We start from the raw sequence: 85,708 nt of genomic DNA, 5'->3' as shown, positions 1-85,708 counted from the left end.
GTGGATGATCGAGGGCAAGAACCCGCCGGTCTCGATGGGCGTCATTCCGACCGGTGCTACGGCGCACATCGTCGTCTCGCCGGCGGCCCAGCAGAAGCTTGCCCAGGGCGCGGTGCTTGCAGTCAGCCTCGAGCCGTCAGGCGGTTCGCCGACCGGACAGCCGACCGGACCGGTGGTCGCCGCCGGCGACCTGAAGAGCATCTGACCGGCTCTTGGCGTCGCCAGACTCAAAATAGAGTACCTGAAGTGTATCTCCCACCTTCCACGCCCGTAGACAGCATGGTAGCCGGCAAGCGGTTGCGTGGCAAAATCTCTTCGGCATCCCGGGCAAAATAAAAAATAAGAATATTTCTGAAACTCCCGCACTTCTGTTCCGTATCTCCTCGCGTCCCCAAAAATGGGAAGAGAACCCGAGGAGTTTGACATCATGCGTAGATACGCCACCCTTTTGCTCGCCGGTACGATCGCCGTTTCGGCCCTTGCCACCGCTGCCTATGCCGAAAACCCGATGGTTGGCGGCGCCGCGATGTATGCTAACAAAAACATCGTCGAGAACGCCGTGAACTCGAAGGACCACACCACGCTGGTCGCCGCCGTGAAGGCCGCCGGCCTTGTCGAAACGCTGCAGGGCGCCGGTCCGTTCACCGTGTTCGCTCCGACCAACGAAGCCTTCGCGGCTCTTCCGGCCGGGACGGTCGAGACGCTGCTCAAGCCTGAAAACAAGGACAAGCTCACCAAGATCCTGACCTGCCATGTCATCGGCGCCAAGGCGATGGGGGCGGATGTCGCCGCGATGGCCAAGGCTGACGGCGGCGCCCACAAGGTCAAGACGGTCGGCGGCTGCGAGCTGTCGCTCAAGGCCGACGGCGGCAAGGTCACCGTCACCGACGAGAACGGCAATGTCGCCGATGTGACGGTCGCCGATGTCGAACAGTCCAATGGCGTCATCCACGTCATCGACAAGGTTCTTTTGCCCAAGATGTAACAAGGGGATTGCTGCCGGCGAACTGGCAGCAAGGGCCCTCCGTCGATTGCACGATCCCGCTCCCGTGATCCGCAATTGACCCGCGCACTCCGCGCCGCCCATATTCGGATGTGGGAGGGCGCGGAGTGTTCGTTCGAGGGGGCTACCGTCACCGGCTTTTGATTTCCGCGCGGCGGTATAGTTTGGCAAAAGGACATCAGGAGGAACCGGTCATGAACCGTCGCGACTTTCTTTTGAGCGGTGCCGCCGCCATCGGCGTCGTCGGGGCCGCAGCAACGATGCTGCGCATGGGCGATCCGCAGGCAGCACAGGCCGCCGAAAAATTCGAAGTCACCAAGACCGACGCCGAGTGGAAAGCCATCCTGTCGCCGGCCGCCTTCGACGTGCTGCGCAAGGAAGGCACGGAGTATCCCGGCACCAGCCCGCTGCTCAACGAACACCGTAAGGGCATCTTCGCCTGTGCCGGCTGCGACCTGCCGGTCTATTCGTCGGAGACGAAATTCGATTCCGGCACCGGCTGGCCGAGCTTCTGGCAAGAGATCCCCAAGGCTATCGGCACGACCGTGGACCGCTCGCTCGGCATGACGCGCACCGAGGCGCATTGCCGCCGCTGCGGCGGCCATCTCGGCCACGTCTTCGACGACGGTCCAGCGCCGACCGGCCTGCGCCACTGCATCAACGGCGTCGCGCTGACCTTCAAGCCCGCCACAGCCTGACAAATTCCAACTGGATATGAAAAACTCCGGGCTTGCGGCCCGGAGTTTTTTGCGCGGTCAGAGCTTTTTCGGGCGTGGACTGGAGGAGCTTCCCGAAACAGCTGCCCACGTATCTCTGTCTTGTCGCAATTCCTGACGGAAAACCGCCTTACACTTTTCCTGGAATTGCTCCGGTATCAATGGCCGCCGCCACCACCTCCACCCGCCGCCGCGGCCGGCTTGCGGATCAACATGGTGAACAGGCCAAGCGTCGCAAACAGCACCGTCAGCATGAAGAACACATCCATGAATGACAGCAGCGCCGCCTGCTGCTGGACCATGCCCGACAGCTTGGAGATGGCAGCACTTGTCGCATCCAGGCCGGGGGTTTGCTCGAAATTGAGCGTCATGTTCTGCAGCTTGGTCTGCGCGGCTTCACTGCCCCATTGCACATGCTCGGAGAGCCTTGCGTAGTGGAAGGCATTGCGGTCGATCAGCACGGTGTTGATCAGCGCGAGGCCAACCGCACCGCCAAGGTTGCGGGTGAGATTGAACAGGCCGGACGCATTCTTCAGCCGCTCGGGCGGCAAGGTGCCGAGCGCGATGTTGTTGATCGGCACCATGCACAGCATCATCGAACAGCCGCGCAGGATCTGCGGGATGAGCAGCTCGTTGAAATCCCAGTCGGCGGTCAGATGCGTCATCCACCAGGTGCCGGTGGCGAAGCCGAAGAAGCCGATCATCATCATCAGCCGCGGGTCCATCTTGTTCGACAGGATGCCCGAGATCGGCGCGGTGAAGAACATGGCCAGGCCGCTGACGAACAGCGCCTCGCCGATCATCATCGAATCGTAGCCACGGATGCGCCCGAGATACACCGGGTAGAGATAGGTCAGGCCGTAAAGGCCGATGCCGATGACGAAGGAGAACAGCGAGCCGAAGGCGAAGTTGATGTTGGTGAAGGCCTTCAGGTCGACGATCGGCTCCTCGGCGGGGAACACCCGCCAGAAGAACAGCACCGCGCCGATGGTCATGACGATGGCGCAGATGAAGACGCCCTGGTCCTGCAGCCAGTCATTGTTGGGGCCTTCCTCGAGCACATATTCCATGCAGCCCAGGAAAGCCGCCATGCCGGCGAGGCCCCACCAGTCGAACTTGCTGAACAGCTTGAGGTTGGGCTTATCGAAGTCGATCAGCGTCCAGGCCGCCGCTGTCACCAGGATGCCGGGCACGACATTGACCAGGAACAGCCAGTGCCAGGACATGGCATGGCTGATATAGCCGCCGACAGTCGGGCCGATGGTCGGCGCCAACGTCGCCACCAGGCCGATCATCGGCGAGACGAAGGCGCGGCGCGAGGGCGGGAAGATGGTGAAGGCAGCGGCGAAGACGCTCGGTATCATGCCGCCGCCGATGAAGCCCTGGACGGCGCGGTAGACAATCATCTGGTCGATGTTGGTGGCAGTCGCCGCCAGCGCACTGGCCGCGGTGAAGCCCGCCGCCGAGATCGTGAACAGCACCCGCGTCGACAGCATCCGGCTGAGGAAGCCCGACAGCGGGATCATCACCACTTCGGCGATCAGATAGGCGGTCTGCACCCACGGGATTTCGTCGGAGCTGGCGCTCAGGCCGGCCTGGATTTCCGACAGCGAGGCGGAGACGATCTGGATGTCGAGGATGGCCATGAACATGCCGAACACCATCGCCAGGAAGGCGATGACGCGCCGCGTCGAAATGGTGTCAGGCACAGCCGGCCTCGCCGGCGGTGCTCCTGCTGTCAGGGTTGCGGTTGCCATGGCATTGCTCCCCGGCAGCCGCTCAGTTCGACGCTGCCGCTGATGCCGACCCGGATGGGGCGGTACGGCTGTCGACGTCGACGATGACGCTCAGGCCGGCGCGCAGTTTGCCGCTCTTCAGGACATCTGCCGGCACATCGATACGGACCGGAACGCGCTGCACGACCTTGGTGAAGTTGCCGGTGGCGTTTTCGGGCGGCAGCAGCGAGAACACGGCACCCGAAGCCGGCGCCAGCGACGAGACGGTTCCCTCGAAGTCCTGGCCGTCGGTCGCATCGACCGAGATCTTGACCTTCTCTCCGGGAACCAGCCGGGCAAGCTGCGTCTCCTTGAAGTTGGCGACGATGTAGAGCTTGTCCATCGGCACGATGACGGCGAGCTTCTGGCCGGGGCTGACAAGGTCGCCCTGTTCGACCGAGCGGTTGCCGACGATGCCGTCATAAGGCGCCTTGAGCACGGTGAAGGAAAGATCGCGCAGCGCCTTGTCATGGCTGAGCTGCAGGGACGCCAGCGTGCTCGCCGATTCCGCGCGTTGCGCCTGCAGCACGCCGATATTGGCCTGCGCGGCGGCGATCTGTGCGTCGGCGCCGACAAGGGCGGCATCGGCCTGCTGGACCGCCGTCTGGGCGTCGTCCAGCTGCGCCTGCGTGCCGACATGGGTCTTGAGCAGTTGCGAGGCGCGCGCCGCGACCTTGGCCGCATTGTCGGCGGCGGCCTGGTCGGCGACCTTCTGCGCCTGCGCCTGCTGCAGCGAGGCGCGGGCCGCGTCGGTCTGGGCGTCGATACGGTCGAGCGTCTTGCTCAAGGTGGCGATCTGCGCCTCGGCCTGGGCGACGGCAATCTTGTAATCGCCGTCATCGACGACGAGCAGCGGATCGCCGGCCTTGACCAACTGGTTCTCGCTGACCTTGACCTGATCGACATAGCCGGAAATCTTGGGCGAGATGAACGCCATGTCGGCCTGGACATAGGCATCGTCCGTGGAGATCATGAAGCGGCCCGTGGTCCAGTAGTCGTAACCATACCAGGCGCCGGCGCCCAGCAAAGCGGCGCCGATGACCGGCAGCAGGAAGGAACGCACCGAACGCTTCTTCTTGGCCGGAGCCTCTACCGGTGGCGACGAGACAGGCTGGACAGGCACTTCCGGGGCCTCCGTCGCCGGCGCAACCTTGGCGTTGGGAAAGGGACGGACTTCGGCAGTGGTCGGCGCGTTCGAGGACATGACATTTCTCTAAAGTTATAATATAATACTGAACCGTTCGGTTCGATCCGGCCGTTGACATAGCGCGTAAACAGGACCATATCAAGGGCAATCGAACCGCTTGGTTCGAATTATTTTCAAGGTGTGACTTTCATGGCCGAGACCCCGCCCAATGTCGAAAACGAGTCGTGCGACGACCTGTTGGAAAGCTTGCGTCGTGGCCGCCCGGCCGCGGGGCAGGATCCGGTCAAGCGCAGCCAGATCATCGACGGCGCCCGTCGTGTCTTCATCGACAAGGGCTTCGAAGCCGCCTCGATGAACGACATCACCCGCGAGGCCGGTGTCTCCAAGGGTACGATCTACGTCTATTTCGCCAACAAGGAAGAGCTGTTCGAAGCGCTGATCGAGGAAGAGCGCGGCACCATCTTCAAGAACATGTATGACGTGCTGGACAATGCCGACAACCTGCGCGAGACGCTGGTGAAGTTCGGCAAGGTGCTGGCCCTCAAGATCACGTCGGCCAAGGTGATCCAGGCGCAGCGCACGGTGATCGGTGCATCCGACCGGATACCCGACATGGGCGCGCGGTTTTACGAGCGCGGTCCCAAGCGTGGCCACGACAAGGTCGCGGCCTTTCTCAATGCTGCCATCGAGCGCGACCTGCTGCGCATCGACGATGTCGATCTTGCCGCCTATCAGTTCACCGAACTGTGCCTGGCCGGTCTGTTCCGCCAGTGCATCTTCGCCTACCGCACCAAAGCCCCGAGCCAGGACGAGATCGACCGCATCGTCAGGTCAGGCGTCAGCATGTTCCTCAAGGCATACGGCACCGAAAGGCTTGTGGCGGAAGAAGGCCACCAGACGATTGCTATCGAGGCCAAGCCGTAGGCCATGCTCTAAGCTGTGGATGCTTAGCCGCCATTGGCGGCAAGCACGATGGCCGCCTGCAATTCCTGGAGGCCCTCGGCCTTTTCAGAAGAGGTGGCCAGTACGAACGGGAACGCCGCCGGCCGCTTCTTGATCTTTGCCAGCGTCTCCTCGATCAGCCTCGGCACGCCGGCAGTCTTGATCTTGTCGGTCTTGGTCAGCACGATCTGGTAGGACACCGCCGCCTTGTCGAGCAGCGACAGCACTTCGTCGTCCTTGGCCTTGATGCCGTGGCGGGCGTCGATCAGCACATAGACGCGCTTCAGCGTGACGCGGCCCTTGAGATAGTCGAAGACCAGCTTGGTCCACTCGTCGACCTTCTCCTTCGGCGCGGTGGCATAGCCATAGCCGGGCATGTCGACCAGCGCCAAGGGCGGCAGGTCGGCGCCCTCACCCGAAAATCCGTCCGGCACGAAATAGTTGAGCTCCTGCGTGCGCCCCGGCGTGTTGGAGGTGCGCGCCAGCCCCTTCTGGTTGACCAGCGCGTTGATCAGCGACGACTTGCCGACATTCGAGCGGCCGGCAAAGGCGATTTCCGGCGGCCCTTCCGGCGGCAGGAATTTCATGGCCGGCACGCCGCGGATGAAGATCCACCCCCGCGTAAACAGTTCGGTGCCGATTATGCTGCTGTTCAGAGCGTTCAAGCTGCTGCCTCCAGAAGAGAAATATCGGCGCCCCGGATAGCATCGAGGTTGCGACTGACCTTGTCCACCGGCCAGTCCCACCATGCCACCGCCAACAGCCGCCTGATTGTCCGGTCGTCGAAACGCATCTTCACCACCTTGGCCGCGTTGCCGGCGACGATCGCATAGGGCGGCACGTCGTGAGTCACCACTGACTTCGCAGCGATGATGGCGCCGTGGCCGATTTCCACCCCGGGCAAGATCACCGCCTCCATGCCGATCCAGACGTCGCTGCCGACAATGGTGTCGCCGCGCACTTCCTTCGACCACGTCGCCGGGTCAAAACCCTTTTCCCAGCCATGGCCAAAGATATTGAACGGATAGGTCGAAAAGCCGGACATGGCGTGGTTGGCGCCGTTCATGATGAACCGCGCGCCCTCGGCGATGGCGCAGAACCGACCGATGATCAGCTTGTCGCCGATGAAGGGATAGTGGTGCAGCACGCATTTTTCGGCGAATTTATCCGGCCCGTCGGGGTCGTCATAATAGGTGAAGTCGCCGATCTCGATGTTCGGCGCATTCACCAGTCCCTTGAGGAAGCCGACGCGGGTATGCATCGGGATCGGGTGCTTGATGTCTGGGTTGGGTCCGTCCATGTCGAAATCCGTCAGAGAAATGGCAGCCAGGCACATCCGAAACTCGAATGCGCCCGTTCAAAATAGCGTGATCCGCCCTATAGCACCAATCGGGCGACGAGCGAGCTTTCCTTGACGGCCTTGCTCATTTGCCGCCGCGACAGATCACGATCGGATCGGACATTGCGCTGTCGAAACCGCTGCCCTGATAGACGGTGACGTTCGCCGCGCCGGGCGGCAGCATGAAGCTGCCTTCGACGATTTTCTGGTCTCCGGCCGGCATGTGGAGAGCCCAGCTATAGGTGCAAAACTGAGGCGGCGCCTGGGGTTCGACGTGGCTGCAGTTCAATTGCGCGCCACCCAGCATGGCGGCGCCGCCGCAGCTGACGGCGTCCTTTGCGAGCGCAATGCCAGGCCATCCCGCGATGGCCGCCACGGTCGCGATCTTCAGCCAATTCATCGTCCTATCCTTGCCCGGCAACAGCCTGCTACCCGAGCCTTTTTGTGGTGTCGCAGCACATGCGTCATTTTTTCCAGGCGGGGCTTAGTCCGTCTTGCGCACCGCGTCCAGCGGGATTATGTGCATGATGATAATAAGCATGCTCACTAAAAGTTGCGCCGAAACTCCAGTACCTCTCATGCCATCGTCACCCAACATCAGCTTCGTGCTGCACGATGTCGCGCGCCTGCTTCGAAAGCGGTTCGAGCAGAGGTCGCGGGCATCGGGGCTGACCCGCGCCCAGTGGCAGGTGCTCGCCTATCTCTGCCTGCATGAAGGCATCCACCAGAACAAATTGGCGGACCTTATCGAGATCACGCCGATCACGCTCGCCCGGCTGCTCGACAAGATGGAAGCACGCGGTTTCATCGAGCGCCGGCCCAATCCCGCTGACCGCCGGGCATGGCTGCTTTACCTGAAGCCGCAAGCTCATCCGCTCATCGAAACCATGCGCGGCAATGGGCAGAAGACGCGGGACGAGGCCTTTGTCGGTCTTTCCGCGGATGCCCAGCTGCATCTGCTGCAAACCCTATCCCTCATCAAATCCAATCTGCTCGCGGCTTGCACCCAGCCTGCCGCCGACCGGGAGAAAACACATGGCTGAATCAACCTCACCAAAGAAGCCTGTCGAAGAAGACGGATCCTCCGCCGGCCGGGCGCACGACCAGATCATCCGACTGGACAGCGAACGCGAACAGAGGCGAGCCGGGACCCTCATCGGCAATGACGAACTCGAAGCACCGGTCGCCCTGGAGCCGGCGGCGCTCGAGGCGCCGTCCAAGGAGCCACGGCAGGCCACGGTTACGGTGGCGCCGCCGGCGCCGGTCAAGCCCAAGCGCGGCCGGGCTCGGCCGATCCTGTTTGCCCTGCTTCCGGTCGCGCTGGTCGTCGGCGGCTATTACTACGTCATCGGCGGCCAGGTCATGACGACCGACAACGCCTACATCCAGGCGCAGTCGCTCGGCGTTTCCACCGATGTCTCCGGCACTGTGTCCGAGATCGACGTGCACGAGAACGAGGCGGTGAAGAAGGACCAGGTGCTTTTCCGGCTGCGGCCGGCCTCTTTCGAAACCGCTCTTGCCGCCGCCCAGGCGCAGCTCGGCACTGTGCGCAACCAGGTGCTGACCCTGCAGGCGAGTTACCTGCAGTCGCAGGCGCTGATCGAGCAGGCGCAGGCCGACATCCCCTATTACGAGGCCGCTTTCCAGCGCCAGCAGGATCTGCTCAAGACCTCCACCTCCTCCAAGGCGACCTTCGACAGCGCCCAGCACGACCTCGTCGCCGCCCGCCAGAAAGTGTCCGTTGCCCAGGCGCAGGCACAGGCGACGCTTGCCCAGCTTGGCGGCGACGCCAGCCAGCCGGTGGAGAAGAATCCGTTCTACCTCCAGGCGCAGTCGGCGGTGGACGACGCCCAGCGCAACCTTGCCGATTCCATCGTCAAGGCGCCGTTCGACGGCATCGTCACCAATGTCGACGCGCTTCAGGTCGGCAAGTACCTGCCGGCTTCGCAGCCGGCCTTCAGCCTGATTTCGGCGACCGATCTGTGGATCGCGGCGGAGCCGAAGGAAACCGAACTGACCTATGTGCGGCCGGGACAGACGGCGATGATCAGCGTCGACAGCTATCCCGGCACCGTCTGGCACGGCACGGTCGCCTCGATCAGCCCGGCGTCGTCGTCGAGCTTCTCCTTGCTTCCGGCGCAGAACACCACCGGCAACTGGGTCAAGGTCGTGCAACGCATTCCGATGCGCGTGACGGTCGACGATCTCCAGCGCAAGCCACCGTTGCGTGGCGGGATGAGCGTCGTGGTCGGCATCGATACCGGCCACGCGCGCGGTTTGCCGGACTTCGTGACGGACCTCCTCGGCCGGTTCGGACAAAGGTCATGAGCAGCGCGTCCGCGACAGGTGGCGTGGTCGCCAATCGCGGCGCCATCACCGCCTGCGTGATCCTGGCCGTGATCATGCAGGCACTGGACACGACCATCGCCAATGTGGCGCTACCCTATATCCAGGGCAGCGTTTCGGCGAGCGCCGACCAGATAAACTGGGTGCTGACGTCCTATATCGTCGCGGCGGCCGTCATGACTCCGCCTTCGGGCTATCTTGCCAATCGTTTCGGCCGCAAGCGCATCCTTTTGATATCCATCACCGGCTTCGTCGTCGCGTCGGTGCTGTGCGGCTTCGCGCAGTCGCTGCCGCAGATCGTCGGCTTCCGCCTGCTGCAAGGTCTGTTCGGCGCGGCCCTGGTGCCGCTGGCGCAGAGCATCCTGCTCGACATCTACAGCGTCGAGGAGCGCGGCTCGGCGATGGCGCTGTTCGGCGTTTCGGTGATGGTCGGGCCGGTGCTCGGGCCGGTCATCGGCGGCTGGCTCACCGAAAACGTCAGCTGGCGCTGGGTGTTCTACATCAATGTCCCGATCGGGGCTCTGGCTTTCGCCGGCGTCTCGATGTTCGTCCAGGAAACCAAGACGGACCTCAAGGCCAGGCTGGACTGGCTGGGCTTCGGCATGCTCAGCATAACCATCGCCGCGCTGCAGATGTTCCTCGATCGCGGCGAGCAGCTCAACTGGTTTTCGTCGTCCGAGATCATCGTCGAGGCGCTGATCTGCGCGTCGGCCTTCTACATCTTCCTCGTCCACACCTTCACCGCCAAAAACACATTCGTGAACCCGCGGCTGTTCCTCGACAGGAATTTCGCCGTCGGCCATCTTCATCTTCATCATCGGAATCACCTATCTGGCCTCGCTGGCCCTGATGACGCCCTATCTGCAGACGTTGATGGGCTATCCGGTGGTGACGGCCGGCATCGTCATGGGGCCGCGCGGTCTCGGCACCATGGCTTGCATGTTCCTGGTCGGCAGGCTGATCGGCAAGGTGGACACGCGCTGGCTGCTGTTGACCGGTCTGCTGGTCACCGCCTGGGCGATGTACGACATGACCGGCTGGACCCCTGATGTTTCGCAATGGACGATCATCAGCACCGGCTTCATCCAGGGCGCGGGCCTGGGCTTCCTGTTCGTGCCGCTGACCACCATCACCTTCGCCACGCTGGCGCCGGAGCGGCGCGCGGAAGGCACAGGCCTTTACAATCTGTCGCGGAACATCGGCTCCAGCGTCGGCATATCCGTCGTCACCGCGCTGTTGACGGAGAACGTGCAGATCAACCACGCCAACATCGCCACCTATGTGACGCCTTACAACCAGGCTTTCAGCAATCCGGCCATCTTCCAGGCGATGGATCCCTACAGCGCCGCGGGCCGCGCCGCGCTCGACGGCGTGGTGACGCTGCAGGCGACTGTTATCAGCTACATGAACGACTTCAAGCTGATGATGATCCTGTCGCTTGCCGCCATTCCGCTGGTTCTGTTGCTGCGCAAGCCGGCCACTCCGGCCAATATCGACCACAGCGCCGTCATGGAGTGAGGTGGCAGCGGTCCGTCTGCCGGGACAAGCCGCAGCCTGCATGACCTTCGCGTGTGAAAGAACCGGGGCCCCGTGGAGGCCCTACAGGACCCCGGTCTGCCGTCACGGCCTCCCAAACACCGGCGCCTTTGCGCCGGAAGCCGTCTTGGCAAGGGCATCTTGCCGGCATCGCGAAACGCGGTGGTCTGCAACGACGCGGCCGCCACAAGGCCTCCCGGAGCGCATGCCGCAGGATGGCAACGCGCAGTTACGAGGCGTGGGCGCGCCAAAGTTTCGCCGACGAGCGGAAATGGGCGGAATGGATGTCCCGCCAACGAAAAAGCCCCGCGCGAGGCGGGGCTTTGAAGGCTGGAGAAAGCGCTGCGCCTTCTATTCGGCCGGTGATGGTTTCTTTCGGAACAGCGCGACCAGATTGTCCCACAGCTCGATCTTGGCGCCCTGGCGCTTCATGATGATGCCTTGCTGCAGGATCGACAGCGTGTTGTTCCAGGCCCAGTAGATGACCAGGCCGGCCGGGAAACCCGCCATCATGAAGGTGAAGATAACAGGCATCCAGGTGAAGATCGCCGCCTGCGTCGGGTCCGGCGGCGTCGGGTTCATGCGCATCTGCAGGAACATGGTGACGCCCATGATCAGCGGCCACACGCCGATCATCAGCATATGCGGCAGCGTGATCGGAATGAGGCCGAACAGGTTGAACAGCGATGTCGGATCGGGCGCGGCCAGATCCTGGATCCAGCCGAAGAACGGCGCATGACGCATCTCGATGGTGATGTAGAGCACCTTGTAGAGCGCGAAGAACACCGGGATCTGCAGCGCCACCGGCCAGCAGCCGGCGATCGGATTGATCTTCTCGGTCTTGTAGAGCTCCATCATCGCCTGCTGCTGCTTCATCTTGTCGTCCGCGTATTTCTCGCGGATCTCGAGCATTTTCGGCTGCACCTTCTTCATGTTCGCCATCGACGCGTAGGACTTGTTGGCGAGCGGGTAGAAGATGGCCTTGACGATGACGGTGGTGGCGAGGATGGCCAAACCGAAATTGCCGAAGAATTTGTAGAGCGTGTCGATCAGCCAGAACATCGGCTTGGTGATGAAGTGGAACCAGCCCCAGTCGATCAAAAGGTCGAACCGCTTGATTTGACGGTCCTCTGCATAGGCGTTGATCTTGCCGACCTCCTTGGCGCCGGCGAAGATCTCGCTCTCCACCGTCGCCGATTGACCCGCGGCAACCGTTATCGGGTCGGTCAGGAAGTCGGACTGATAGCGGTGGCGGCCGTCCTCGAAAAAGGCGTAGCGCGGCTGGAACGGCTGCTTTTCGGTCGGCACCAGCGTCACCGCCCAGTATTTGTCGGTAATGCCCAACCAGCCGTCGGTCGACTTGCCCGGCGTGAATTGCTTGTCCGATTCGATGGACGCGTATTTGTGCTCCTGCAGGCCTTCGGTGCCGGTGAAGCCGATCAGGCCCTCATGCAGCACATAGGTGCTGGCAACGAGCGGCTTGTCGAAGCGGGTGACGCGGCCGTAATTGGACAGCGAGACGGCGGCCGTGCCCGCATTCTGCACCGTGTCGGACACCGTGAACATGTAATCGGTGTCGACGGAGAAGGTGCGCTTGAAGGTCAAGCCCTTGTCGTTCGAATAGGTCAGCGTGACCGGGGTCGTCGGCGTCAGCGTCGCATTGCCGTCGACGGTCCACACAGTCTCCGGACCGGGCACCGCACCGGTCTTGTCGTTGCCGACAAAGCCGATCTCGGCATAATAGCCATTGGGCAGTGCCGCCGGGTTGAGCAGGCTGATCTCGGGCGAGTTCTTGTCGACCGTCTCGGTGTAGTGCTTGAGCTTGAGGTCGTCGAGGCGGGCGCCGGTCAGATTGATCGAACCCTCGAGGCTCGGCGTGTCGATCCTGGCGCGGGTCGTCGTGGCGAGCGCCTGTTCGCGGCCGGCCGGCGTCACGGCGTCGGTACCCGGTGCATTCGGAATGGCGCCAGGTGCGGCGGGCGTTCCGGTGTCGGTACCGGCGGCCTTCTTCTGCTCCTCGATGCGCTGCTGTTCGACGCGGGCCGCCTCGCGCTGGGCTTCGCTGCGCGGCAACACGTAAAAATATTGCCATACCGCAAGGATCAGCACCGACAGCGCGATGGTGATGAAGAAGTTCCGGTTGTTTTCCATCGAAAGCCCTTGGCCTATCGTGTTCCGCGCAGTCGGCGGGAGAGTTCGGCCTTCAACTGGCCGAACGGAGTGGTAAGCACGTCTTCGCGCCCGACGATGACATAATCATTGCCAGGCGCCATGTCACTTGCCGCGTGCGTGCGGACGGCTTCTCGCAGCCGCCGCCGGACGCGATTGCGGACAACCGCATTGCCGACCTTCTTGGTGACGGTGTAGCCGACGCGCGGCGACAGGCCGTCGCCGCGGTCGAGAACTTCAACGAGAAAAAGCCGCCCGCGTCGTTTTTCACCACGACGGACAGCCAGGAATTCCGCGCGCTTCAGAAGCCGCTTGGGATTTGGTCCCACTGGCTTGCCGGTTGCGGGCAACGATCTCGTCTTCCGTTCAGGCGCTGAGCCGCTTGCGGCCGCGGTTGCGGCGAGCTGCGACGACGCCGCGACCACCCTTGGTGGCCATGCGGGCACGGAAGCCGTGCCGACGTTTGCGGACGAGTTTAGACGGTTGGTAGGTACGCTTCATTTGTTTTAATACCGCGGGGTGCGGCCCTTCTTGATTCTGTCACTGTGTAACAGGAGCTTTGCCGGGCCGGCTTTGGCGCGATCGAAACCGCGCCGGGACGAATGGCCCGAGCGTGTGCGGGCTTATAGAAAGAAGGCTTTTGGAAGTCAATCCGGAGTCGTCGGGCGCAATCCGGCTCCGTTCAGGCCGGTTTATGTTTGCGACCAAGGATGAAATTGGCAAAAAAGCCGTAATCGCCTAATCTGCGTTGATCAAGTGATCGTGAAGACATTAGCCGCATGAGCGAAACCATACAGGCACAGGAAGGGATCGGCACGGCGGCGTCCACCGAGGCGCCGGCGGCCGTGCGCACGGTTCCGTTGTCGCGCGGCCTGTCGACCAAGCTGCTGCTGCTGACCATCGTCTTCGTGCTGTTGGCCGAAGTGTTGATCTTCCTGCCCTGGATCGCCAGCTACCGGCTGAACTGGCTGAAGGAGCGGCTAAGCACGGCGGCGGCGGTGTCGATCGTGCTGGTGCAAGGTGAATCCACCTCGCTGTCGCGCACGGCCCAGAACGACGTGCTGATGGCGATCGGCGCCAAGGCGATCGCGGTGCGCGACGGCGGCGTCTCGCGGCTGCTGGTGGTGGCCGAAATGCCGCCGAAGGTCGACGAGCACATCGATATCGCCTCGATCGGCATGATCAAGGGCATGACCGGTGCGCTCGACACGTTGTTTTTCGGCGGCGACCGGATGCTGCGCGTCTTCGGCCCGGTCGGCGACTCGGACAAGGAGTTCGAGCTGATCATGCCGGACAACAGCCTGCGCAATGCGATGCTGCGCTATTCGCGCAACGTCGCCTTCGTCTCGCTGCTGATCTCGCTGTTCACCGCCATGCTGGTCTATGCCGCCATCGACCTGATCATGATCGGGCCGATCCGCACGATGACGCGCTCGATGCTGTCCTTCTCCGAAGCCCCCGACGATCCCGGGCGCATCATCCATCCGGCTGCCCGCGCCGACGAGATCGGCGTTGCCGAGCGCGAGCTGTCGCAGATGCAGGAGCGGCTGCAAAAAATGCTCTCCGAGCAGAAGCATCTTGCCGACCTCGGCCTCGCGGTCTCCAAGATCAACCATGACATGCGCAACATCCTGGCCTCGGCGCAGCTGATGTCGGACCGCCTGCGCCAGGTCAAGGATCCGACCGTGCAGGCCTTCGCGCCGAAACTGCTGCGCGCGCTCGACCGCGCCGTGTCCTATTCCGAAGGCGTGCTTCACTACGGCCGCACCCAGGAGCCGCCGCCGGCGCGCCGACGCTTGAGGCTGCGGCAGTTGGTCGAGGACGTGCACGGCCTGCTCGACATCGAGCAAGGCATCGAGTTCGTCAATTCGGTCGAGCCGGCATTCGAGATCGACGCCGATTCCGACCAGCTGTTCCGCGTGCTCACCAATCTGTGCCGGAATTCCGTGCAGGCGATGGCGGCAGACAGCGAAAGCGCCCTGGTGCGCCGCCTGGCGGTGTCGGCCGTGCGCCTGGGCAGCGTCAGCCGCATCGCCGTCAGCGACACCGGACCTGGCCTGCCGCCGAAAGCACGGGAAAACCTGTTCGCGGCCTTTCGTGGCTCGGCCCGCAGCGGCGGCACCGGCCTCGGCCTGGCGATCGCGCACGAATTGATCCGCGCGCATGGCGGCACGGTGGAGCTGGTCGAGAGCATTGGCGGGCGCACCACATTCGCCGTCACCATCCCCGACCAGCCGGTCCGGCTCGATCAGGCGCGCAATGGCCTGCGCCGCCCCGCCTGACGGTTTAGAGCGCTGGGTCGCCCGGCCCTCTTGTCTTCTGGCCCGATGCTTCTTCCAATGAGCCGGAACCGGCTCAACTTCGGACCGTTGCCATCTGCCGGAATCCCAGCCTTCATCACCAATCAAGGCACTTGTGACAAAACTTTTGCCGGATCGGCTTGCTTTTCCGAAATTCAGTCGCTAGGGAACACGTCTCGTCGCGGCCGGTCGTTTACGATCGGATCGCGGGGCCATGGAAGACATGGCCTGTTGCGCGCCCGTAGCTCAGCTGGATAGAGCACCAGACTACGAATCTGGGGGTCAGGAGTTCGAATCTCTTCGGGCGCGCCATTCCATCCAGCTGAAATTGCTTGCCTTTCAGGCCTCGCCAATCAACCGCATCGGCATGAATTCCTGACGAATGGTGGCCCGCCTGTTAGTCAACAGACGATTCGACCAGATTCGCACGGATCGGGCTGGCGGTCATCGCGGTCGCTGGGTACACGCATGAGGCACCGGTGTTGATGTTGCCGGCTCCCAACGCAAATCTAGGGAATGACTGTCCGAAAAAAGGCCGTTTTCAACTGCCGCCCATTCCTCGCGTTCTCATACATGCTGATCGGCGGGATGAGGCGCGCTCTCCGCTCCGGCCCTTGCCCGCACCTCGAATTTGGTGCGCTTCGGCTCCGGAAGAGTCTTCTGATGCTGCAGATGATCCAGCACGGTCTTCTGCGCGACGTTGCCGAACCCCCAAAGGCGCCTGCAAGCAGCAGCAGACATTTGGCCTCTGTCTTCGACATGGGCCGTCACGTTCGATCTCGGTTGCCGGCGGACGATGCCGGCGCGCTCCCGGCTCGCACCTCCTGGAGCAGCAGCAACAGGTCTGCCTTGGCCCAAAGCAGATAGCAGACAAGCAATGTCAGCGGCGCTGCGACGAGCGTCCAGGAAGCGCCCGACCATACCAGTTGCAGGGCACCGCCGCTCCCCACCGCGGCCGAGACCAGCGCCGGCAGACGGCTGGCCAGAACGGCACTCCGGAACGGATTGGGCCAGTTGGCTGGCCAGCGGGGCAACGGCTTGCCGTCTTCGAAAGCGCTGCCGAACTTGCCGAGCGCATGCAGCAAGCCCGAGGTCGCCGCAAGCACAGGTTCGCCGAACAGGAACAGGGTGATGCCGAGTCCGATCGCCCCGACCCCTGACGTCATGTCGCCAAGGCGGTTTAGGGACACGTCTGGGACGGCTTCCTGGCCCATGCGCGGCAGTAGATCTCGCCGCTCCAGAAGAAGACCAGCGTGGCCAGGGTGAGCGACAGGGCAGCGATGCTGCCAACGAAATGATCGAGGAGCGCGGCATGGCCACTCACGGCGGAACCCGGCGGCACGTCAACGATCTGGACCATGACGCCCGTCGCCAGCCCGAGCCCATTGCCGAGATTGTAATATCCTCCGGGACCTACCATGCGTAAACGGATTGCCGCGGCGAAACGCGACACGCCTGAAGTGTCGCCCGGCTCTCCGGCGGCATCGGGAAGGTCATGCATGATCATTGATAACGAACCCCGCGATCATGCAGCGCACGCAGAAGACGTGCTGGATCATCTCGATCCGAGCAGCAGACAGTTGGCCTGCACCTTCGACATATCGATGTTTCGACAAAGCTGGTGTTATGTGGCGCGCGGTGAGACCAGCTTAGATCAGGCCGCGGTCGATCGGGCTTGCTTCGGTGTTCGGCTCGGTCGTCATCGTGCTCTCGTCGTTTTCCGCCCTGTTCAGATTGGCGCAGTGCGGGTGAGCGTTGGCGGGGACAATCTCATAACCGGCTGCGATCAACTGGAGACTCATCTCCTCGAAGTGACGCTTCGAGCCGCTGACGATCGATTCAGGCGTGTAGTTCCAGCCGTTGCGGGCAGCATTGGCCAAGATGCTGGCATAGGCATGCATGCTGGCGATTTTCACGTTTGATTCCAGCAACTGTCGGCACCCGCTTGCGAAAGAAGGTGACGGTTGGGCGGAATAGCCCACGGCCGTGCATGCCAGCACTATGAATACAGGACGCATGGAACCCCCCTTAGCCGATTGTTTGTTGCCGTTGGGGAAGCTTGCGCCGTGCGAGCCTGCGGCGGAATCGGGCAGATGCGGTATTCGGCCTAGTGCATTTGTAGCATTCTTCTGTAGCATTCTTCGGCTACGGAGGGGTTTCCAAGGACGGGGGTCCACAATGGTGCTCGGCGCTTCGAAAGCTCAAACGCTTGTCGCATTGTCGGGTCGTGAGCGCGAGGTCGCGGAAAAATTTGCCGCCGGCCTGACCTATCGGGAGATCGGCAAGGCGCTTTTCATTGCTCCGGCCACTGTTCGCACTCACCTTGCGACCATCTACGGAAAACTTGGGGTGCGGACCAAGATCGGGCTCGCGGCGTACTTTGCCGGCGCTTCCGGCGCCAGGCCAGGCGGGCTGTCACCCCATCAAAGCGAAAAACCGCGGCTGGCGGTGATGCCGGTCAAGGGTCAGTTCGGCAAAACAAGGACCGATGCGGATGCATTGACGCGCGCGTTGACCGCAGAGCTCGGACGCTTCTCCCAAATCGGAATCGTCGCAGCGGCCACAATGTTCGCGCTCGCGAAGCGGCATCTCACTGTCAAGGAAATCGGCAGGACCACGGGAGCCAACTATGTCCTGGAGGTCGCGGTCCATAGCCAAGACAAAGCCATGCACGCCTTCGCGCATCTCGTGGACGCCGAGGAGGAAGTCGAGGTCTGGAGCGCAAGATATGATCTCGCCCAGACGTCATCGCATGACGAATTGACAGGCGTGATCAGCGGAAACCTCTTCCAGGTGTTGATGAAGCACGCGGCAGGCCCGCCCGCCCTCGAGGAAGCAATTCAGCACCACAAGCTCTATCTGAAGGCGTTTTACCACGTCGAACGGCCGACGGCGAAAGGCATGGTCGTAGCGCGGCGTCTCTGTGAAAGGCTCCTCGCCGCCGAGCCAGAGCATGCCTTGATAAGGGAGACTCTTGCCTGGGTCGATTTCCACTCCTGCTTCAACGGATGGTCCACTGAACCCGTCCAGGCCTTTCGCCGGGCTGGTGATGAGGCTCGGGCCGGACTTTGTGGCCATGACCGGGAAGCATCTCTGCACAGTGCTCTCGGATTGGCCGAGACTTATCTCGGAAACCTGCAGACGGGCCTTGGCTGCCTGTGGCGGGCCATCGCACTCAATCCGAACGATGCGGAGTGCCGTACCTGGCTGGGAATTGGGCTAACTTACGCCGGAGATCTCGAAGGTGCACAGGCAGCTTTCGCGCGGGCCGACCTTCTCAGTCCGAATTATCATCCGATCTTTCTGTTCAGGGGCGATGCCGAATACGCCGGGGAGAACTATAACGCCGCGACTGCCTCGTTTGATCGATTTCTGATGGTCCTGCCTGAATACCACTGGGCACGGCTCCTGCGGGCTGCATCATACATGGGGATGGGCGATCTCGAGTCTGCGCGGAAGGACGTGTCGTTCGTCTCGCGCGAGTCGCCCAGGTTGACCGGCGAGTATGTCGATCGATTGCAGCAAGCGCGCGGTCCGGAGTTTAGAAATAACCTGTGGTCACGCCTCAGCGCAGCAGGACTGCCATGGAAGTGACCTATCGAGGATGACATTGGGCGCATAAGGTCCGGTTGCGTGTCAACTTGCGTCATGGCGGGCTCCAACCCGAACGGCGGGAACGAGTGACGGCCTGCGACTGCACGGCGGTGGCAGGATGGCTGGTCAACACCGGCCACGCAATAGACTAAGCATTCGGGCGGCGCCTACGCGGGTCACCAGGACGAAGCTCGGCAAAGCGGCGCAGAATGCTGCAGAGCAAATCTTCGCAGCGCCGTCGTCCAATCTGCGTGGTAAGACCGCGACAGGCGGAACCAGCGGAGCCCGATTTGACCATTCCCCATACCCGCATCAAACGCGCACTTATCACCGGCGCGGGCGCGGCCGACGGCATCGGCTTTGCCATTGCCCGGCAGCTCGGCTATGCCGGCCATGCCGTTTTTCTCACCGGTGCCAGTGCGCGTGTGCTCGATCGCGCCGTTGGGCTCCGTGCAGAAGGCATCGATGCCAAGGCCGTGGTCGCCGATCTCACCATGGCAGCCGATGTCGCGCGGCTGCGGGCTGAAGTCGGCGCCGTCGACATCCTGGTCAACAATGCCGGCATGGGCTCGCTGGCATCGCCATCGGTCGACAAGGCGTTTCTCGCCATGACCGAGGCCGACTGGGACCAGGGGATCGACGTCAGCCTGAAGACGGCATTCCTCGTCACGAAGGCCTTTCTGCCGGCGATGGTCGAAGCGGGCTACGGGCGCATCGTCAATGTGGCGTCGGTCACCGGCCCGCTGGTGTCTTTCGAAGGCACGGCAGCCTATTCGGCCGCCAAGGCCGGCATGGCCGGCCTGACGCGCACGCTGGCGCTCGAAGTGGCGAAAAACGGCATCACCGTCAACGCCGTCGCTCCCGGCTGGATCGAAACGGGCTCGTCGAGCGAAATGGAGCGGCAAGCCGCCCTGCATACGCCGCCGGCGCGGGCAGGGCGGCCGGATGAGGTGGCCGCCGCGGTGGCATTCCTGGCCTCGGAAGGCGCCAGCTATGTCAATGGCGCGCTGCTGGTGGTCGACGGCGGCAACAGCCTTCAGGAGCGCAAGGGCTGAGAACTCTGCGGCTTCGCCGGAACGACCGGTGTTCATGATCGGACAGCGGGTCCGGGCTCTTACTACATCGTGCGCCAGGGCAGCTTCTATCGTCACCGTCGACTGCTCGATCTCACTTGACCTTCCAGCTGCTGGAACCCTTAGGGTCACGCGAGGTCTTCCGGCGGGCCTTTCATCGAGAGCAAGGAGCGGAGAAATGCATCGACGCGGATTTCTGACGGCAAGCCTGGCGACGGTTCTGGCGAGCCCGCGTGCGCTGGCGCAGACGAAGATGGACGATATGTCGATGCCCGGCATGGGCGGCCATGCCGGGCACGACATGCCCGCGATGGTGCAAGACGCGGTCACCCTGCCCGAAGGCCAGGCGTTGCGCGCCCTGCAGGTGCTTGCCAACGAAGCCGACCGGCCGGGCCTGCTCAGGGCGAGGCTGACCGCGGAACCGGCCATTGCGAGGTTCGCCGAGGGGCGAGACACACCGATCCTCGCCTATAATGGCATCAGCCCGGGGCCGCTGATCGAGGCCTTCGAAGGCGACCGCGTCGAGATCACATTTGCCAACCGCATCGATAACGAGGTGAGCACCATCCACTGGCACGGCATGCCGGTGCCCGCCGACCAGGACGGCAGTCCAATGGATCCGGTTTCGGCGGGCACCGAGCGCGTTTATGCCTTCGAGCTGCCGGAAGGCTCCGCAGGCTCCTATTGGTACCACCCGCACCCGCACGGCAAGACGGCAGAGCAGGTCTATCGGGGTCTTGCCGGCGCCTTCGTCGTCAAGGCCAAGGCCGATCCCATCCCGGCCGAATATGGTGACACGGTGCTGGTGTTCACCGATCTCAAACTTGCCGCCGATGGCTCGATACCGAGCAACAGCATGAGCGATCTGATGAACGGCCGCGTTGGCGACCACGTGCTAGTCAACGGCCAGAAGAATCCCAGGCTCTCGGTGGCAAAGGGCGCCAAGCGACGCCTGCGCCTCTACAACGCCACCAACGCACGGTTCCTGAAGCTTGCCTTCGACGGCGCGACGATAACAGTCATCGGGACGGATGGCGGGCTGCTCGCGGCGCCGGTGGCGGCGGACGAGATCCTGCTCAGCCCGGGCGAACGCCTCGAGTTGGTCGCATCCTTCGACAGGCCCGGCCCCATCACCCTCGATACGCTCGGCTACGACCGTGGCTGGATGGGTCCCGGCCGCCCGGCCGATGCGGGGCTGACGCTGCTGACGGTCGATGTCTCGGAGAACGAAGCCGAGGCGGTGCCGCAGCTGCCGGCGCGGCTGCGGCCGATCGCACCGTTCGCCGACCCTGTCCTCAGCCGGCGGCTCGTTTTAACGGAGACCATGGCGATGAAACCCACCGGCATGGAGATGGGTTTCCTGATCAACGGCAAGGCCTTCGATATGGGACGCGTCGTCGCCAGGGCCGGCGAGATCGAGCTCTGGGAGATAGTCAACCAGGCCGACATGGACCATCCCTTTCACGTCCACGGTACTCAATTCCAGGTCGTCGAACATGAGCGCGACGGCGCGGTGTCCAAGCCGCCCTATCTCGCATGGAAGGACACGGTGAACGTCGCCCGCGGCGAGACGGTGCGGCTCCTGCTGCGCCAGGATAGGCCGGGGCAGCGCATGTATCACTGCCACATCCTCGAGCACGAGCAGCTCGGCATGATGGGCGTGCTCGATGTCATGGCATGAAGTTCGGCATCGCGTTCGGAGCGGTGGTGCTGGCGCTGGCCGGTTCGCTGAGCCTCTCCTCGCCGCAGGCGGTCGCCTCCAGTGATGAGATCGTGGCCGCACGCCAGGCCTCGATGAAGGTTATGGCGGCGGCAGCGAAAACCATCGCCGAGATGTTCGGCGGCAAGCGCGCCTACGACGCCGCCAGCTTCAAGGCGGCGGCGGAGGCGCTCAGCGCCCGTACCGGACCCGCCCTGATGGCTGAATTCCCGGCGGGCACGCTGGGCGCGCCGTCGGGCGCCAAAGCGGAAATCGATCAGGCGCGGCCGGAATTCGAGGCGCTCGCCAATCACATTGGCGAACTCGCCGATGCATTGGCAGCCAAGGCCGAAACCGCGCCTGCCCGGATCACCTCGGACATGCGCATGGGCGCGATGACGTCAATGGACGGGGGCAGTCTGCTCGGCAAGCGGCTGAAGACAACGGAGGCGGATCCGGCCGGATTGCCGGCGGAGCATCTTCTGCACCTTATCCTCCAGGATTGCTCAAGCTGCCATTCCAAGTTTCGGCAAAAGGTGAAGTGAGAACCGGCGATCACACTGCCATTTGTTGCCCTCTTGTGCAGCGATGCGGAATGCCAGGAAGGCCACCTGTATCAAGACGCCTTCGCCAGAAAATTCCGATAATCCGACTTGGCCTGCAGCAGGCGCAGCACATTGTCGCGCGAGCCGCGCACATGGGCGCGTGCCAGCGTGCCGGCTCTGGCGGCGTCGCCGGCGCAGATGGCATCGACGATCTCGGCGTGCTCGTCGCGGGCGATTTTCCATTCGTCCAGCCACAACAGTTCGGTCCAGACATAGTGCTGGCACTTGTCGAGAATGCCGCACAGCATGTTGTGCAGCATGACGTTGCCGCTGATTTCGGCGATGACGCGGTGCAGGTCGATGCCGACTTCCAGTTCCTGGAATTTTTCCCGGTTCGTGCGTTCCGGAATGGCTGCCAGCCTTTCGCATTCGGCCAGCATGGCGCGCAGCCGCGCCTTGTCCTGTGCCGTCGCGGCCGTTGCCGCAAGTTCCGTCGCATGGCCGTCGAGCAGTTCGCGGATCTCGAAGGCCTCGCGGAACATGTTGATGTCGAACTCGGTGACGACATAGCCCTGGCGCGGCCGGCCGGTGACCAGCCCGTCACGCTCGAGGCGATTGAAAGCCTCGCGCACCGGGGTTCGGCTGACCGTCAGCTTCGCCGCGATGTCGTTTTCGGTGACGCGGGAGCCCGGCGGGATCTGGCCGGTCACGATCATCGCCTTCAGCGCGGAGTAGACCGAGTCGCGCAGCGTATTTTTGGTTTCCTTGGCCAAGCTTCCCTTCCCACTTCTCCGGCCTTTCAGCCGGAACACGCATAGCTGTAGCCGCAGTCGGCGCAATTTGCCACGCCTCCGGCGAAGCCGTCCCTCACCAACCTGGTCCGGCACGAAGCGTACATTTCGAGCGCGCCGGCGGTGTTGACAACATCGATCGCTAGGCTACACTCAAAATTGTATACAAAATAGCATGCCAAATCAAAAACAATGGGAACACCGGTTGGAGAGCCGAAAAATGAACAGAACCAGAAACGTTAGCATCGTTGCGATGGCGGGCCTCATGGCTTCGTTCGCAGCCCCCGCCATGGCGGGCGACACCATCACCGTCGCCTCATGGGGCGGCACCTACCAGGAGGCGCAGACCAAGGCGTTTTTCAAGCCGACCGCCGACGCGCTCGGCATCACCATCAAGGAAGACACCACCAACGGCCTCGACGACGTCCGGCTGCAGGTGACCGGCAATGCGGTGAAGTGGGACATCACCGAACTTGGCGCCGACGAATGTGCGCGCGGCTCGAAGGAAGGGCTGTTCGAAAAGCTCGACTACGGCATCATCGACAAGAGCGGCATCAACCCGAAGCTTGTCCACGACGACTGGGTCGGCATTTCCTACACATCCGTCGTGCTGATCTACCGGACCGACGTATTCGGCGACAAAGGCCCGAAGACCTGGGCCGATTTCTGGAACGTGGAAAAGTTTCCGGGACGGCGCGCGCTGAGCGGCAGCCAGGCGACGGAAACGCTGAGCGTTGCCGCACTGGCCGAGGGTATTCCGATCGACAAGGTCTATCCGGTCGATATCGACGGCGCGTTGAAGTCCGTCGACAAGATCCGCGGCAATGTCGACGCTTGGTGGACCTCCGGCGCCCAGGCCATGCAGCTGGTTAAGGACGGCGAAGTCGACATGGCGAGCATCTGGAACGGCCGCGCCGGCACCTTGAAAAAGGAAGGCGCGCCGATCAGCTTTTCCTTCGATCAGGGCGTGCTGACCGCCGACTGCATGGTCATCCCGAAGGGCGCCAAGAACAAGGAGGCGGCCATGAAGGCGCTGGCGATGTTCGTCAGCCCGCAATTGCAGTCCAATCTGCCGCTCTATGTCGACAATGGCCCGGTCAACGAGAAGGCTTTCGAGACCGGCAAGATCCCGCAGGACAGGATCAAGGACATCAATTCGGCGCCCGAAAACGTCAAGAAGCAGGTGTTGCAGGATGCAGAATTCTGGCGCGACAACCTGGTCGAGGCGACGGAAAAGTTCAACAATCTGATCCAGCAATAGGCTGCGGCCGCAATCCAAACCACGGCAGGGCGACGCCTCGCCCTGCTTTCGCCGCCTCAGCCCCTGGGAGAGAAAAATCTTGTCCATTGCGCCATCCGCGTTGCCGATCGGCATGCGCGGGATCGAGAAACGATTTGGCAGCGTGCCTGTGCTGCGCGACCTCAACCTCGATGTCGAGGCTGGTGAATTCCTGACGCTGCTGGGGCCTTCCGGTTCCGGCAAGACGACGCTGCTGATGATCCTGGCCGGTTTCGTGCGGGCCAATGCCGGCTCGATCAGGGTCGGCGGCCACGAGATCATCACCACGCCGCCGCACAAGCGCAACATCGGCATGGTGTTCCAGAACTACGCGCTGTTTCCGCATATGAACGTCTTTCACAACATCGCCTTTCCGCTGAAGCAACGCGGCGTCGCCGCCGCCGAGACGGCCGAGCGTGTCGAGAAGGCACTCGATCTGGTGAAATTGCAGGGACTGGGCGAGCGCCGGGTCGACCAGCTCTCCGGCGGCCAACGCCAGCGCGTGGCGCTGGCGCGCGCCATCGTCTTCGAGCCGCGCATCGTGCTTATGGACGAACCCTTGTCGGCGCTCGACAAGGGCCTGCGCGAGCACATGCAGATCGAGCTGCGCGCCCTGCATCGGCGGCTCGGCATGACCACCGTCTATGTCACGCACGACCAGCGCGAAGCCATCACCATGTCGGACCGCATTGCTGTCATGAACGGCGGACGCATCGAACAGCTCGACAAGCCCGAAAGCCTCTACGCCAGGCCACAAACGCAATTTGTAGCAGGCTTCATCGGCGAATCGAATTTCATTCCGGTCGAGTGCCGCAACGGCTCCGTCTGGTACGAGGACCGAAGAATCCATACGGCGGCGGCGACGCCGGCGGCAGGCCAGTACCTGATGGTGGTGCGGCCGGAAAAGCTGCGGCTCTTGGCAACCGCCGAACCGACAAGCGGCGTCAACGTGCTCAACGCGACGCTCAGTGACATCATCTATCAGGGCGACAGCTTCGTCTGCTATGCCGTGCTGCGCGACGGCCGGCAGCTGACTTTGCGCGACTATTGCCGCAGCGATGTGCTGGCGAAAATGCCGGCGCCCGGCCAGCCAGTCTCGTTCGGTCTCGATGCGCAGGACACAATCCTGGTAGCGGCAGACTGATGAGCGCGCAGACCGCCGTCATGCAGGAGAATGCCGGCCGCGCGGGCCCGGATTTGAACACGCAGGCGCTGCGCACGGACGCGCGGCGCGAGTCGTTGCGGCTGCTGGCGCTGCTGTCGCCGAGCCTGTTGCTGGTCTTCGCCATCATCATCGTGCCCATCGGCTGGCTGTTCTGGCTGTCGCTGTTCGACGAAGCGGGCGGCTTCAGCGCCGCCAATTATGCGCGATTCTTCGAGCAGGCCTCCTACATCAAGACCTTTGTCACCACCTTCAAGGTCGCCTTCATCGTCACCGGCGCCTGCGTGCTGCTCGGCTATCCCCTGGCCTACATGTTGTCGCAACTGCCGCGCCGCGCGGCGTCGATCTGCCTGATCTTCGTCATCCTGCCGTTCTGGACATCGGTCCTGGTGCGCACCTATGCCTGGCTGGTGATCCTGCAGCGCAAGGGCCTGATCAACAGCTGGCTGATCGACCTCGGTGTCATCAGCCAGCCGCTATCGCTCGCCAACAATTTTTCGGGCGTCGTCATCGGCATGACGCATATCCTGCTGCCGTTCCTGGTGCTGCCGCTTTACGCCTCGATGAAGACAATCGACACCGACTGCCTGCGCGCCGGCATGAACCTCGGCGCCGGCCCGGCCGCCACCTTCCGGCAGATTTTCTTTCCGCTGTCGCTGCCCGGCCTCGCCTCAGGCGTGGTCATCGTCTTCGTGCTGTGCCTGGGCTTCTTCGTCACGCCTGCGCTGATGGGCGGCGGCAAGGTCATCATGTGGGCGATGCGCATGGAGCAGACCACCAGCCTCTATTCCAACTGGGGTGCGGGTGCAGCACTCGGCGTGGTGCTGCTGGTGGTCACGCTGGCGCTTCTCGGCCTGTTCCAGTGGCTGCTCGGCGCGCGCGCCACAGGTGTGTGGAGTTCGCGATGAGCGAGGATTTTGGCCTGCCTATCTCGCACCGGCAACGGCTGTGGCTCTATTGCCTCGGCGGCCTCGTGCTTCTGTTCCTGATCGCGCCGTCGATCATCATCGTCATCATGTCGTTTTCGGACTCGACGCTGCTGCAATTCCCGCCGCAGCAATGGTCGCTGCGCTGGTACCAGACCTATTTCGGGTCGCTGGAATGGCGCGACGCCACGATCGTCTCGGTCAAGGTCGCGATCATGACGGTGCTGGTGGCGACGCCGCTTGGTACTGCCGCAGCCTATGCCATCAACCGGGGCACGCTGCGCTTCAACGGCACCATCAATGCGCTGCTGACGGCGTCGCTGATCGTCCCGGTGATCCTGATCGGCATCGGCACCTTCTTCCTCTATGCGCGCATCGGGCTCAACAACACGCTGACCGGCCTGGTCATCGCGCACACGGTGCAGGCGCTGCCGCTGGTGGTGCTGACCGTGCTTTCCGGGCTGCGCTCCTACGACATGAATCAGGAGCGGGTGGCGCGCAGCCTCGGCGCCGGCCGTGTCGCCGCCTTCTGGCAGGTGACGATGCCACAGATCCGCTTCTCGATCGTCTCGGGCGCGCTGTTTGCCTTCATCACCTCCTTCGACGAAGTGGTGGTTTCGCTGTTCATATCGGGCGGCGAGACCACGACATTGACGCGCCGCATGTTCAATGCGCTGCGCGATCAGATCGACCCGACGATCGCCGCCATCTCGACCTGCCTGATCGTGCTCTCGGTCGTGCTGTTGTCGGTTGCGCAGATCTTCGGCCGGCGGCATTGATTTCACCAGACGAATTCGCAGAAGTGACCATGGGATATCCAGACAGAATGCGTGATTTCCAGTTTCCCGGCCGCTCGCCGGTTCGTGCCACCGAGGCGGTTGCCGCGACCTCGCATCCGCTTGCAACCCTTGCGGCCATCGACATGCTGCGCTCCGGCGGCAATGCCATGGATGCCGCGGTCTGCGCCGCCGCCGTGCAGGGCGTGGTCGAGCCGCAATCGACAGGCATCGGCGGCGACTGCTTCGTGCTCTATTCTCCCGGGGGACAAGGCAATGTGCTGGCCTTCAATGGGTCCGGCCGCGCGCCTGCCAGGGCGACAGTCGACTGGTACCGCGAAAAAGGCTTCGACCGTATCCCGTTGCAGGGGCCGCATGCGGTCACCGTGCCGGGTGCCGTCGATGCCTGGAGCCGCCTGCTCGAAGACCATGGCCGCAAGGGCCTTGCCGAGGCGCTGGCGCCGGCCATCCACTATGCCGAGAACGGCTATGTCGTGCACGACCGCGTCGCCTTCGACTGGGCCGAACCGGAAACCGATCTGTCGGCCGACGAGCACGCCACGCGCATCTTCCTGCCCGGCGGCAAGGCGCCGAAGGCGGGTGACGTCCACCGGCAGCCTGAACTGGCGGCGACCTTGCGCATCATCGCCAAACTCGGCCGGTCCGGTTTCTACGAAGGCGCTATCGCCGACGATATGGTGAGCCGGCTCAACCAATTGGGCGGACTTCATACGGCCGAGGATTTTGCCGCGACCAGAGGCGACTATGTGGCGCCGGTCAGCACCTCCTATGGCGGCCATGAGATCCACCAGATGCCGCCGAACAATCAGGGGCTGACGGCGCTTTTGATGCTCAATTTGCTATCGGGCTTCGAGCTCGGCGGGCTCGACCCCAATGGCGCCGAGCGCCTGCATCTGGAGATCGAGGCCGGGCGCCTGGCCTATCGCGACCGCGACCGCTATGTCGGCGACCAGGACCATGTCCCAGCGCCCGTGAAGCAGCTCCTGTCCGGCGCCTATGCCGACCGGCTGCGCGCCGAGATCGACCGCGGCCGCGCCATGACGCATCTGCCGCGCGTGGAGCTGCCCGGCAGCGATACGGTCTACATCTCCATCGTCGACCGCGACCGCAACGCGGTCTCCTTCATCAACTCGACCTATTATTCGTTCGGCAGCGGCGTCGTCGGCCCGAAGACCGGCGTCGTGCTGCAGAACCGCGGTTCGAGCTTCCGCCTCGACCCGGCGCATCCGAACGCGATCGCACCGGGCAAGCGGCCGATGCACACGATCATGCCGGGCATGGCGACGAAGAACGGCCGCGTGGTGATGCCGTTCGGGGTCATGGGCGGCGGCTATCAGCCGTTCGGCCATGTCCATCTGCTGACCAACATGATCGACTTCGGCATGGACCCGCAGCAGGCGCTGGATGCGCCGAGGGTGTTTTACAATGATGACACCGTGGAGGCCGAGCGTGGCGTTCCCACTGATGCAATCGAGGGCCTGCGCCGGCGCGGCCACCGCATCGCCGAACCGCATCACCCGCTGGGCGGCGGGCAGGTGGTGCTGATCGACTGGGAGAAGGGGACGCTGACCGGCGCTTCCGATCCGCGCAAGGATGGTTTGGCGCTTGGCTACTGAGGCGATCCGTTGTCCAATGGCGTATCCGTATCGAGGCAAGCCCGTCAGAAGGGCTCCCGCCAATAGTCGTTCGAAATCCAGCCGGTGATCATGACCCAAACCGAAACCCACGCAGATCTCTCCCGCCGTCTCGCCGCCGGCGCCGACGATGCGCCCGCCATCCTGGCACCCGACAGGGCGACGCTTAGCCATGGCGAATTGCGCAGCCTGATCGCCGATACGGCAAAACAGCTGCATGCGCGCGGCATCGGCCGCGGCGACAGGGTGGCGATCGTGCTGCCGAACGGGCCCGAGATGGCCACCGCCTTCGTCGCCGTGGCGGCCGTCGCCTCGACGGCTCCGCTCAACCCCGCCTACCGGGCCGACGAGCTCGATTTCTACCTCACCGACATCGGCGCCAAGGCGATCCTTGTGGCGGAGGGCGAGACCGGACCGGCGGTGACGGTGGCCGAACGCCTCGGCATCGGCGTGCTGCGGCTTGTCGTGCAGCCCGCCACACCCGCTGGCAGCTTCATGATCGAGGGCGCAGCGATCGGACCGCAGGCCGCGCCCGACATGGCGCAAGACAGCGACATTGCGCTGCTGCTGCATACCTCCGGCACGACATCGCGTCCAAAACTGGTGCCGCTCAGCCATGCAAACATTGCGGCCTCGGCTGCCCATATCGGCGGCACGCTTGGCCTGACGCCAGACGACCGTTGCCTCAACATCATGCCGCTGTTCCACATCCACGGCCTGATCGCGGCCGTGCTGTCGTCGCTGGCTGCCGGTGGCAGCATCTATTGCACGCCCGGCTTCAACGCGCTGCGCTTCTTCCAGTGGCTGAGCGAGGCGCAGCCCAGTTGGTACACGGCGGTGCCGACCATGCATCAGGCGATCCTGCCCCGCGCGGCACGCAACACCGAGGCGCTGGCGGCGGCGCGTCTGCGCTTCATCCGCTCATCCTCGGCGTCGCTGCCGGCGCAGGTGATGACTGAGCTGGAGGCGACCTTCGGCTGCCCGGTGATCGAATCCTACGGGATGACCGAGGCCGCCCACCAGATGGCATCGAACCGGCTGCCGCCAGGCCAGCGCAAGCCCGGCAGCGTCGGTGCCTCCGCCGGTCCGGACGTGGGTGTCATGGCGCCCGACGGGCGGCTGCTCGCAGCCGGCGAGACCGGCGAGATCGTCATTCGCGGACCCAACGTCACGACGGGCTACGAAAAGAACCCGGATGCCAATGCCACGGCTTTCGCGCATGGCTGGTTCCACACTGGCGACCAGGGCGTGCTCGACGAGGACGGCTATCTCCGGGTCACCGGTCGGCTCAAGGAGATCATCAACCGCGGTGGCGAAAAGATCTCGCCGCTCGAGGTCGACGACGTGCTGATGGATCATCCGGCGGTGGCGCAGGTCGTCACCTTCGCCATGCCGCATGACAAGCTTGGCGAGGAGGTGGCCGCGGCGGTTGTGCTGCGCGAAGGCATCAGTGCCACCGAGGGCGACATCCGCACCTATGCCGCGACACGGCTTGCCGATTTCAAGGTGCCGCGCAAGATCCTGATCCTGGACGAGATCCCCAAGGGTGCGACCGGCAAATTGCAGCGCATCGGCCTTGCTGCCAAACTCGGGCTTTGACGATGAAGATCACCATCTTCGGCGCCGGTGCGATTGGCGGCTATCTTGCGGCCAAGCTCGCCATCACTGGGCGGACCGATCTTTCGATCGTCGCGCGCGGCGCGCATCTGGAAGCCATCAAGGCGGACGGCCTGCGCCTGATCGAGGATGGCCAGGAGATTTCGGTCCCCGTCCGGGCCGCCGCCAAAGCCGACGAGCTTGGCGCCCAGGATTACGTCGTGCTGGCGCTGAAGGCCCATTCGCTCTCCCCAGCCCTTGACCAGATCGCGCCGCTACTCGGGGACCACACATCAGTCGTCACCATGCAGAACGGCGTGCCCTGGTGGTATTTCCACGGCGTCGGCGGGCCGCTCGAAGGCACCAGGCTGAACGCGGTCGATCCCGGCGGCGCGATCTGGCAGCGGATCGGACCGGACCGCGTCATCGGCTCGGTCGTCTATCCCGCCGTCGAGGTCGATGCGCCGGGCCTCATCCACCATGTCGAGGGCAAACGTTTCTCGCTCGGCGAACCCTCCGGCGAGCGCAGCGAACGGGTCACGCTTCTGGCCGAGGAGATGGTCAAGGCCGGCCTGCAAGCGCCGGTGCGCGAGGACATCCGTAGCGAAATCTGGGTAAAACTGTGGGGCAATCTCTCCTTCAACCCGATCTCGGCGCTGACCGGCAGCACGCTGGCCGCGATCGTTGCCGACGATGGCACCCGCGCGCTCGCCCGCACCATGATGCTGGAGGCGCAGGCGATCGGCGAAAGCCTCGGCGTGCGTTTTCCCATAGCGGTCGACCGGCGCATCAAGGGCGCCGGCGATGTCGGCGAACACAAGACCTCGATGCTGCAGGATCTGGAGCGCGGCCGGCCGATGGAGATCGACGCGCTGGTGAGCGCGGTGCAGGAACTTGGCCGGCTCACGGACAAGCCGACCCCGACCATCGATGCCGTGCTGGCGCTGGTGCGGCGTTTGGCGGTGGAACGCGGGTGTTATGGGTGAGGTGGAAGGACAGGGCAAATCAGAGCCGTGGCGCGCGACGATCCAGGCCTTGAAGCGTCTTGGCCTCATATCCCGGCTTGACCAAGGTTAGCAGCATGCTGAACGCCATTCACCACGTCGCGCTCATCTGCACCGACTACGACCAGTCGCGACGGTTCTACGTCGAACTCCTCGGCCTCGATCTGATCCGGGAGGTTTATCGGGAGGAGCGGCAATCATGGAAGGCGGATCTGCGGATCGGATCGACCCAACTGGAATTGTTCTCCTTCCCTGCATCGGCGATGCGGCCGTCCCACCCAGAGGCTACAGGCCTGAGACATCTGGCATTCGCTGTGGCTAATCTTGATCCCGTAATTGTCCGCCTGGAAGCCGCAGGCGTTGCCGTCGAGCCAATCCGGATCGACCCATACACAGACCAACGGTTTACCTTTTTCAGGGACCCGGATGGATTGCCGCTGGAACTCTACGAAGCCCCATAAGGAACGGTTCGCTTTCACGACGGGCGCTGTGTACTGACGGTCTCGGTATCGGCGGACCGCGAATCTGTGCTAAGCGCCGCCCAACCAACCAAAGGACGACACCAATGAGCGAACTGACCGTGGCCGAGGCGACCGAGAGCATCTATGCCTCGCTCCGGGCGGACAATGCCGACATCGACACACATATCGCGGCGCTTAAGGCGGCGCTGACGCGAGAGGGGATCAAACAGGCGGTGTTCGATCCGGCCAAGCTGGCGCAGAACAACCGCTCGGGCCGCAAGTTGATGCAGGCTTATTTTCGGCAGCGCGGCGTGAGCGTGAAGTTCTCGGACCAGTAGAACCGCGCGGGCGATCTCAATCGCGCGATTTGGTTGGTTTCGGACGCAAGTTCTCCGACGCTTCGGGCCATCCCTTTTGACCGGCTCAATAACAGCGATCTGCCGCCGCAAGGGCTTCGGCACGGTGAGCTTGGTCCAGTGCGCCAATCCGTCGGACTGACGCATAGAACCTGACATAGTCGCCCGAACACAAGTCGAACAGGCGCAGAAACGCGGTCACCCGATCGCTATAAACGGACGTCGCGGCGAGCTTTGCGTTGTTGATCGGGGAAGCGAACCAGGCGTCGTATCCCCGGTATCGGCCCCAGCGCCTGTCGCGCATGTGTCGGTAGCGCATCCGCAGCCGTTCAATCGCGGCCGTCTTCGCGGCCAGTTTTTGCTCCGAGGTACCAGCGTTGGAATAGACTTGCGCCAACTCGTCGCGGGTCCGCGACACCAGCGCAAGAAATTCAGCCTTGCGCTTCCGGGCGGCTTCGTAACGGCGCAACGCGGCGGCATCGCCAGTCGCGCGCAGCCATTTTTTCACGCCGGTTGTTTCGACGGCGACAGCGAACGCCTCGTTGAATGCGGAATCGTCGTGCACGTAGACGCGCTGGTGGGCCAGTTCATGGAACACCAGCGCTGCAAGATAGGTTTCATCCTGGCCGAACATCGTGCTGAGCAGCGGGTCGCTCGACCAGCCAAGCGTGGAATATGCCGTGATGCCCGTCACATAGATGTCCATGCCCTGTCCCTGAAGTTCGACAGCGGTTTCAGTCGCGGACTTCCTGGAGAAATACCCCCGGTAGGGAACACAGCCGAAAACAGGGAAACACCATGTTCGCGGCGTCAGCGAAAATGCCGGCGCGGCGAAGACAGCCCATGTCACCGAATCCCGACCAATGTCGACATAGCTGCGGTAGCTGTTGTTGTCAGGCAGCGCCAGTTCATCCGTTGCGAACTGTCGTATAGCGCTCGCCGATGCCATTCGCGCGCGCAATGCCTTCGGCGTCGACGGATCCTCGATCAGTTTTCCGACATCCTGGCGCGCTGTCATGATCCGCAGATGGCCCTGCACGGATTGCGCGTAGTAGGAAATACTGGTGCAACCGGTCACGCCGGACGCCATGATTACAACGACAAGCAATCGAAAGAATGCGCGCATCACGATTTGCCCAAAGCAGTGCTCACCCGTTCCGATGGAGTCGCAATTGCCCCAGGTCGCAAGCAGTCGCATCGATTTGATCGAGGTCTATAGCTTTCTGAAGAATCCGGACAGGTGCTCATTGTGGTGACGCATGCGTCACCACGCGCAAACCGCGTCCCGCCAACCTGCAGCTGGTCAGTCCTTTCCCGCTCGCCCGAAAATCCGCGCGTAAAATTCGCCGACGATGCCGCGCCGGAAGACGAGCACGCACACCATGAAGATCAGGCCGGTGGCGATGGTCACCGGAAAGCCGGAAGTGGCAAGCGTGTTTTCCAGGCCGATGACAAGGCTGGCGCCGATGATCGGCCCGACCATGGTGCCGATGCCGCCCAGAAGCGTCATCAGGATCACCTCGCCCGACATCTGCCAGGTGACGTCGGTGAGCGTGGCGAACTGGAAGACGATCGCCTTGAGCGAGCCGGCCAGCCCGGCCAGCGCCGCCGACATGACGAAAGCGCCGAGCTTGTAGTTGGCGACGGAATAGCCCAGCGAAATGGCGCGATTCTCGTTTTCGCGGATCGAGCGCAGGATCATGCCGAACGGCGAATTGACGATGCGCCAGATGGCGAAGACGCCGACGAGGAACACCGCCAGCACGAAATAATACATGTTCAGCGAGACGTTCAGGTCGAGGACGCCTAGCAGCATGCCGCGCGGCACACCTTGGATGCCATCCTCGCCTTGCGTGAACGGCGCCTGCACGCAGAAGAAGAAGAACATCTGCGACAGCGCCAGCGTGATCATGGCAAAATAGATGCCTTGCCGGCGAATGGCGAAAAAGCCCATGACAAGGCCGAGCAAGGCCGCACCCGCCATGCCGAGCAGAATGCCGGCTTCCGGCGGCCAGCCCCAGACCTTGACGGCATGCGCCGTGAAGTAGGCGGCGGCGCCGAAAAAGGTGGCGTGGCCGAACGACAGCAGCCCGGTGTAGCCGAGCAGGAGATTGAACGCACAGGCAAACAGCGCAAAGCACAGCATCTTCATCAGGAAGATCGGATAGACCAGGAAAGGCGCCACCAGCAGCGCCAGGATGCCCAGCCCGACCAGCGTCCATTCAAGCCGTGCCGAGGTTTTGGCCGATGTCTCGCGAAGCGTCAGTTCTGGCATGTCAGATGTCCCTTCCGACATGTCAGGCGTCCCTTCCGAACAGGCCGGCCGGCCGGACCAGAAGCACGATGGCCATGATGACGAAGACCACGAGGTTGGAGGCCTCAGGATAGAAGACCTTGGTCAGGCCTTCGGCAAGGCCGAGCATGTAGCCGGTGACGATGGCGCCAAGGATCGATCCCATGCCGCCGACCACGACGACGGCGAAGACGACGATGATGAGATCCGACCCCATAAGCGGGCTCACCTGATAGATCGGCGCTGCCAGAATTCCGGCAAGCCCGGCCAGCGCGGAGCCCAGACCGTAGGTCAGCGTCAGCAGCAACGGCACGTTGACGCCGAAAGCCTGGACGAGGCGCGGATTCTCCGTCGCGGCGCGCAGGTAGGAACCGAGCCTGGTCTTCTCGATCAGCACCCAGGTTCCGAAGCAGACGATCAGCGAGGCGACGACGACCCAGCCGCGATAATTGGGCAGGAACATGAAGCCGAGATTGGTGCCTCCCGAAAGCAGCGGCGGCACCGCGTAGGGGTTTCCCGAGACGCCGTAATAATAGCGGAAGATGCCTTCGAGCACGAGCGCGAGGCCGAAGGTGAAGAGCAGCCCGTAGAGCGGGTCGAGATCGTACAGCCGCGACAGCGCCAGGCGCTCGACCACGATGCCGAAGACACCGACGATCAGCGGCGCAAGGATCAAGGCGGGCCAGTAGCCGATGCCGAGATAGGTGAGCAGCAGATAGCCGACGAAGGCGCCGAGCATATACTGGGCGCCATGGGCGAAATTGATGACCCGCAGCAGGCCGAATATGACAGCCAGGCCCAGGCTCAGCATGGCGTAGAACGAGCCGTTGATCAGGCCGACCAGCAACTGGCCGAGGAAGGCCTGAACGGGGATGCCGAAGATCATCGTCATGGCGCTATCATACACCCAGGACTTCGTGGAGCTGCGTCATGCGGTCCGGCAACTCGCCGACCGGGAACCCTGCCACCACCTTGCCGTGCTCCATCAGATAGAAACGATCGGCGACACGGCTGGCGAAGCGGAAGTTCTGCTCGACCAGCAGGATCGTCATGCCGCGCTTTTTCAACGTCGCCAGCAACGCGCCGATGCGCTGCACGATGACGGGAGCGAGCCCCTCCGTCGGCTCGTCGAGAAGCAGCATTTTCACACCCGTTCTCAACATGCGCGCGATCGCCAGCATCTGCTGTTCGCCGCCCGACAGCCTGGTGCCGGGACTGTTGCGCCGCTCCTTCAGATTGGGGAACAGATCGAATATCTCCTCGACGCTCATGCCGCCCTCGGCCACGACCGGCGGCAGAACCAGGTTCTCGTCGACGGTCAGCGTGGCGAAAATACCGCGCTCCTCCGGCACGAAGCCGATGCCCTGATGCGCGGTGCGGTGCAGCGGCAGCCGCATCAGATCCTGGCCGTCGAAGGCGATCCCGCCGGTTCGCTTGCGGATCAGCCCCATGATGGCGCGCAGCGTCGTCGTCTTGCCGACGCCATTGCGGCCGAGCAGTGTGACCGTCTCGCCGGAAAACACTTCCAGATCGACGCCGTGCAGCGCATGGCCCTCGCCATACCAGGCGTTGAGGCCGCTGACGGCAAGCAGAGGTGCGGTACTAGTCATCGGCGGTGCCCATATAGGCGATCTTGACGCGCTCGTCGCGGCTGACCGTGGCGTAGTCGCCGGCGGCCAGCACCTCGCCGCGCTGCATGACCGTTATCCAGTCGCAAAGGTCGGCCACGACAGTCAGATTGTGCTCGACCATCAGCACGGCGCGATCCCTGGCCACCGAACGGATCAGGTCGGAAACCGTGGCCACATCCTCATGCCCCATGCCGGCCATCGGCTCGTCCAGCAGCAGCACTTTCGGGTCGAGCGCCAGCGTCGTGGCGATCTCGAGCACGCGTTTCCTGCCGTAGGAAAGGTCGCCGGCGAGCCTGTTCCTGGCGTCGTCGAGACCGACCGAGCGCAGCAATTCCTCGGCGCGCGGCGTCAGCCGGTCGAGCGCCGCCAGCGAGCGCCAGAACTGAACGCTGAGCCCGCCCGGCCGCTGCAGGGCGACGCGGACATTGTCGAGCACGCTGAGGTGCGGAAAAATCGCCGATATCTGGAACGAGCGCACCAGGCCCATCCGCGCGACCCTGGCCGGCGACGTGCGGGTGATGTCATGGCCAAGCAGCTCGATCCTGCCGCTGGTCGGCGCCAGGAACTTGGTGAGCAGATTGAAGACAGTCGTCTTGCCGGCGCCGTTGGGTCCGATCAGGGCATGGATGTTGCCATGGCGAACATCCAGATCGACGTTTTTCACGGCGATGAAGCCGGCAAAGTCACGCCGCAACCCGCGGGCGGAAAGCACCACAGGCGGCTCGTTCGCGCTCAGGTCAGTCGGCGCCATCGGCCGCGCCGATCACTGGCCGGCCGTCGGACAGCCGCTTTCCTTTTCGCTCAGGAAGGCCTCGTTGCCAGGAATGGTGGCGAGATATTTGTAGTAGTCCCACTCCTTGGTGCTCTCGGCTGGCGACTTGACCTGATAGAGGTACATGTCGTGGACCATGTTGCCGTCCGCCTGCACTTTGCCGTTGGTTATCGCGGCGTCGTCCACAGGCATCGAATGCAGTTGCTTGGCGACGGCTTCGGTCTCGTCCGTGCCGGCCTTGTCGATCGCTTTCAGGTACTGCGTCACCGCCGAATAGGTCGAGGCCTGGATCATGTTCGGCATGCGGTTGGTGCGCTTGAAAAAGCGCTGCCCGAATTCGCGGCTCTTGTCGTCGCGATCCCAATAATAGCCTTCGGTCAGCACAACGCCCTGCGCCGCTTGAAGGCCAAGCCCATGCACCTCGGCCAGCGTGAACAGGAGTGCGGCAAGACGCTGACCGCCCTGCACGATGCCGAATTCGGCCGCCTGCTTGATGGAGTTGGAGGTATCGAGGCCGGCATTGGCCAGGCCGATGACCTTGGCGCCCGACGATTGCGCCTGCAGCAGGAAGGACGAATAATCGGTCGATCCCAGGGGATAACGCACCTCGCCCAGCACCTTGCCGCCATGGCTCTCGACGAACTTGGTGGTCTGATCCTTCAGCGAATAGCCGAATGCATAGTCGACGGTGACGAAGAACCAGCTGTCGCCGCCCTGCTGCACGAGAGAGCCGCCTGTCCCAACCGCTTGCGAATGAGTGTCATAGGCCCAGTGGAAGCCATAGGGCGAGCATTGTTTGCCGGTCAGCTCCGTGGTCGCCGCGCCGGTGACGATGTCGATCTTCTTCTTTTCCTTGGAAATCCCCTGGACGGCGAGCGCCACCGAAGAGGTCGTCAGTTCCATGATGGCATCGACCTGCTCGGTGTCATACCACTGCCGCGCGATGTTGGAGGCGATATCCGGTTTGTTCTGGTGGTCGGCGCTGATGATTTCTATCGGCGCTCCCTGCACCTTGCCGCCGAAATCCTCGACCGCCATCTTGGCCGCCTCGACCGACCACTTCCCGCCGAAATCGGCGTAGACGCCCGATTGGTCGTTGAGGATGCCGATCTTGACCTTGCCGTCGGAAATTTCAGCGGCCGAGGCGGGGATCGCGGATACGGCGAGAAGTGCCGCGGAAACGAAAAGGCTTACCTTCATGGTTGACTTCCTCCCATAGCGATGAATCCGACCGACCCTCCTACGATCGATCATCGCAATGGTATTGAACATGAGGAAGATAGGGACAGAGGGCAAGAGGCCGTTAGGGATTTCGTGCTCGAAGCGATACGGTTTGGCGGCGGAACGCGAGCCTTGAGCGCGAGATAGAGACACAAACACGTGAACCGCCGGCGGCAGTGCCGGCTCAGCCCTCGGCGGCGACGAGGTGGCCGTTGCCGAAATCCCTCAGCGCCAGTTTCAACGGCGCCTCGCCGATCCTGCGGGTGGCGCTCGGGATCTCCTGGTCCAGGCGGGCGAAGCGGCTTCTTCGCTTGGCTGGATCGGGCACCGGCACGGCTTCGATGAGGCGTCTGGTGTAGGGGTGGCGCGGGTTGGAAAAGACCTGGTCGCGCGTGCCCATTTCGACGATCTGGCCGAGATACATGACGGCGACGCGGTCGGAGATGTTCTCGACCACCGCCATGTCGTGCGAGATGAAGAGATAGGCGACGCCGAATTCGCGTTGCAATTCCTTCAACAGATCGAGCACGCGCGCCTGCACCGAGACGTCGAGCGCCGAGACGCTTTCGTCGGCGATGATCAGCTTCGGCCGCAGCGCAAGAGCGCGTGCAATACAGACGCGCTGGCGCTGGCCGCCGGAGAATTCATGCGGATAGAGCTCCATCTGATCGGCCGACAGGCCGACGCGCTCGAACAGCGCGGCCACACGGTCACTGCGCTCTTGCTTCGAGGCAATGCCATGGATCAGCAGCGGCTCGGCGACGAGTTCGCCGACGCGCATGCGCGGGTCGAGCGAGGCGTAGGGATCCTGAAAAATCATCTGCACGTCGCGGCGCACCGCCTTACGCTCGTCGCGGCCAAGGCCGGACAGATTGCGCCCGCCAACCGCGATGTCGCCGCTGTAGGGCACCAGTCCGGCCAGCGCCTTGGCGGTGGTCGACTTGCCGCAACCGGATTCGCCGACCAGCGCCAGCGTCTCGTTGGGCGCGATCGAAAAGCTGACGCCTTCGACGGCGTGGACGCGACGGGTGACCCGGCCGAAGAAGCCGCCATGCAGGTCGAAGCGGACATGCAGGTCCTTGACCTCGGCGACATTGGCCGGCGCCGCCGCCTCGGAATTCCTGGATTTTTGGCGGCCGACACCGCTGCCGATGCGCGGCACTGCGGCAAGCAGTTCGCGCGTGTAGTCGGCTTGCGGCGTGGCAAAAATGTCAGCGGTTTTTCCCTCTTCGACCATGCGGCCATGCCGCATGATGATGACGCGGTCGGCCATTTCGGCGACGACGCCCATATCGTGGGTGATCAGGATGACACTGGTGCCGTGCTGGCGCTGCAGGTCGCGCAGCAGCTCCAGCACCTCGCCTTGCACGGTGACGTCGAGGGCCGTCGTCGGCTCGTCGGCGATCAGCACGTCCGGCTCGAGCGCCAGCGCCATGGCGATCATCACCCTCTGGCGCATGCCGCCGGAGAGCTCGTGCGGAAACTGCTTTAGCCGGCTTTCGGCTTCCGAAATGCGCACCGCCTTCAACGCCTCGATGGCGCGCTGACGAGCTTCGCCCTGCGACAGGCTGGTGTGTGCCTCGATGGATTCGGTGAGCTGCCGGCCGATCGACAGCACCGGGTTGAGCGAGGTCATCGGCTCCTGGAAGATCATGGCGATGCGGTCGCCGCGAATGCGCCGCATCCCGCGCTCATCGAGAGTCGTCAGATCTGTATCGCCCAGATGGATTTTCCCAGACGATATGCGCGCCGCCGGCTGCGGCAGCAATTGCATGATGGCCAGTGCGGTCATCGATTTGCCGGAGCCGGATTCACCGGCAATGCAGAGCGTCTCGCCACGCGCCAGCGTCAGCGACAGGTCGGAGACGACCTCACGCTCGCCATCCTCACCGCGCACGCTGACGCAGAGGTTGGCGATGTCGAGGATGGGTTCGGGGGTTGAGGTCATTGCAAAGGCAAAGTTCTGAGAGGTTTATTCCGGCACGCCCCCCTCTGTCCTGCCGGACATCTCCCCCTCAAGGGGGGAGATTGGCCGTCACGTGGGCCGGCGCTCCCCCTTGCAACATTAGAGATTGGCGAAAGCCGAAGTGACATCTGATCTCCCCCCTTGAGGGGGAGATGTCCGGCAGGACAGAGGGGGGTGCAGCGCCGACTTGACATCATTCAAACACGCAGCGCGGAAAATAGAACGACACCACCCAGTTCGGCATGTCGACGATCTCGCTGATCCTGAGATCGCCGCACACAGAGGCCAGCATATAGGCTTCGACCGGATCGATCTTGTACCTCCCGGCGAGCAGATCGACCATCTGCGCGACCGCTTCCCTGGCGCCCGCCATCAGGTCCGGGCCGATGCCGGTCGTCACCTCATAGCCCTTGGCGTCGAGATGGCGCGTCACCGGGCCTGGCGTGGTGAAGCGCGGCGTCTTCAGCCTGGCGTCCTTGACCAGATCGAGCTTGAGCACGACGTCCATCGGGCTTTCGATCGCCGTGCCGCAAACCTCGCCGTCGCCTTGCGCGGCATGGGTATCGCCGACCGAAAACAGCGCGCCCGCCACTTCCACCGGCAGATAGAGCGTGGTGCCGGCGGCGAGATCGCGAATGTCGAGATTGCCGCCGACGCGCCTTGGCGGGACCACCGAGTGGTGGCCCTTTTCCGCCAGCGCGTTGCCGATGGTGCCGGCGAAGGGTTTCAACGGCACCCGCGCATTTTTGCCGAACAGCGCCGGCTCGAGCGAGGCAGCGTCGTATTTCCAGATGTTCAGCGCCGGCTCCTTGAAATCGTCGGCGAGCAGCCCGAAACCGGGAATGTTGGCCGTCCAGCCGAAGCCGGACGGTTTGAACATCTCGATCGTCACCTTCAGCGCGTCACCCGGCTCGGCGCCCTCGACGAAAATCGGCCCGGTCACCGGATTGACGGTGGCGAAGTCGAGCCTGGCGACGTCGGCGACCGTGCTGTCGGCCTGCAACTGGCCGCCGGAGGAATCGAGGCACTGGAACTCGATGGTCGAGCCGGGCGCCACCCGCTCGGCCGGGACAAACGAATTGTCCCAGCCGAAATGATGTTGGCGCCCGTGGATGGTGTAGTCGCAGTTATTGCACATCTTTTACGTACACATTGTCGTAGTTGATCGGGATATGGACCGGGTCGACATAGAGGTTGTCGGCGCCGCCCATGCGCGCCGATTTCATGGTGAAGCGCTGCTCGTTGAAGACCGGCGCCCAGGGCGCGTCTTCCATCACCTTGTCGTAGATGGCGCTCCACATCTTGTCGCGCTCGCCGGCCTTGGCCGGGTCGACCACCGAGTCGGCCTCGGCCGCCTTGGCGTCGAGATCCTTGTTGCAGTACCACGACCAGTTCCAGCCGCCCGGTACCGCACCGGCGCAACCGAGGATCGGGCCGTAGAAGTTCGACGGGTCCGGGAAGTCGGCGATCCAGGCCATGCCGCCGGACCAGATCATCGGTGCGCCGGCCTTGTCGCCGCCGGCGGCAATGACATTGGCCTGCGCCAGCGACTGGATGCTGGCCTTGATGCCAATCGCCGCCAGATCCTGCTGGATCGCCTGGGCGATGCGCGGGTTGGGGTCGGTGTTCATGGCGAACAGCTGGGTTTCGAAACCATCGGGATGGCCGGCCTCGGCAAGCAGGGCCTTGGCCTTGGCGACGTCATAGGGATAGCCCTTGTACTCCTTGTCGTAGCCCGGCATCGACGGCGGCAGCGGCTGGTTGGCCGGCACGGCGCGGCCGTTGATGATCTGGATGATGCGCGCCTTGTTGATCGCCATGTTGACCGCCTGGCGCACCTTCACATTGTCGAACGGCGCCATGGTGGTGTTCATGGTGACATATCCGGTGTGCAGCTGGCCGCCTTCGACGACGCGCGCCTTCTGCTCCGGATCGGCCATCACCTCCTGGAATTTTGCCGGCGGAATGCCGTCGCCGGGCACGTCGATCTCGCCCTTCTGCAGGCGAAGCAGCGCCACGATCGGCTCCTGGCCGATCTCGAAAGTTATCTTGTCCAGATGCGGCAGGCCCTTGTGCCAGTAGTCCGCATTGCGCTCGAAAACGATGCGCTGGCCGAGTGTCCATTCGGCGAGCTTGAAGGCGCCGGTGCCGACCGGATGCTTGCCGAAATCGGCGCCGTATTTCTCGACCTCTTCCTTCGGCACGACATGCGAGAAGTTGATGGCCATGACATGCAGGAAGGTGGCGTCGGGGCGGGTCAGTTCGAACTTGACCGTGTAGGGGTCGACGACGGTGACGCCGGAGAGGCTCTCGGCCTTGCCGGCGGCGACATCGTCATAGCCCTTGATCGAGCCGAAAAAGCCGGCGCCGGGGCTCTGGGTCTTTGGATTGGTGACGCGGTCGAGCGAATATTTCACGTCGTCGGCGGTCATCTCGCGGCCATTGTGGAATTTCACGCCATGGCGCAGCTTGAAGGTGAAGGTCTTGCCGTCGGGCGCTATCTCGTAGCTCTCGGCAAGGTCGGGCTTCAAATTGGTGGTGCCAGGTTCGTAATCCATCAGCCCGTCGAACAGGCTCTTGATCATCGACCAGTTCTGCCAGTCATAGCCGATCGCCGGATCGAGCGTGGCGACATCATCCTTGTAGGTGATGGTGATGGCGCCGCCCTGTTTGGCGTTCGGATCGACGGTGTCCTCGGCGCGAACACTTGTCATGCCGAGCATCAGCGCCAGCGCCGATGCCGCTACCGTGGATGCGAGAAACTTTTTCATTTTTATGTTCCCTTTCTCTGTCTGGTTTTCATTTTCATCTGAGCTTGATGCGGGGGTCGATGAAGGGCGCGATGACGTCGGCCAGCAGATTGCCGAGCACGATGGCGAAGGCCGAGACCAGGGTGACGCCCATGATGATCGGGATGTCGACGCGCTGGATGGCCTGCCACGCCAGCTGGCCAATGCCAGGCCAGCCGAACACGCTTTCGACGACGACAATGCCACCCATGAAGATGCCGATGTCGATGCCGATCATGGCGATGACCGGCAGGATGGCGTTGGGCAGTGCATGGCGGAACAGGATGGCTCGCCGCGCCAGGCCCTTGGCGCGGGCGGTGCGGACATAATCCTGGCGCAGAACGTCGATCATCGACGAGCGCATCATGCGGGCGTACCAGCCGGCGCCGAGTATGCCCATGGTCAGCGACGGCAACACGAGATGGCGCCAGGTGCCGTAGCCGCCGATCGGAAACCAGCTCAGCCGCACGGCAAAGACGTAGAGCAGCAGCAGGCCGACGACGAATTGCGGCGCCGAGACGCCGACGAAGGAGGCGACCATCAGCGTCTGGTCGGTGGCGGTGCCGCGCTTGACGGCGGCGATCAGGCCCATGCTCAGGCCGAGCAGCAGCTCGCACAGGATGGCGCCGACCATCAGCAACAGGCTGGCCGGCAGCCGCGAGACGATCAGCTCGGTGACCTCGGAGCGCTGGATGTAGGAGCGGCCGAGATCGCCGCTGACGAGCTTCGTGAGATAGCGCCAGTATTGGACGATGAAGGGCTGGTCGAGGCCGAGCTGCTGGCGGATGTTCTCGACCGTCTGCGGCGTGGCGCTGCGGCCGGCGATCTGGCGCACCGGGTCGGCCGGCAAGAGATAGAGCAGCGCGAAGGTGATCAGCGAGACGCCGAGCAGGATCAGCAGCGACTGGATCAGGCGGCGGCCGAGATAGGCGATCATGCCCGGCCCCTTTGCGTCGGATCGAGGATGTCGCGCAGCGCGTCGCCGATCAGGTTGAAGGCCAGTGCCAGCGCCAGGATCGCCGCACCGGGGAAGAACACCAGCCAGGGTGCTGCCTGGAAGTAGGTCTGGTTCTCGAAGATGATGTTGCCCCAGGACGCGGTCGGCGGCTGCACGCCAATGCCGAGGAAGGAGAGCGTCGCCTCCAACAGCACCGTGGTCGAAATGCCGAGCGTGCCCCAGACGATGATGGTCGGCAGGAGATGCGGCAGGATGTGGCGAAACAGGATGCGCGGTGCGCTCGCCCCGATGGTGCGCTCGGCGTCGATGAACTCGCGTTCGGCGAGCGAAGAGGTCTCGGTGTAGATAACGCGGGCGGTCTGCACCCAGTTGACCAGGGCGATGACCATAGCGACGATCCACAGGCTCGGCTCGAACACCGCAGCCAGGCAAATGGCGAGCAGCAGTGCCGGAAACGCCATCATCAAATCGGTGAAACGCATCAGCGCGCTGCCGATCCAGCCGCGGAAATAACCCGCGGTAACACCGACCAGCGTGCCGATGAACAGCGCCACGCCATTGGCGACGATGCCGATGATCAGCGAGGTGCGGGCTCCGTAGAGGATGCGGGTCAACAGGTCGCGGCCGAGCAGGTCGGTGCCCAGCCAGAATTTTGCATCCGGCGGCAAGGGCGAGCCCTCGATGGTCAGGCCGTCGAACATCTGCTCGTTGGGATCGTAGCCTGTCAGCCATGGCGCCAGCACGGCGCCGGCAACGACAATGGCGACGATCACCAGCCCAAGCAGTGCCAGACGGCGCCTGACCAGCCGGCGCCAGACGCCGGCGCGCGGCTTGACCGGCATGCGCCCTGGCGCGGTGAGATCAGGCGCGATGGGACTGGTCATCGCCGCCTTCTTCCCCCGTTGCTTCTTCACTTGTCATGGCCACGATCCGCCGCGCGGCATCCTCGACGCTGATCTGCCAGCTCATCGCCAGCGAGCGAAGCTGCGCATAGGCGCGGCCGTCATCGGCGCCTTTCGCCAGTGCCGTCACCGCGCGCACGATGGTCTGGCGCTCGGCGACGCGCTGGCGAAGCGAGGCGATTTCGCTGGCCAGGTGTTTTCGCGCCTCGAAACTTTGCCTTGCGATCAGCAGTGCGCTGTAGACGCCGGCATTGCCGACCGGCTTCAAGAGTTGGGCGTCGGCCTTGTGCGACAATGCCCATTCGATGCGGCCGGGCGCCTCGGAGCCGATCAGCGCCACCAGCGGCATCGGCGCTTCGCCCGGCTTCCACGGGAATTGCTCGTCGAAGCCGAGATCGGCGTCGAAGAAGACGAAATCGGCCGCCAGCGCCTCGGGCGGTAGTTCCGGCCAGCAGTCCAGCGTGATCAGGCCGATGGCCGACAATTGCCTGGTGATCGCCTGCACCGTCGGGTGCGGACGGTGCAGGATGAAGGCCCTGGCGCCGCCGAGATTGGGGATGCGTGGGGTTCTCGTCACGACACCACCCTCAGGCGCGGGCGGCCGAATGTTTTTGCCGGGTCGTAGCGCGACAGATACGGGTCTGGCGCGACTTCGTCCTCGCGGCTGACGACCTCGAAGAAGCCATCCGCGATGCGCCCGATGATCACCGGCAGCGTCGCGTGCTGGGAATGCGCGTCGATGGCGATCGGCCCGAGCCGGGTGGAGAAGCGGCGTTCTGCGAAGGCTCTGGAAAATTCCGCCGGACCGGCTTCGGGATTGCTGGAGAGCACGTCGGCCATCACCTGCACGGAGGCATAGGCGGAGGCCTCGAAAGACGAGGCGAAGGCGGCCGGCCGCGGCGCGAAGTACGGCCCGACCGACAGGTGCCCTTTCCCGGATTCGCCGATCGCCGGCAGCTCTCCTTCGGTGAGGTTGCAGGAGATGACGGGACAGGTTTCCGGGCGGAAGGCAGGATCCTCATTCCCGAGATCGCGATAGGCCGCCAGGAAGGCGTAGGAAGAGGTGCCGATCAGGTTGTTGAGGATGAAGTTCGGCCGTGTGGCACGGATCTCCGCGATCAGCCGCGACACATCGGTCTCGCCGATGCGCAGATAGCGTTCGCCCAGAACCTTGCCGCCGGCATCCGCGATCAGGTCGCGCGCGACGCGGTTCATCTCCCAGCCCCAGATGTAGTTCGAGCCGAGCAGGAAACCGTTGGCGCCGAAACGCGGCACGACATGCGCCATCAGAGGCACCAGATGCTGGTTGGGGCAGGCGTGCATGTAGACGACGTGCTCGTTGGCCTCGAAGCCCTCATAGGGGCAGGCGTACCAGAGCATGCCGCCCGCCTTCTCGAGCACCGGAATGGCTTCCTTGCGGCTCCACGAGGTGACGCAGCCGACGACATGGCGCGCGCTGCTGGTCCTGAAAATATCCTCGCACAGCGTCGCGTAGCGGTCCGCATTGCTTTGCGGATCGCGCTCGACCGGCACCAGTTCGATGCCTGAGCTGCGATCGGCGTTGATGTCGGCGATGGCGCGCATGGCGCCGATGCGGCACGCATCGGAGACGAGCTGATAGCTCCCCGAGCGGGAATACAGGATGCCGATCTCGATACGCCGTTTCAAACAGATCCCCAAAATGACAATGCCTCGCAGCCAGCGCCGGAAGGGCGAGGCATACGAGGCATTCTTGCCGCCCGGCGATCAGAGCCGGTATTTTGCGCTAGCCTATTCTGTCCGGCGGGTCAGTCAAGCCCTCAACGATATTTGCGTGACCGTCATCGCCGTTTCGCTGCCGCCGGCTATCTGGCCGATCTGGCCGCCGGCCTCTGACCGTGTTGACGCGCATAGGTCACGCAGGCGTCCACCGTGCTGACACAAAGCGCGTCGCGCCTGTTCGGCAAATTGTTGTCGCCGGCATAGGCAACTTCGGCGACGCGGCCGTCGACCATGCGAATTTGCGTGTCGCAATAACCGCCGGGAGCGACATTGACGGAGCCGCCGACCGCCGGGATCGCGCCTACCGCGAGAGTCGGAACCACAATGCTGAGATTGCCGCGCTGGACGATGCGCTTGTAGGTCCAGATCTGGCCCGATCGGCCGGCGTCGGCGGTGGCGGTCGGAAACCCGGCGCACATTCGAACATCGGCTTCGCTGAGGCCGACCATCTCCTTGCGGGCGGCCGCCGCCGTTGGATCAACCTTGGCGATACGCGACGCATCGTCGGGAACGACGCAGGAAGACTGGATGCCAACGAAGAGAACAGGTAGGGCAAGCTTTTGAATGCAGGAAAATATCATGCCGACCGTCAGATTGGTCCGATGTCAGATTTGCGTGGCGCCCGCCGCTCCTTTCTACCTAGGCAGACAGGCGAAGGGATCAACCCGTTCGGCTTCACGAAAAAGTGGCTGTGGCTGCAACATCGAGGATTTGCGCGTCACGGGGTCTGCATTTCGCGCAGGATCAATGGTCCAGCAAGTGCTTCCGGCGCCAGGCGGCGGGCGCTTCGCCGACCCGCGCGCGAAAGAACCGTGAAAAATACGCCGGGTCGTCGAAGCCGATCTCGTAGGCGATGTCCTCCACCGTGCGTACGGTGAACAGCAGCAGACGCTTGGCCTCCAGCAGCCGCCTTTCGCTGACGACCCGCTTGACGCCGGCACCCAGAACCGCATGGGCAGCCTTGTCGAGAAGATGCGGCGTGGTGGCCAGCGCCTCGACGTAGCGATCGACCGGCCAGTTGTCGCGGAAATGCGCGTCGGCGAGCCGACGCAGGCCCCGCGCCAGCGAAGCATCGGAAGAGGCGGCGGAGGCGGTCACGCCGGGGCTCAGGCGCGCAATGTGGGAGAGTGCGACTGCGATCAGCGCCGGCAGGACCCTGTCATTGCCGGCTTGCGCCTCGGCATATTCGGCGGCGATCATCTCCAGCACCGCCGCCAGTCTCGCCCACGCTGCGTGTCGTGGCAGACCGTCGGCAAAGACCGGCCTGTCCAGCGGCAGCAGGCTGTGAGCGGCGATGGCCGCGAGCGCGCCGTCGGCGACCGAGACGACGATGGCGTCGGTGCCGGGTCCGATCGAGAAGCCATGCACGACATTGCTCGGCACGAAGCTGACGGCGGGCGCCGAAAAGTCCCAGGTCTGGTCTTCGATGCGATAGGCACCGGAGCCGCTGGTCCAGCAGGTGATCTGGCCCATCTGCGGATGTTTGTGCGCCGCGACCTGACCAAGATGGATGTTGCTGCGCGCAAGCACCGTCTCGACATGCAGAAAACCGACATCGAGCGGCCTCACCGGCTCGCCATAGACGAAGAAGTCGGGGATGGAATTCTGGCTCATGGCGCCTGAAAAAGTCCAATCGGTTTTGCCGTTCCGTCCATAACCGATGCATGTCCAAGGCGCTAGTGTTGCGACTCAAGAGGAGGACCATCATGCGATCAGAAGACTTCCGCACTGATAAGGCACGGCCGTTCACCGGGGCCGAGTATCTGGAGAGCCTGCGCGACGGCCGCGAGGTCTATATCAATGGCGAACGCATTGCCGATGTCACCACGCACCCGTCGATGCGCAATTCGGCGCGGTCGCTGGCGCGCCTCTACGATGCGCTGCATGATCCCCTGCGACGGGACACGCTGACCTCGCCGACCGACACCGGCTCGGGCGGCTACACCCACAAATATTTCCGCGTCGCCAAATCCTCTGGCGAACTCGCCGCCCAGCAGACGGCGATCGCCGAGTGGTCACGCATGTCCTATGGCTGGATGGGGCGCACGCCCGACTACAAGGCGGCGCTGATGAACACGCTCGGCGCCAATGCCGACTGGTACGGGCCGTTCAGGGACAATGCGCAGTCCTGGCACAGGCGTGCCCAGGAAGCCGCACTGTTCATGAACCATGCCATCGTCAATCCGCCGATCGACCGCCACAAGCCGGCCGAACAGGTGAAGGACGTCTTCGTCCACATCACCAAGGAGACGGATGCCGGCATCTATGTCTCCGGCGCCAAGGTGGTGGCGACGTCCTCGGCGCTGACCCACTACAATTTTCTGGCGCAGGGCTCGGCGACGATCACTGAGGATCCGTCGCTGTCGGTGATGTTCATCGTGCCGATGAATGCACCGGGGATAAAGATGTTCTGCCGCGTCTCCTACGAGCAGACGGCCAACACGGTGGCGGCGCCCTTCGACTATCCGCTGTCGTCGCGCTTCGACGAGAACGATGCGATCCTGGTGCTCGACAATGTCTTCATCCCCTGGGAGGACGTGCTGGTGCTGCGCGATGCGCAGAAGATCCTGTCCTTCCACCCGGCGTCCGGCTTCATGCATGGCTATTGCTTCCAGGGCTGCACGCGTTTCGCCGTCAAGCTCGACTTCCTCGCCGGCCTGCTGGCCAAGGCGCTGCGCGCCACGGGCGGCGATGCTTTCCGCGGCAACCAGGCGGCACTGGGCGAGGTCATCGCGCTCAGGCACATGTTCTGGAGCTTTTCCAACGCCATGGCCTACAACCCGATCCCGTGGGCGAATGGCGCGGTGCTGCCCAATCTGGAAGCCGCGCTCGCCTACCGCACCTTCATGTCGGAAGCCTATCCGCGCGTCATCGACACCGTGCGCCGGGTGATCGCGTCCGGGCTGATCTACCTGCCGTCGTCGGTGCGCGACTTCAACAACCCCGAGATCGACAAGTATCTGGCGCAATATGTGCGTGGCTCCAACGACATGGGCCACATCGAGCGCATCAAGATCATGAAGCTTTTGTGGGACGCGACCGGCACCGAGTTCGGCGGCCGCCACGCGCTCTACGAGCTCAACTATGCCGGCGCGCCGGAAGAGGTGCGGCTGCAGGTGCTGAAAGGAGCTGAACGCGGCGGGCGGCTGAAGGCGATGGAAGAGCTCGTCGACACCTGCATGGCCGACTATGACGAGAATGGCTGGACGGGCGATACCTGGTTCAATCCGTTTGTCTCAACGGCCGAGTGAAACCAGATGGCCACGCAGATTTCGAAAGCCGATTTCCGCGATGCCATGGCGAGGGTCTGTGCGCCGGTCAACATCGTCACCACCGATGGCCCGGCAGGGCGCGGCGGCTTCACCGCCACCGCCATGTGCAGCGTCTCCGACGAGCCGCCGACGCTGCTGGTGTGCATGAACGGGCGCTCGACGCAGGCCGCCATGTTCCTGTCCAACCAGCGCTTCTGCGTCAACGTGCTGACGCATGACCACATGCATCTGGCGGGAAAATTCGCTGGCGCGGCCAGGGACATGGAGGCACGCTATGCCTCGGCGCGCTGGCAGACGCTGACCTCCGGCACGCCAGCACTCTCGGATGCGATCGTCAATTTCGATTGCGAGATCGAGACTGTACATGTCGTCGGCACACACAATGTCATGATCGGCCGCGTCATCGACGTCCGGCACGGCAGCGGCGGCTCGGCCCTGCTCTATGTCGACCGCAGCTATACGCAGCCGACGCGGCTGGGCAGCTTTGGCGGGTGAAGCCGGGCGTCAGACGGTTTGGTGGCGGGGAGGCCTCCGCCTATCCCGTACGCGGCCGTGCCATCAGCCAGTCTTTCACCCTCGCCGATCCAGCCTCGCCACCAGCCGGTCCCCCGCCCACTGGATGCCGCAGACCAGGATGATCAGCACAATGACCACCGCGATCATGACGGACGTCTCAAATCGTTGATAGCCGTAGCGGATGGCGAGGTCGCCGAGGCCGCCGGCGCCAATGGCGCCGGCCATGGCCGAGGCACCGATCAGCGTCACCAGCGTCACCGTGAAGCCGGCGACGATGCCGGGCAGGGCTTCCGGCACCAGCACCTCGCGGATGATCGTCCAGCGGTTGCCGCCCATGGCGCGCGCCGCCTCGATCAAGCCACGGTCGACCTCACGCAACGACACTTCGGCAATGCGCGCGTAATAGGGCGTGGCGGCGATCGACAGCGGCACGATGGCTGCCCATGTGCCGATCGAGGTGCCGACGATCAGCCGCGTCACCGGGATCAGTGCCACCAGAAGGATGATGAAGGGCACCGAACGGAAGCCGTTGATGACGGCGCCGAGCGCCCGGTTCACCCACAGGCTTTCGGCAATCCCGCCGCGTTCGGTGGCGATCAAGGCCAGGCCGAGCGGCAGGCCGAAGACCAGCGAGATGAAGCCGGAGGCGGCTGTCATCAGGACGGTTTCCCAAATCGAACGCAGCAGAAGCTCAAACAGGATCGGCGACATGGCCAAGCACCTCCACCCGCGCCTGGCGGGCCTTCAGGAATGTGATGATGTCAGCGAGATGATTTACATCGCTGCCGGGAACCGAAAGGAACAGCGTGCCGACGGGCTGCTGCTGGATATGGTCGATGCCGCCATGGATGAGGCGGAAGGCGCCTGGAACAGCCGTGGCAAGGTCGGACAGCAACGGGCCGCGTGCCGCATCACCGGCCACGTCGACGCGCAGGATCGTCTCCGCGCCGGCCGCCGGCAGCAGCCGGGCCGCCAGTTCGGCTGGCAGCTGTGGCCGGATGGCGCCGAGCAGGCTTTTTGTGATGTCTGATTGTGGGTCGGCAAATACCGACCAGACCGGCCCTTGCTCGACGATGCGCCCGGCGTCGATCACCGCAACGCGGTCGGCGATCGAGCGGACCACCTCCATCTCATGGGTGATCAGAAGGATGGTCAGCCCAAGCTGCCGGTTGATGTCCTTGAGAAGGGCGAGGATGGAGCGCGTTGTTTCCGGATCGAGCGCCGAGGTGGCTTCGTCCGACAAGAGCAGCGCCGGGCGTGCTGCCAGCGCCCGGGCGATGCCGACACGCTGCTTCTGGCCGCCCGACAGCGACGCCGGATAGGCTTTTGCCTTCTCGGACAGGCCGACGAGGTCGAGCAGTTCGGCGGCGCGCTTCAGTCGCTCGGCCTTCGAGCGGCCCTCGATCTTCAGCGGCAGCGCCACATTGTCTTCGACGGTCTTGGCCGACAGCAGGTTGAAATGCTGGAAGATCATGCCGATGCGCCGCCGCAGCGGCTGCAGCTCGCGCTCGCCAAGCCGGCTGATCTCTCGGCCTTCGATGAACACCTCGCCGGAGTCAGGCCGTTCCAGCCCGTTCAGGCAGCGGATCAGCGTCGACTTGCCGGCGCCGCTGCGGCCGATGATACCGAGGATCTCGCCCTTGCGCACGGTCAGCGAGATGCCGTCGAGCGCCGCTGTCACACCGAAGCGGCGCTTCAGCTCGACGAGGCGCACGACGTCCTGAGACGCGTCGGGCCGGGCATGGATCGGATCGGCGGTTTCTCCGGATGCCGTGATATGCTGGTTCATGAATGTTCCTGTTCCCGAAAACGCAATCGCGGCCCGCGCCTGAGCGCGGACCGCTGTTGCTCTCGAACCGGCTTCCGGTCGACGATCGGATCAATAGGCGCTGAGGCCGGTGCCCTTGTAGACCTTGTCGAACTCGGCCTTCACCGCCTCGTTCTGATAGGAGGCGACCAGCGTCTTCACCCAGGCTTCGTTCTCGTTGCCAGCCTTCACCGCGATGAAGTTGCGGTAGGGATTGTCGGCGATCGGCTCCTGCGCGATGCGGTTTTCCGGCGTCAGGCCGCTTTTCAGCGCCCAGTCGGTGTTGACCACCGCCGCGTCTAGATCCTCGACCGAGCGGCCGACAATGCCGGCGTCCAGCTCCTTGATCACCACCTTCTTCGCGTTCTCGGAGATGTCGGCGGTGGTGGCGAGAATGCCGGTGCCGTCCTTCAATTTGATCACGCCCTCGTTCTGCAGCACGCGCAGCGCCCGGCCTTCATTGGATGGATCGTTCGGCACGCCGACGACCGCGCCCTCGGGCAGGTCGGCGACTGCTTTGTACTTCTTCGAGTAGAGGCCGATCGGCCACACGCCGGTATAGCCGACGCGCACGATATGATACCCTTGAGTCTTGATCTGGTTGTCGAGATAGGGCTGGTGCTGGAAGGCGTTGGCGTCGATTTCGCCGCGCTCCAGCGCCTCGTTGGGCTGGGTGTAGTCGTTGAACACCACGGTCTCGATGGCGAGTCCCTTTTCGGCGGCTTGCGCGACGACGACGCGCCAGACATCTTCGTCCTCACCGCTGATGATACCCACCTTGATCGCCTTCTTGTCCTCGGCGAACGATGCGCCGGGCGCCATCAGGCTGCCGATCGCCACGGCCGAGGCGAACAGCAGAGCAAGGCCACTGCGCCGGTTGACGGTTGACCCCGGGGAAGATGGCAAAGTGTTCTTGAAGTCGGACATGATTGATCTCTGTGGTTTGAAGTCATGGCAGCGAGGCGGATTGCCTAGCCTTGGTCACATCCTCAGAAATTCTATCAAGTTTATCAAAGAACGCCTTTCGCCGTTCTCGCCAAAGCCGGGAATATTCTCTCAAAATTTTCGGGTGAGTGAGAACGAGACGCCATTGAATCGATCGCCGCGGGCTACGATGCGATCCGCTGCGCTTCGGAAGTAAGATCGGACTCTCGGAAAAACCGGCGCTGACGTCAGGCTCAAAGCGCGATCCACGCCGTCTTCAGGTCCAAATATTTCTCCAGCGCGTGAAGCGACTTGTCGCGGCCGAAACCGGACTGTTTGACGCCGCCGAGCGGCACGGTGATGTCGGCGCCGCCATAGGTGTTGACGTGGACGACGCCGGCATTGATGGCGCGCACCATGCGGTGTGCTGTGGAGAGGTTTGATGTCCACACTGCCGAGGCGAGCCCGTAGACGGTCGAATTGGCAAGCCGCACCGCCTCCTCCTCGGTCTCGAAGCGGATGACGCCGAGCACCGGCCCGAACACCTCCTCGCGCGCAAGCTGCATGTCTTGCGTGACATTCTCGAAGATCGTCGGCGCCATGTAGCTGCCGCCGGTCTCGGTCAGAATCCGCTCGCCACCGGTGACCAGCTGGGCGCCTTCTTCGGTGGCCCTGGCGACGAAACCGAGATTCTTGTCCAGCTGTTCGGCGCTCGACACGGCGCCGACATCGCTGGTGAGATCGAGCGGATCGCCGACTTTGAGCCGCGTGGTTGCCGCGACAAGTTCGTCCATGAACCGATCATAGCCCGCTGACTGGACCAGAAGCCGCGAGCCGGCGACGCAGACCTGGCCGGAATTGCGAAAAATGCCGTTGGCCGAGAGGACGGCCGCCTGTTTCAGGTCGGGAGCATCGGCAAAGACGATGTTGGGCGACTTGCCGCCGAGTTCGAGGAAGACGCGCTTCAGATTGGAGCGAGCGGAATATTCGAGCAGCCGTCGACCGACCGGCCCCGAGCCGGTGAAGGCGATGGCGTCGACATCCATATGCAGGCCGAGCGCTTCGCCGGTGACCGCGCCACGGCCGGTGACGACATTGAGCACACCGGCGGGAAGTCCGGCCTCGCTTGCCAATTCGGCCAACCGCAGCAGCGTCAGCGAAGCGATTTCCGGCGGCTTGACCACCACGCAATTGCCGGCGGCAAGTGCGGGCGCGATCTTCCAGGCGCCGATCATCAGCGGGAAATTCCACGGCACGATGACGCCGACGACGCCGAGCGGCTCCTTGTGGATCAGTCCCAGCACATTGTCGGCCGTCGGCGCGATCTCGCCATAGACCTTGTCGATCGCCTCGGCATAGTAGCGGATGGTGCCTGCCGCCGACAGCGGTTCGGCCTTGTAGGCCATGCCGATCTCGGTGCCGTTGTCGCGCACGCCGAGCACGGCGAGCTCGTCGGCATGCTTTTCGACCAGCTCGGCGAACTTCGTCAGCACCTTCTTGCGAAAGGCCGGCGCTGATCGCGACCACGAGCCCTTCTCGAACGCCTTGCGCGCCGACTTCACGGCGCGGTCGATATCGGCGGCGTTGCCGTCGGCGATGCTGGCGAAAGGTCGGCCGTCGATCGGCGACGTCACCGGCAGGCTTGCGCCGCTTGTTGCCTCGATCTGCACGCCATCGATGAACAGGCCCCGTGCGCCGATCTCCGTCCTCCGCAGCGTGTCGATGGCATTCTGACTGATCATGGGTGACGGACTCCCAGGCAAACATGCAATGTGGTTGGCGCGCGGAATTCCCAGCCGCGAAACACCGGCTCCTTGCCAGGCACAAGGCTGAGATCGGGGAAGCGCAGGAGCAACAGCCTTACCGCAAGGCACATCTGCTCGCGTGCGAAAAACCGGCCCGAACAGAAATGATGGCCGAAGCCGAAAGCGGCATGGTTGCCTTCGTCGCGGTTGATGTCGAAGCGGTCTGGATCGGCAAAGCGGCTCTCGTCACGGCTTGCCGAGGAGACAAGTGCGGCAACCGCGGCACCGGCTGGAATCGTCACGCCGCCAAGCTCGACCGCCCGTGTCGTCTGCCGCGTCTGGGTGCCGATCGGCGCCACCCAGCGCAGGCCCTCGTCGACCGCTTTGGGCACGAAGGTCTCGGGATCGGCGAGCACCTGCCGCATCTGCTCGGGATGGGCCAGCAGACCGGCCAGGATCGAGCCGGCGCCATGTCCGGGCTCCTGCATGCCGCCGAGCAGGATGACCTTGATGCTCGGCATCAAAAAATCGATTGGCCGCGTCGTGCCCTCCGGCATGCCGTCATGTAGCATATGCGACAGCGCGGAATCATCCGGCGTGTGGACAAGCCTTTCCAGCGTCGGCAAGATGGCGTCGCCGACCTCGGCACTGATCGCGTCGGCGATCTCCTGCCGCTTCGGGTCGTTCTCGAAATTGATGGCACCCTGGGCAAGGCCATAGAACCAGCGGCGCAGCGTCGGCATGTCGATGTCGGCAAGGCCGAGCGAGCGTGCAAGGCTGAGCGTCGACACCGGTTCGAAATAATCGGCCGTGAGCTCGGCGGAGCCCTGGTTGGCGATCCGGCCGAGAAAAGGTTCGGCAATCGACCGCACGAGGTCGCCGGCATAGGCGGCGACGGTGCGCGGCCGGTATTTCGGATCGACGCCTTGGCGCAGCTGTTTGTGCGTCTCGCCATCGGTGGTCAGGATGGTGGGCTTGCCGAAGGAGCGCTCGACCGGCGACGAGCCGACGACGGCGGAGAAGATGTCGGGCGACTTGGCGACGCTCTCGACATCCTTCCAGCGGGTGACGAACCACAGATTGACCGCGGGCACGAAAGCGACAGGCGCACTGCGCCTGAGCTCTGCATAGATCGGATAGGGATCGGCTTCCAATGCCTCGACGGTTATATTTTCGGCAAAGCTCAAATCCGCCACTCCCCTGTGGTGTAAGGGCGGCGTGGCACGCCGCCCCTTTGCTTTTCTCAATCTTTCAGCGGCTGGCCGAGGTTTTCGAAGGCTATGGGATCGCGGCTCTTCAGCGCGCTGGCCAGCAGCAGGCCGACGATCGCGGCGATCAGCACCAGCCCCGGCAGGAACACGCCGAGAAAGCCGCCGGCCCCGGACAGGCTGCCGAAATTGATGACGATCAGGTAGATGATGATGACGAAAGCGATGAAGGTCAGCCCGGGCAGAATGGTGGTCTTCAGCGCGTTCTCCTGGGCTGCCGGCTTGGCGCGGAAGAACATCACCACGGCAAGCGATGCCACCGCCATCATGACGATGACGCCGAGCGTCGCGACATTGGTCAGCCACGAAAACAGCGCCAGCACCGGATCGAGGCCGAGCACGGCGAACAGGCCGACGACGACCGCGGCGAGCACGCTCTGGATGACGGAAGCGACATGCGGGCTCTGGTGCACCGTATGCGTCACGCCGATCGTCTGCGGCAACAGTTTTTCGCGGCCCGAGACATAGATATAGCGCGCAACCGCATTGTGGAACGCCAGCACGCCGGCAAACAGGCTCGACATGAACAGGATGCTCATCGCCTGCGACAGCATCGTTCCGGCGTAGCGGTCGGACAGGCCGAACAGGAAGGTCGTCGGATCCTGCAGCCCCTGCAGCGTCGGCAGCAGCTTGTCGACACCGGCGCCGACCGCCATCAGCCATGCTGTGAGCATGTAGAAGACGCCGATCAGCACGACCGAAAAATAGGTGGCGCGCGGAATGGTGATCTTTGGATCGCGGGCTTCCTCGGCATAGATCGTCGTCGCCTCGAAACCGATGAAGGCGGCAAAGCAGAACAGAATGGCGATGGCCGGCGAGCCCGATGTGATCTGGCTCCAGCTGAACGGCGCCGCCGACAGGCCGCTATCGCCGCCGGTCTTGAGGATGGCGATGTCGAGGACCAGAACCACAAGATATTCGCACAGCACCAGCACCGTCAGGATCTTGGCGGAGAGGTCGACCTGCCGATAGCCGAGCACGGCGACCAGCGCGATGGCGATGAAGCTCCACGCCCACCAGGGCAGGTTGATGCCCCAGCCGGCGAACAGGCCTGATGTCGCGGCGCCGAGCAGGCCCATGACCCCGATCTGCATGGCATTGTAGGACAGGATGGCGATCAGCGCGGTGGCGCCGCCGGCCATGCTGCCGAGGCCGCGCGCGGCATAGGCATAGAAGGCGCCGGCATTGCCGACATGGCGTGACATGGCGACATAGCCGACCGCGAACAAAAGCAGCAGGATGGTGACGATCAGATAGGTGCCCGCAAAGCCGGCGCCATTGCCCATCAGCATGCCGAGCGGCGTGCCGCCGGCGACGGCCGTGAGCGGGGCGGCCGCCGAAATCACCATGAAGGTGATGGCGCCGACGCCAAGACTGTTCTTGCGCAGCCTGTTGGCCGGCGCCTGTTCTGCAACTGCTGTCATCGATCCCTCCTGTTTGCAAACCCTTGAGTTCGCCGGCCGAATGGCCTGTCCCATGCACTCTGGCGGTTGGTTCATTATTTGAATCGTTATTTTGAATATAGACTTGCAAACAATGCCGATGCCTGTCAAGTTAATTCACACGTTAAATGATTGTCCCGAACCGGGAGGCAAATTTGAGTACGGTCGGAAAAGCGATCTCGCTTCTGGAGCTGTTCAGCGTCGACGAGCCCGAGCTCGGCCTGTCCGATCTGGCGCGCCGCTCGGGCTTCGACAAGGCGACGACACGGCGGCTGCTGGTTGCGCTGGCCGGCCATGGTTTTGTCGAGCAGGATATCGGCACGCGGCACTATCGCCTCGGCGCCGGCCTGTCGCGGCTGGCGCGCATCCGGGAGGCGCGCTTTCCCTTCCTGCAGACAGCCGTTCCGCTGGTGCGGGACCTGGCAGCATCGACGGCCGAGACCGTGCATTTGTCGGAATTCGGCGTCGACAGGCTGGTCACCGTCCATGTCGAGCATCCGGCATGGGCGAACCGGGTCAACATCGACATCGGTCAGTTGCTGCCCCTGCATTCGACCGCGTCGGGCATCGCCTATCTGGCCTTCGCCCGCGACGAGACCGTCAAGGCGTGCCTGACGGGTTCCCTCGACGCTTTCACGGCCCATACGCTGATCGAGCCGGCCGCCATCTCAAGATGCATGAGCGAGGCGCGCGAGCGCGGCTATTCGATCTGCGACCAGGGCTATGAGGAAGGTGTGATCAGCGTCGCGGCGGCAATCCGCGGGGCGGATGGCTTTGCGCTCGGCACCATCGCGGTGGCGGCGCCAAAGGCCAGAACGACGGCAGCCGCGATCACAGAGCGGGGACTTGCCGTGAGGGAGGCGGCACGGGAGATTTCCATGCGCCTCAACGGCGAAAACCTGCAAATCTTGAGGAGGCAGGCCTGATGCCCTCGGAGACAGCGCCCCGCATCCTGGTCATCGGCACGGGCGACACAAAGGCCGAAGAGCTGCTGTTCATGAAACAGTGCATCGAGCAGTCAGGCGGCAGCGCCGTGATGATGGATGTCAGCGTGCTGGGCGACCCGCCCTACAGCCCGGACCACGACAAGCATGCCGTGGCCCGGGCCGTGGATGTGACGATCGCCGAGATCGTCTCGAGCGGTGATGAGAACACCGCCATGACGCTGATGGCCGGCGGCGCGGTGCAGCTGGTGCGCAAGCTCCATCAAAACGGCGAGATCGACGCTTTCATCGCCATCGGCGGCTCGATGGGGACAGATCTGGCGCTCGACGTGGCGCTTTGCCTGCCGCTCGGCGTGCCGAAATTCGTCGTCTCGACCATCGCCTATTCGCACCTCATCCCGCCCGAGCGCGTCGCGCCCGACCTGATGATGATCCTCTGGGCGGGCGGGCTGTACGGCCTGAACAGCATCTGCAAACTGGTCCTGTCACAGGCCTGTGGGGCGGTCGTCGGCGCGGCCAGGATTGTGCTGGAGGCCCGCATGTCGGCTCCGGCAATCGGGCCGACCATCGGCATGACCTCGCTCGGCAGCAGCTGCCTGCGCTACATGAAGACGCTGAAGCCGGCGCTGGAACGGCGCGGCTATGACGTTGCCGTCTTCCACACCACCGGAATGGGCGGCCGCGCCTTCGAATCGATTGCCGGTCAGGACCATTTTTGCGCGGTGTTCGACTTCAGCCTGCAGGAGATCACCAATCATCTCGCGGGTTCCGTCGTCAGTTCCGGTACCGACCGGCTGGAGAACGCCGGCGCCCGCGGCATTCCGCAGATCGCCGCACCCGGGGCGGTCGACATGGTCGATCTGCCGACCTGGCAGGATTTGCCGGCTAAATTCTCGACGCGGCCCTTTCATGCCCACAACAGGCTGATCGCGTCGATCACCGTCGATGCCGACGATCGTCGGCAGGTCGCCAGGACCATCGCCGCCAAGCTCGGCGCCGCGAAAGGCCGCTCCGCCTTCATCCTGCCTACCGGCGGCATCCAGGAATGGGACGTGCAGGGCGAGCCGCTCTATGAACCCGAGGCTCTCGCGGCCTTCGCAGATGAAATGCGCAGGGCTATTCCCGCCGGGGTCGAGTTCCACGAGATCGACGCTCACATCAACAGCGACGACTTCGTCGGCAAGGCGCTCGAGATATTCGACCGCTGGGTCGAGGAAGGCATCGTCCCGCGCGGCAAGGCCAAGGGAGTGGCAGCGTGAGCGCTGTTCCCGCCCAGGCGCTTGTCCTTGATTTCGGCGGCGTCGTCACCCGGACGCTGTTCGAGACGCATGCCTTGACCGAACAGGCGCTCGGCCTTGCGCCGGGAACGCTGCAATGGCGCGGGCCGTTCGATCCGGATAGCGATCCGCTGTGGCGCGCGATGCAGGCCGACGAGATCAGCGAGCGCGACTACTGGCGCTCCCGCACCAGTGAGGTCGGTCGGCTGGTCGGCGAGGACTGGCAGGCGATGGAGACCTTCGTCCAACGAGCGCGCGGCGCCGAGCTGGAAAAGGTGGTGCGGCCCGAGGCCGACAGCGCCATTCGCACGGTGCATGCGGCGGGTTTTCGGCTGGCGATCCTGTCAAACGAACTCGACCTGTTCTACGGCGCCGATTTCCGCCGGCGGCTGCCCTTGCTCGGCCTCTTCGACCTCATCGTCGACGCCACCTATACCGGCATCCTCAAGCCCGATCCACGCGCCTATGCCTTCGTCACCGAGGCGCTCGGCCTTGCGGCCGGCGCTTGCGTCTTCGTCGACGACCAGCAGCGCAATGTCGATGGCGGCTGTGCTGCCGGCATGCGCACGGTTCATTTCGACGTCGCTCGCCCGGCTCATTCCTATGCCGAGGCCCTCGGTCATTTCGGCCTCGTCCCAGTTGCCTGAGATTTTTTTGCGGAGTCCTCCATGCGCGACATCAATTTTCTCACCGAAACCAACGCCAAGCCGATCTGGCACCCGATGGCGCATCCGGCCGAGATGCGGGCCAACCCGCCAAAGGTGATCATGAAAGGCGAGGGTGTGATGGTCACCGACATCGCCGGCAACACCGTGCTCGACGCCGTCGGCGGCCTGTGGAACGTCAATCTCGGCTACAGCTGCGACCCGATCAAGCAGGCGATCGCCGACCAGCTTTCGGCGCTGCCCTATTATTCCGGTTTTCGCGGCACCTCGACAGGACCGTCAATCGAACTCGCCTACGAACTCTGCGAATGGTTCGAGCCAGAAGGCATGGTGCGGACCTTCTTCACCTCGGGCGGCTCGGATTCGGTCGAAACGGCACTTCGGCTGGCCAGGCAATACTGGAAGATCCGCGGCCAGGCCGACCGGACAAAATTCCTCGCCCTGAAGAAGGGCTACCACGGCACGCATTTTGGCGGCGCGTCGGTTAACGGCAACGCAAATTTCCGTCGCAACTACGAGCCGCTGCTGCCCGGCGTCTTCCACATTCCCGCGCCCTGGACCTTCCGCAACCCGTTCGATGAGACCGACCCAGTGCGGCTGGCGAAACTGTGCGCCAAGGCACTGGAGGACGAAATCGCGTTCCAGGGCGGCGACACCATCGCCGCTTTCATCATGGAGCCGGTTCTCGGCGCCGGCGGCGTCATCGTTCCGCATGAGAGCTTCATGCCACTGGTGCGCGAGATCTGCGACCGCCATGAGATCCTTTTGATCGCCGACGAGGTGGTGACGGGCTTCGGCCGCACCGGCGCATGGTCGGGTTCGCGTCTGTCCGGCGTGAAGCCGGATTTCATGACCATCGCCAAGGCGATCACGTCAGGCTATTTCCCGCTCGGCGCGACCTTGATCGGCGGAAAAGTCGCCGATGCCTTCGAGGCCGACAAGACCAGTTTTGGTGCGATCGGCCACGGCTATACCTATTCCGGCCACCCGGTCGGCTGCGCGGCGGGTCTGGCGGCGCTTGCGGAGACCAAACGGCTTCGCCTGAACGAGAACGCGGCGGCACGGGGCGTCGAACTCGCGGCCGCGCTGGAGGGGCTGAAGGCCAGGCATGCGATCGTCGGCGATGTCAGGTACAAGGGCTTGATGGCGGCGCTGGAGTTGGTGTCGGACCGCACGACGAAAAAGCCGGCCGACAAGAAGACCATGGCCGTGGTTTCGGAGGCCGCCTATGAGGCCGGCGTCATGCTGCGTGTGTCTGGCAACACCATCATCCTGTCGCCGCCGCTCATCATCAACGCCGCCGATGTGACGAAGATCGGCGAAGCGCTGGATGCAGGCCTGGCGAAGGCCTGACGGGTTAGCTGGCCACAACGGAGTTTCAAGACGCAATGAGCCAATCACAAGAGGCACTGGTTAGCCGGCGTTCCCGCCTGCTCGGCGAGAAATCGCAATTGTTCTACGACGAGCCCGTGCATCTGGTTCGCGGCGAAGGCGTCTGGCTCTACGATGCCGACGGCCGCAAATATCTGGACGCCTACAACAATGTCGCGCATGTCGGCCACTGCCACCCGCATGTGGTCGAGGCCCTGTGCCGGCAGGCCGGCCTGCTCAACACCCACACGCGCTATCTGCACACCGCCATCCTCGATTATGTCGAGCGGCTGACCGCGACCTTCAATGCCAGCCTGTCGTCCGCCATCCTGACCTGCACCGGCAGTGAGGCCAACGACATCGCGCTGCGCATGGCGCAGGCCGCAACCGGCCGCATGGGCATCATCGCCACCGACGCCACCTATCATGGCAACACCACGGCGGTTTCGCAGCTCAGCACCCGCATGCCGCCGGTCGGCGGCCGTGCCCGCCACGTCAGGCTGGTGCCGGCACCTGACAGCTATCGCCAGCCGGATGCGATGGCCAACGGCAAAGCCTTTGGCGACGCGGTGCGCGAAGCCATCGCCTCGCTGGAGCAGGATGGCATCGGCCTGTCCGGCATCATCCTGTGTCCGCTGCTCGCCAATGAAGGCTTTCCGACGCTCCCATCCGGATTTTTCGACGACGCGATGCGCGCGGTGCGGGGCGCCGGCGGACTGGTCATCGCCGATGAGGTGCAGCCCGGTTTCGGCCGCACCGGCAGTCATTTCTGGGGCCACCAGCGCGCCGGCTTCGTTCCCGACATCCTCACCATGGGCAAGCCGATGGGCAACGGCCATCCGGTCGCCGCGGTGGTCACCACCAAGGACACATTGGCGACCTTCCGCAACGCTTTCCGCTACTTCAACACCTTCGGCGGCAACCCGGTTTCCTGCGCGGTGGCGAATGCCGTTCTCGACGTCATCGAGCAGGAAGATCTCGTCGCCAACGCGCGTAATGTCGGCGCCTATGCGCTTGGGCTGCTGCGCCCGCTGGCGGATCGGCATGAATGCATCGGCGAGGTCAGGGGTGCCGGCCTGTTCTTCGGCGCCGAACTGGTTCACGACCGCGAGACCCGTGAGCCGGCGCCCGACATCGCCGAGCAGGTCGCCAACCGCATGCGCCAGCGCGGCGTGCTCATGGGCAAGACCGGCATCCACGGCAATGTGCTGAAGATCCGCCCGCCCATGCCGTTCTCGCGCGACAATGCCGACGTCCTGATCGGCGTCCTCGACGAGGTGCTGGGTGAAGTCGGCGGAGTGAAGGCGTGAACGCTGTTTCCACGCAATCCGAGCCCGAGACGGCAGCCGATGTCACCGAGCTTGCCAAGCGCGCGCTCGAACATTGGGGCATTCGTGAGGGTGAGCCGGAGCTGCTGAAATTCCGCGAGAACGCGGTGTTTCGCGTCATCTTGCCAACAGGCCAGCCGGCCGCCATGCGCATTCATCGGCTTGGCTATCACACGGACGCCGCCCTGCGCTCGGAACTGCAATGGATGGGCTTTTTGCAAGCGGCCGGCATCGCCACGCCATCTGCGGTCGCCACGCCGGCCGGCGATCTGTTCGTGCTTGTCAGCGCCAACGCCTCAGTGCAACCCCGGCAAGTCGATTGCCTGAGCTGGCTGGAAGGCCGCGCCGTCGGTGCGCGAGGCGTGCCGCTGGATTTTACGCCCGAGCAGGCAAGACGGGTCTTTACCGCGATGGGCCGAACCATCGCCCACATGCACAATGTCACGTCTGCCTGGACGCCGCCCGCCGGCTTTGCCCGCCATGCCTGGGATTTCGATGGCTTCTTCGGCGCGAACCCGAATTGGGGCCGCTTCGAGACCTCGCCCTTCCTCGACGGCCCTCATCGCGAGCTGGTTTTCCAGGCGCGGGAAAAGGCCGTGAAGGTGCTGTCGGAGCATGAACGCAGCGCCCGCAATTTCGGCATCATCCACGCCGATCTGGTGCGCGAGAATGTGCTCGTCCATGACGGCGCGATCCGCATCATCGACTTCGACGATTGCGGCCATGGCTGGCACATGTACGACCTTGCCGTCGCGCTCTACCAGAACCGCGATGAGGCGATCTATCCGCTGATCGAGGCCGCTTTGCTCGAGGGCTATCGGCAGGAGCGGGCACTGACCGCGCGCGACATCGCCGCGCTGCCGCTGTTTTCGGCGTTGCGTGCCTTTGCTTTCCTCGGTTGGGTGCAGAGCCGCGTCGAAGGCGACATCACCAGGGATGTCGGCCAGCGTATGTCGGCCATCGCAGCCGATGTGGTGATTGCCTATCTGCGTGGCGAATAGGGCCGATCGATAAGAACTGGCGGGTCATCAGCCCTTCGCGAAATGGATGCTGACCGTGCCCGAACTGCCGAAATCGGCGACGATCGTGTCGCCGGGCCGCGCCTCGACCGGGCGCACGAACGATCCAGAGAGCACCACCTCGCCAGCCGCGATCGACATGCCGTAGCGGGCGAGCCTGTCCGCCAGCCAGGCGATGCCCATGGCCGGGTGGTTGAGCACGCCGGCGCCGAGCCCGGTTTCCTCGACCTCGGCGTTGCGCGAGACGATGGCACCGATCCAGCGCATGTCGGCCTCATCAGGACGTTGCCGCCGGCCGCCGATGACGATGCCGGCATTGGCGGCATTGTCGGAAATCGTGTCGAAGAAGGTGCGCACCTTCTTCGTCTCGGCATTGACGCGCTCGATGCGCGTATCGAGGATTTCCAGCGCCGGTGTGATGTAGTCGGTGGCGTGGAGCACGTCGGAGATGGTCACGCCGGGGCCTTTCAGCGGCGCCTTCATGACGAAGGCGATCTCGGCCTCGACGCGCGGCTGGATGAAGCGGCCGGCCGGCACCGTCGCGCCGTCATGGAAGAACATGTCGTCGAACAGCACGCCCGAATCCGGCGTGTCGATGGCAAGCGCGTACTGCATTGCCTTCGATGTCAGCCCGATCTTCCAGCCCTTCGGCTTCAGCCCGGCATCGATCTTGCGCGCCACCAGCGCCGCTTGCACGCGATAGGCGTCCTCCATCGTCGCATCGGGAAAATCGAGGCTGAGCAGACGGATCTGGCGGCGCGACCGCTCGGCCTCGAACAGCCGTGCCGCGGCGTCCTCCACCTGTTCCGGGGTCATTGCGCTGCCTCGTCGACGACACCGTTTCTGAGCACGCCGATGCCTTCGGCCTCCACCTCGATCACGTCGCCGGGCTTCAGCCAGATCGGCGGCTCGAAGCGGGCGCCGGCGCCGGCCGGCGTGCCGGTGACGATGATATCGCCCGGCACCAGCGTGGTGAAGGTCGAGATGTAGTTGATGATCTTGCGGAAGGAAAAAATCATCCGGCTGGTGCGGTCCTGCTGGCGCAACTCGCCATTGACGCGGGTGGTCAGCGCGATATCGGCGATCTGCGCCTCTTCGCTGAACGGCACCAGCCATGGGCCGATCGAGCCGCTGCGGTCGAAATTCTTGCCTTGCGTGACGTTGAACTTGGCATGCCGCACCCAGTCGCGGATGGTGCCTTCATTGCACAGCGACAGCGCCGCGATATGGCCGAGCGCGTCGGCCTCGGCAATGCGCCGGCCGGCCTTGCCGATGACGATGACGATCTCGCCCTCATAGTCGAGCTGCGGTGATTCCGGCGGCCGCACCAGCGGCGCGCCATGGCCGACGAAAGATCGGGGGAAGCGGATGAACAGTGACGGGTTGGAGGGCGCCGCCTGACCGTCCTTGTACTCCTCGTTGCGGTCCGGATAGTTGACGCCGACGCAGATGATCTTTTCCGGTGACGGGACCGGGATTTCATAGGCGATGGCGTCGAGCGGGAAATCTGGGGCGAAGGCCTCGGCCGCTTCCGCCAGCCGCCGCAAGGCGCCGGCCTCGATCACTTCATGCAGCGTCGGCCATTGGCCGTGGCGCGCCGACAGGTCGACGACGCCCTTGCCGGTGACCGCGCCATAGCGCGCCTTGCCGCCGACGGTGAAGGTGGCGAGCCGGCCATGTCCAGTCATCCGTGTCTCCTCGTAAGGTTCATCGTCACGGCGCTATGATCGGCGAAGCCGCCAAATCCGGCTGGCGCGCCTTCGCTCCGGCAAACAAGCTGCCCTCCTCGAACCAGCTTTTCGGCGCCGGCGCGCCCCACAGCGTCTGGCGCTGCGGGTCCTTGAGGTCCCATTTGATCGGCTCGAGGTCCGGATCGACCGTCTGGTAGTCCGAACAGTAGATCTCGATGCGGTGATTGTCCGGATCACGGACATACAGGAAGAAGGCGTTGGAAATGCCGTGCCGGCCGGGGCCGCGTTCGATGTTCGGCAGATAGCCCGTCGTTGCCATCAGGTCGAGCAGGTCGATGATGTTGAGCGGCGTCGGCACCCAGAAGGCGACATGGTGCAGGCGCGGCCCGATGCCGTTGGTGAAGGCGATGTCGTGCACGCCGCCCTTGCGGTGCGTCCACGCCGCCCACAGCTTTCCGCTGCTGGCGTCCTCGGTATACTCGGTCACCCGGAAGCCGAGCTCGTTGTAGAAGGCGACGGACTCGTCGACATTGGGCGAGAAGCAGTTGAAGTGGTCGATGCGCAGCGGCTTGACGCCCTTGTAGAGCGCATACTTCTGGTGGATCGGCGGCAGCCGCTCCATCTCAGCGTAGAATTCGAGCGGAATGCCGTGCGGATCGCGGGTGCGGAAGGTGCGCGACTGGTAGGGTCGCTCGACCCATTCCACCGGCAGATCCCTGCCCTTGAAGAAGTGCTCGGCCTTGTCGAGGTCGTCGTCCGAGAAGACCTTGAAGCCGAGGTCGCCGGCTTCGGCCGTGGCCGCCTTCTTCAGCACGATGCAATGATGCCCACGCTCCTCCAGCGCCCTGAGATAGATGGTGTCTGAAGTCTCGTCGGTGACCTGCAGGCCGAGCGTATCGACATAGAAGGCACGGGATTTGGCGAGATCGGTGACGGCCAGCTCGACATGGCTGAGGCGCACGATGTTGAAGGCGGGGTAGAGATTGGGCTTGGGCAAGGGCATCTGATTTCCTCCGGTCAGCCGCCGAGTTTCTGGATCGCGTGCGCCGTCGTCGCAAAGGCTATGTTCTTCGTCTCCATGTAGAAGTCGAAGGAATGGTCCCCGCCGTCGCGGCCGATGCCGGAATTCTTGACGCCGCCGAACGGTGTCGGCAAATGGCGCACATTCTCGGAATTGACCCAGATCATGCCGGCATCGAGCGCGTCGGTGAAGCGGAAGGCGCGGGTGACGTCCGAGGTCCAGAGATAGCCGGTCAGGCCGTATTGCGTGTCGTTGGCCAGCGCAAGCGCCTCGGCCTCGTCGTTGAAGGGAATGGCGCTCAGCACCGGCCCGAAAATCTCCTCCTGCGCAATGCGCATGCCGTTGGTGACGTTGGTGAACAGTGTCGGGCCGACATAACAGCCGCCGCCCGGCCCATCGACCTTGCCGCCGCCGACGGCGAGCGTGGCCCCCTCCGACCTGCCGATGTCGATATAGGACAGCACCTTCTTTTCATGCACCGGGTGGATCAGCGGCCCGACCACCGTTTTCGGATCGAGCGGGTGGCCGACGACGATGCGCTTCGCCCTCTCCGCGACTTTGGCGGTGAAGCTTTCATAGATCGAGGCTTCGACCAGCAGCCGCGACGACGAGGTGCAGCGTTCGCCATTCAGCGAATAGATCATGAATACGGCGGCGTCGGCGGCGCGTTCGAGATCGGCGTCGGCAAAGACGATCACCGGGTTCTTGCCGCCAAGCTCGAAATGCACGCGCTTCAGCGTGTCGGCGCCTTGTTTCATGATCATCGAGCCGGTACGGCTCTCGCCGACAAAGCCGATCGCCTTGATGTCGGGATGCTCGGTCAACGCCTTGCCGGCATCTTCACCCAGGCCGTTGACCAGGTTCCAGACACCCTTCGGCAGGCCGGCCTCCTCGGCGATCTCGACGAGCAGGCGGGCGGTCAGCGGCGAAAATTCAGCCGGCTTATGAACCACCGTGCAGCCGGCCGCCAGCGCCGGCGCGATCTTCCAGGTCGACAGCATGAACGGCGTGTTCCACGGCGTGATGATGCCGATCGGGCCGATCGGAACGCGTGTCGTGATGTTGACCTGGCCGGACGTCCGCAGCGTCTCGCCGTCTCGGGCTTCGGGTGCACGGTCGGCGAAGAAGCGGAAATTCTCGGCACCCCGCAACGCCGCCTTGGCCATGAATTTCAGCGCCTGGCCGGTATCCATGCATTCGACGAAAGCGATCTCCTCGGCACGCGCCTCGATCGCGTCGGCGATTCTGTGCAGCAGCTTCTTGCGCGCTTCGCCCGGCATGGCGGCCCAGGCCGGAAACGCAGCCTTGGCCGCCCTGGCGGCGCGGTCGATGTCGGCGGCTCCGCCGCGCGCGACGCTTGCCAGCGGCTTCAGGTCGACCGGCGACAGCGTTTCGAATGTCGCGCCGTCGAGCGCCGGTACCGCCTCGCCGCCGATCTGGTTCAACACGCCATCGCGCCTGAAGCGGTCCATATAGGCCTCGGCCTTGTTCAGATTGCCTTGCAGGTCGGACATGTCGGGTTCCGTCACTTGCCGCGCAGTCGCGGGTGGATTGCGTTTCTCTTCCAACTCAGCTCCGGGTCGATTTCCCGGATCTCGAGCGACAGGGCGAAATGCGGGGTCTCGAACAGCCCGGCGAGATATTCGCTCACCGCCGCGAAGACGGCTTCGCCGGTCCGCTTCTTCTCATCAGGGCTGCGGCCGGTGCCGATGCGAAACGACATGTCGAGAAAAGCGTTTTCCGGCAGACTGTCGGCCATCGCGTAAGCCTCGGCGCGAAAGGCCCGCACCCGCACGGCGCCGGTCTCGAACAGCCCGGTGTCCAGCACGGTGCGCAACACCAGCGCGCACAATTCGCCCATGTCGACCTTGGCATCGAGATTGGCTGAATACTCGATGGAGAAGTGAGGCACGGCGTTTCCCTGGTCTATTGCTTTTGTTGTAGTTAACGCGTTAATTACATGCAGCGCCGACGAAGTCAAGTCTTGCATCGGCCTTGGCGCAACGATACGGGATGGCAGGAACGGGCCCTGGCAGGCGGATTCGGCTGAGGGAAGGCCTGTTTTCGATCGCAAGCATGGGAGGCTCTTTTTCTTGCTGCCTGAAAACACCCGTCGTTCTCTGCCAATGGCGCTGCTTCATGCCCGCGAAGCGGTGATGGCGCGGTTTCGGCCGATGCTTGCGGCGCATGACGTGACCGAACAGCAATGGCGCGTGCTGCGCGTGCTGAGCGAAGCCGGCCCGGTCGAGGCGACGGAACTCGCCGACCGCGCCTCGGTTTTGCCGCCCAGCCTGACGCGCATCATCAAGGCGCTCGAGGGCCGCAAATTCATCACCCGCAACAAGGCCGAAGGCGACGGCCGACGCGTCGTTCTAACCATTGCGCCCGCCGGTTCCGCCCTGATCGACGCCCTGTCGCCGGAGCGTCGCGTCATTTATGACGACATCGAACAGCGCTTCGGCCACGAAAAGCTCGAGCAGTTGCTCGATCTGCTGGAGACGCTGATCGATGGCGAGAGCTGATCGTTCCGGATACCGCAGAAGTTTCGACGGTCGCTTGGGTTGACGGCCCCGCATACCTTGGAAATGGCCGAAACACCCGAAGGGGGGTCAGCTAACCTCGCAACCTCGCCCCTTCCGGATCGAAGAACGGTATCGGAGCCACCACCGCACGCGTCGGCTTACCACCGATATCAATGCTCAATTCGGTGCCGACAGCCGTGAAGGGCAGCCGCAGATGCGCGGTGGCCAGCACCTTGCCGAGGGAATAGCCGTGGTCGCTGTAGGTGACGATGCCGGCGTCCTCGCCATCGGCCAGAATCCTGGCATCGGCCGCGGCCGGCTTGTCGCCGTCGAGGATCAGTCCGACCCATTGCTCGTCGAGGCCCTTGTCGCGAACCTTGAGCAAAGCTTCGCGGCCGATGAAATCGCCCTTGTCGAACTTGATCCAGCGGTCGAGGCCGACATGGAACGGGGTGCGGGTCTCGTCCATGTCGATGCCGTGCGCCGGATAGGCCTTTTCCAGGCCCAGCGTGAACATCGCCAGCACGCCATAGGGTTTCAGGCCAAAGTCACGGCCGGTGCGCATCAGCGCGTCCCAGAGAGAGGCCGCCTCGTCGGCCGGCACGAACAGTTCGAAGCCGAGTTCGCCGGTGACGCCGGTGCGCGAGATCAGTACTCTCGTGCCGTTGATATGGCCCGACGTGAACGACCAGCGCTTCAGTCCATCCAGATCGGCATCCGCGATCAACGCTTTCAGCAGTTCGCGCGAGCGCGGACCCTGGATGGTCGGGAAGGCGATGGCCGCCGTGATGTCGGTGACATAGGCCTTGCGGCCCTGAGCGTGATGCTGCAGCCAGGGCAGCATCTTCAGGCGGTTGACCGAGCCGGTCACCAGCATGAAGTGCTCCGGGCCCAACCGAAACACGGTGAGGTCGTCCATGATGCCGCCATCCTCGCGGCAGACCGTGGAATAGCGGACCTGGCCCGGTTTCATGGCAGCGGCATTATTGACGATGACATGGTTGACCAGCGCCTCGGCCTCCGGCCCCTTGATATCCATCTTGCCCATGGTGCTGAGATCCTGCACGCCGACATTCCTGCGGGTGTTCAGGTGCTCGTCGGCAATGCCGGAATAAGTTTTGGCCGAGATGAAATCGCCCCCGACACGACCCATGGTCGCGCCCAGCCCGACGATGCTGCTGTAGAAAGGGGAATGCCGCTCAGCCAAGGAAGTCTCCATCGTTCAAGAAAAACGGCAGCGCCAGGCAGCGCTGCCGGAAGGCATCTGTTGTCGTTCTCAGCTGCCGTAGACGTCGAAGGAAAAGTATTTGTCGTTGATTTCCTTGTACTTGCCATTGGCGCGCAGCGCGTCGATGGCCGCATTGAGCTTGTCGGCCAACTCCTTGTTGCCCTTCTGCAGGGCGATGCCGACGCCCGGGCCGTGTATGGCCGGATCTGCCGTCAGCGTGCCGAGCAGCTTGCAGCAGGCGCCGTCTGGCTTCTTCAACCACTCGGTCAGGATGATCGAGCCGTCCATCATCGCGTCGAGGCGGCCATTGGCCATGTCGGTGCGGGCATCGTCGCCCGTCGGATAGGCCTTGACCGTCGAGCCTGCATATTTCTGGTCGGCGAATTTCTGGTGGATGGTCGCGGTCTGCACGCCGAGCGCCTTGCCTTTCAGATCGTCCGGCGAGGTGCCTGATATGGTCGAATCCTTCGGTACGGCGATGGCCGGCGGCGTCTGGTAGTATTTGTGGGTGAACTCGACCTTCTCGGCCCGCTCGGGCGTGATGGTGATGTTGATGATGGCGTCGAACTTGCCGGCCTGCAGCGCCGGTATGGAACCATCGAAATCCTGCACGCTGAACTCGCACTCGGCCTTCATCTCGGCGCATAGCGCCTTCCCCAAGTCGATGTCGAAGCCGCCCAGCGTGCCGTCGGCACTGGCGTAATTGAAGGGCGGATAGGCGCCCTCGGTGCCGATCCTGAGTTTTTTGTCCTGGGCGGAGGCGGCGCCCGTGGCAAGGGTGAGAGCGACGGAAGCGGCAAGCACGAAACGACCGAAAAGACGCATGTTCGAGTTCCCCGTTGAAAGCGGGAAGTCTACGGGCTTTCATGATCCCGGCGGAGACGGAAACGACATGCGCTGCGGCGATCGCGGCGCGGCGAGCGGACCAAGCCCTCACGATTGGTCGTGCGTTAGCCGGCGCGCTGCTTGTTCGTCGCTGTCCGGTCGATGCCGAGTTCGCCTGCCGAGAGGACAACGCCAAATTTTTCGTTGGCTTCCTCGACCGTATAGTAACCCAACGCCACGTCGCGCAGCACCAGATCCGGATCGCGCTGCAGCGGATCGCCGTAGCCGCCACCGCCCGGCGTGCCGACACGCACGCGGTCGCCGGCCTTGAGCGCGATGTCCTGCTCCTTGGACAAATGCGGCGGTACATGTTCCTCGCCGTTGCGGAAGACGGTCACCATGTTGACCGCGCCATCCCTGCCGCCGAGTGCGCCTTGGGGGCCGAAACGGCCGTGATCCATGACGAAAGAAGCACGGGCGTCGCCGCGCAGGATTTCGACCTCATAGGCGAGGCCGAAACCGCCGCGATGCTTGCCGGCGCCGCCTGAACCTTCGCGCAAGGCATAGTGGCGGTAGAGCACCGGGAATGCCTGTTCCATGATCTCGACCGGCGGCGATTTGGAAATGCCGATGGTCGAGCAGCCATTGGTCAGTCCGTCATGGCCTGAATTTCCGCCGTAACCGCCGCCGGAGATCTGGTACATGACGTAATCGCGGCCGCGCGCCGGATCGTTGCCGCCGAGCGCGAAATTGCCGCTGGAGCCGGCGGGCGCCGCCGTCACCTTGTCCGGCAACGCCTGCACCATCGCCGCGAACACCGCTTCCGCGATGCGCTGCGACACTTCGGCCGCGCAGCCCGATACGGGGCGCGGATATCTGGCATCGAGGAACGTGCCTTCCGGCCGCTTGACTTCAAGCGGTTCGAAGGCACCGGCGCTGATCGGCACATCAGGGAAAATGTGGCGCATGGCGAGATAGACCGAGGACAAGGTCGTCGCCAGCACACTGTTCATCGGCCCGGCGCAGGGCTTTGACGAGCCGGTGAAATCGAAGGTCAGCGTATTGCCTTTTTTCTCGACGGCGAGCGCGATGGTCAGCGGCTCGTTGACCACCCCGTCGGAATCGACAAACGCCTTGGAATGGTAGATGCCGTCGGGAATGGCTGAGATGTTGGCGCGCATCTGCTCGGCCGCGCGGCGGCGCAGTTCGGCGATCGCCTCGACAACCGTTTCATCACCGTAACGATCCAGGATCCCATTGAGCCTGTCCTGACCGATCAGCAGTGCCGCAGCCTGGGCGCGGATGTCGCCGATGCGCTGGTCGGCGACACGGATGTTGGAGCAGATGATGGCGTAGATCTCCGGATCGAGCACGCCCTTCTTGAACAGTTTTACGGGCGGCAGTCGCAGGCCTTCCTGCTCCACGGCAGTCGCCGAGGCTGAAAATCCGCCCGGCACCGAGCCGCCAATGTCGGGCCAATGGCCGGTATTGGACAGCCAGCAGAAAATCTTGCCGTCCCGGTAGACCGGCATGGCAAAGCGCACATCCATCAGATGGGTGCCGCCGAGATAGGGATCGTTGACGATGTAGATGTCGCCCGGCTCCGGGGCCAAGCAGCGGCCATCGGCGATCATCTCGATCACCGTCCTGGTCGAATATTGCATGACGCCGACGAACACCGGCAGGCCCTGGCTGCCTTGCGCGATCAGCGAACCATCGACGGCCGAATAGATGCCGTCGGAGCGGTCATTGGCCTCGGCGATGACAGGCGAGAAGGCGGCGCGCGAGAAGGTCAGGTCCATCTCGTCGCAGACCTGCTGCAAGGCGGCCTGGAGGACCGAAAGCGTGATGGCGTCGAGCTTTGCCATATCAATGTCAGGCATCTCAGGCCTCGCCGATGTCGATGATGATGTTGCCGTCGGCGTCGCAGCGTGCGCGGTCGCCGGGTTCGAGCACGGTGGTGGCGTCCATCTGTTCGAGGATCGCCGGCCCTTCGATTTCAGCGTCGAGCGGCAGTTTTTCGCGCGCGTATACCGGCGTGTCGTGCCAGCGTCCGCTGTACCAGACCGGCCGGATCTCGCGCCGCGCCTCGTCGAGCGTTGTTGCGCGCCCAGCCGGGTCGATCAGGCGCGACAGGTCTATCGACGGGCGGACGCCCGTCACCGAGGTGTTGAGATTGACGAGGTTGGCGCGGATTTCCGGCAGTTCGACCTTGAAGCGGGCAAAATAGGCCTTTTCGAAAAGCTGCTGCAGCGTTGCCCGCGTCACCGATAAGGACGGCAGCGGCACGTTGATGATGTGGGTCTGGCCGACGAACTGCATGTCGGCGGAGTGCGTGACGCGGATCGTCTCCGGCTTCACCGCTTCCTTGCCGATCAGCTCTTCGCCTTCGTTCCGGTGCCGTTCCAATACGGTGCGAAGCTGTGTTTCGTCGAGCACCGCCACCGGCTGGTTGACGGTGTTGACGAAATCATGGCGCAGGTCAGCGACGACGCAGCCGAGTGCGTTGGTGATGCCCGGACGCGCCGGTACCAGCACCCGGGGCAGGCCGAGTTCGCGCGCCAGGGCCGTTGCGTGCAGCGGGCCGGCGCCGCCAAAGGCGAACAGCGCGAAATCACGAGGGTCATGGCCGCGCGACACCGAGACCATGCGGATGGCGCCCGCCATCTTCATGTTGCCGAGCCGCAGCACCGCGCCCGCCGCCTCGACGCCGGACAGGCCGGTCGCCTTGCCTATCTTGTCTTCGAAAATGCCGGTGACGCGCTCTGATGTGACGGGATTTTGGACCGCCAGCAGCTTCTTCGGCGCCAGCCGGCCGAGCACCAGATTGGCGTCGGTAATGGTCGGCTCGAGGCCGCCGCGTCCGTAGCAGATCGGGCCGGGATTGGCGCCGGCACTTTCCGGGCCGATCTGGATCAGGCCGGCCGCATCGACGCGGGCGATCGAGCCGCCACCGGCGCCGACCGTGTGCACCGCCACCATCGGAACATGGATCGGCATCGCATATTCGATCTCGATCTCGTTCGACACTGCCGGCTCGGCATTGCGGATCAGCGCCACGTCGGTCGAGGTGCCGCCCATGTCATAGGTGACGAGGTTTTCGAAGCCGGCGCGTTTTCCCGTATAGGCGGCGGCGATGACGCCCGAGGCCGGGCCGGACATGACCGTCTTGGCCGATTCACGTGTGACGAAGCGGGCCGAGATCATGCCGCCATTGCCGTTCATGATCAGGAAGTCGCGGGCATAGCCTTTGGCGGCCAATTCCTTGCGCAGCCGCTCGACATAGCGCTCGAGGATCGGCTGCACTGAGGCGTTGACCGAAGCGGTCACGCCGCGTTCGAATTCGCGCGCTTCCGACAGCAGCGCATGGCCTGCCGTGATGTAGCCGTTCGGCCAGAGTTCGGTGGCGATTTCGACGGCGCGCCGCTCATGTGCCGGGTTGGCGTAGGAATGCAGGAAATGGATGACCAGGGATTCGCAACCGGCCGCGATCAGCGTCTGCACTGCGTCGCGCATCTCGGTCTCGTCGAGCGGCGTGCGCACCGCGCCCGATGCTTCGACGCGCTCCGAGACTTCGAGCCTGAGATTGCGCGGAATGATCGGCACGAAGCTGCCGGTCATGCCATAGGCCTGCGGCCGCGTGCGCCGGCCCAGTTCGATCACGTCGCGAAAACCGCGCGTGGTGATCATGCCGGTTTTCGCCAGCCGGCGTTCGAGCACCGCATTGGTGGTGGTGGTCGTGCCATGCACGATGAGGTCGATGCCGCCGATCGGAAATCCGGTGGCGCCGAGTGCCGAAACCACACCGAAAGCCTGGTTGTCCACCGTGGTCGGCGTCTTGGCCAGATACACCCGGCCGCCGTCGCTTCCGTCGATCAGGAGCAGGTCGGTGAAGGTGCCGCCGACATCGATACCGGCGACGACATTTCCCCGGGAATCGCGCGCTTGCGCCGAAATATTCTCTTCCATCGTCGAAACCCGAAATGCGCGGACTACGGATATGCGCCAGTTTGGAAAGCTGTTTTAAGGGAGCATCTTGACGCAAATATCGTTTGTATACTAATAAATTCCGGACACAAGAGCTTGCCGCTTTGCAGTGTGCGAACAGCCCGCCGGGATCTGAATGGTCCGGGCGTGCAGGTGAAAGTTAGGCGCCCGCGTCCACGGTTGGGCCAGAAGGTTGGATTTGATGAACACCACATCCGCTCTCAACACCGTCGGCGCCCGACCGCTGCAGTTCCCGATTCCGGCCAACGTCTATGCCGAAACCGTCGTCTCGGTGAAGCACTATACCGATCGGCTGTTCTCGTTCCGCATCACCCGTCCGCAGTCGCTGCGCTTCCGCTCCGGCGAGTTCGTCATGATCGGCCTGCCCAATGCCGAGAAGCCGGTGTACCGCGCCTATTCGGTGGCGAGCCCGGCCTGGGACGAAGAGCTGGAATTCTTCTCGATCAAGGTGCCGGACGGTCCGCTGACCTCCGAACTGCAGAAGATCCAGGTCGGCGATACGGTTATCATGCGCCAGAAGTCGACCGGCACGCTGGTGGTCGACGCGCTGACGCCGGCCAAGCGGCTGTTCATGATCTCGACCGGCACCGGCATCGCGCCTTTCGCCAGCCTGCTGCGCGACCCCGACACCTACGACAAATTCGATCAGCTGATCCTGACCCATACCTGCCGCGACAATGCGGAACTCACCTATGGCCAGGAGCTGGTCGCGGCGTTGGAAAGCGACCCGCTGATCGGTGAACTGACCACTGGGCGCGTCACGCTCTACAATTCAACGACCCGCGAGGACTCAGCGCGCATGGGCCGCATCACCGCGCTGATCGGCTCCGGCAAGTTCTACAGCGATCTCGGCATCGACAAGCTCAGCCCGGAAACCGACCGCATCATGATCTGCGGCTCGATGCATATGCTGAAGGACGTCAAGGAACTGGCCGAAAGCCTCGGCTTCGAGGAAGGTTCGCTGAGCCACCCGGCGACTTTCGTGGTCGAGCGCGCTTTCGTCGGCTGAGCCGCACCTGACATCTCGAAGTCTGCGTTTTTGACCATACGGTCAAAAACTGCTGCTTTCGCCGCCTTTTTCGGATATCACCGTCTGCAGGACTCGTGAAGTACGACTTCACGGGCTATCTTCGGCACACGTCGCTGAATGAAAGGGCAGGAGATGAGCAGCACAATCCGCGAAGCCGATGTCGGCTCGTCCAAGGTGACGCCGCTGCCGGCGCGTGCCGCCGCCAACACAGCCGTTCCACCGGACCATCGCATTGCGCGCAATCCCGGCATGAAGCTCGATCTCGGCTTCATGGAATCGGTGCGCAGCGTCAACCGCTCGGCGCTGGAACGGCGCGTCGCCAGCTTGACCAAGCGGCGCTCTATAAAGGCCGACAACCAGGCGGCCTGGCTGCTGCGCGCCGTCGCCTGCATGGATTTGACGACGCTGAATTCCAACGATACCGAGGAGCGCGTGCGCCGGCTCTGCGCCAAGGCGATCAATCCGTTCCGCCGCGACATCGTCGAGGGCCTTGGCATATCGGGTGAAACCATCCGCCCGGCCGCCGTCTGCGTCTACCATCCCTTCGTTGCCACCGCCGTCGATGCGGTGCGCGGCACCGGCATCCATGTCGCCGCCGTTTCCACCGCCTTCCCGCATGGCCTTACGCCGCTGTCGACCCGCCTGCAGGAGATCGAGGCCTCGGTCCGCGACGGCGCCGACGAGATCGACGTCGTCATCCCGCGCGGCCTGGTGTTCGGGGCCAAGTGGCGGGAGCTTTACAACGAGATCGTCTCGATGCGCGCCGCTTGCGGTGACGCGCATCTGAAGGTCATCCTCGGCACCGGCGACCTCGCAACGCTGCGCAACGTCATGCTGGCCTCGATGGTGGCGATGATGGCGGGCGCCGATTTCATCAAGACCTCGACCGGCAAGGAAAGCGTCAACGCGACGCTGCCCGTCGGCCTCGCCATGGTGCGCGCCATCAGGGCCTATTTCGAGGAAACCGGCTATCTCATCGGCTTCAAGCCGGCCGGCGGCATATCCACGGCCAAGGCCTCGCTCGACTGGCTGGTGCTGATGAAGGAAGAGCTCGGCCGGCCATGGCTGGAGCCAGACCTGTTCCGCTTCGGCGCGTCGAGCCTCTTGACCGACATCGAGCGCCAGCTCGAGCACCATCTGACGGGACACTATTCGGCCAATCATCGCCACGCGATGGCTTGAGAGATTTACCCCCACCCCGATCGGCAAGCCGATCGACCCTCCCACAAGTGGGAGGGGTGAAGGAGGCGCCCAATGAACATTCTCGACCGCTACCACGCCATGGAATACGGCCCGGCGCCGGAAGCCCGCAACGAGGCCGACGCCTGGCTTGCCGCGCGCGATTTCGGCAGGGCGCTGTTCATCGGCGGCGACTGGAAAGCCGCGTCCGGCGGCAAGACTTTCGAAACCAGCGAGCCGTCTTCCGGCAAGCTGCTGGCCAACGTATCCGCCGCCAACGCCGTCGACATCGATGCGGCGGTTGCGGCGGCCACCAAGGCGCTGCCGAAGTGGTCGGCAGCCTCGGGTTATCAGCGCGCCAAGGTGCTTTATGCCATCGGCCGCGCCATGCAGCGTCACCAGCGCCTGTTCGCGGTGCTGGAGACCATCGACAATGGCAAGCCGATCCGCGAAAGCCGCGACATCGACGTGCCGCTGGCGATCCGCCACTTCATACACCATGCCGGTTGGGCGCAGGCGCTGGACAGGGATTTCGCCGGCCACAAGGGTGTCGGCGTGGTCGGCCAGATCATCCCGTGGAACTTTCCGCTGCTGATGCTGGCCTGGAAGATCGCGCCGGCGCTCGCCGCCGGCTGCACCGTGGTGCTGAAGCCGGCCGAGTTCACGCCGCTGACCGCTATCCTGTTTGCCGAGATTTGCGAACGCGCCGGCGTGCCGAAAGGCGTCGTCAACATCGTCCAGGGCGGCCCTGAGGCCGGCGTCGCCATCGTCAACCATCCCGGCACCCAGAAGATCGCCTTCACCGGTTCTTCCGAAGTCGGCAAGATCATCCGGAAAGCCACTGCCGGCTCGGGCAAGAAACTGTCGCTGGAACTTGGCGGAAAGTCGGCCTTCATCGTCTTCGAGGATGCCGATCTCGACAGCGCCGTCGAAGGCCTGGTCGATGGTATCTGGTTCAACCAGGGCCAGGTCTGCTGTGCCGGCTCGCGCCTGCTGGTGCAGGAAGGCATAGCCGACGCCCTGATCGCCAAGGTCAAGACGCGGATGAGCCGGCTGCGCGTCGGCAGCCCGCTCGACAAGAACACCGATATCGGCCCGCTGGTCGACTTGACCCAGCTTGACCGCGTCAAGGGCCTGGTTGCCGAAGGTGCCAGGCAGGGCGCCGTCTGCTGGCAGCCGGATGCGGCGCTGCCGTCTTCCGGCTACTACCATCTGCCGACGCTCGCCACAGGTGTTTCGCCGGCTAACATATTGGCACAAGAAGAGGTGTTCGGCCCTGTTCTGGCGACCATGACCTTCCGCAACACCGAGGAAGCGATCGAGCTAGCCAACAACACGCGCTACGGGCTCGCCGCCTCGGTGTGGAGCGAGAACGTCAACCTTGCTTTGCACGTCGCGCCGCAATTGAAGGCCGGCGTGGTCTGGGTCAACGGCACCAACATGTTCGACGCCGCCTGTGGCTTCGGGGGCTACCGCGAAAGCGGATTCGGCCGCGAGGGCGGGCGCGAGGGCATGTTCGAATATCTCACGGCAAAGCTGCCGCTCGGCCCGGTCATCAAGCCGGCGACGACCTCCGCACAGCCTGTCGAGCAGCCGGACGGCGACACGATCGATCGCACGGCAAAGCTGTTCATCGGCGGCAAGCAGGTACGGCCGGATGGCAATTATTCGCTCGCCATCGCCACCGCCAAGGGCAAGCTTGCCGGCGAGGTTGGGCTCGGCAGCCGCAAGGATATCCGTGATGCCGTCTCTGCCGCCCGCGGTGCCAAGGCCTGGCCGGAGGCGACCGCCTATAACAGGTCCCAGGTGCTCTATTATCTGGCCGAGAATCTTTCCGGCCGTGCCGGCGAGTTCGCCGCCCGTCTCACCGAATTGACCGGCGCTACGCCCAACGCCGCGCGGGAAGAGGTAGAACAATCCATTGAACGGCTGTTCCTCTATGCCGGTCTGGCCGACAAGTTCGAGGGCCGCGTGCACCAGCCGCCGGCGCGTGCCGTGACGCTGGCGCTTCATGAACCGGTCGGCGTCGTCGGCATCGTCGCCCCCGATAGCTCGCCGCTGCTCGGTCTGATCTCGCTGGTCGCACCGGCGCTGGCCATGGGCAACACCGTGGTTGCGGTGCCGTCGGAGCGCTACCCGCTGCTGGCCACCGATCTCTACCAGGTCATCGAATATTCCGACATTCCCTCAGGCGCCATCAACATCGTCACCGGCCGCAGCGCCGAACTTGCCGGCGTGCTGGCCAAGCATGACGATGTCGACGGGCTCTGGGTGTTCGCCGACGCAGAGACCTGCGCCAAGGCGGAGGCAGAGTCCATCGGCAACCTCAAGCGCGTCTGGAGCGGCAATGGCCGCAGCCTCGACTGGGCATCCGACGAAGCCGCCGGCGACGCCTTCCTGCGCCGCGCCGTCGAGGTCAAGAATGTCTGGGTGCCTTACGGCGATTGATGTCCCGCCGGTGCTGTGAGACCGTGTTCGGGGTTGACGCACGGACAGATGTTCTTTAACGAGAAAAAACATCTTTATCAGTGAACGGTCAACGGCGCAGGCTGCACGATCGCGCGTGACTGGCACATGACGCCTTGGCCAGCCGCAGGTAGACCCGACTATCCCAGCGGACGAGGAGAACAGCATGGCGGATCTGGCAGGCAAGGTCGTTGTCGTCACGGCAGCGGCGCAAGGCATCGGCAAGGCGAGCGCACTGGCGTTCGCAAAAGCTGGCGCCATCGTCCACGCCACCGACATCAACGAGGCACTGCTGGCGGAACTCGCCAGGACGCCGGGGATCAAGACCCGCAAGCTGGACGTACTCAACGACGAAGCCGTCAACGCCGCCTTTGCCGAGATCGGCGTCGTCGACGTGCTGTTCAATTGCGCCGGTTTCGTCCATTCGGGCTCGATCCTCGAGATGAAGGACGGAGACCTCGATTTCGCGCTAAATCTCAATGTTCGCGCCATGATCCGCACCAGCCGGGCCGTGCTGCCCGGCATGCTGGAACGCGGCGACGGATCGATCATCAACATGGCCTCGCTGGCCAGTTCAACCAAGGGCGTGCCCAACCGCTTCGTCTATGGCCTGACCAAGGCCGCCGTCATCGGCCTGACCAAGGCGATCGCCGCCGACTATGTCGGCAAGGGTATACGCTGCAACGCCATCTGCCCCGGCACGGTCGAGAGCCCGTCGCTGCAGGACCGCATGCACGCGCAAGGCGACTACGATGCCGCCCGCGCCGCCTTCATCGCCCGCCAGCCGATGGGCCGGCTCGGCACGCCGGAGGAGATCGCGGATCTCGCCGTCTATCTGGCCGGCGCCACCTATACGTCAGGGCAGGCCTACAATATCGATGGCGGCTGGTCGATCTGACTGCGGAAATCTTGCCGAGCCGGACGAGCCGGCCCTTTCCCGGCGTATGACAGGGGATCGAAGAGTCTGAAAATCCCGCGCGCCGGCTATCTTGTATGGCGATCGCGCTTGTTCGTAGTCAGGTCGATGGGTACGGTCCGCCGGTTCCTTGAAGGCGCAATCGCCTTGGCGGAAAGTTTGCAAAAGGCCACGAGGCCGCAATCAGGAGAAGGATTTAGATGAAACTGTTGCGCTATGGCGAGGTGGGAAGCGAACGTCCCGGCCTGCTCGATGCGGATGGAACGATCCGTGATCTCTCCGCTCACGTCACCGACATCGGCGGCAAGACGCTCGACCCGGCATCGCTGGCGGCACTGGCCAAGCTCGATCCGAAGTCGCTGCCGGCGGTTTCCGGCAGCCCGCGCCTTGGCGCCTGCGTTGCCGGCACCGGCAAGTTCATCTGCATCGGCCTCAACTATTCCGACCATGCCGCCGAAACCGGCGCCACCGTGCCGCCGGAGCCGATCATCTTCATGAAGGCAAGCTCGGCCATTGTCGGGCCGGATGACGACGTGCTGATCCCCCGCGGCTCGGAGAAGACCGACTGGGAAGTCGAACTGGCCGTAATCATCGGCAAAACCGCCAAATATGTCAGCGAGGCCGATGCGCTCGACTATGTCGCCGGCTACAGCGTTGCCCACGACGTCTCCGAGCGCGCCTTCCAGGCCGAGCGGCAGGGCCAGTGGACCAAGGGCAAGAGCTGCGACACGTTCGGCCCGACCGGCCCATGGCTGGTAACCAAGGACGAAGTGGCCGATCCGCAGAACCTCAAAATGTGGCTGACGGTCAACGGCAAGACGATGCAGAACGGCTCGACCAAGACCATGGTCTATGGCGTCAAGTATCTGGTTTCCTATCTCAGCCAGTTCATGTCGCTGCACCCCGGCGACATCATCTCCACCGGCACGCCGCCCGGCGTCGGTCTCGGCATGAAGCCGCCGGTGTTCTTGAAGGCCGGCGATGTGGTGGAGCTGGGAATCGAGGGCCTGGGCCAGCAGAAGCAGACGTTCAAGGCGGACGTATAAGCCTGTCGCTCGACAGGTCTGCGCCGCCCCTCATCTGGCTGCCGCCATCTTCTCCCCGTGAACGGGGAGAAGGACGCTGTGACTGCTGCTTTCGCCAATCGCCAACGCTGCAAAGAAGGCGCCGGCGTCGCGCCAGTACCTTTCTCCCCGTCACTATACGGGGAGAAATGCCCGGCAGGGCAATGAGGGGCAGCGCCGACGTCAAATATTACTTGATCGTCTTCCCATCAGCGCCAAACCGATAGGTCTTCGCCGGATCCGGCGTCGCATACAGCGTGGCACCCGGCTCGGCATCATAAACACCAAAAATCCGCACGGTGATCAGGCCCGCCTTCTCGCAGTCGAGATAGAGGTTGGTGTCGGCGCCGAGATGCTCGGCGTGCACCACCGTACCCTTCCAGGCGCCGGATTTCGGATGGACGGTCAAATGTTCCGGCCGCACGCCGATGGTCTTGGCGGTTTCGCCGAGCCTGGCGCCGTTGACGAAATTCATCTTTGGTGAGCCGATGAAGCCGGCGACGAACTCATTTGCCGGCGAATTGTAGAGCTCCATCGGGCCACCGATCTGCTCGATTTTCCCTGCGTTGAGCACCACGATCTTGTCGGCCAGCGTCATCGCCTCGACCTGGTCGTGGGTGACGTAGATCATCGTCGCCTTCAGCCGGCGATGCAGCTGCGCGATCTCCAGCCGCGTGTTGACGCGCAGTGCTGCATCGAGGTTCGAAAGCGGCTCGTCGAAGAGAAAGAGCTTGGGTTCGCGCACCACGGCGCGGCCGATGGCGACACGCTGGCGCTGGCCGCCGGAGAGTTCGGCCGGCCGCCTTTCGAGATAGGGCTCCAGCGACAGCATCGACGAGGCGATGCCGATGCGGCGGTCGATCTCCGGGGCGGGCGTGCCGGCCTGCTTGAGGCCGAGGCCCATATTGTTCTTCACCGTCAGATGCGGATAGAGCGCATAGGTCTGGAACACCATGGCGATGCCGCGCTTGGCCGGCGGCGTGGCCGAGACATCCGCGCCATCGATGACGACGCGGCCCGAGGTCGAGTCCTCCAGCCCGGCAATGACCCTGAGCAAGGTCGACTTGCCGCAGCCGGACGGCCCGACAAAGACAACGAACTCGCCGTCGTTCACTTCGAGGTTGATGCCCTTCAGCACCTCGACCGGCCCAAAGGCCTTCTTCACGTTCTCGATGTTCAGCGAGCCCACGGCTTCGTCCCTGTTCTAGAGTTTGACGGCGGTGCCACTGTGCACGCTCTCGTCGGCTGCAAGGCAGACGGCGAGCGATTTGACCGCGTCGTCCATATGTTTGGTGAGATCGAGATCCTCGCGGATCGCCTTCAGCACGAAGGCCTGTTCGAGGTCGCAGAGATCCTGATGGCCGGGTTCGCCCTCCATCGACAGCATCTCGTCGGCCTTGAGAAACTTGCCGTCCGCGCCGGTCGCCGCACTGTGCAGGCGGATGGTCGAGGTCTTGGTGTGGGTGTCGATGTCATCGGACTTCACACCTTCCTTCATGACGATCGACACGCAGCCATTGGGCGAGATGACGTCCTTCACGAAGAACGCCGTTTCCGAAATCATCGGACCCCAGCCGGCTTCGTACCAGCCGACCGAGCCGTCGTCGAACAGCACCTGCAAATGGCCGTAATTGTACATCGACTGCGCCACCTCGTCGGACAGCCGCACGCCCATGCCACGCACCTCGATCGGCTTCGCATCGGTGATCTGCAGCATGACGTCGAGATAGTGCACGCCGCAGTCGACGATCGGCGAGGTCGTCTGCATCAACTGCTTGTGCGTCTCCCAGGTGTGACCCGAGGATTGCTGGTTGAGGTTCATGCGAAAGACATAGGGGCCGCCGAGCTTGCGGGCTTCGGCGATCAGCCTGATCCAGGACGGGTGATGGCGCAGGATGTAGCCGATCACCAGCTTCCTGCCGTTGGCCTTCGCCGCCGCGACGACGCGCCTGGCGTCGGCCACCGTCGTTGCCAACGGCTTCTCGACGAAGACGTGGCAACCGGCCTCGAAGGCCTTCACAGCATAGTCGGCATGGCTGTCGGAATAGGTGGCGATGCAGGCGACATCGGGCTTTTCGTCACGCAGGGCGTCATCGAAGGAGCGCCTGATGCCGTAATCCGACAGCCCGTCCGGCAGCGGCACGTCGGAGCGATTGATCAGCGCCGCGATCTGGAAACCGGGATTGGTATGATAAGCCAGCGCATGGCTGCGGCCCATATTGCCGAGGCCGGCGACAACGACACGAAGGGGTGTTTCAGAGTTCACTTGACGGCTCCGGACGTGATGCCGCGGATCAGTTGCCGCGAGAAGATGACGTAGAGGATCAGCACCGGCATGATGGCCAGTGACAGGGCAGCGAGAATGGCGTTCCAGTTGGTGACGAATTGGCCGAGGAAGAGCTGCGCGCCGAGCGTCACGGTCTTGGTTTCCTCCGACGGCGCCAGGATCAGCGGGAACCACAGATCGTTCCAGATCGGGATCATGGTGAAAACGGCGACGGTCGCCATCGAGGGCCTGACCAGCGGCAGCACCAGCCGGAAGAAGATGGTGTATTCGGACAGGCCGTCGATGCGGCCGGCATTCTTTAGATCGTCGGAGACCTGCTTCATGAACTCCGACAGGATGAACACGGCAAGCGGCAGGCCTTGCGCGGTGTAGACCAGGATCAGCGCCGTCAGCGTGTTGACCAGCCCGCTCGCCACCATCAATTGCAGGATGGCGACGGTGCCCAGCCGGATCGGGATCATGATGCCGAGCGCCAGATAGAGCCCCATCAGCGAATTGCCGCGGAAGCGGTATTCCGACAGTGCGAACGCGGCCATGGCGCCGAACAAAAGCACGAAGAACAGCGAGGCGACGGTGACGACAAGGCTGTTCTGGAAATAGTGGATGAAGTCGCCCTGGCCGATGACGGTCGTGTAGCCGATCAGGTCGAAGGTTTTAGGCGTCGGCGGCGTCAGCGGCGCACCGAAGATGCCCGCGCGGGACTTGAACGAGTTCATGATGACGAGGATCACCGGAAACAGCGCGATTGCCGTGTAGGTCAAAAGGATCGCGTGGGCGCCGATGGTGCGGGGCACGGAACGGGTGGCGGTGCTCATCTCTCGGCCCCTCAGAACTGATAGCGACGCAGGCGCGTCTGGACGAGGAAGAGGTAGACGCAGACGCCGCCGAGGATGATCAGGAACATCATCGTGGCGATCGCCGCGCCCATATTGGGGTCGCCGGTCTGCAGCTGGAAGCCGAAGAAGGCGCGGTAGAGGAAGGTGCCGAGAATGTCGGTCGAATAGTTTGGCCCGGCGAGCGCGCCTTGCGCGGTGTAGATCAGGTCGAAAGCGTTAAAATTGCCGACGAAGGTGAGGATCGAGATGATGCCGATCGACGGCAGGATCAGCGGCAGCTTGATCTTCCAGAACTGTGAAAGGCCGGTAATCCCGTCGCATTCGGCGGCCTCGATCACCTCTTCGGGGATCGACAGCAGGGCGGCATAGATCAGCATCATCGGGATGCCGACGAACTGCCACACCGAGATCAGGCTGAGTGCGGTCAGTGCATATTGCTCCTTGCCGAGCCACGGCGTGAACAGGCTTTTCAGGCCGACGATATCCATCAGATGCGGCGCCACGCCCCACAGCGGCGACAGGATCAGCTTCCAGGCGAAACCGACGATAACGAAGGACAGGATGGTCGGCACGA

Annotated in this window: 80 protein-coding genes, 1 tRNA gene and 1 pseudogene; 36 read left to right on the top strand and 46 right to left on the bottom strand. The window is 63.8% G+C overall.

What is annotated here, in order from left to right:
• From EOB49_RS10755 to msrB, 3 genes are all read left to right on the top strand, one after another.
• A partial coding sequence (locus EOB49_RS10755) for an anti-sigma factor (RefSeq protein WP_206526101.1) occupies positions 1-205 on the top strand: 205 nt, incomplete at its 5' end.
• Between the two features lie 222 nt (positions 206-427).
• The gene (locus EOB49_RS10750; protein WP_127380945.1) at positions 428-985 is read left to right on the top strand and encodes a fasciclin domain-containing protein; all 558 of its coding nucleotides are present in this window, start codon (positions 428-430) and stop codon (positions 983-985) included.
• A 212-nt stretch (positions 986-1,197) separates the two neighbouring features.
• Positions 1,198-1,701 (top strand): peptide-methionine (R)-S-oxide reductase MsrB, encoded by a 504-nt coding sequence (gene msrB, locus EOB49_RS10745; RefSeq protein ID WP_127267220.1) that lies wholly within the window; start codon positions 1,198-1,200, stop codon positions 1,699-1,701.
• A gap of 176 nt (positions 1,702-1,877) precedes the next feature.
• Here the strand turns inward: msrB and EOB49_RS10740 are convergent, their stop codons facing one another.
• Both EOB49_RS10740 and EOB49_RS10735 read right to left on the bottom strand, forming a co-directional pair.
• A complete protein-coding gene (locus EOB49_RS10740; protein ID WP_127380944.1) occupies positions 1,878-3,476 on the bottom strand; it encodes a DHA2 family efflux MFS transporter permease subunit in 1,599 nt (532 codons plus the stop codon).
• Positions 3,477-3,498: 22 nt separating this feature from the next.
• On the bottom strand, positions 3,499-4,698 hold the full coding sequence (locus EOB49_RS10735) for an HlyD family secretion protein (RefSeq protein ID WP_127380943.1): 1,200 nt from the start codon (positions 4,696-4,698) through the stop codon (positions 3,499-3,501).
• 132 nt (positions 4,699-4,830) lie between these two features.
• Here EOB49_RS10735 and EOB49_RS10730 point away from each other — a divergent pair, with 132 nt between their 5' ends.
• Complete coding sequence (locus tag EOB49_RS10730) at positions 4,831-5,565, top strand: TetR/AcrR family transcriptional regulator (RefSeq protein ID WP_127380942.1); 735 nt, start codon at positions 4,831-4,833, stop codon at positions 5,563-5,565.
• 23 nt (positions 5,566-5,588) lie between these two features.
• Here the strand turns inward: EOB49_RS10730 and yihA are convergent, their stop codons facing one another.
• From yihA to EOB49_RS10715, 3 genes are all read right to left on the bottom strand, one after another.
• Complete coding sequence (gene yihA / locus EOB49_RS10725; protein WP_024502094.1) at positions 5,589-6,248, bottom strand: ribosome biogenesis GTP-binding protein YihA/YsxC; 660 nt, start codon at positions 6,246-6,248, stop codon at positions 5,589-5,591.
• Positions 6,245-6,883, bottom strand: a complete 639-nt coding sequence (locus tag EOB49_RS10720; RefSeq protein ID WP_164748689.1) for a CatB-related O-acetyltransferase — start codon at positions 6,881-6,883, stop codon at positions 6,245-6,247. Before EOB49_RS10720 ends, yihA begins: the two co-directional genes overlap by 4 nt.
• 124 nt (positions 6,884-7,007) lie before the next feature.
• Positions 7,008-7,322, bottom strand: coding sequence for a hypothetical protein (locus EOB49_RS10715; RefSeq protein ID WP_127380941.1), 315 nt, complete (start codon positions 7,320-7,322; stop codon positions 7,008-7,010).
• Between the two features lie 178 nt (positions 7,323-7,500).
• On the opposite strand from EOB49_RS10715, the gene EOB49_RS10710 reads away from it, so the two are divergent.
• From EOB49_RS10710 to EOB49_RS10700, 3 genes and pseudogenes are all read left to right on the top strand, one after another.
• Positions 7,501-7,965 (top strand): MarR family winged helix-turn-helix transcriptional regulator, encoded by a 465-nt coding sequence (locus tag EOB49_RS10710; RefSeq protein WP_127380948.1) that lies wholly within the window; start codon positions 7,501-7,503, stop codon positions 7,963-7,965.
• Positions 7,958-9,250: an HlyD family secretion protein gene (locus tag EOB49_RS10705; RefSeq protein WP_127380940.1), complete on the top strand. Its 1,293-nt coding sequence runs from the start codon at positions 7,958-7,960 to the stop codon at positions 9,248-9,250. The genes EOB49_RS10710 and EOB49_RS10705 overlap by 8 nt, the downstream gene beginning before the upstream one ends.
• Positions 9,247-10,786 (top strand): annotated as a pseudogene (locus tag EOB49_RS10700) (DHA2 family efflux MFS transporter permease subunit). Before EOB49_RS10705 ends, EOB49_RS10700 begins: the two are co-directional and overlap by 4 nt.
• Positions 10,787-11,155: 369 nt before the next feature.
• On the opposite strand, the gene yidC reads toward EOB49_RS10700, so the two are convergent.
• From yidC to rpmH, 3 genes are read right to left on the bottom strand one after another with little or no spacing between them, the layout of a single operon-like run.
• On the bottom strand, positions 11,156-12,955 hold the full coding sequence (gene yidC, locus EOB49_RS10695; protein ID WP_127380939.1) for a membrane protein insertase YidC: 1,800 nt from the start codon (positions 12,953-12,955) through the stop codon (positions 11,156-11,158).
• 14 nt (positions 12,956-12,969) lie between these two features.
• Positions 12,970-13,323, bottom strand: a complete 354-nt coding sequence (rnpA, locus tag EOB49_RS10690) for a ribonuclease P protein component (RefSeq protein ID WP_027040126.1) — start codon at positions 13,321-13,323, stop codon at positions 12,970-12,972.
• Between the two features lie 16 nt (positions 13,324-13,339).
• The gene (gene rpmH, locus EOB49_RS10685; RefSeq protein WP_008833937.1) at positions 13,340-13,474 is read right to left on the bottom strand and encodes a 50S ribosomal protein L34; all 135 of its coding nucleotides are present in this window, start codon (positions 13,472-13,474) and stop codon (positions 13,340-13,342) included.
• A gap of 278 nt (positions 13,475-13,752) precedes the next feature.
• Here rpmH and EOB49_RS10675 point away from each other — a divergent pair, with 278 nt between their 5' ends.
• Together EOB49_RS10675 and EOB49_RS10670 are read left to right on the top strand one after the other, a co-directional pair.
• On the top strand, positions 13,753-15,255 hold the full coding sequence (locus EOB49_RS10675; protein WP_127380938.1) for a HAMP domain-containing sensor histidine kinase: 1,503 nt from the start codon (positions 13,753-13,755) through the stop codon (positions 15,253-15,255).
• Positions 15,256-15,508: 253 nt separating this feature from the next.
• Positions 15,509-15,585 (top strand) — tRNA-Arg (locus EOB49_RS10670).
• Positions 15,586-16,040: 455 nt separating this feature from the next.
• Here the strand turns inward: EOB49_RS10670 and EOB49_RS36910 are convergent.
• The 3 genes from EOB49_RS36910 to EOB49_RS10660 all read right to left on the bottom strand — a co-directional run bounded on the left by EOB49_RS36910 (position 16,041) and on the right by EOB49_RS10660 (position 17,189).
• A complete protein-coding gene (locus EOB49_RS36910) occupies positions 16,041-16,463 on the bottom strand; it encodes a hypothetical protein (protein WP_206526100.1) in 423 nt (140 codons plus the stop codon).
• Positions 16,454-16,780 carry a hypothetical protein gene (locus tag EOB49_RS36905; RefSeq protein WP_206526099.1) on the bottom strand — a complete coding sequence of 109 codons (327 nt, stop codon included), beginning with the start codon at positions 16,778-16,780 and terminating at the stop codon, positions 16,454-16,456. The genes EOB49_RS36910 and EOB49_RS36905 overlap by 10 nt, the downstream gene beginning before the upstream one ends.
• Positions 16,781-16,922: 142 nt before the next feature.
• The gene (locus EOB49_RS10660; protein ID WP_127380937.1) at positions 16,923-17,189 is read right to left on the bottom strand and encodes a hypothetical protein; all 267 of its coding nucleotides are present in this window, start codon (positions 17,187-17,189) and stop codon (positions 16,923-16,925) included.
• Positions 17,190-17,451: 262 nt separating this feature from the next.
• Here EOB49_RS10660 and EOB49_RS10655 point away from each other — a divergent pair, with 262 nt between their 5' ends.
• From EOB49_RS10655 to EOB49_RS10640, 4 genes are all read left to right on the top strand, one after another.
• Positions 17,452-18,867, top strand: coding sequence for a LuxR C-terminal-related transcriptional regulator (locus tag EOB49_RS10655; protein ID WP_164781639.1), 1,416 nt, complete (start codon positions 17,452-17,454; stop codon positions 18,865-18,867).
• A gap of 290 nt (positions 18,868-19,157) precedes the next feature.
• The gene (locus EOB49_RS10650; RefSeq protein ID WP_245465748.1) at positions 19,158-19,922 is read left to right on the top strand and encodes an SDR family NAD(P)-dependent oxidoreductase; all 765 of its coding nucleotides are present in this window, start codon (positions 19,158-19,160) and stop codon (positions 19,920-19,922) included.
• A 196-nt stretch (positions 19,923-20,118) separates the two neighbouring features.
• The gene (locus tag EOB49_RS10645) at positions 20,119-21,621 is read left to right on the top strand and encodes a multicopper oxidase family protein (RefSeq protein ID WP_127380935.1); all 1,503 of its coding nucleotides are present in this window, start codon (positions 20,119-20,121) and stop codon (positions 21,619-21,621) included.
• On the top strand, positions 21,618-22,184 hold the full coding sequence (locus EOB49_RS10640; RefSeq protein WP_127380934.1) for a cytochrome c: 567 nt from the start codon (positions 21,618-21,620) through the stop codon (positions 22,182-22,184). The genes EOB49_RS10645 and EOB49_RS10640 overlap by 4 nt, the downstream gene beginning before the upstream one ends.
• Positions 22,185-22,255: 71 nt before the next feature.
• Here the strand turns inward: EOB49_RS10640 and EOB49_RS10635 are convergent, their stop codons facing one another.
• Positions 22,256-22,957, bottom strand: coding sequence for a GntR family transcriptional regulator (locus EOB49_RS10635; RefSeq protein WP_127323018.1), 702 nt, complete (start codon positions 22,955-22,957; stop codon positions 22,256-22,258).
• Positions 22,958-23,195: 238 nt separating this feature from the next.
• On the opposite strand from EOB49_RS10635, the gene EOB49_RS10630 reads away from it, so the two are divergent.
• The 9 genes from EOB49_RS10630 (at position 23,196) to EOB49_RS10590 (ending at position 32,172) form a co-directional block, all read left to right on the top strand.
• Positions 23,196-24,236, top strand: coding sequence for an ABC transporter substrate-binding protein (locus EOB49_RS10630; RefSeq protein WP_127380933.1), 1,041 nt, complete (start codon positions 23,196-23,198; stop codon positions 24,234-24,236).
• Positions 24,237-24,315: 79 nt separating this feature from the next.
• Entirely contained in the window at positions 24,316-25,398 is a 1,083-nt protein-coding gene (locus EOB49_RS10625; RefSeq protein WP_127380932.1) for an ABC transporter ATP-binding protein, read from the top strand.
• Positions 25,398-26,324 (top strand): ABC transporter permease, encoded by a 927-nt coding sequence (locus tag EOB49_RS10620; RefSeq protein WP_127380931.1) that lies wholly within the window; start codon positions 25,398-25,400, stop codon positions 26,322-26,324. Before EOB49_RS10625 ends, EOB49_RS10620 begins: the two co-directional genes overlap by 1 nt.
• Entirely contained in the window at positions 26,321-27,121 is an 801-nt protein-coding gene (locus tag EOB49_RS10615) for an ABC transporter permease (protein WP_127380930.1), read from the top strand. Before EOB49_RS10620 ends, EOB49_RS10615 begins: the two co-directional genes overlap by 4 nt.
• Positions 27,122-27,168: 47 nt before the next feature.
• Positions 27,169-28,755: a gamma-glutamyltransferase gene (gene ggt, locus EOB49_RS10610; protein WP_127380929.1), complete on the top strand. Its 1,587-nt coding sequence runs from the start codon at positions 27,169-27,171 to the stop codon at positions 28,753-28,755.
• 90 nt (positions 28,756-28,845) lie between these two features.
• Positions 28,846-30,372 carry an acyl--CoA ligase gene (locus EOB49_RS10605; RefSeq protein WP_127380928.1) on the top strand — a complete coding sequence of 509 codons (1,527 nt, stop codon included), beginning with the start codon at positions 28,846-28,848 and terminating at the stop codon, positions 30,370-30,372.
• Between the two features lie 2 nt (positions 30,373-30,374).
• Entirely contained in the window at positions 30,375-31,355 is a 981-nt protein-coding gene (locus EOB49_RS10600) for a 2-dehydropantoate 2-reductase (RefSeq protein ID WP_127380927.1), read from the top strand.
• 95 nt (positions 31,356-31,450) lie between these two features.
• Positions 31,451-31,834: a VOC family protein gene (locus EOB49_RS10595; protein WP_127380926.1), complete on the top strand. Its 384-nt coding sequence runs from the start codon at positions 31,451-31,453 to the stop codon at positions 31,832-31,834.
• A gap of 104 nt (positions 31,835-31,938) precedes the next feature.
• Positions 31,939-32,172, top strand: coding sequence for a hypothetical protein (locus EOB49_RS10590; protein WP_127267610.1), 234 nt, complete (start codon positions 31,939-31,941; stop codon positions 32,170-32,172).
• Positions 32,173-32,257: 85 nt separating this feature from the next.
• Here the strand turns inward: EOB49_RS10590 and EOB49_RS10585 are convergent, their stop codons facing one another.
• The 15 genes from EOB49_RS10585 to EOB49_RS10510 all read right to left on the bottom strand — a co-directional run bounded on the left by EOB49_RS10585 (position 32,258) and on the right by EOB49_RS10510 (position 48,097).
• A complete protein-coding gene (locus EOB49_RS10585; protein WP_127380947.1) occupies positions 32,258-33,316 on the bottom strand; it encodes an aminopeptidase in 1,059 nt (352 codons plus the stop codon).
• A 177-nt stretch (positions 33,317-33,493) separates the two neighbouring features.
• Positions 33,494-34,465 carry a branched-chain amino acid ABC transporter permease gene (locus EOB49_RS10580; protein ID WP_127380925.1) on the bottom strand — a complete coding sequence of 324 codons (972 nt, stop codon included), beginning with the start codon at positions 34,463-34,465 and terminating at the stop codon, positions 33,494-33,496.
• A gap of 22 nt (positions 34,466-34,487) precedes the next feature.
• The gene (locus tag EOB49_RS10575; protein WP_127321083.1) at positions 34,488-35,375 is read right to left on the bottom strand and encodes a branched-chain amino acid ABC transporter permease; all 888 of its coding nucleotides are present in this window, start codon (positions 35,373-35,375) and stop codon (positions 34,488-34,490) included.
• Positions 35,376-35,382: 7 nt separating this feature from the next.
• Positions 35,383-36,093 carry an ABC transporter ATP-binding protein gene (locus tag EOB49_RS10570; protein ID WP_127321082.1) on the bottom strand — a complete coding sequence of 237 codons (711 nt, stop codon included), beginning with the start codon at positions 36,091-36,093 and terminating at the stop codon, positions 35,383-35,385.
• The gene (locus EOB49_RS10565) at positions 36,086-36,865 is read right to left on the bottom strand and encodes an ABC transporter ATP-binding protein (protein ID WP_127380924.1); all 780 of its coding nucleotides are present in this window, start codon (positions 36,863-36,865) and stop codon (positions 36,086-36,088) included. The genes EOB49_RS10570 and EOB49_RS10565 overlap by 8 nt, the downstream gene beginning before the upstream one ends.
• Positions 36,866-36,877: 12 nt before the next feature.
• Positions 36,878-38,086, bottom strand: a complete 1,209-nt coding sequence (locus EOB49_RS10560) for an ABC transporter substrate-binding protein (RefSeq protein WP_127321081.1) — start codon at positions 38,084-38,086, stop codon at positions 36,878-36,880.
• A 205-nt stretch (positions 38,087-38,291) separates the two neighbouring features.
• Complete coding sequence (locus tag EOB49_RS10555) at positions 38,292-40,055, bottom strand: ABC transporter ATP-binding protein (protein ID WP_127380923.1); 1,764 nt, start codon at positions 40,053-40,055, stop codon at positions 38,292-38,294.
• 211 nt (positions 40,056-40,266) lie between these two features.
• A complete protein-coding gene (locus EOB49_RS10545; RefSeq protein WP_127321079.1) occupies positions 40,267-41,211 on the bottom strand; it encodes an acetamidase/formamidase family protein in 945 nt (314 codons plus the stop codon).
• Positions 41,201-42,844, bottom strand: a complete 1,644-nt coding sequence (locus tag EOB49_RS10540; RefSeq protein WP_127380922.1) for an ABC transporter substrate-binding protein — start codon at positions 42,842-42,844, stop codon at positions 41,201-41,203. The genes EOB49_RS10545 and EOB49_RS10540 overlap by 11 nt, the downstream gene beginning before the upstream one ends.
• Before the next feature lie 34 nt (positions 42,845-42,878).
• Positions 42,879-43,799 (bottom strand): ABC transporter permease, encoded by a 921-nt coding sequence (locus EOB49_RS10535; protein WP_127380921.1) that lies wholly within the window; start codon positions 43,797-43,799, stop codon positions 42,879-42,881.
• Positions 43,796-44,662 (bottom strand): ABC transporter permease, encoded by an 867-nt coding sequence (locus EOB49_RS10530; RefSeq protein ID WP_206516809.1) that lies wholly within the window; start codon positions 44,660-44,662, stop codon positions 43,796-43,798. Before EOB49_RS10530 ends, EOB49_RS10535 begins: the two co-directional genes overlap by 4 nt.
• Positions 44,663-44,681: 19 nt before the next feature.
• Positions 44,682-45,299, bottom strand: coding sequence for an ANTAR domain-containing protein (locus EOB49_RS10525; protein WP_127268207.1), 618 nt, complete (start codon positions 45,297-45,299; stop codon positions 44,682-44,684).
• Positions 45,296-46,390, bottom strand: a complete 1,095-nt coding sequence (locus tag EOB49_RS10520) for a transporter substrate-binding protein (protein WP_127380920.1) — start codon at positions 46,388-46,390, stop codon at positions 45,296-45,298. Before EOB49_RS10520 ends, EOB49_RS10525 begins: the two co-directional genes overlap by 4 nt.
• 176 nt (positions 46,391-46,566) lie before the next feature.
• Positions 46,567-47,064: a hypothetical protein gene (locus EOB49_RS10515; RefSeq protein WP_127328068.1), complete on the bottom strand. Its 498-nt coding sequence runs from the start codon at positions 47,062-47,064 to the stop codon at positions 46,567-46,569.
• A gap of 163 nt (positions 47,065-47,227) precedes the next feature.
• Positions 47,228-48,097, bottom strand: a complete 870-nt coding sequence (locus tag EOB49_RS10510) for a helix-turn-helix domain-containing protein (RefSeq protein WP_127380919.1) — start codon at positions 48,095-48,097, stop codon at positions 47,228-47,230.
• 92 nt (positions 48,098-48,189) lie between these two features.
• Between EOB49_RS10510 and EOB49_RS10505 the strand changes: the two genes are divergently transcribed.
• Positions 48,190-49,734, top strand: coding sequence for a 4-hydroxyphenylacetate 3-hydroxylase N-terminal domain-containing protein (locus tag EOB49_RS10505; RefSeq protein WP_127380918.1), 1,545 nt, complete (start codon positions 48,190-48,192; stop codon positions 49,732-49,734).
• A gap of 6 nt (positions 49,735-49,740) precedes the next feature.
• Complete coding sequence (locus EOB49_RS10500) at positions 49,741-50,250, top strand: flavin reductase (protein WP_127328062.1); 510 nt, start codon at positions 49,741-49,743, stop codon at positions 50,248-50,250.
• Between the two features lie 75 nt (positions 50,251-50,325).
• Here EOB49_RS10500 and EOB49_RS10495 read toward each other — a convergent pair whose 3' ends face one another.
• From EOB49_RS10495 to EOB49_RS10470, 6 genes are all read right to left on the bottom strand, one after another.
• A complete protein-coding gene (locus EOB49_RS10495) occupies positions 50,326-50,982 on the bottom strand; it encodes a methionine ABC transporter permease (protein ID WP_127380917.1) in 657 nt (218 codons plus the stop codon).
• Entirely contained in the window at positions 50,963-52,060 is a 1,098-nt protein-coding gene (locus tag EOB49_RS10490) for a methionine ABC transporter ATP-binding protein (protein WP_127380916.1), read from the bottom strand. The genes EOB49_RS10495 and EOB49_RS10490 overlap by 20 nt, the downstream gene beginning before the upstream one ends.
• Positions 52,061-52,150: 90 nt before the next feature.
• Positions 52,151-53,005: a MetQ/NlpA family lipoprotein gene (locus EOB49_RS10485; protein WP_127380915.1), complete on the bottom strand. Its 855-nt coding sequence runs from the start codon at positions 53,003-53,005 to the stop codon at positions 52,151-52,153.
• 251 nt (positions 53,006-53,256) lie between these two features.
• On the bottom strand, positions 53,257-54,744 hold the full coding sequence (locus EOB49_RS10480; protein WP_127380914.1) for an aldehyde dehydrogenase: 1,488 nt from the start codon (positions 54,742-54,744) through the stop codon (positions 53,257-53,259).
• A complete protein-coding gene (locus tag EOB49_RS10475) occupies positions 54,741-55,934 on the bottom strand; it encodes a cytochrome P450 (RefSeq protein ID WP_127380913.1) in 1,194 nt (397 codons plus the stop codon). The genes EOB49_RS10480 and EOB49_RS10475 overlap by 4 nt, the downstream gene beginning before the upstream one ends.
• A gap of 56 nt (positions 55,935-55,990) precedes the next feature.
• On the bottom strand, positions 55,991-57,439 hold the full coding sequence (locus EOB49_RS10470; RefSeq protein WP_127380912.1) for an APC family permease: 1,449 nt from the start codon (positions 57,437-57,439) through the stop codon (positions 55,991-55,993).
• A gap of 173 nt (positions 57,440-57,612) precedes the next feature.
• On the opposite strand from EOB49_RS10470, the gene EOB49_RS10465 reads away from it, so the two are divergent.
• Genes EOB49_RS10465 through EOB49_RS10440 form a run of 6 tightly spaced genes read left to right on the top strand, consistent with a single transcriptional unit; the run spans position 57,613 to position 64,043 of the window.
• The gene (locus EOB49_RS10465; RefSeq protein WP_127266749.1) at positions 57,613-58,383 is read left to right on the top strand and encodes an IclR family transcriptional regulator; all 771 of its coding nucleotides are present in this window, start codon (positions 57,613-57,615) and stop codon (positions 58,381-58,383) included.
• Complete coding sequence (locus tag EOB49_RS10460; protein ID WP_127380911.1) at positions 58,383-59,660, top strand: Tm-1-like ATP-binding domain-containing protein; 1,278 nt, start codon at positions 58,383-58,385, stop codon at positions 59,658-59,660. Before EOB49_RS10465 ends, EOB49_RS10460 begins: the two co-directional genes overlap by 1 nt.
• The gene (locus tag EOB49_RS10455) at positions 59,657-60,325 is read left to right on the top strand and encodes an HAD-IA family hydrolase (protein WP_127380910.1); all 669 of its coding nucleotides are present in this window, start codon (positions 59,657-59,659) and stop codon (positions 60,323-60,325) included. The genes EOB49_RS10460 and EOB49_RS10455 overlap by 4 nt, the downstream gene beginning before the upstream one ends.
• Positions 60,326-60,346: 21 nt before the next feature.
• Positions 60,347-61,696, top strand: coding sequence for an aminotransferase class III-fold pyridoxal phosphate-dependent enzyme (locus EOB49_RS10450; protein WP_127380909.1), 1,350 nt, complete (start codon positions 60,347-60,349; stop codon positions 61,694-61,696).
• 35 nt (positions 61,697-61,731) lie between these two features.
• Positions 61,732-63,024, top strand: a complete 1,293-nt coding sequence (locus EOB49_RS10445; protein WP_127380908.1) for an aminotransferase class III-fold pyridoxal phosphate-dependent enzyme — start codon at positions 61,732-61,734, stop codon at positions 63,022-63,024.
• On the top strand, positions 63,021-64,043 hold the full coding sequence (locus EOB49_RS10440; protein ID WP_127380907.1) for a phosphotransferase: 1,023 nt from the start codon (positions 63,021-63,023) through the stop codon (positions 64,041-64,043). Before EOB49_RS10445 ends, EOB49_RS10440 begins: the two co-directional genes overlap by 4 nt.
• A gap of 27 nt (positions 64,044-64,070) precedes the next feature.
• Here EOB49_RS10440 and hpaH read toward each other — a convergent pair whose 3' ends face one another.
• The 5 genes from hpaH to EOB49_RS10415 are packed head-to-tail and all read right to left on the bottom strand — an operon-like array spanning position 64,071 to position 68,685.
• A complete protein-coding gene (hpaH, locus tag EOB49_RS10435; protein ID WP_127380906.1) occupies positions 64,071-64,877 on the bottom strand; it encodes a 2-oxo-hept-4-ene-1,7-dioate hydratase in 807 nt (268 codons plus the stop codon).
• Positions 64,874-65,749 (bottom strand): fumarylacetoacetate hydrolase family protein, encoded by an 876-nt coding sequence (locus EOB49_RS10430; RefSeq protein ID WP_127380905.1) that lies wholly within the window; start codon positions 65,747-65,749, stop codon positions 64,874-64,876. The genes hpaH and EOB49_RS10430 overlap by 4 nt, the downstream gene beginning before the upstream one ends.
• 25 nt (positions 65,750-65,774) lie before the next feature.
• Complete coding sequence (gene hpaD / locus EOB49_RS10425; RefSeq protein ID WP_127380904.1) at positions 65,775-66,755, bottom strand: 3,4-dihydroxyphenylacetate 2,3-dioxygenase; 981 nt, start codon at positions 66,753-66,755, stop codon at positions 65,775-65,777.
• A 14-nt stretch (positions 66,756-66,769) separates the two neighbouring features.
• Positions 66,770-68,287, bottom strand: coding sequence for a 5-carboxymethyl-2-hydroxymuconate semialdehyde dehydrogenase (gene hpaE, locus EOB49_RS10420; protein WP_127380903.1), 1,518 nt, complete (start codon positions 68,285-68,287; stop codon positions 66,770-66,772).
• An 11-nt stretch (positions 68,288-68,298) separates the two neighbouring features.
• On the bottom strand, positions 68,299-68,685 hold the full coding sequence (locus tag EOB49_RS10415; protein WP_127266759.1) for a 5-carboxymethyl-2-hydroxymuconate Delta-isomerase: 387 nt from the start codon (positions 68,683-68,685) through the stop codon (positions 68,299-68,301).
• Positions 68,686-68,899: 214 nt separating this feature from the next.
• Between EOB49_RS10415 and hpaR the strand changes: the two genes are divergently transcribed.
• Positions 68,900-69,295 carry a homoprotocatechuate degradation operon regulator HpaR gene (gene hpaR, locus EOB49_RS10410; protein WP_127276380.1) on the top strand — a complete coding sequence of 132 codons (396 nt, stop codon included), beginning with the start codon at positions 68,900-68,902 and terminating at the stop codon, positions 69,293-69,295.
• A gap of 91 nt (positions 69,296-69,386) precedes the next feature.
• Here the strand turns inward: hpaR and EOB49_RS10405 are convergent, their stop codons facing one another.
• From EOB49_RS10405 to EOB49_RS10390, 4 genes are all read right to left on the bottom strand, one after another.
• Positions 69,387-70,502 carry an aminomethyltransferase family protein gene (locus tag EOB49_RS10405; protein WP_245472616.1) on the bottom strand — a complete coding sequence of 372 codons (1,116 nt, stop codon included), beginning with the start codon at positions 70,500-70,502 and terminating at the stop codon, positions 69,387-69,389.
• A 69-nt stretch (positions 70,503-70,571) separates the two neighbouring features.
• A complete protein-coding gene (locus EOB49_RS10400) occupies positions 70,572-71,348 on the bottom strand; it encodes an ABC transporter substrate-binding protein (protein ID WP_127320873.1) in 777 nt (258 codons plus the stop codon).
• A gap of 125 nt (positions 71,349-71,473) precedes the next feature.
• The gene (locus tag EOB49_RS10395; RefSeq protein ID WP_127380946.1) at positions 71,474-73,216 is read right to left on the bottom strand and encodes a hydantoinase B/oxoprolinase family protein; all 1,743 of its coding nucleotides are present in this window, start codon (positions 73,214-73,216) and stop codon (positions 71,474-71,476) included.
• A 16-nt stretch (positions 73,217-73,232) separates the two neighbouring features.
• Entirely contained in the window at positions 73,233-75,317 is a 2,085-nt protein-coding gene (locus EOB49_RS10390; protein ID WP_127380901.1) for a hydantoinase/oxoprolinase family protein, read from the bottom strand.
• A 220-nt stretch (positions 75,318-75,537) separates the two neighbouring features.
• Between EOB49_RS10390 and EOB49_RS10385 the strand changes: the two genes are divergently transcribed.
• The 5 genes from EOB49_RS10385 (at position 75,538) to EOB49_RS10365 (ending at position 81,993) form a co-directional block, all read left to right on the top strand.
• On the top strand, positions 75,538-76,365 hold the full coding sequence (locus EOB49_RS10385; protein WP_127380900.1) for a ferredoxin--NADP reductase: 828 nt from the start codon (positions 75,538-75,540) through the stop codon (positions 76,363-76,365).
• Positions 76,366-76,518: 153 nt separating this feature from the next.
• A complete protein-coding gene (gene deoC / locus EOB49_RS10380) occupies positions 76,519-77,568 on the top strand; it encodes a deoxyribose-phosphate aldolase (protein ID WP_127380899.1) in 1,050 nt (349 codons plus the stop codon).
• 72 nt (positions 77,569-77,640) lie between these two features.
• Positions 77,641-80,013, top strand: a complete 2,373-nt coding sequence (locus EOB49_RS10375) for an aldehyde dehydrogenase family protein (protein WP_127380898.1) — start codon at positions 77,641-77,643, stop codon at positions 80,011-80,013.
• 184 nt (positions 80,014-80,197) lie between these two features.
• Positions 80,198-80,929 (top strand): SDR family oxidoreductase, encoded by a 732-nt coding sequence (locus tag EOB49_RS10370; protein WP_127323221.1) that lies wholly within the window; start codon positions 80,198-80,200, stop codon positions 80,927-80,929.
• 218 nt (positions 80,930-81,147) lie between these two features.
• Entirely contained in the window at positions 81,148-81,993 is an 846-nt protein-coding gene (locus EOB49_RS10365; RefSeq protein ID WP_127328023.1) for a fumarylacetoacetate hydrolase family protein, read from the top strand.
• Positions 81,994-82,201: 208 nt separating this feature from the next.
• Here the strand turns inward: EOB49_RS10365 and EOB49_RS10355 are convergent, their stop codons facing one another.
• The 4 genes from EOB49_RS10355 to EOB49_RS10340 all read right to left on the bottom strand — a co-directional run.
• Positions 82,202-83,200: an ABC transporter ATP-binding protein gene (locus EOB49_RS10355; RefSeq protein ID WP_127380897.1), complete on the bottom strand. Its 999-nt coding sequence runs from the start codon at positions 83,198-83,200 to the stop codon at positions 82,202-82,204.
• Between the two features lie 15 nt (positions 83,201-83,215).
• Entirely contained in the window at positions 83,216-84,277 is a 1,062-nt protein-coding gene (locus EOB49_RS10350; RefSeq protein WP_127380896.1) for a Gfo/Idh/MocA family oxidoreductase, read from the bottom strand.
• The gene (locus tag EOB49_RS10345; protein ID WP_127380895.1) at positions 84,274-85,113 is read right to left on the bottom strand and encodes a carbohydrate ABC transporter permease; all 840 of its coding nucleotides are present in this window, start codon (positions 85,111-85,113) and stop codon (positions 84,274-84,276) included. Before EOB49_RS10345 ends, EOB49_RS10350 begins: the two co-directional genes overlap by 4 nt.
• An 11-nt stretch (positions 85,114-85,124) precedes the next feature.
• Positions 85,125-85,708: sugar ABC transporter permease (locus EOB49_RS10340; RefSeq protein ID WP_164781638.1), on the bottom strand; the 584-nt coding region annotated here is incomplete at its 5' end.

This window comes from Mesorhizobium sp. M7A.F.Ca.MR.148.00.0.0, from assembly GCF_003997735.1.
GTDB lineage: Bacteria > Pseudomonadota > Alphaproteobacteria > Rhizobiales > Rhizobiaceae > Mesorhizobium.
This window is presented reverse-complemented; position numbering and strand designations above follow the sequence as displayed.

Coding starts and splice junctions, on each gene's coding strand:
- ggt (WP_127380929.1), top strand. CDS start 27,169: ATGCGTGATTTCCAGTTTCCCGGCCGCTCGCCGGTTCGTGCCACCGAG.
- EOB49_RS36905 (WP_206526099.1), bottom strand. CDS start 16,780: ATGATCATGCATGACCTTCCCGATGCCGCCGGAGAGCCGGGCGACACT.
- EOB49_RS10580 (WP_127380925.1), bottom strand. CDS start 34,465: ATGCCAGAACTGACGCTTCGCGAGACATCGGCCAAAACCTCGGCACGG.
- EOB49_RS10620 (WP_127380931.1), top strand. CDS start 25,398: ATGAGCGCGCAGACCGCCGTCATGCAGGAGAATGCCGGCCGCGCGGGC.
- EOB49_RS10705 (WP_127380940.1), top strand. CDS start 7,958: ATGGCTGAATCAACCTCACCAAAGAAGCCTGTCGAAGAAGACGGATCC.
- EOB49_RS10535 (WP_127380921.1), bottom strand. CDS start 43,799: ATGATCGCCTATCTCGGCCGCCGCCTGATCCAGTCGCTGCTGATCCTG.
- EOB49_RS10715 (WP_127380941.1), bottom strand. CDS start 7,322: ATGAATTGGCTGAAGATCGCGACCGTGGCGGCCATCGCGGGATGGCCT.
- rpmH (WP_008833937.1), bottom strand. CDS start 13,474: ATGAAGCGTACCTACCAACCGTCTAAACTCGTCCGCAAACGTCGGCAC.
- hpaE (WP_127380903.1), bottom strand. CDS start 68,287: ATGTCCGACCTGCAAGGCAATCTGAACAAGGCCGAGGCCTATATGGAC.
- EOB49_RS10515 (WP_127328068.1), bottom strand. CDS start 47,064: ATGATATTTTCCTGCATTCAAAAGCTTGCCCTACCTGTTCTCTTCGTT.
- hpaH (WP_127380906.1), bottom strand. CDS start 64,877: ATGACCCCGGAACAGGTGGAGGACGCCGCGGCACGGCTGTTCGAGGCC.
- EOB49_RS10575 (WP_127321083.1), bottom strand. CDS start 35,375: ATGACGATGATCTTCGGCATCCCCGTTCAGGCCTTCCTCGGCCAGTTG.
- EOB49_RS10605 (WP_127380928.1), top strand. CDS start 28,846: ATGACCCAAACCGAAACCCACGCAGATCTCTCCCGCCGTCTCGCCGCC.
- EOB49_RS10510 (WP_127380919.1), bottom strand. CDS start 48,097: ATGAGCCAGAATTCCATCCCCGACTTCTTCGTCTATGGCGAGCCGGTG.
- EOB49_RS10565 (WP_127380924.1), bottom strand. CDS start 36,865: ATGGCGCCGACTGACCTGAGCGCGAACGAGCCGCCTGTGGTGCTTTCC.
- EOB49_RS10450 (WP_127380909.1), top strand. CDS start 60,347: ATGCGCGACATCAATTTTCTCACCGAAACCAACGCCAAGCCGATCTGG.
- deoC (WP_127380899.1), top strand. CDS start 76,519: ATGAGCAGCACAATCCGCGAAGCCGATGTCGGCTCGTCCAAGGTGACG.
- EOB49_RS10495 (WP_127380917.1), bottom strand. CDS start 50,982: ATGTCGCCGATCCTGTTTGAGCTTCTGCTGCGTTCGATTTGGGAAACC.
- EOB49_RS10740 (WP_127380944.1), bottom strand. CDS start 3,476: ATGGCAACCGCAACCCTGACAGCAGGAGCACCGCCGGCGAGGCCGGCT.
- EOB49_RS10390 (WP_127380901.1), bottom strand. CDS start 75,317: ATGGAAGAGAATATTTCGGCGCAAGCGCGCGATTCCCGGGGAAATGTC.
- EOB49_RS10720 (WP_164748689.1), bottom strand. CDS start 6,883: ATGGACGGACCCAACCCAGACATCAAGCACCCGATCCCGATGCATACC.
- EOB49_RS10470 (WP_127380912.1), bottom strand. CDS start 57,439: ATGACAGCAGTTGCAGAACAGGCGCCGGCCAACAGGCTGCGCAAGAAC.
- EOB49_RS10675 (WP_127380938.1), top strand. CDS start 13,753: ATGAGCGAAACCATACAGGCACAGGAAGGGATCGGCACGGCGGCGTCC.
- EOB49_RS10710 (WP_127380948.1), top strand. CDS start 7,501: ATGCCATCGTCACCCAACATCAGCTTCGTGCTGCACGATGTCGCGCGC.
- EOB49_RS10540 (WP_127380922.1), bottom strand. CDS start 42,844: ATGAAAAAGTTTCTCGCATCCACGGTAGCGGCATCGGCGCTGGCGCTG.
- EOB49_RS10655 (WP_164781639.1), top strand. CDS start 17,452: ATGGTGCTCGGCGCTTCGAAAGCTCAAACGCTTGTCGCATTGTCGGGT.
- EOB49_RS10460 (WP_127380911.1), top strand. CDS start 58,383: ATGCCCTCGGAGACAGCGCCCCGCATCCTGGTCATCGGCACGGGCGAC.
- EOB49_RS10370 (WP_127323221.1), top strand. CDS start 80,198: ATGGCGGATCTGGCAGGCAAGGTCGTTGTCGTCACGGCAGCGGCGCAA.
- EOB49_RS10500 (WP_127328062.1), top strand. CDS start 49,741: ATGGCCACGCAGATTTCGAAAGCCGATTTCCGCGATGCCATGGCGAGG.
- yidC (WP_127380939.1), bottom strand. CDS start 12,955: ATGGAAAACAACCGGAACTTCTTCATCACCATCGCGCTGTCGGTGCTG.
- EOB49_RS10600 (WP_127380927.1), top strand. CDS start 30,375: ATGAAGATCACCATCTTCGGCGCCGGTGCGATTGGCGGCTATCTTGCG.
- EOB49_RS10615 (WP_127380930.1), top strand. CDS start 26,321: ATGAGCGAGGATTTTGGCCTGCCTATCTCGCACCGGCAACGGCTGTGG.
- EOB49_RS10545 (WP_127321079.1), bottom strand. CDS start 41,211: ATGTGCAATAACTGCGACTACACCATCCACGGGCGCCAACATCATTTC.
- EOB49_RS10395 (WP_127380946.1), bottom strand. CDS start 73,216: ATGGCAAAGCTCGACGCCATCACGCTTTCGGTCCTCCAGGCCGCCTTG.
- EOB49_RS10485 (WP_127380915.1), bottom strand. CDS start 53,005: ATGTCCGACTTCAAGAACACTTTGCCATCTTCCCCGGGGTCAACCGTC.
- EOB49_RS10365 (WP_127328023.1), top strand. CDS start 81,148: ATGAAACTGTTGCGCTATGGCGAGGTGGGAAGCGAACGTCCCGGCCTG.
- EOB49_RS10735 (WP_127380943.1), bottom strand. CDS start 4,698: ATGTCCTCGAACGCGCCGACCACTGCCGAAGTCCGTCCCTTTCCCAAC.
- EOB49_RS10645 (WP_127380935.1), top strand. CDS start 20,119: ATGCATCGACGCGGATTTCTGACGGCAAGCCTGGCGACGGTTCTGGCG.
- EOB49_RS10530 (WP_206516809.1), bottom strand. CDS start 44,662: ATGCCGGTCAAGCCGCGCGCCGGCGTCTGGCGCCGGCTGGTCAGGCGC.
- EOB49_RS10345 (WP_127380895.1), bottom strand. CDS start 85,113: ATGAGCACCGCCACCCGTTCCGTGCCCCGCACCATCGGCGCCCACGCG.
- EOB49_RS10490 (WP_127380916.1), bottom strand. CDS start 52,060: ATGAACCAGCATATCACGGCATCCGGAGAAACCGCCGATCCGATCCAT.
- hpaD (WP_127380904.1), bottom strand. CDS start 66,755: ATGCCCTTGCCCAAGCCCAATCTCTACCCCGCCTTCAACATCGTGCGC.
- EOB49_RS10385 (WP_127380900.1), top strand. CDS start 75,538: ATGAACACCACATCCGCTCTCAACACCGTCGGCGCCCGACCGCTGCAG.
- EOB49_RS10400 (WP_127320873.1), bottom strand. CDS start 71,348: ATGCGTCTTTTCGGTCGTTTCGTGCTTGCCGCTTCCGTCGCTCTCACC.
- EOB49_RS10585 (WP_127380947.1), bottom strand. CDS start 33,316: ATGCGCGCATTCTTTCGATTGCTTGTCGTTGTAATCATGGCGTCCGGC.
- EOB49_RS10750 (WP_127380945.1), top strand. CDS start 428: ATGCGTAGATACGCCACCCTTTTGCTCGCCGGTACGATCGCCGTTTCG.
- EOB49_RS10595 (WP_127380926.1), top strand. CDS start 31,451: ATGCTGAACGCCATTCACCACGTCGCGCTCATCTGCACCGACTACGAC.
- EOB49_RS10480 (WP_127380914.1), bottom strand. CDS start 54,744: ATGATCAGTCAGAATGCCATCGACACGCTGCGGAGGACGGAGATCGGC.
- EOB49_RS10555 (WP_127380923.1), bottom strand. CDS start 40,055: ATGACCTCAACCCCCGAACCCATCCTCGACATCGCCAACCTCTGCGTC.
- EOB49_RS10505 (WP_127380918.1), top strand. CDS start 48,190: ATGCGATCAGAAGACTTCCGCACTGATAAGGCACGGCCGTTCACCGGG.
- EOB49_RS10640 (WP_127380934.1), top strand. CDS start 21,618: ATGAAGTTCGGCATCGCGTTCGGAGCGGTGGTGCTGGCGCTGGCCGGT.
- hpaR (WP_127276380.1), top strand. CDS start 68,900: ATGGCGCTGCTTCATGCCCGCGAAGCGGTGATGGCGCGGTTTCGGCCG.
- EOB49_RS10560 (WP_127321081.1), bottom strand. CDS start 38,086: ATGAAGGTAAGCCTTTTCGTTTCCGCGGCACTTCTCGCCGTATCCGCG.
- EOB49_RS10445 (WP_127380908.1), top strand. CDS start 61,732: ATGAGCCAATCACAAGAGGCACTGGTTAGCCGGCGTTCCCGCCTGCTC.
- EOB49_RS10730 (WP_127380942.1), top strand. CDS start 4,831: ATGGCCGAGACCCCGCCCAATGTCGAAAACGAGTCGTGCGACGACCTG.
- EOB49_RS10630 (WP_127380933.1), top strand. CDS start 23,196: ATGAACAGAACCAGAAACGTTAGCATCGTTGCGATGGCGGGCCTCATG.
- EOB49_RS10590 (WP_127267610.1), top strand. CDS start 31,939: ATGAGCGAACTGACCGTGGCCGAGGCGACCGAGAGCATCTATGCCTCG.
- EOB49_RS10570 (WP_127321082.1), bottom strand. CDS start 36,093: ATGACTAGTACCGCACCTCTGCTTGCCGTCAGCGGCCTCAACGCCTGG.
- EOB49_RS10430 (WP_127380905.1), bottom strand. CDS start 65,749: ATGACTGGACATGGCCGGCTCGCCACCTTCACCGTCGGCGGCAAGGCG.
- EOB49_RS10375 (WP_127380898.1), top strand. CDS start 77,641: ATGAACATTCTCGACCGCTACCACGCCATGGAATACGGCCCGGCGCCG.
- msrB (WP_127267220.1), top strand. CDS start 1,198: ATGAACCGTCGCGACTTTCTTTTGAGCGGTGCCGCCGCCATCGGCGTC.